The 112,664-nt window shown below is 58.9% G+C and carries 109 protein-coding genes, 1 tRNA gene and 1 other annotated feature (2 of these 111 running past the window's edge); of the genes, 60 read left to right on the forward strand and 50 right to left on the reverse strand.

Going from position 1 to position 112,664, the window contains the following annotated elements; genetic code table 11:
- Positions 1–510: the start of a replicative DNA helicase gene (locus DA915_RS05485; protein ID WP_003502052.1), read on the reverse strand. The gene continues 987 nt to the left of window position 1, outside the view; the window shows 510 of its 1,497 coding nt (coding positions 1–510); the start codon lies at positions 508–510; its stop codon lies off the left edge, out of view.
- A gap of 312 nt (positions 511–822) precedes the next feature.
- Here DA915_RS05485 and DA915_RS05490 point away from each other — a divergent pair, with 312 nt between their 5' ends.
- The 3 genes from DA915_RS05490 to DA915_RS05500 are packed head-to-tail and all read left to right on the forward strand — an operon-like array spanning position 823 to position 4,110.
- On the forward strand, positions 823–1,278 hold the full coding sequence (locus tag DA915_RS05490) for a MarR family winged helix-turn-helix transcriptional regulator (protein WP_003502054.1): 456 nt from the start codon (positions 823–825) through the stop codon (positions 1,276–1,278).
- Complete coding sequence (locus DA915_RS05495) at positions 1,275–3,023, forward strand: MFS transporter (RefSeq protein WP_192886416.1); 1,749 nt, start codon at positions 1,275–1,277, stop codon at positions 3,021–3,023. Before DA915_RS05490 ends, DA915_RS05495 begins: the two co-directional genes overlap by 4 nt.
- 19 nt (positions 3,024–3,042) lie before the next feature.
- Positions 3,043–4,110: an HlyD family secretion protein gene (locus DA915_RS05500; protein WP_107675448.1), complete on the forward strand. Its 1,068-nt coding sequence runs from the start codon at positions 3,043–3,045 to the stop codon at positions 4,108–4,110.
- 114 nt (positions 4,111–4,224) lie between these two features.
- Here DA915_RS05500 and rplI read toward each other — a convergent pair whose 3' ends face one another.
- The 6 genes from rplI to DA915_RS05535 all read right to left on the reverse strand — a co-directional run bounded on the left by rplI (position 4,225) and on the right by DA915_RS05535 (position 8,544).
- Complete coding sequence (gene rplI / locus DA915_RS05505; RefSeq protein ID WP_003502059.1) at positions 4,225–4,800, reverse strand: 50S ribosomal protein L9; 576 nt, start codon at positions 4,798–4,800, stop codon at positions 4,225–4,227.
- A gap of 14 nt (positions 4,801–4,814) precedes the next feature.
- Entirely contained in the window at positions 4,815–5,789 is a 975-nt protein-coding gene (locus DA915_RS05510) for a DUF2232 domain-containing protein (protein WP_107675342.1), read from the reverse strand.
- A gap of 184 nt (positions 5,790–5,973) precedes the next feature.
- Complete coding sequence (gene rpsR / locus DA915_RS05515) at positions 5,974–6,222, reverse strand: 30S ribosomal protein S18 (protein ID WP_003502063.1); 249 nt, start codon at positions 6,220–6,222, stop codon at positions 5,974–5,976.
- A 16-nt stretch (positions 6,223–6,238) separates the two neighbouring features.
- The gene (rpsF, locus tag DA915_RS05520; RefSeq protein WP_003502065.1) at positions 6,239–6,700 is read right to left on the reverse strand and encodes a 30S ribosomal protein S6; all 462 of its coding nucleotides are present in this window, start codon (positions 6,698–6,700) and stop codon (positions 6,239–6,241) included.
- Between the two features lie 273 nt (positions 6,701–6,973).
- Complete coding sequence (locus tag DA915_RS05530; RefSeq protein WP_003502066.1) at positions 6,974–7,486, reverse strand: ClbS/DfsB family four-helix bundle protein; 513 nt, start codon at positions 7,484–7,486, stop codon at positions 6,974–6,976.
- 14 nt (positions 7,487–7,500) lie between these two features.
- A complete protein-coding gene (locus DA915_RS05535) occupies positions 7,501–8,544 on the reverse strand; it encodes an aldo/keto reductase (protein WP_107675343.1) in 1,044 nt (347 codons plus the stop codon).
- 222 nt (positions 8,545–8,766) lie between these two features.
- Here DA915_RS05535 and fabD point away from each other — a divergent pair, with 222 nt between their 5' ends.
- The 4 genes from fabD to fabF all read left to right on the forward strand — a co-directional run bounded on the left by fabD (position 8,767) and on the right by fabF (position 12,642).
- Positions 8,767–9,711 carry an ACP S-malonyltransferase gene (gene fabD / locus DA915_RS05540; protein ID WP_003502070.1) on the forward strand — a complete coding sequence of 315 codons (945 nt, stop codon included), beginning with the start codon at positions 8,767–8,769 and terminating at the stop codon, positions 9,709–9,711.
- Between the two features lie 98 nt (positions 9,712–9,809).
- The gene (gene fabG / locus DA915_RS05545; RefSeq protein WP_107675344.1) at positions 9,810–10,547 is read left to right on the forward strand and encodes a 3-oxoacyl-[acyl-carrier-protein] reductase; all 738 of its coding nucleotides are present in this window, start codon (positions 9,810–9,812) and stop codon (positions 10,545–10,547) included.
- Positions 10,548–10,896: 349 nt separating this feature from the next.
- Positions 10,897–11,133: an acyl carrier protein gene (locus DA915_RS05550; protein ID WP_003502080.1), complete on the forward strand. Its 237-nt coding sequence runs from the start codon at positions 10,897–10,899 to the stop codon at positions 11,131–11,133.
- A 246-nt stretch (positions 11,134–11,379) separates the two neighbouring features.
- The gene (gene fabF / locus DA915_RS05555) at positions 11,380–12,642 is read left to right on the forward strand and encodes a beta-ketoacyl-ACP synthase II (RefSeq protein WP_003502082.1); all 1,263 of its coding nucleotides are present in this window, start codon (positions 11,380–11,382) and stop codon (positions 12,640–12,642) included.
- On the opposite strand, the gene DA915_RS28820 is transcribed toward fabF, so the two are convergent.
- A complete protein-coding gene (locus DA915_RS28820; protein ID WP_192886417.1) occupies positions 12,630–12,827 on the reverse strand; it encodes a hypothetical protein in 198 nt (65 codons plus the stop codon). The two genes, fabF and DA915_RS28820, sit on opposite strands and share 13 nt — an antisense overlap.
- Positions 12,828–12,971: 144 nt before the next feature.
- Between DA915_RS28820 and mltG the strand changes: the two genes are divergently transcribed.
- The 3 genes from mltG (at position 12,972) to gmk (ending at position 15,815) form a co-directional block, all read left to right on the forward strand.
- Positions 12,972–14,192 (forward strand): endolytic transglycosylase MltG, encoded by a 1,221-nt coding sequence (mltG, locus tag DA915_RS05565; protein WP_003502086.1) that lies wholly within the window; start codon positions 12,972–12,974, stop codon positions 14,190–14,192.
- A gap of 67 nt (positions 14,193–14,259) precedes the next feature.
- A complete protein-coding gene (locus DA915_RS05570; RefSeq protein WP_020810362.1) occupies positions 14,260–15,147 on the forward strand; it encodes a YicC/YloC family endoribonuclease in 888 nt (295 codons plus the stop codon).
- A gap of 5 nt (positions 15,148–15,152) precedes the next feature.
- Complete coding sequence (gene gmk, locus DA915_RS05575; protein ID WP_003502089.1) at positions 15,153–15,815, forward strand: guanylate kinase; 663 nt, start codon at positions 15,153–15,155, stop codon at positions 15,813–15,815.
- Between the two features lie 86 nt (positions 15,816–15,901).
- Here gmk and DA915_RS05580 read toward each other — a convergent pair whose 3' ends face one another.
- The 8 genes from DA915_RS05580 to DA915_RS05615 all read right to left on the reverse strand — a co-directional run bounded on the left by DA915_RS05580 (position 15,902) and on the right by DA915_RS05615 (position 24,827).
- Complete coding sequence (locus tag DA915_RS05580; protein ID WP_060724031.1) at positions 15,902–16,273, reverse strand: hypothetical protein; 372 nt, start codon at positions 16,271–16,273, stop codon at positions 15,902–15,904.
- A gap of 7 nt (positions 16,274–16,280) precedes the next feature.
- A complete protein-coding gene (locus DA915_RS05585; RefSeq protein ID WP_223568481.1) occupies positions 16,281–16,715 on the reverse strand; it encodes a hypothetical protein in 435 nt (144 codons plus the stop codon).
- Positions 16,716–17,066: 351 nt separating this feature from the next.
- Positions 17,067–17,897 carry a 16S rRNA (adenine(1518)-N(6)/adenine(1519)-N(6))-dimethyltransferase RsmA gene (gene rsmA, locus DA915_RS05590; protein WP_107675345.1) on the reverse strand — a complete coding sequence of 277 codons (831 nt, stop codon included), beginning with the start codon at positions 17,895–17,897 and terminating at the stop codon, positions 17,067–17,069.
- Positions 17,897–18,919 (reverse strand): 4-hydroxythreonine-4-phosphate dehydrogenase PdxA, encoded by a 1,023-nt coding sequence (gene pdxA / locus DA915_RS05595; RefSeq protein ID WP_107675450.1) that lies wholly within the window; start codon positions 18,917–18,919, stop codon positions 17,897–17,899. The genes rsmA and pdxA overlap by 1 nt, the downstream gene beginning before the upstream one ends.
- A 26-nt stretch (positions 18,920–18,945) precedes the next feature.
- A complete protein-coding gene (locus DA915_RS05600; protein ID WP_003502094.1) occupies positions 18,946–19,893 on the reverse strand; it encodes a peptidylprolyl isomerase in 948 nt (315 codons plus the stop codon).
- 297 nt (positions 19,894–20,190) lie between these two features.
- Complete coding sequence (locus DA915_RS05605; protein WP_060726131.1) at positions 20,191–22,572, reverse strand: LPS-assembly protein LptD; 2,382 nt, start codon at positions 22,570–22,572, stop codon at positions 20,191–20,193.
- Positions 22,573–23,661 (reverse strand): LPS export ABC transporter permease LptG, encoded by a 1,089-nt coding sequence (gene lptG, locus DA915_RS05610; protein WP_060726132.1) that lies wholly within the window; start codon positions 23,659–23,661, stop codon positions 22,573–22,575.
- Entirely contained in the window at positions 23,658–24,827 is a 1,170-nt protein-coding gene (locus tag DA915_RS05615) for an LptF/LptG family permease (RefSeq protein ID WP_003502098.1), read from the reverse strand. Before DA915_RS05615 ends, lptG begins: the two co-directional genes overlap by 4 nt.
- Positions 24,828–25,124: 297 nt before the next feature.
- On the opposite strand from DA915_RS05615, the gene DA915_RS05620 reads away from it, so the two are divergent.
- The 3 genes from DA915_RS05620 (at position 25,125) to DA915_RS05630 (ending at position 28,319) form a co-directional block, all read left to right on the forward strand.
- Positions 25,125–26,618 (forward strand): leucyl aminopeptidase, encoded by a 1,494-nt coding sequence (locus DA915_RS05620; RefSeq protein ID WP_107675451.1) that lies wholly within the window; start codon positions 25,125–25,127, stop codon positions 26,616–26,618.
- Positions 26,619–26,643: 25 nt separating this feature from the next.
- A complete protein-coding gene (locus DA915_RS05625) occupies positions 26,644–27,093 on the forward strand; it encodes a DNA polymerase III subunit chi (protein WP_107675346.1) in 450 nt (149 codons plus the stop codon).
- A 197-nt stretch (positions 27,094–27,290) separates the two neighbouring features.
- Positions 27,291–28,319: a sensor domain-containing diguanylate cyclase gene (locus tag DA915_RS05630; RefSeq protein ID WP_107675452.1), complete on the forward strand. Its 1,029-nt coding sequence runs from the start codon at positions 27,291–27,293 to the stop codon at positions 28,317–28,319.
- A 31-nt stretch (positions 28,320–28,350) separates the two neighbouring features.
- Here the strand turns inward: DA915_RS05630 and DA915_RS05635 are convergent, their stop codons facing one another.
- Positions 28,351–29,277, reverse strand: coding sequence for a Gfo/Idh/MocA family protein (locus DA915_RS05635; RefSeq protein WP_107675347.1), 927 nt, complete (start codon positions 29,275–29,277; stop codon positions 28,351–28,353).
- A gap of 339 nt (positions 29,278–29,616) precedes the next feature.
- Here DA915_RS05635 and DA915_RS05640 point away from each other — a divergent pair, with 339 nt between their 5' ends.
- The 5 genes from DA915_RS05640 (at position 29,617) to DA915_RS05660 (ending at position 35,859) form a co-directional block, all read left to right on the forward strand.
- Positions 29,617–30,804, forward strand: coding sequence for a GGDEF domain-containing protein (locus DA915_RS05640; protein WP_107675348.1), 1,188 nt, complete (start codon positions 29,617–29,619; stop codon positions 30,802–30,804).
- 112 nt (positions 30,805–30,916) lie between these two features.
- Positions 30,917–32,857: a GGDEF domain-containing phosphodiesterase gene (locus tag DA915_RS05645; RefSeq protein WP_107675453.1), complete on the forward strand. Its 1,941-nt coding sequence runs from the start codon at positions 30,917–30,919 to the stop codon at positions 32,855–32,857.
- A gap of 119 nt (positions 32,858–32,976) precedes the next feature.
- Positions 32,977–34,683 (forward strand): sensor histidine kinase, encoded by a 1,707-nt coding sequence (locus DA915_RS05650; RefSeq protein ID WP_107675349.1) that lies wholly within the window; start codon positions 32,977–32,979, stop codon positions 34,681–34,683.
- Positions 34,680–35,288: a response regulator transcription factor gene (locus tag DA915_RS05655; RefSeq protein ID WP_003502108.1), complete on the forward strand. Its 609-nt coding sequence runs from the start codon at positions 34,680–34,682 to the stop codon at positions 35,286–35,288. Before DA915_RS05650 ends, DA915_RS05655 begins: the two co-directional genes overlap by 4 nt.
- 88 nt (positions 35,289–35,376) lie before the next feature.
- Positions 35,377–35,859, forward strand: a complete 483-nt coding sequence (locus tag DA915_RS05660) for a heme-binding protein (RefSeq protein WP_003502109.1) — start codon at positions 35,377–35,379, stop codon at positions 35,857–35,859.
- A 59-nt stretch (positions 35,860–35,918) separates the two neighbouring features.
- On the opposite strand, the gene DA915_RS05665 is transcribed toward DA915_RS05660, so the two are convergent.
- Together DA915_RS05665 and DA915_RS05670 are read right to left on the reverse strand one after the other, a co-directional pair.
- Positions 35,919–37,802 carry an ABC-F family ATP-binding cassette domain-containing protein gene (locus tag DA915_RS05665; protein WP_003502110.1) on the reverse strand — a complete coding sequence of 628 codons (1,884 nt, stop codon included), beginning with the start codon at positions 37,800–37,802 and terminating at the stop codon, positions 35,919–35,921.
- Between the two features lie 69 nt (positions 37,803–37,871).
- The gene (locus DA915_RS05670) at positions 37,872–38,918 is read right to left on the reverse strand and encodes a GGDEF domain-containing protein (RefSeq protein WP_162692750.1); all 1,047 of its coding nucleotides are present in this window, start codon (positions 38,916–38,918) and stop codon (positions 37,872–37,874) included.
- Positions 38,919–39,155: 237 nt separating this feature from the next.
- Here DA915_RS05670 and DA915_RS05675 point away from each other — a divergent pair, with 237 nt between their 5' ends.
- Together DA915_RS05675 and ndk are read left to right on the forward strand one after the other, a co-directional pair.
- Positions 39,156–39,851, forward strand: a complete 696-nt coding sequence (locus DA915_RS05675; protein ID WP_026363455.1) for a glutathione S-transferase family protein — start codon at positions 39,156–39,158, stop codon at positions 39,849–39,851.
- A 103-nt stretch (positions 39,852–39,954) separates the two neighbouring features.
- Positions 39,955–40,377 carry a nucleoside-diphosphate kinase gene (ndk, locus tag DA915_RS05680; protein WP_003502118.1) on the forward strand — a complete coding sequence of 141 codons (423 nt, stop codon included), beginning with the start codon at positions 39,955–39,957 and terminating at the stop codon, positions 40,375–40,377.
- A gap of 207 nt (positions 40,378–40,584) precedes the next feature.
- On the opposite strand, the gene DA915_RS05685 is transcribed toward ndk, so the two are convergent.
- Both DA915_RS05685 and DA915_RS05690 read right to left on the reverse strand, forming a co-directional pair.
- Positions 40,585–41,097, reverse strand: a complete 513-nt coding sequence (locus tag DA915_RS05685; protein WP_107675350.1) for a hypothetical protein — start codon at positions 41,095–41,097, stop codon at positions 40,585–40,587.
- The gene (locus DA915_RS05690; protein WP_192886418.1) at positions 41,094–41,654 is read right to left on the reverse strand and encodes a CGNR zinc finger domain-containing protein; all 561 of its coding nucleotides are present in this window, start codon (positions 41,652–41,654) and stop codon (positions 41,094–41,096) included. The genes DA915_RS05685 and DA915_RS05690 overlap by 4 nt, the downstream gene beginning before the upstream one ends.
- Before the next feature lie 52 nt (positions 41,655–41,706).
- On the opposite strand from DA915_RS05690, the gene DA915_RS05695 reads away from it, so the two are divergent.
- Positions 41,707–42,603: a branched-chain amino acid ABC transporter permease gene (locus DA915_RS05695; RefSeq protein ID WP_099085504.1), complete on the forward strand. Its 897-nt coding sequence runs from the start codon at positions 41,707–41,709 to the stop codon at positions 42,601–42,603.
- 61 nt (positions 42,604–42,664) lie between these two features.
- On the opposite strand, the gene DA915_RS05700 is transcribed toward DA915_RS05695, so the two are convergent.
- The 5 genes from DA915_RS05700 to DA915_RS05720 form a co-directional block, all read right to left on the reverse strand.
- Complete coding sequence (locus tag DA915_RS05700) at positions 42,665–43,120, reverse strand: molybdenum cofactor biosynthesis protein MoaE (protein ID WP_107675351.1); 456 nt, start codon at positions 43,118–43,120, stop codon at positions 42,665–42,667.
- Between the two features lie 4 nt (positions 43,121–43,124).
- Positions 43,125–43,379, reverse strand: coding sequence for a molybdopterin converting factor subunit 1 (gene moaD / locus DA915_RS05705; RefSeq protein ID WP_107675352.1), 255 nt, complete (start codon positions 43,377–43,379; stop codon positions 43,125–43,127).
- Positions 43,379–43,966: a CDP-diacylglycerol--glycerol-3-phosphate 3-phosphatidyltransferase gene (gene pgsA / locus DA915_RS05710; RefSeq protein WP_003502124.1), complete on the reverse strand. Its 588-nt coding sequence runs from the start codon at positions 43,964–43,966 to the stop codon at positions 43,379–43,381. The genes moaD and pgsA overlap by 1 nt, the downstream gene beginning before the upstream one ends.
- Before the next feature lie 103 nt (positions 43,967–44,069).
- Complete coding sequence (gene uvrC, locus DA915_RS05715) at positions 44,070–46,115, reverse strand: excinuclease ABC subunit UvrC (protein ID WP_192886419.1); 2,046 nt, start codon at positions 46,113–46,115, stop codon at positions 44,070–44,072.
- The gene (locus tag DA915_RS05720) at positions 46,112–46,900 is read right to left on the reverse strand and encodes an SDR family oxidoreductase (RefSeq protein WP_003502126.1); all 789 of its coding nucleotides are present in this window, start codon (positions 46,898–46,900) and stop codon (positions 46,112–46,114) included. Before DA915_RS05720 ends, uvrC begins: the two co-directional genes overlap by 4 nt.
- Positions 46,901–47,248: 348 nt before the next feature.
- On the opposite strand from DA915_RS05720, the gene DA915_RS05725 reads away from it, so the two are divergent.
- Positions 47,249–47,905, forward strand: a complete 657-nt coding sequence (locus tag DA915_RS05725) for an outer membrane protein (RefSeq protein ID WP_003502127.1) — start codon at positions 47,249–47,251, stop codon at positions 47,903–47,905.
- Positions 47,906–48,021: 116 nt separating this feature from the next.
- On the opposite strand, the gene DA915_RS05730 is transcribed toward DA915_RS05725, so the two are convergent.
- The gene (locus DA915_RS05730) at positions 48,022–48,618 is read right to left on the reverse strand and encodes a glutathione S-transferase (protein WP_107675353.1); all 597 of its coding nucleotides are present in this window, start codon (positions 48,616–48,618) and stop codon (positions 48,022–48,024) included.
- Positions 48,619–48,730: 112 nt separating this feature from the next.
- Positions 48,731–49,489 (reverse strand): ribonuclease, encoded by a 759-nt coding sequence (locus tag DA915_RS05735; protein WP_107675354.1) that lies wholly within the window; start codon positions 49,487–49,489, stop codon positions 48,731–48,733.
- A 187-nt stretch (positions 49,490–49,676) separates the two neighbouring features.
- Here DA915_RS05735 and DA915_RS05740 point away from each other — a divergent pair, with 187 nt between their 5' ends.
- Positions 49,677–50,624, forward strand: a complete 948-nt coding sequence (locus DA915_RS05740) for a lysylphosphatidylglycerol synthase domain-containing protein (RefSeq protein WP_080866056.1) — start codon at positions 49,677–49,679, stop codon at positions 50,622–50,624.
- 3 nt (positions 50,625–50,627) lie between these two features.
- On the opposite strand, the gene DA915_RS05745 is transcribed toward DA915_RS05740, so the two are convergent.
- On the reverse strand, positions 50,628–51,491 hold the full coding sequence (locus DA915_RS05745) for a 23S rRNA (adenine(2030)-N(6))-methyltransferase RlmJ (protein WP_003502135.1): 864 nt from the start codon (positions 51,489–51,491) through the stop codon (positions 50,628–50,630).
- 41 nt (positions 51,492–51,532) lie between these two features.
- Between DA915_RS05745 and DA915_RS05750 the strand changes: the two genes are divergently transcribed.
- Both DA915_RS05750 and DA915_RS05755 read left to right on the forward strand, forming a co-directional pair.
- Positions 51,533–53,755 (forward strand): molybdopterin-dependent oxidoreductase, encoded by a 2,223-nt coding sequence (locus DA915_RS05750; protein WP_192886420.1) that lies wholly within the window; start codon positions 51,533–51,535, stop codon positions 53,753–53,755.
- Positions 53,756–53,810: 55 nt separating this feature from the next.
- The gene (locus DA915_RS05755) at positions 53,811–54,428 is read left to right on the forward strand and encodes an NUDIX domain-containing protein (RefSeq protein ID WP_107675355.1); all 618 of its coding nucleotides are present in this window, start codon (positions 53,811–53,813) and stop codon (positions 54,426–54,428) included.
- Positions 54,429–54,486: 58 nt separating this feature from the next.
- On the opposite strand, the gene DA915_RS05760 is transcribed toward DA915_RS05755, so the two are convergent.
- The 4 genes from DA915_RS05760 to DA915_RS05775 form a co-directional block, all read right to left on the reverse strand.
- On the reverse strand, positions 54,487–55,422 hold the full coding sequence (locus DA915_RS05760) for an omptin family outer membrane protease (RefSeq protein WP_099085502.1): 936 nt from the start codon (positions 55,420–55,422) through the stop codon (positions 54,487–54,489).
- Between the two features lie 131 nt (positions 55,423–55,553).
- Positions 55,554–56,228 carry a phosphoribosylglycinamide formyltransferase gene (purN, locus tag DA915_RS05765; protein WP_003502154.1) on the reverse strand — a complete coding sequence of 225 codons (675 nt, stop codon included), beginning with the start codon at positions 56,226–56,228 and terminating at the stop codon, positions 55,554–55,556.
- Positions 56,225–57,298: a phosphoribosylformylglycinamidine cyclo-ligase gene (gene purM / locus DA915_RS05770; protein WP_107675356.1), complete on the reverse strand. Its 1,074-nt coding sequence runs from the start codon at positions 57,296–57,298 to the stop codon at positions 56,225–56,227. Before purM ends, purN begins: the two co-directional genes overlap by 4 nt.
- A gap of 123 nt (positions 57,299–57,421) precedes the next feature.
- Positions 57,422–58,216 carry a class I SAM-dependent methyltransferase gene (locus tag DA915_RS05775; protein ID WP_060726135.1) on the reverse strand — a complete coding sequence of 265 codons (795 nt, stop codon included), beginning with the start codon at positions 58,214–58,216 and terminating at the stop codon, positions 57,422–57,424.
- Positions 58,217–58,458: 242 nt separating this feature from the next.
- Here DA915_RS05775 and DA915_RS05780 point away from each other — a divergent pair, with 242 nt between their 5' ends.
- From DA915_RS05780 to ppx, 4 genes are read left to right on the forward strand one after another with little or no spacing between them, the layout of a single operon-like run.
- Positions 58,459–59,616, forward strand: a complete 1,158-nt coding sequence (locus tag DA915_RS05780) for an AI-2E family transporter (RefSeq protein WP_035212361.1) — start codon at positions 58,459–58,461, stop codon at positions 59,614–59,616.
- Between the two features lie 2 nt (positions 59,617–59,618).
- Positions 59,619–60,347: a DnaA regulatory inactivator HdaA gene (hdaA, locus tag DA915_RS05785; protein WP_003502161.1), complete on the forward strand. Its 729-nt coding sequence runs from the start codon at positions 59,619–59,621 to the stop codon at positions 60,345–60,347.
- Positions 60,344–62,647 (forward strand): RNA degradosome polyphosphate kinase, encoded by a 2,304-nt coding sequence (locus tag DA915_RS05790; RefSeq protein WP_371412705.1) that lies wholly within the window; start codon positions 60,344–60,346, stop codon positions 62,645–62,647. Before hdaA ends, DA915_RS05790 begins: the two co-directional genes overlap by 4 nt.
- Positions 62,644–64,167, forward strand: coding sequence for an exopolyphosphatase (gene ppx, locus DA915_RS05795; protein WP_003502164.1), 1,524 nt, complete (start codon positions 62,644–62,646; stop codon positions 64,165–64,167). Before DA915_RS05790 ends, ppx begins: the two co-directional genes overlap by 4 nt.
- 31 nt (positions 64,168–64,198) lie before the next feature.
- On the opposite strand, the gene DA915_RS05800 is transcribed toward ppx, so the two are convergent.
- The 8 genes from DA915_RS05800 to DA915_RS05835 all read right to left on the reverse strand — a co-directional run bounded on the left by DA915_RS05800 (position 64,199) and on the right by DA915_RS05835 (position 71,914).
- Positions 64,199–64,831: a DapH/DapD/GlmU-related protein gene (locus DA915_RS05800; protein ID WP_107675357.1), complete on the reverse strand. Its 633-nt coding sequence runs from the start codon at positions 64,829–64,831 to the stop codon at positions 64,199–64,201.
- Between the two features lie 150 nt (positions 64,832–64,981).
- Positions 64,982–65,329 (reverse strand): hypothetical protein, encoded by a 348-nt coding sequence (locus DA915_RS05805; RefSeq protein WP_087743738.1) that lies wholly within the window; start codon positions 65,327–65,329, stop codon positions 64,982–64,984.
- Between the two features lie 171 nt (positions 65,330–65,500).
- On the reverse strand, positions 65,501–65,848 hold the full coding sequence (locus DA915_RS05810; RefSeq protein WP_003502169.1) for a hypothetical protein: 348 nt from the start codon (positions 65,846–65,848) through the stop codon (positions 65,501–65,503).
- A gap of 138 nt (positions 65,849–65,986) precedes the next feature.
- A complete protein-coding gene (locus tag DA915_RS05815) occupies positions 65,987–67,345 on the reverse strand; it encodes an esterase-like activity of phytase family protein (RefSeq protein WP_107675358.1) in 1,359 nt (452 codons plus the stop codon).
- Positions 67,346–67,499: 154 nt separating this feature from the next.
- Complete coding sequence (locus DA915_RS05820) at positions 67,500–68,528, reverse strand: adenylate/guanylate cyclase domain-containing protein (protein ID WP_003502174.1); 1,029 nt, start codon at positions 68,526–68,528, stop codon at positions 67,500–67,502.
- 184 nt (positions 68,529–68,712) lie between these two features.
- Positions 68,713–69,318 (reverse strand): hypothetical protein, encoded by a 606-nt coding sequence (locus DA915_RS05825; RefSeq protein ID WP_162708944.1) that lies wholly within the window; start codon positions 69,316–69,318, stop codon positions 68,713–68,715.
- Positions 69,319–69,399: 81 nt separating this feature from the next.
- Positions 69,400–70,560 (reverse strand): ribonuclease D, encoded by a 1,161-nt coding sequence (gene rnd, locus DA915_RS05830; RefSeq protein WP_020810430.1) that lies wholly within the window; start codon positions 70,558–70,560, stop codon positions 69,400–69,402.
- An 82-nt stretch (positions 70,561–70,642) separates the two neighbouring features.
- Positions 70,643–71,914 (reverse strand): MFS transporter, encoded by a 1,272-nt coding sequence (locus DA915_RS05835; protein ID WP_099085497.1) that lies wholly within the window; start codon positions 71,912–71,914, stop codon positions 70,643–70,645.
- Positions 71,915–72,095: 181 nt separating this feature from the next.
- Here DA915_RS05835 and aspS point away from each other — a divergent pair, with 181 nt between their 5' ends.
- From aspS to DA915_RS05855, 4 genes are all read left to right on the forward strand, one after another.
- The gene (gene aspS / locus DA915_RS05840; protein ID WP_107675359.1) at positions 72,096–73,883 is read left to right on the forward strand and encodes an aspartate--tRNA ligase; all 1,788 of its coding nucleotides are present in this window, start codon (positions 72,096–72,098) and stop codon (positions 73,881–73,883) included.
- A gap of 1 nt (position 73,884) precedes the next feature.
- On the forward strand, positions 73,885–74,361 hold the full coding sequence (locus DA915_RS05845) for an FUSC family protein (RefSeq protein ID WP_003502188.1): 477 nt from the start codon (positions 73,885–73,887) through the stop codon (positions 74,359–74,361).
- A gap of 103 nt (positions 74,362–74,464) precedes the next feature.
- Positions 74,465–76,570, forward strand: a complete 2,106-nt coding sequence (locus tag DA915_RS05850) for a methyl-accepting chemotaxis protein (RefSeq protein WP_107675360.1) — start codon at positions 74,465–74,467, stop codon at positions 76,568–76,570.
- 77 nt (positions 76,571–76,647) lie between these two features.
- Positions 76,648–76,703, forward strand: a sequence feature (sul1 is cis-regulatory element that is thought to sense ions involved in sulfur or methionine metabolism; They are found in Alphaproteobacteria).
- 74 nt (positions 76,704–76,777) lie between these two features.
- Positions 76,778–78,259, forward strand: a complete 1,482-nt coding sequence (locus tag DA915_RS05855) for a SulP family inorganic anion transporter (protein WP_107675361.1) — start codon at positions 76,778–76,780, stop codon at positions 78,257–78,259.
- Between the two features lie 39 nt (positions 78,260–78,298).
- Here the strand turns inward: DA915_RS05855 and DA915_RS05860 are convergent, their stop codons facing one another.
- The gene (locus DA915_RS05860) at positions 78,299–79,489 is read right to left on the reverse strand and encodes a hypothetical protein (protein ID WP_107675362.1); all 1,191 of its coding nucleotides are present in this window, start codon (positions 79,487–79,489) and stop codon (positions 78,299–78,301) included.
- Between the two features lie 229 nt (positions 79,490–79,718).
- Here DA915_RS05860 and parC point away from each other — a divergent pair, with 229 nt between their 5' ends.
- Entirely contained in the window at positions 79,719–81,971 is a 2,253-nt protein-coding gene (gene parC / locus DA915_RS05865; protein WP_099085496.1) for a DNA topoisomerase IV subunit A, read from the forward strand.
- A 97-nt stretch (positions 81,972–82,068) separates the two neighbouring features.
- On the opposite strand, the gene DA915_RS05870 is transcribed toward parC, so the two are convergent.
- From DA915_RS05870 to hemB, 3 genes are all read right to left on the reverse strand, one after another.
- A complete protein-coding gene (locus tag DA915_RS05870) occupies positions 82,069–82,827 on the reverse strand; it encodes an arginyltransferase (protein WP_107675363.1) in 759 nt (252 codons plus the stop codon).
- A 177-nt stretch (positions 82,828–83,004) separates the two neighbouring features.
- Positions 83,005–83,463: an RDD family protein gene (locus tag DA915_RS05875; protein WP_003502200.1), complete on the reverse strand. Its 459-nt coding sequence runs from the start codon at positions 83,461–83,463 to the stop codon at positions 83,005–83,007.
- Positions 83,464–83,560: 97 nt separating this feature from the next.
- Positions 83,561–84,574, reverse strand: coding sequence for a porphobilinogen synthase (gene hemB / locus DA915_RS05880; RefSeq protein WP_107675364.1), 1,014 nt, complete (start codon positions 84,572–84,574; stop codon positions 83,561–83,563).
- A 174-nt stretch (positions 84,575–84,748) separates the two neighbouring features.
- Here hemB and DA915_RS05885 point away from each other — a divergent pair, with 174 nt between their 5' ends.
- The 12 genes from DA915_RS05885 to DA915_RS05940 all read left to right on the forward strand — a co-directional run bounded on the left by DA915_RS05885 (position 84,749) and on the right by DA915_RS05940 (position 97,230).
- The gene (locus DA915_RS05885; protein WP_192886427.1) at positions 84,749–85,186 is read left to right on the forward strand and encodes a DUF6163 family protein; all 438 of its coding nucleotides are present in this window, start codon (positions 84,749–84,751) and stop codon (positions 85,184–85,186) included.
- Positions 85,187–85,420: 234 nt separating this feature from the next.
- Complete coding sequence (gene ldtR, locus DA915_RS05890) at positions 85,421–85,930, forward strand: transcriptional regulator LdtR (protein ID WP_026363448.1); 510 nt, start codon at positions 85,421–85,423, stop codon at positions 85,928–85,930.
- Positions 85,931–86,304: 374 nt separating this feature from the next.
- On the forward strand, positions 86,305–87,636 hold the full coding sequence (locus tag DA915_RS05895; RefSeq protein ID WP_107675365.1) for a murein L,D-transpeptidase: 1,332 nt from the start codon (positions 86,305–86,307) through the stop codon (positions 87,634–87,636).
- Between the two features lie 389 nt (positions 87,637–88,025).
- On the forward strand, positions 88,026–89,315 hold the full coding sequence (gene glyA / locus DA915_RS05900) for a serine hydroxymethyltransferase (RefSeq protein WP_003512506.1): 1,290 nt from the start codon (positions 88,026–88,028) through the stop codon (positions 89,313–89,315).
- A gap of 12 nt (positions 89,316–89,327) precedes the next feature.
- Complete coding sequence (nrdR, locus tag DA915_RS05905) at positions 89,328–89,807, forward strand: transcriptional regulator NrdR (RefSeq protein ID WP_003502218.1); 480 nt, start codon at positions 89,328–89,330, stop codon at positions 89,805–89,807.
- A gap of 2 nt (positions 89,808–89,809) precedes the next feature.
- Entirely contained in the window at positions 89,810–91,054 is a 1,245-nt protein-coding gene (gene ribD, locus DA915_RS05910; RefSeq protein ID WP_107675366.1) for a bifunctional diaminohydroxyphosphoribosylaminopyrimidine deaminase/5-amino-6-(5-phosphoribosylamino)uracil reductase RibD, read from the forward strand.
- On the forward strand, positions 91,054–91,665 hold the full coding sequence (locus DA915_RS05915) for a riboflavin synthase (protein ID WP_087743759.1): 612 nt from the start codon (positions 91,054–91,056) through the stop codon (positions 91,663–91,665). Before ribD ends, DA915_RS05915 begins: the two co-directional genes overlap by 1 nt.
- A 204-nt stretch (positions 91,666–91,869) precedes the next feature.
- Positions 91,870–92,502, forward strand: coding sequence for a LysE family translocator (locus DA915_RS05920; protein WP_107675367.1), 633 nt, complete (start codon positions 91,870–91,872; stop codon positions 92,500–92,502).
- 177 nt (positions 92,503–92,679) lie between these two features.
- On the forward strand, positions 92,680–93,126 hold the full coding sequence (gene ribH / locus DA915_RS05925) for a 6,7-dimethyl-8-ribityllumazine synthase (RefSeq protein ID WP_003502225.1): 447 nt from the start codon (positions 92,680–92,682) through the stop codon (positions 93,124–93,126).
- A gap of 4 nt (positions 93,127–93,130) precedes the next feature.
- Positions 93,131–93,628: a transcription antitermination factor NusB gene (nusB, locus tag DA915_RS05930; RefSeq protein ID WP_031233928.1), complete on the forward strand. Its 498-nt coding sequence runs from the start codon at positions 93,131–93,133 to the stop codon at positions 93,626–93,628.
- Between the two features lie 21 nt (positions 93,629–93,649).
- Positions 93,650–94,873 (forward strand): MFS transporter, encoded by a 1,224-nt coding sequence (locus DA915_RS05935; protein WP_080866065.1) that lies wholly within the window; start codon positions 93,650–93,652, stop codon positions 94,871–94,873.
- Positions 94,874–95,091: 218 nt separating this feature from the next.
- Positions 95,092–97,230, forward strand: coding sequence for a sodium-translocating pyrophosphatase (locus tag DA915_RS05940; RefSeq protein WP_107675368.1), 2,139 nt, complete (start codon positions 95,092–95,094; stop codon positions 97,228–97,230).
- 75 nt (positions 97,231–97,305) lie between these two features.
- Here DA915_RS05940 and DA915_RS05945 read toward each other — a convergent pair whose 3' ends face one another.
- A complete protein-coding gene (locus tag DA915_RS05945; RefSeq protein WP_003502231.1) occupies positions 97,306–97,836 on the reverse strand; it encodes an outer membrane protein assembly factor BamE in 531 nt (176 codons plus the stop codon).
- Positions 97,837–98,106: 270 nt separating this feature from the next.
- On the opposite strand from DA915_RS05945, the gene DA915_RS05950 reads away from it, so the two are divergent.
- The 10 genes from DA915_RS05950 (at position 98,107) to DA915_RS05995 (ending at position 105,395) form a co-directional block, all read left to right on the forward strand.
- Positions 98,107–98,646 carry a ubiquinol-cytochrome C chaperone family protein gene (locus DA915_RS05950; RefSeq protein ID WP_060724066.1) on the forward strand — a complete coding sequence of 180 codons (540 nt, stop codon included), beginning with the start codon at positions 98,107–98,109 and terminating at the stop codon, positions 98,644–98,646.
- Between the two features lie 8 nt (positions 98,647–98,654).
- Positions 98,655–99,218, forward strand: coding sequence for a DUF177 domain-containing protein (locus DA915_RS05955; RefSeq protein ID WP_003502233.1), 564 nt, complete (start codon positions 98,655–98,657; stop codon positions 99,216–99,218).
- A gap of 101 nt (positions 99,219–99,319) precedes the next feature.
- Positions 99,320–100,381: a phosphate acyltransferase PlsX gene (gene plsX / locus DA915_RS05960; RefSeq protein ID WP_026363445.1), complete on the forward strand. Its 1,062-nt coding sequence runs from the start codon at positions 99,320–99,322 to the stop codon at positions 100,379–100,381.
- Between the two features lie 4 nt (positions 100,382–100,385).
- On the forward strand, positions 100,386–101,357 hold the full coding sequence (locus DA915_RS05965) for a beta-ketoacyl-ACP synthase III (protein ID WP_003502235.1): 972 nt from the start codon (positions 100,386–100,388) through the stop codon (positions 101,355–101,357).
- Between the two features lie 244 nt (positions 101,358–101,601).
- A complete protein-coding gene (locus tag DA915_RS05970) occupies positions 101,602–101,940 on the forward strand; it encodes an integration host factor subunit alpha (RefSeq protein WP_003502236.1) in 339 nt (112 codons plus the stop codon).
- Between the two features lie 274 nt (positions 101,941–102,214).
- The gene (locus DA915_RS05975) at positions 102,215–102,748 is read left to right on the forward strand and encodes a MerR family transcriptional regulator (RefSeq protein WP_003502237.1); all 534 of its coding nucleotides are present in this window, start codon (positions 102,215–102,217) and stop codon (positions 102,746–102,748) included.
- Between the two features lie 163 nt (positions 102,749–102,911).
- Complete coding sequence (locus DA915_RS05980) at positions 102,912–103,640, forward strand: thermonuclease family protein (protein ID WP_107675369.1); 729 nt, start codon at positions 102,912–102,914, stop codon at positions 103,638–103,640.
- Positions 103,641–103,774: 134 nt separating this feature from the next.
- A tRNA-Leu gene (locus DA915_RS05985) sits at positions 103,775–103,860 on the forward strand.
- 246 nt (positions 103,861–104,106) lie between these two features.
- Positions 104,107–104,727, forward strand: coding sequence for a hypothetical protein (locus tag DA915_RS05990; RefSeq protein WP_107675370.1), 621 nt, complete (start codon positions 104,107–104,109; stop codon positions 104,725–104,727).
- 461 nt (positions 104,728–105,188) lie between these two features.
- A complete protein-coding gene (locus DA915_RS05995; protein WP_153064518.1) occupies positions 105,189–105,395 on the forward strand; it encodes a hypothetical protein in 207 nt (68 codons plus the stop codon).
- 136 nt (positions 105,396–105,531) lie between these two features.
- On the opposite strand, the gene DA915_RS06000 is transcribed toward DA915_RS05995, so the two are convergent.
- The gene (locus tag DA915_RS06000) at positions 105,532–106,470 is read right to left on the reverse strand and encodes a lipase family protein (RefSeq protein ID WP_107675372.1); all 939 of its coding nucleotides are present in this window, start codon (positions 106,468–106,470) and stop codon (positions 105,532–105,534) included.
- A 659-nt stretch (positions 106,471–107,129) separates the two neighbouring features.
- Here DA915_RS06000 and DA915_RS06005 point away from each other — a divergent pair.
- Both DA915_RS06005 and DA915_RS06010 read left to right on the forward strand, forming a co-directional pair.
- Positions 107,130–107,939 carry a hypothetical protein gene (locus DA915_RS06005; RefSeq protein WP_153064519.1) on the forward strand — a complete coding sequence of 270 codons (810 nt, stop codon included), beginning with the start codon at positions 107,130–107,132 and terminating at the stop codon, positions 107,937–107,939.
- A gap of 117 nt (positions 107,940–108,056) precedes the next feature.
- On the forward strand, positions 108,057–109,355 hold the full coding sequence (locus DA915_RS06010; protein WP_107675374.1) for an acyltransferase: 1,299 nt from the start codon (positions 108,057–108,059) through the stop codon (positions 109,353–109,355).
- A 223-nt stretch (positions 109,356–109,578) separates the two neighbouring features.
- Here DA915_RS06010 and DA915_RS06015 read toward each other — a convergent pair whose 3' ends face one another.
- From DA915_RS06015 to DA915_RS06025, 3 genes are all read right to left on the reverse strand, one after another.
- A complete protein-coding gene (locus DA915_RS06015) occupies positions 109,579–109,809 on the reverse strand; it encodes a hypothetical protein (RefSeq protein ID WP_107675375.1) in 231 nt (76 codons plus the stop codon).
- Positions 109,802–110,488, reverse strand: a complete 687-nt coding sequence (locus tag DA915_RS06020) for an acyl-homoserine-lactone synthase (protein WP_107675459.1) — start codon at positions 110,486–110,488, stop codon at positions 109,802–109,804. The genes DA915_RS06015 and DA915_RS06020 overlap by 8 nt, the downstream gene beginning before the upstream one ends.
- A 74-nt stretch (positions 110,489–110,562) precedes the next feature.
- A complete protein-coding gene (locus tag DA915_RS06025) occupies positions 110,563–111,309 on the reverse strand; it encodes a LuxR family transcriptional regulator (protein WP_107675376.1) in 747 nt (248 codons plus the stop codon).
- 764 nt (positions 111,310–112,073) lie between these two features.
- Here DA915_RS06025 and DA915_RS06035 point away from each other — a divergent pair.
- Together DA915_RS06035 and DA915_RS28630 are read left to right on the forward strand one after the other, a co-directional pair.
- Positions 112,074–112,355 carry a DUF5334 family protein gene (locus DA915_RS06035; protein WP_107675378.1) on the forward strand — a complete coding sequence of 94 codons (282 nt, stop codon included), beginning with the start codon at positions 112,074–112,076 and terminating at the stop codon, positions 112,353–112,355.
- Between the two features lie 64 nt (positions 112,356–112,419).
- On the forward strand, positions 112,420–112,664 hold the 5' portion of the coding sequence (locus DA915_RS28630; RefSeq protein ID WP_153064520.1) for a hypothetical protein. 163 nt of this gene lie beyond the right edge of the window; the window shows 245 of its 408 coding nt (coding positions 1–245); the start codon lies at positions 112,420–112,422; its stop codon lies beyond the right edge, outside the window.

Genomic DNA, 112,664 nt, shown 5'->3' on the forward strand with positions numbered 1-112,664 from the left:
GTCATAACGGCCGGTTTCCGCCAGTTCGAACAGACGGCGTTCGGTGTCTTCGATCTGCGCCTGCGGCGGCATGTCGAGCGGCGCGTCATAGGCGATGTTGACGACATCCTCGCCGATCTGGATCAGTGCGCGGCGCAGCGCCAGATCATAGATCGCCCGACCGTAATCTTCCGCGTTGATGATCGATACGGCTTCGGCTGCCAGACGTGCGAGGTACTGCGCCACCGTCAGATCGCCGATCTTGTCGTCGGCGGGTAGGAAGGTCTTGATCGTCACCGGATTGGCGGTCTTGCCCATACGGATGATATCGCCCGCCACCTCGAAGATCTTGCGGTGCAGCGGCTCGTAAAGATGCACGGGCTTCAGGAAGTCCGACACGCGGTAATAGGCGTCGTTATTGACGAGGATGGCGCCGAGCAGCGCCTGTTCAGCCTCGATATTGTTCGGCGCTTCACGGTAATGCGGTTCCGCCGGTTGCGCGGGGGTGATCTTTCTCACAGCGTCGTTCATGGTTTGCGCGATCTCCCTTTGCCTTTGTCCTTAAACCTCGGGTTTGGCTTTCTGGGGCATGGCAGTCAATGATATTGTTGCAACACTCTGTGGCAGGCTGACGTCCGCTCTACGAAGCTTGATCACATCTTCAGTTGTCCCCAGCAATCCACAGGCGGGGTGGGGACAAGGTGCCGGGTTCTTCCGGCAAGGTGATTCGCTGCCATGAGTTTATCGCATGGCAGACCCGTCGTGAAAGAAACTTGAAAATCGTCAGTCTTACGAATAAATAGGCAGAAAATAAGTAGTGTGCTAATTATAAGGCTTGCTGACATGTCTCGCGAGACCGACAAGGAACAGCTTCTCGATGAAGTCTCCGCTTTCACCCGGAAACTGCGCGCGTTTTTCGACGCGCGGGTGGGGGAGAGCGGGCTGACGCTTGCGCGGGCGCGAGCGCTTTTTGCGCTCTCGCGGCGTGGACCGCTGACGCAGACCGAGCTTGCCGAGGAAATGGAAATCGAGACGCCGACGCTGGTGCGGGTGCTTGATGGCATGGAGAAGCAGAACCTCATCGAGCGCCGCTCCGATGAAACCGACCGCCGCGCCAAACGCATCCACATGACGGTGGAGGGCGAAAAAACCTCCGAGACGGTGCAGGCAATGGCAAAGTCGCTGCGCTCCGAGATTGCCGCCGACATTTCCTCGCAGGAACTGGCGACGGCGCTTGATGTCATGCGCCGGCTTTCGGCCAATCTGCAAAATCTCGCGGCCGGGAGGGTGCAATCATGAGCAACCTCGTACCGCAAACCGCTGACAAGGCCGCTTCCCAGGATGCCGAAGGAACTGCCAAACCAGCCGACCTTCCCGAAGAGGCAGTGACGCCGATGAGCGCTTCGGGCGCGGGCGAAACCGTGCCGGAACCTGCCGCTGCCGCCGCACCACAGCCGGTTGAGCGGCCGCTCTGGCTGCGGCTGTGCTTTATCTTCGCAGGCCTGTCGTTCTTCATCACGCAAGGCCTGGGCATGAACCTCGTCATGGCCAATATCTACCAGCTGCAGGGCGAGTTTTCCGCCACGGTGGCTGAGGTCGCGTGGCTTTCCGCGGCCTATATGGCGCCTTACGCCACGTTTTCCATCGCGCTGTTCAAGGTCCGGGCGCAATATGGCCTGCGACCCTTCGCCGAAGTCTCGATTATCGTGTTTGTCGTGGCTTCCTGTCTCAACCTGTTCGTGACCGACCTGCATTCGGCAATCGTCATCCGTTTTGTTAGTGGCATGGCCGCCGCGCCGATCTCGTCGCTCGGCTTTCTCTATATTCTGGAGGCCTTTCCGCCCGCCCGGAAATTCTCGCTCGGTTTCAGCATAGCGCTGACCGGCACGTTGCTGTCGGCGCCGCTCGCCCGCATCGTCTCGCCATCCCTGTTGGAAATCGACGGATGGAACGCGCTCTATTCCATGGAAGTGGGATTCGCGCTGATCGCTTTCGCCATGATCTATGTGCTGAAGGTCACCCCGCCGCCGCGCGCGAAAGTCATCGAGCGCATGGATATTCTGAGCTATCTCTTGTTTGCAGGCGGTCTCGGCTGTCTGGCGGTCATGCTCACCCTCGGCCGGTTCTACTGGTGGTTCGAAACATGGTGGCTGGGCGTCCTTCTGGCGACGTCGATCGCACTTCTGACGCTGATGGCCTTCATCGAATTGCCGCGTAAGAATCCGCTGCTCGACCTGCGCTGGATTTTCTCGAAAACCAACCTGCACATTATTGCGGTCCTGCTCGTCTACCGTGCGGTTTCCTCCGAGCAATCCTCAACGGCGGTCAGCTTTTACCAGCAGCTCGGCCTGCTGAACGACCAGACGACGACACTTTATGCGCTTGTGCTTTTGGCGACCGTTCTCGGCGGTGCGGCCTGTGCCTGGCTGATGCTGACGAAATACGTCGATACCGCCCATGTGATTGCGCTGGCGCTGATCGCCGCCGGTTCATTCATGGATAGCCAGTCCAACAATCTGACGCGGCCGGGTGAGATGTATCTCAGCCAGATGATGATCGCCTTTGGCGCGGCGATGTTCCTGCCGCCCGTCATGGCCAAGGGTTTCGCCGCCGCGCTGGCCCGGGGTGCACCCTATCTGGTGAACTTCATCACCATCTTCCTGTTCACGCAAATCACGGGTTCGATGCTGATGACGGGCCTGCTTGGCAGTTTCGTAACGCTGCGGGAGAAGTTCCACTCCAATATTCTGGTGGAAAATATCCTGCTTACCAATCCCATGGTCGCCCAGCGGGTCTCGCAGCTTTCCGGCGCTTACAGCCATGTCATCACCGATCCGGCATTGCTGAAGGCAGAGGGGCTGTCACTGCTTGGCCAGCAGGTCAGCAGGGAAGCCTATGTGCTTGCTTATAATGACACGTTCCTGCTGATTTCAGTCGTTTCCGCGCTGGCGTTGGCCGCGCTTTTGATCCACCTTGCATGGCTGCGCATCCGTCCTTTCCTTTTCCGGGAAGACATCGATGCCGCACCGGCACCACAGTCTTGAACATTCCAAGAGTGACAAAATGCTGAAGAAGTTTTTTACCCCCGTTTCCATTCTCGTGCTGCTCGGCGGTCTCGCCGGCGTGGCGCTGGTGCTTTACGCCTGGCGGCTGCCGCCGTTCCTTTCCACCGTCGAAATGACCGACAACGCCTTCGTACGGGGTTATGTCACGACGATGAGCCCGCAGGTGAGCGGTTATGTCGTGGACGTGCCGGTGAAGGATTATCAGGAAGTCAGCCAGGGCGTGCTGCTCGCGAAGATCGATGACCGCATCTACCGCCAGAAGCAGGCGCAGGCGGAAGCAACGCTCGATACCCACAAGGCCGCACTCGACAATTCCCGCCAGCAGGAAAATGCCGCCAACGCCAATATCCGCTCGAGTGAAGCGGCGGTCGACAGTGCCGAGGCGTCGCTGAAACAGGCGCAGCTCGCCTCCGACCGGCAGGATAATCTCATCAAGAGCGGCGCCGGCACCTCCAGCCTGCAAGAAGAAGCCCATGCCGGGCTTGAAAAGGCGAGGGCGTCACTCTCGCAGGCCAAGGCGGCGCTTGAGGTCTCGCGGCAGGATCTGCAGACCATCATCGTCAACCGCAGCTCGCTGCAGGCGGCCGTCGCCAATGCCGAGGCTGCCGTCGAGCTCGCCCGGATCGATCTCGCCAATACCGAAATCCACGCTCCCGTGGATGGCAGGCTCGGCGAGGTCGGCGTGCGCACTGGTCAATATGTCACCGCCGGAACACAATTGATGGCCGTTGTGCCGCACGATGTCTGGGTCATCGCCAATTTCAAGGAAACCCAGCTCGCCGGCATGCAGGTGGGCCAGCCGGTGACGATCTCCGTGGATGCGTTGCATCGACGCAAGCTGACCGGCCATGTGGAACGGTTTTCGCCCGCGACGGGTTCGGAATTCGCCGTCATCAAGCCTGACAATGCGACGGGTAATTTCGTGAAGATCGCCCAGCGTCTCGGCGTGCGGATTGCGATCGATGCGGATCAGCCGCTTGCGGCGGAGCTTTCGCCGGGCATGTCGGTGGTGGTGCATGTGGATAAGAGCAAGGCGCCTGAGGGGGCGGAGACGGCGGCGAAGTAGTTGGGCGTAGAGGCTGCGGATAGCGGGCACCCCCCCTCTCTCCACACATTCCATGCAAACAAAAAACCCCGGATGTCGCCATCCGGGGTTTTCCTTTGACCTTTAAGCCAAATCTTATTCGTCGTCGCCGTCGCGATCAGCTTCCGGATCGAAGAAGTCTTCCGGACGCAGTGCGTCTTCGTCAACGCCGTAGATGGCGTCAGCGGAGGTGAGGCTTTCGCCCTTGGCCTGACGTTCTGCTTCTTCAGCCGAACGGGCAACGTTCAGCTCAACCTGCAGCTCGACTTCGGCATGCAGGTGCAGGGTGACGTTGTGCAGGCCGATGGTCTTGATCGGCGTGTTCAGTTCAACCTGGTTGCGGCCGATGTTGAAGCCTTCGGCAGCCAGGATTTCAACGACGTCACGAGCAGCGACAGAGCCGTAGAGCTGGCCGGTTTCGCCAGCCGAACGGACGACGATGAAGGACTTGCCTTCGAGTGCTTCGGCAACCTTCTGGGCTTCCGACTTGCGCTCGAGGTTACGGGCTTCGAGCGTTGCGCGCTCGGTTTCGAAACGTGCCTTGTTGGTGGCGTTGGCGCGCAGCGCCTTGCCCTGCGGCAGCAGGAAGTTACGGGCGTAGCCGTCGCGAACCTTTACGGTTTCGCCCATCTGGCCGAGCTTGTTGATGCGTTCGAGAAGAATGACGTCCATCTTCTTGATCCTTTCTATGGTTTGGTTTCGTTCGAATTGTCGGTTTTCCGCGCCGGTGTAAGAGAGATCGTGCTGCGCACGTCGCTCAGGCCGAACACGAGAATGATGAACAGCGGAAAGACAAAGACCGCCGAAAGATATGCGAGAATGAGAACCGGCAGCCGCCAGTCCTTGCCGCGGGCGCGCTTGTGCAACGAGGCGTAACCCGCCATCAGGAAGCCCGCGCCGAAGGTGCCGCAGATGACTGCGCCGACCATGGCCGCGACGCCGCCGAGGAAGATGGCGACGATGCCGGCGAGGAAGATGAAGATGGCGTTGCGGTGCATGCGCAGCGCAGAGGCAATGTCCTCGCGCGGGCGCAGACCCTTGCCGAAGGTGCCGACCACTCGCGTCGCGAAATAATAGGCGGCAAACAGCAGGATGACCCAGAGACCGCCCTGAACGATCGGCAGCAGAAGTACAAACAGGGACTTCGTCCGCGCCAGTGCCTCGACATTGGGTTCGAACAACGGTTCGCTGTTCTGAACCGAGGTCATAATCATGTCGATCATACGCGTGACGAGATCGGGACCGTAACCGATCATCCAGCCGAGAATGACGACGGCGACGGAAACCAGAATGCACAGATGCAGGACGATGCCGGAAAGCGGATACCAGGCAAGCAGATCATCCGGGCCGCCGAGTTCGGAGGCCGGGCGCGCCAGATTGGCGAGGTGCGAAAGCCAGCCCGCCGGGATCAGCGTGAAGATCGCAATGGTCAGCGCAAAAAGCGGCGACATGACTAGCGCGCCGATGAGGGCGGTGGTGATGATCGCGATAATGGCGGCGCGGTTGCCCCAGCCCATGCCGGCGATGAAGATCGGCATGGCGGAACCGGCATAAAGCAGGAAGGACAGAGACGACTGTGCCGTTGCGCCAAGCGTCAGAAACGCGGCGCATATGCCGGCGAGAACGCCGGAGATCAGCACTGTCTGGTTCAACTTCTGCACTTCGCTGTCCTGCTGAAACTTAAGCAGTTAGAGGATCGCTCCTGAGAGCCTCATCCCCAACATGGGTTTTTAGAGTATCGATCCGCGCCCAACGCGGAAGGATTATAATTTTCGACCCGCTGATTAAGAGTCAGCTGCTCGAGAAAAACGAGGCTGCGATAAACCGCAGCCTCGCTTTAATTCATTACGCTACAACGTAGGGCAGCAGGCCGAGGAAGCGGGCGCGCTTGATCGCCTGGGCGAGTTCGCGCTGCTTCTTCTGGGAAACGGCCGTGATGCGGGACGGAACGATCTTGCCGCGCTCGGAAATGTAGCGCTGCAGGAGACGTACGTCCTTGTAGTCGATCTTCGGAGCGTTGGCGCCGGAGAAGGGGCACGTCTTGCGACGGCGGTGGAACGGGCGGCGTGCCTGGGAAGAGGATGCGTCAGCCATTGGTCAAAACTCCTTCTTATGCACGGTCTTCGCGCGGACGGCGCGGACGGTCTTCACGGTCGCCGAAGCCACCTTCGCGCGGTGCGCGGGGACCACGATCTTCACGCGGGCCACGGTCCGGACGGTCGCCGTCACGGCGCGGACGGTCGTCGCGATCGCGCTTCTGCATCATCGCGGACGGGCCTTCTTCGTGGGCTTCGACGGCGATGGTCATGTAGCGAAGAACGTCTTCGTTGATGCGCATCTGGCGCTCGACTTCATGGATGGCGGCCGCCGGAGCGTCGATGTCCATGAGAGCGTAGTGAGCCTTGCGGTTCTTCTTGATGCGGTAGGTGAGGGACTTCAGACCCCAGTTCTCGACGCGTCCGACTTTACCGCCGAACGATTCGATAACGCCCTTGTACTGCTCGACAAGTGCGTCGACCTGCTGGGCAGAAATATCCTGCCGGGCAAGGAAGATGTGTTCGTAAAGAGCCATTTAAGCTTTGCCTTTCTTGCGTTTCGTCCTCCACCCGGCAACGGCGCTAAGCCTCAACGACTGCTCCTGAAAAGGCGTGAAGGCCTTAAAGCAAGAAAAGCGTTGTTCGAGACGGTCGAGAGCGGAGACACGGGAGGCCGGAAAAACCTTATGGTTCCTGCTGTTCCGTTGCCGGAACCAGCCCTCCGTTCAGCCACCAGCCAATTGGACCGGGTGTTGTGAACAGCGCGCTTATACGGATTTTTCCGCAGAAAACAACCCCGCACCGCAAAATCAGGCTATTCCTCTGGCTTTCTTCCATTTTCGCAGCCGTCCGCGGGCGTTAACGTAGGGCGAGGACGTGTTGAACTGGATCATACGGCCAAGCGACCATTTGCCGTACCAGCCGGGGGCGTAAAGCTGATGCGGATCATATGTGTTGATGGCGTCGATGATCCGTCTTTTCACACTGTCCAGTCGCTCCTGCCGTTCGGCGAAAGACAGGGAGACGTAGTCGCCATAGAATTTCTGCGCCAAGGCTCCCAGCGCATTCCACTTATAGCCTGTTTCGGGAAAATCCGGTTCACGACCTTCGGCACGAAGGGATATCCACTTCAGCACCAGCTCTCCCCAGCCAATCAGATAGGCGACGAGGTCGTTGACGCTCATCAGCGTACCGGCTGCATGGCCGTCCATGTCCCTCGTCCCGGCAAGGTCCACCGGGACTGTTTCCAATTCGCGCATCAGCTTTTCAAAACTGCTTTCGATTGCAGTTCGCAGTTCCGTTGCGCTTTCGGGGACGGCCATGGCAACCAGCTACCTCAGATCGCCATCGGATATTGCCGATGGATCGCGGCAATACCCGTCAGCACCTCTTCTGACAGCGTCACATCCGCCGCTGCGATATCCACCTTCAACTGCTCCATCGTCGTCGCGCCGATGATGGCCGAGGCCATGAAGGGGCGTGTCAGGCAGAAGGCGATGGCGAGTTGGGCCGGATCGATCCCATGCTCGGCGGCAAGCTTTAGATAGGCCTTGACCGGCGCTTCCTGCAGCGGCTGCAACCGGCCGCCGAGATCCTTGTTGATGGAGGCGCGTGATCCCGCCGGGCGCGCGCCGTTCTGGTATTTGCCGGTCAGCAGACCCGCCGCAAGCGGCGAATAGGCGAGCAGGCCGACATCTTCGTGATGGGCGACTTCCGCCATGTCGAGATCGAAGCTGCGGTACAGCAGGTTATATTCGTTCTGAATGGTGGCGACGCGCGGCAGGCCGTTCGCTTCCGCGATGTCGATATATTTCTGCGTGCCCCAGGCGCTTTCGTTGGAGAGGCCAATGGCGCGGATCTTGCCGGCCTTCACCAGTTCTCCGAGCGTCTCCAGCTTTTCGGTGATTTCGGCAAGCGTGCGCTTCTTGTCCTGACCGGAGGCGTCGAAGCCCCATGCGCCACGGAAATGGTAGGTGCCGCGATTCGGCCAGTGAACCTGGTAGAGGTCGATGTAGTCGGTCTTCAGCCGCTTGAGGCTGGTATCCACCGCCTCGCGGATGGCGGCGGAGTCGATATCGCGGCCGCCGCGAATATAATCTCGCCCGGAGCCGGCGACCTTGGTGGCGAGCACGACCTGATCGCGCCTGCCGGTCTTTTCGAACCAGCTGCCGATATATTCCTCGGTCCGGCCCTGCGTTTCGGCGGAAACGGGGGTGGTGGGATAAAGCTCGGCCGTATCGAAGAAATTGACGCCGTTTTCGATGGCATAGTCCATCTGCTGATGGGCTTCTGCTTCGGTGTTCTGCGTGCCCCACGTCATGGTGCCGAGGCAGATTTCGGACACGGAGATGCCCGTGCGTCCCAGTAGATTCTGTTTCATGGAGAGGTCCCGGTGCTTTGACGAGTTTTGGAAGGTGGGGTGAAAGTAATGGGGATTTGCCGCAGTGCAAGAAAAAATATGATGAAAAGAAAGGGGAAAACAGGTCGGCAAAATCCCTGACAAAGGCCTGCCATAGGGCTTCAAGCCTTGACTTCGCTGGCGGGAATGTGAATGGAAGTCCGAAAGAATAAAGGCAAGGCCAGACAAGAAGGACGACATCCCATGGGTATTGCATTCACATTTCCCGGTCAGGGAAGCCAGGCCGTCGGCATGGGCAAGGAGCTGGCGGATACCTATCCGGAAGCGCGCGCCGTGTTTCAGGAGGTCGACGAGGCGCTCGACCAGAAGCTTTCCGATATCATGTGGAACGGCCCGGAAGAGACGCTGACGCTGACGGCCAATGCCCAGCCGGCGCTGATGGCCGTGTCCATGGCGGTCATGCGGGTTCTCGAAGCGCGCGGCTTCAAACTGTCCGATACGGTTTCTTATGTAGCCGGCCATTCGCTCGGCGAATATTCGGCGCTCTGTGCCGCCGGCACCTTCTCGGTTGCCGATACCGCCCGTCTTCTGCGTATCCGCGGCAATGCCATGCAGGCCGCCGTGCCGGTCGGCGAGGGCGCGATGGCTGCGATCATCGGACTGGAGCATGATGCGGTGTCCGCAATCTGCGAGGAAGCCGGCATCCTCGGTGTCTGCCAAATCGCTAATGACAATGGCGGTGGCCAGCTGGTTATTTCCGGCGGCAAGGCTGCCGTTGAAAAGGCGGCGGCGATCGCTTCCGAAAAGGGCGCCAAGCGCGCCATCATGCTGCCGGTCTCGGCACCCTTCCACTCCGCACTGATGGCGCCGGCGGCGGAAGCCATGCGCGAGGCGCTGGCCAAGGTCGAAAAACACAACCCGGTCGTGCCCGTTGTCGCCAATGTGCGCGCCACACCCGTTTCCGATGCCAATGAGATCGCCGCTTTGCTGGTCGAGCAGGTAACGGGCCAGGTGCGCTGGCGCGAGACGGTGGAATGGTTCGCCGCCAACAATGTCACGCAGCTGTATGAGATCGGTTCCGGCAAGGTGCTGACGGGCCTTGCCCGCCGCATCGACAAGACGGTGAACGGCGTTGCCGTCAACGGCGCTGCCGATATCGACCAGCTTCTCGCCACTCTTATCGGCTGAGACGGGCTTCGCCCCGTAACGGCCTTTTGTTTTACGATAATTCCCGATGCAATTCCGTTAAAAGGCTTTGCGGAGTTGCTCTAAAGAAGGAACGGAACATGTTAGATCTGACAGGCCGCAAGGCTCTCGTAACCGGCGCGACCGGCGGCATCGGCGAAGAAATCGCCCGCCTTCTCCACAGCCAGGGCGCAACCGTCGGCCTGCACGGCACCCGCGTTGAAAAGCTTGAAGCGCTGGCGGCGGAACTTGGCGACCGCGTCAAGATTTTCCCGGCTAACCTTGCCGACCGAGCCGAGGTAAAGGCGCTCGGCGAAAAGGCCGAAGCCGAGCTGGAAGGCGTGGATATCCTCGTCAACAATGCCGGCATCACCAAGGACGGCCTCTTCGTGCGCATGAGCGACGAGGACTGGGATAACGTCATCGAAGTGAACCTGACGGCGATGTTCCGCCTGACGCGCGAGCTGACACATCCGATGATGCGCCGCCGTTTCGGCCGCATCATCAACATCACCTCCATCGTCGGTGTCACCGGCAATCCTGGCCAGGCCAACTACTGCGCCTCCAAGGCCGGCATGATCGGTTTTTCGAAGTCGCTGGCGCAGGAAATCGCCACCCGCAACGTCACCGTCAACTGCGTGGCGCCCGGCTTCATCGAAAGCGCCATGACCGACAAGCTGAACGACAAGCAGAAAGACGCCATTATGGGCGCCATTCCGATGAAGCGCATGGGAACCGGTGCGGAAGTCGCATCGGCCGTTCTTTACCTGGCTTCCAATGAGGCAGGTTACATGACTGGCCAGACCCTGCACGTCAATGGCGGCATGGCGATGATCTGACGGCGCATGAGGCCGTCATGAAAAGGATTGCGGCGCTGTTTAAGCACCTTCTTGGGTAGCTGGCGCCGCAAGCCCCGCCGACTGGTTTTCGGCGAAATAGCCTGTCATACGCTGTGCTTAGCGCGTTTTCAGGCTTTTCGACCGATTGAAACCATGTTAAGCGGGCCAAGACTGTGAACAGTCGTCCCGGAGAGACAGGAAGCCGTTGCGATTTTGCGTGACGATGTCTAGCTTGGACCGGGTTGAACGGGTTTGCCAGCAGTGCCGGATTTGAACGGCGCATGAGGGCTTCTAACAGGGCAGGGTGCCGTAAGGCATTCCCTTCAAAATAAAGGTCGAGGAAACCGACATGAGCGATATCGCAGAACGCGTAAAGAAAATTGTAATTGATCATCTTGGCGTTGACGCCGACAAGGTTGTTGAAGGCGCTAGCTTCATTGACGATCTGGGCGCTGATTCGCTCGATACCGTTGAACTGGTCATGGCTTTCGAAGAAGAATTCGGCGTCGAAATTCCCGACGACGCAGCTGACTCGATCCTGACTGTCGGCGACGCCGTAAAGTTCATCGAGAAGGCCCAGGCCTGATCGACCTTCATGGGGGAGGTGCAATATCCTCCCGTCCTTGGCCCGGCTCGTCCGGGCCAATGTTTTATAGGCAGACGGTACATGCCCCAGGCGGCGCGTGTTCCGGGCGATGCATGAGGTCACGGGCCGGAAACGGCGCCCGCAGCCATCATGCTGACATTTGAAATACTGCAACATCGAATGAACATCCCTGATGTCCGGCGTTGCATGAAGACCGATGATTTGGATAAGGGCGGAGCGTTGGCGATGAGGCGTGTCGTTATCACCGGTACCGGCATGGTATCTCCTCTTGGATGTGGGACGGAAGTGACCTGGGAACGGCTTTTGGCCGGCCATAACGGCGCCCGTCTCGTGACTGAATTCGAAGTCGAAGACCTTCCGGCAAAGATCGCCTGCCGTATTCCCGTAGGCGATGGTTCCAACGGCACCTTCAATGCCGATGACTGGATGGAACCCAAGGAACAGCGCAAGATCGATCCTTTCATCCTGTACGGCATGGCTGCCGCCGACATGGCGCTTGCCGACGCGGACTGGCACCCGGAAACGGACGAGGACCAGATCGCCACCGGCGTTATGATCGGCTCCGGCATCGGCGGCCTGGAAGGTATTGTCGAGGCGGGCTATACCCTGCGCGACAAGGGCCCGCGGCGCATTTCTCCCTTCTTCATTCCCGGCCGTCTGATCAACCTCGTATCCGGCCAGGTTTCCATCCGCCACAAGCTGCGCGGACCGAACCATGCGGTGGTGACGGCCTGCTCGACCGGTGCGCACGCCATTGGCGATGCCGCCCGTCTGATCGCACTCGGCGATGCAGACGTCATGGTCGCCGGTGGCGCTGAATCGCCGGTCTGCCGCATCGCGCTTGCCGGCTTCGCCGCCTGCAAAGCGCTTTCAACCCAGCATAATGACGATCCGCAGAAGGCCTCGCGCCCCTATGACCGTGACCGCGACGGTTTCGTCATGGGTGAAGGTGCGGGCATCGTCGTTCTGGAAGAGCTGGAACACGCCAAGGCGCGCGGCGCGAAGATTTATGCCGAAGTCGTCGGTTACGGCCTTTCCGGTGATGCCTATCACATCACCGCTCCGTCCGAGGATGGTGAAGGCGCCTATCGCTGCATGTCGATGGCGCTGAAGCGCGCCGGCCTGACGCCTGATGATATCGATTACATCAACGCCCATGGTACTTCCACCATGGCGGATACGATCGAGCTCGGCGCGGTCGAACGGCTCGTCGGCGAATCGGCCGCGAAGATTTCGATGTCTTCCACCAAGTCGGCCACCGGCCATCTTCTTGGTGCGGCGGGCGCTATCGAGGCAATCTTCGCCACGCTTGCGATCCGCGACAACATCGTTCCGCCGACGCTGAACCTCGACAATCCCGATGTCGAGACGAAGATCGACCTGGTGCCGCACAAGGCGCGCAAGCGGCAGGTCAACGTGGCGCTTTCGAATTCCTTCGGTTTCGGCGGTACCAACGCCTCCCTCGTGCTGCGTCGTTACGAAGCATAATCCCCGGCGGCGGCTCTGCCGCCGCGCTGGCGCCCTCCCACCGGGTGCTGACGAAGGCCGTTCTTTCCTTTGAAGAACGCATTGAGGCTTGCGAAAGTCATTCCGGTTTTCGCGCCGATATTGTAGTCGTTTATGAAGCGTTTGCCGGTTCGGGGTGATTTCTGGCCGCAGGCTGCTTCCTCCATCGGCTTTGTCCGAAACGATGTTCGTGAAGCGGAAAGATATGCTTCACGATATCTCCATGTGGTGCAGGAAGGCATTCCGAACCTGTTTTTGCCGCATTACCTGCGCAAAAAGCGCTGACAACGCCGAACTGAAAAGGACCGACGGTGAGCGACACGAACCAGAACAGCCAGGGACCATACGGACAGAACGGCGCGGGCGAAGGCAATCGCGGCCCGATCATTCCGAAATCCCCGACGGAAGCCTTGCGGCCGGAAAAAGTACCGGCGCCGCCCAAGCGCTCCCGCAAGGCCCATGGCCAGCTTGTAATCTTTCTGAATTTTCTGATGACGCTTGCAGTCGCGGTCTGTGTGCTGGCCATTGCCGCTTTCTATTACATGATCAATGCGTTCCAGGAGCCCGGTCCGCTTCAGACGAACACCCATTTCACGGTGCGCAATGGTGCCGGCATCATCGAGATCGCCAATAATCTCGAGCGCAACGACGTCGTCTCCAACGCCCGCGTCTTCCGTCTGATGACCGGCAGCTACCTGCAAAAGGACCAGACGCTGAAGGCTGGCGAATACGAGATCAAGGCCGGTGCGTCGATGAAGGACATCATGATGTTGCTGGAGTCCGGCAAATCGATCCTTTATTCCGTGTCGCTGCCGGAAGGCCTGACCGTGAAGCAGATGTTCGCGCGCCTTGGAGCAGACGAAGTGCTGGACGGCGAATTGCCCTCGGCCCTGCCGCCGGAAGGCAGCCTGCGCCCCGATACCTATCGCTTTACCCGCGGCACCAAGCGCGAAGAAATCATCAACCAGATGAGTGCGGCGCAGGACAAGCTGATCGACATGATCTGGGAGCGGCGCGATCCTGACCTGCCGATCAAGACCATCGAGGAATTTGTCACGCTTGCCTCGATCGTCGAGAAGGAAACCGGCAAGGATGACGAGCGCGCCCATGTTGCTTCCGTTTTCTACAACCGTCTGAAGAAGGGCATGCGCCTGCAATCCGACCCGACGATCATCTACGGTCTGTTCGGTGGCGATGGCAAACCGTCCGATCGCCCGATCTACCAGTCTGACCTGCAGAAGCAGACGCCGTTCAACACCTATGTCATCAAGGGCCTGCCGCCGTCTCCAATCGCCAATCCGGGCCGGGCGGCGCTTGAGGCCGTTGCCAATCCCTGGCGCACGGATGACCTTTATTTCGTTGCCGATGGCACCGGCGGCCACGTCTTTGCCAAGACGCTGGAAGAGCACAACGCCAATGTGCGCCGCTGGCGCAAGATCGAGGCTGAGAAGGCTGCTTCCGGCGCCAATCCCGATGTTGTCGTGGATGGTCAGCCGGGCGGGGCCGAGGCGGAAAAACCCGCCAACAACTGATAATCTCGACCGGGCCCTGTGATCCACAGGGCCCGGTTTTGTACGGCATGACGGGGGGCTTCCAGATATGACATTGCAATCGATGACCGGCTTTGCGCGCAGCGAAGGAACCTCCGGCCGTTACCGCTGGGCGTGGGAATTGCGGTCCGTGAACGGCAAGGGGCTCGATGTACGCCTGCGTCTGCCGACCGGTCTTGAAGCGCTGGAAACCGCCTTGCGGGAAATCGCGGGCGAGCATCTTTCCCGCGGCAATATTCAGGCTGGGCTTACGCTCGCCATTGCGGAAAACCGGCTTGAGGCCGTGATCAACCGCGATGCGCTCGCTGCGGTTCTGGCACTTAAGAAGGAGCTTGGTGATGTCGTTGAAGACAAGCCGCTGAGCTTCGATACGTTGCTTACACTGCGGGGTCTCGTCGATTTTCGCGAGGCGGAAGACGATGCGGAAGCGCAGGCCACACGTAATAGCGATGTGCTGGCCGGTTTTGCGGTTGCCGTCGAGAAGCTGAAGGACATGCGCGAGCGGGAAGGGGCGTCGCTGTTCGCCATCCTGTCCGGCCATATCAACCGCATAGAGCAGCTTGTGGACATCATCGAGAATGATCCGTCCCGTCAGCCGGAACAGATCGCGGCAAGACTTGCCCAGCAGATATCGCTTATCGGCGATGGCCTGCACGGGCTCGACCGCGACCGCCTGCATGCCGAGGCGGCGCTGATTGCCACCAAGGCGGATTTGCGCGAAGAGATCGACCGGTTGCACGCCCATGTTCAGGCTTCCCGGGAACTGCTGACCAATGGCGGCCCTGTGGGCCGCAAGCTCGATTTTCTTGCACAGGAATTTAACCGCGAGTCGAATACAATCTGTTCCAAATCGAATGCGAGTGCGGTAACCGCAGCAGGCATAGAGCTGAAAGTGGTGATCGACCAGTTTCGCGAACAGGTCCAAAATCTGGAGTAGACCCCATGGTCCCGGTGAATAATTCTCCCGTCACGATTGCCCGCCGAGGGCTGATGCTGGTGATTTCTTCGCCATCGGGCGCGGGCAAATCCACGATTGCCCGCAACCTGCTCGACAAGGACAAGAATATCGGCCTGTCCGTCAGCGTTACGACGCGCCCGCGCCGCCAGAGCGAGATTGACGGTATCCACTACCATTTCATTTCCAAGCGCGATTTCGAGCGTCTGCGGGACAGCGATGCGCTGCTGGAATGGGCGGAAGTTCACGGCAATTTCTACGGCACGCCGCGCGGGCCGGTGGAAGATGCCATGGCCGCCGGTCGCGATATGCTGTTCGATATCGACTGGCAGGGCGCCGAGCAGCTGCAGGACAAGATGAAAGCCGACGTCGTTTCGATCTTCATCCTGCCGCCGACCATGACCGAACTTCAATCGCGCCTGCATCGCCGCGCCGAAGACACCGAAGAGGTCATCAAGACCCGGCTCCTCAATTCCCGTGCCGAAATCGAGCACTGGCGCGATTATGACTATGTCATCCTCAACGACGACCTGCAGGCCGCCTTCGAGGCCGTCGAAGCAATCGTGAAGGCCGAACGCGTCCGCCGTGACCGCCGCCACGGCATGTTCGATTTCGTGCGGGCGCTGCTTGAGGAAGAGCCGAAGCTTTAAGCGCTTCCGGTAAGCTAACTCATCCGCCGGGATGGGAAGAACCCATCGCCCGGGCAGTATGGGATAATTTGTTAGGCCTGTTCCAGTTAGCTGCGCCCAAAAGCAAGATCGAAGCCCGTCAGGTTTCTGATTGCAGCACCGATCACACCAAAAACCGCGTTCAGAACTGTCTGGACGGTCTCGTAAACGAGGAACTCAGAATAAAGCAGCACGCTGCTGAGGGCCAGTTCCTGTGTGTGCATGGCCATATCCGCGTGCTCTCTGGAAATCGTACCGTTCTTGAGGCCTGCCTGCGTTAGCCATGCCTTTTGCGCAATCGACTTAATATGAACGGCAATTTCATTTTTGACTTCATTGAAGTGCGAAATGAGAACCGCTGAAACCTGCTGCAGAATGCCCTTATAGAGTTCCGACGCATCTTTCGGTTCAAATTTATCCAGATCTAGTGCCTTTGCCATGTGAACCTCACTTCAACCGGGCTTCAAACAACTTCGGAACGCTACAGGCTTCCTTCGTGGCGAATGTGGACGCGGTCTCAACGTTAAAGGGTGCTTTTCGATGAGCAGCCAACTGTGTCATCAGCGCTTCCTGGCAGATCAGCAGTGCTTTGTGAATAATCTGGGCGGGTCTACCGGAAACGCGGTTGCGAAGGTAAGTTGCGCGGCCTTCGGCAATATAAATTGCCGAACGTACATTTGATACTGCGTCGACGTATATGCCTTCGACCTTGGAGAACGGTGTTTTATCTTCGTAAACAGCAGATACTGCGGCATCAATCTTATCGATATCGTTGTTTAGCGCCTCAACGTGCTTCATCAGCGCTTCATCGAAAGTAGGTGTCACGCTAACACATGAGGAAAGCGTGAATAGCGAGATGGCCAAAACATAACTTATCTTCACGCGATCCCCCTGATATTTGAAACTGTGAAGTGGAAAATGTACAATAGGAATGGATATATAATTTACAGTTGTATGTTTGGAGTCAAGCACTGGTTGTGATCGGGCTTGGTGATTGTGGTCTGGATCATGTCACTCAAGGTGAAAAGCGGAAAATTTCCCAAATAGGCAGCGCTTTTCATAAGGTTTCTTCCGAACCAGCCACGTTAACAGAGGTGGTCGTGTCACCGGTTTCCCGTGGCGCGTGATCGTCGAAAATTCATCATCGGAAATTTATAGGTCGCGCCACAGATCAAGTTCTGTCGCGGACCTGAAGGGAACCCGTGTCGTCAAGCTTTCGTGTCTGGTCCAGCCTTAGAGGCAGTTCGCCAACGTCACGAATTCCTCCACCGACAGCGTTTCCGCTCGCCGCGTGGGATCGATGCCCGCTTTTTCCAGCAGGGTTTCACCGCCAAGGCTTTTCACGCTCTGGCGCAGCATCTTGCGGCGCTGGCCGAAGGCGGCTTCCGTGACCTTTTCAAGCTTGGCAACATCGCAGGGCAATGGCTTGTCCTTCGGCAGCAGGTGCACGACGGTGGAGGTCACTTTTGGCGGCGGGCTGAAGGCCTGTGGCGGGACGTCGAAGGCCATTTCCGCGACCGTGCGCCAGCCGGCGAGAACGCCCAGACGCCCATAATGATTGTCGCCTTCTTCCGCCACGATGCGCTGGCCGACTTCCTTCTGGAACATCAGTGTCATGGAAAGCCAGAAGGGTGGCCATTGTTTCGGCAAAAGCCAGTTGACCAGCAATTGCGTGCCGACATTGTAGGGCAGGTTGGCGATGATGCGCACCGGTTCACCGGCGGGAGCCAGAGCCTCGAAATCGGTATGGAGGGCGTCGCCCTCGATGACCTCGAGCCGTCCGGGATAATGCGCCTCGATTTCCGCCAGCGCCGGCAGGCAGCGGCTGTCGCGTTCGACGGCGATGATCTTTTTCGCCCCGAGCGAGAGAATGGCGCGGGTGAGGCCGCCGGGACCGGGACCGACCTCGATCACCGTCACGCCGTCGAGCGGCCCTGCCGTTCTGGCAATCTTCTGGGTGAGGTTGAGGTCGAACAGGAAGTTCTGACCGAGCGATTTCTTCGCGTCGAGCCCGTGGCGCTGGATGACATCGCGCAGTGGTGGCAGTCCGTCGATGGCCGCCATTATGCGCCAACCCGGCTGCGGGTGGAAATTTCCGCCGCCATCTTCAGTGCCGCGACAAGGCTCGCTTCATTGGCAATGCCCTGGCCTGCAATGCCGAAGGCAGTGCCATGGTCTGGCGAGGTGCGGATGAAGGGTAGCCCAAGCGTGACATTGACGGAATCGTCAAAGCCGAGCGCCTTGGCGGGGATCAGCGCCTGATCATGATACATGCACACCGCCACGTCATACCGCTTGCGGGCAGCATCGTGGAACATGGTGTCGGCGGGCAGGGGGCCGAAGGCATCGATCCCGTCCTTCCGCAACCGCATGGTCGCCGGGTGAACGATATCGCGATCCTCGGTGCCGAGTGCGCCATCTTCACCCGCATGTGGGTTGAGGCCGGCAACCGCCAGACGCGGCGCCTCGATGCCGAATTTTTGCCGGAGATCGGCATCGATGATCCGGCAGGTCGTGACGATCAGTTCTTCCGTCAGGGCTGCCGGCACGTCTTTCACGGGGATGTGGATCGTCACCGGGACGACACGGACCTTGGGTCCGGCAATCATCATGACAGGCGTCACCTGTTCGCCGGTCTGGCGCAAGGCGAGATCGGCCAGAAACTCCGTATGACCGGGGAAGCCGAAGCCCGCCTCGTATAGCACCGATTTCGCGATCGGATTGGTGACAACGGCCGCAGCCTTGCCCTCGACCGTCAGGGAAACGGCGGTCTCGATGGCCTTGATCGTGGCATGGGCCGCGCCGACATGCGGCTGGCCCGCCTGCACTTCGAAGCCGACAGGAAGCGGGAGGATGGGGAAAGCGCGTTCGAACAGGCCGACGGCATTCTCCGCATCGCAGGTCTCGATATTGACCGGAATGCCGATCAGCGCTGCACGGCTCGCCACCACATCGGGGTCGCCGATGAAGATGAAGGGCGGCACGCCGCTCTCCCGGCGCTTTGCCCAGGCGGTGATGGCGATGTCGGGGCCGATACCGGCTGGATCTCCCTGTGTCAGGGCAAGCGGCAGGGATGCATATGTCACGGAAAGACCCGGCTCTTGTATCAATATCAGGTGTTGACGATCTGCGCCTTCTTGCGCAACTCATCCATATATTTCTTTTCGTTCGGGTTTTCGCCGTCCTTGGCCTTCATCAGGTCTTCGGACTTGAACACCATTTCCGCCGCATAGTCGTCGGAAACCTGACGCTGCTTGCAGATGGCCAGATATTCGACGCCCTTTTCGGTCACGCGCGTTCCGGTGGTGCCGCCTTCCTTGGTCTTTTCCACCAAAGCTTTCCAGTCTTCCGGAAGTTCGGGGGCCAGAATGCGGCCGAGGTCCTTGATCGCCACGTCGCGCATGGTCGCGGCGAAGCTCATGGCCTGGTCGCAGCCGGGGTAACGCTTGCGCGAGGCTTCAGCCTCAGCCTTGCGCTTGCCGGTAATGGCGTTGCGTTTCGATTCCGGGATGACGAAAATGACCTGCTGCAGGAAATATTCCGTGGTGACGGGCTTGTCGCCGCGTTCCTTCAGGCGGGTCACGAGATCCTGCGTCGACATCTTGCCGCGGGCGCCATAACGGGCGTTGACAAGACGCGGCCAGCTCATCTGAATGGCGATGAAGGACTTGAAATGGTCGGCGCCGACACCCGCCTGCGACAGCACCTTCGTCAGTTGCTGCGGGGTCATCTTGTTGTTGCCGGCAAAGCGTGCGAAGGCCGCATCGACATCGTCGGTGCTGACCGACATTTTCACGCGGCCGATTTCTTCGCGCTTCAGCGCCTCATCGACAAGCTGCTCACGTGCTTTTTCATTGAGGTTACCGGACTGGCGCTGCAGCTTCAGGAAGGCGACGCGCTTGGCGATATCGTCATTGGTGATGGGGGTCTTGTTGACGACAATCTTGACGGTGCTGTCGGCGAAGGCCTGGCCGGCATAGGGCACAATGGCCATGGGAACGGCGAATATCGCAAAGGCGAAAGCAGCGCCACGCAAAGCCGTCTTTCCGAAATTCATCATATCCTTCTCCCTTTCGTCGGGCAGGGTCCTGTTGCCCTGTCCCGCCAATCTGTTTTGTCTGATGAGGGGATCATCGAACTCTCCCGCTCTTCAGGCCTGCACCTGTGCATCCACACCGCAAATTTGCCACGTATATATCATCGCGATCCGCAAGACGGCAATGTGTCGGTTTGTTGAAAGAAAACCCGATAGGTTCCATGCGCGGCCGACATTGGCGTGTTGTTGCGGCGAAACCGTGGCTTTACTGGCCAAATGGTAAAAAGGCAGGCCACGATGCTGCGTAACCTGCCTCTAAACTCAGTAGTTGTTTGGCTTCCAGCCGATATCCATGTCGTTCCAGTCCTCGTTTGCTGAACCGATGCTGATATCGCCGAGCGTCCGGAAGGCCAGACGGGCATTGATCGACCAGTCATTGGCGGCCTGGCGGCTGGAATTGATATTGCCTTCGTCGGAATAGCTGACCGTCAAGATCGTGCATTCATCCTGATAGGCAATGCCGATACGGCGCTCGGCAGCAAATTTTCCGTTCAGATCGTAGTTGATCGAGCCAAACAGCGACCAGTTGTCGTCCATACGCAGCGTACCGGAGGCCTGAATGATATCGCGGTCTTCGTTATAGCCATATTTCGGCTGCGCCTTGACCTGCGTATAGCTGAGCTTGCCGGTGAGGCGGCGGTCCGAATAGCTGATGCCGGTTTCCGACCGGTTGATGTCTAGATCGTCCTTGTCGAGACGCAGGCTCGACGACAGCGAAAGACCGATCGGCGCATCGAAAGCAGCCATGGCGACGTAATCCGAACGGTCGGATTCGAGGCCGGAATTGGCGCCTGCATTGACGAGATCGTAGGAGGCGAAGGAATTGTCGCCCGCCAGATGGAAAGACTGGCCGGCGATGGCACGAACGCCGTAGCCGTTGTCGAAGGTACCGTTATAGCGGAAGCCGATATTGGCGCGCGTGCCGCCTTCGATGCGGTCGAAGCCGGAGAATTTGTCGCGTTCGAACAGATTGGTCGCGTCGAATACGAATGCCTGTGCGTCCTCGTTTGGAAGGCGGCCGGCATATTGTTCGTTCGGGCGCACGAAAATCTGCGCAATGGGTTCAATCACGTGGCTGCTGTTGAGTGCCGTGAACAGCCAGGGATAACGCACTTCCAGGCCGCCGGTGACCATGCCGCGGAAAGCCGCACCGTCATTCATCATGCCCTCATAGGCATAGGAGGTGCCGCCCGAGGTGAAGGCCGCGGGAGACATATCCGTCCAGAGCGCATCACCGCGTGCAGCGAGGATCGGCGTGATCTGCAGGCCGCTGTCCATCGTGAAGGTGCGTTTCCACTCGGCTTCGGTGGAAAGGCGCGTATAGTCGCCTTCAAGCCCGCTGAAGCGCGGATAACCGCCAAGCGCGTAGGCATCCTGCTTCAAGCGCGTGATGCTCGTCAGGTTGGTGGTCAGCGAAAGCTCGCCGCCATAGATCGGATCCGGCACGAAATAACGATAGTCGACAACCGGATGGACGATGGCCTGCTTGCGTTCCTTGGATTCGGTATTGTCCGTGTCCTGAACGTTGAAATAATAACCACGGGCTTCGAAGCTGTTACGCTCGCTCGCGCCGGTCAGGTAGATCTGGTTGGTCTGAACGTCGTTTTTATAACCCTTCAGCCCATAGGTGCGCGAAAAGTTATTGTCGGTCTGCACCATGGCATCCCAGCCGAACGCCCAGCGCGGGTTGATCGAGAAATCACCCTTGCTTGCGATCATGCCACGATTGTCGTTGAGCGCATCGCTGGTGCCGGCCGTGAAGGTATCGGACTTCTGCTGGCTGATGCCGGCGATCGTGACCGTATGCATGCCGGTTTCGAAGCGCTGGCGCAGTTCCGCCTGCAGCAGCAGACCCTGCGTCGTGTAATAGGTCGGCGTAACGGTCACGTCCGAGGTGTCGGACAGAACGTGGAAATAGGGGACGCCGATGCCGAAACCGAGATTGTCGGTAATGCTCATCTGCGGGAACAGGAAGCCCGATTTGCGCTTCACTGTATTGTCCGGAACCGTGAGGAACGGCAGATAGGCGATCGAATGGCCGAAAAGCTGCAGACGGGCCTTTTCCAGCCGGATCGTATGGGTCTTGCCGTCCTGTACGACACGTTCCGCCTTGACCTGCCACAGAGGCGCCTTTTCGGGCCGCTCGGCGCAGGGCAGACACGCGGTGTAGACGCCGTTGTTGAGGACCATCAGGTCGCCTTCGAGACGCTCGGCACTTTCACCCGCGATACGGGTATTGTCCGTGGTCTCGACGCGCAGGGCATTAACGAAGCCCTGACCGAAATCGTCGGTGACGTCCATCTCGTCGGCATAGATCTTGTTGCCGCCCGGCTCGATCAGTTCGATGTTGCCATGGGCAATCACGCGGCCGGTCTGCTGGTTATATTCCACTTGCTGGGCCACCATGCGGTAGCCCGAATATTTCATGCGAACGACGCCCTTCGCGATGACGCGCTGGGAATCGCGATTATAGGTCAGTTCATTTGCTGTAAGCAGGAGTTTCGAATCGTCTTGGCTTGCCGACGCAAGCAAACCATCCTGGCCGAAAGCGACCGGGCTGGATGCCAAATACGCGCACACAGCGGCACCTGTCAGAAGGGCCGTCCAAAGCCGCCTGATATTCCCGCGGTCATATACCGCCACTTAGCCGTCCTCCTGATGAAGCAGAATGGTTGCCCCCAAAGCCAACGCCACGACGACTGGAACCCAGACCGCGACGGTGGGAGGGACAACACCACCACTCCCGAATGCCCTTACGAGCACGGTTACTACATAAAGCACGAAGCCGGAAACGATTCCACCCAGAATCACGGAGCGCGACTGGGCGAAGCGGCTGAACTTTAATGAAACGGTCGCGGCGATCAAGGTCATCGCAACCAGAAGCAGGGGCGTCGATAGCAGGAAATGATACTGCGTCTCAAGCGCCTTTGAAGATAGTCCAAAGGACTTTGCAACTTCGATCTTGTGAGAAAGGTCAAAGAAAGCAACGGTTTCCGTCTGCGTCATGCGCTCCTGGACAAATTCCCGTCTCAGATTGGTACTGATCCGCATGCTCTCTTGCCGAACTGGCACATGTCCCGCGCGCGTTTCTGAAACGCCGTTAAGAAGCCAGTAACCATCTTCCAATTTAGCCGACTTCGCATCCTGCCGCGAGACGATGTTTCCGTCCTTGTCGAGGTGGATCAGAACCACATCGAGAAGCATCGTTCCGTTGTCCTCGAAGCTCTTGGCGCCGATGATCGTATCCTGGCCGCCACTTGTCTGGCGCATCCACGGAATGATCTCCTGCTGACGGCCACCGCCTGCTTCATTGCGCAGACCGGCTTCCATCGCCAGCGACTTGTTCTGGCCCCATGCCGCGATGGGGTTCAGAATGATGACGGACAGGATGCCGATGAAAACCGCGCCGAGCACGAAGGGAAGGATGAATTGCCAGGCGGAAATGCCGGCAGCGCGCGTCACCACCAGCTCGTAGCGCCGGTTGAGCGAGATCAGCGTCGTCATGCCGACGAAGAGGGCGATGAAGGGAACGGTCTGCTGCAGGATCAGCGGCAGGCGAAGCGCCGTGAGGCCAAGCGCGGCCGGAACGGAATAGCCGGGCAGGCCGGACATGCGCCGTGCAGTCTCGCTGAAATCGGCAAGGTAAATGATCGAGGACACGCCGAGCACGAACCAGATGGCGGTGATCAGATAGCGTTTCAGGAAATACCGGGAGAGCGTGTTGAAAATCATGCGTTGCCGCTCCCAGAGCTTTTCGCCATCCGGCTGGAGAAGAGACGGCGCAGACGACCCATCGCATCGGCGATGACCTTCGGCATTTTCGGCTTGCGACCGGTCAGCAGAATGAAGGCGGCAGCGGCGCCGCTGAGGCCCGGAACGGCATAGACCAGCGGAATGAAGGCTGCGCTCTGCTTGATCTGATTGGTGACATAAAAACCAAGCCACCGCAGTATGAAGGCCGTCACCAGCGCAGCGACCATCGGATGCATGCGCGCCTCGCGATGCGAACGGGCGTCAGCGGCGATGACCAGTGAAATCAGCGCGAAGGAAAAGGCGAACATCCAGTCCGACAGGCGCTTGTGCAACTCGCTGCGGAAATTCTCCGGCGAGCGCTTGTAGCTCGCATTGTTCTCGTCGGGCGAGAGAAGGAAACCGAGGCTGGCATCGCCGGGAGAGAGCGACGGCTCCGAATCCTGTTTTTCCGACATGGTCGAAAGGTCGAAGGCGTAGGACAGGAACTTGACGATCGAGACCTTGCCGTCGGGCGTCTTCTGCTGCACTTCGCCGTCGCGCATGGTCAGCGAGGTGCCGCTTTCGTCGATCATGCCTTCCTTGGCATAATAGATGAGGTCGAAATTCGGATCGCGGCGGTCGGCGACGAACAGGCCCTTGAGGATACGGCCCTGCCGCTGCGCAATCTGCACATAGAGGCCGTCCTGAATGGTGCGGAAGGTCTTTTCCTCGATCACCGAAGACAGAAGGTCGGCATAGGCGGCGGCAACCATCTGCCGGGCGGAGCTGCGGGCCGGCGGCTCGATGAAATTGGTGATGGTGAAGGAAAGGGCGCTCAGAACGGCGGCCAGAATGAGAACCGGGCGATACATCACCGAACGCGGCGATCCAGCCGCATCGATGATGGCAAGCTCGGAATCATTGTTCATCGTCGTGAAGATCTGGGTGATGCCGATGACAAGCGCGAAAGGCAGCACGACGGGAATGAGCGTCGGCAGGATCATCGTCGCGAGCGCCATGAAGGAACCCATCGACTGGCCCGTATCGGTCACGAGATTGATTCTCTGGAGAACCTGGATGGTCCAGATGATGGCCAGCACCGGCAGCAGCGCGACCAGAAACATCTGCGTTGTCCGCCGCAGGATATAGTTCTCAAGAAGCTTCATACGGCCCTGTTCGACATTGTTTTTCGTGCGATCGCTCGCCGAATTTCCGCTTATCTAATCGCATCGTTTGCAATTGGCTATTCCGGCATGCTCACAAATATGTTTTGCGCGACGATTTTTCCGTCGCCTGTGTCTTTTTGTGGAACAAGCTGTCGGTTTCATGACGTGATTTCGCATTCCACAAAAATGCCTTTCCTTTAACGACCGTAGGCCTTTAAAGAATGCGGGGTTGCGCCCCCGGCCGAAAAGGCCATGATCATGCGCATCGTGCAAGTCGTCCAAGAAGAGCAGGAAAACATGTCCGCTAAATTCGATATTTCTTTCGCCAATTCCGCCTCGCTGGAAAATGCCCTGGCCGTTGTGCTGCAAGCCTCGGGTGAGGCGCAGGCCGTCGCCGGTGCTTCCGAGGCCGACCCGGGCGGCGTGATCGAGAGGGCGGCGAAGATCTCGGGCTTTTCCGCAAAGTCCATGACGACGCTCGACTTGATTGCGCCGCAGGGTTCCGCCGCCGACCGGCTGCTCGTCATCGGGCTGGGCAAGCCGTCGAAGCTGATCGCCCATGACTGGCTGCGCGCCGGCGGCACCGCCGCCGCCAATTTCAAGAAGGCCGACAAGGTCGTCATCTATCTCGATGCGCCGGGCGTAGAGGCAGGCGGGCAGGCTGCTGCGGATTTCGCGCTCGGCGTTCTCCTGCGCGCTTACAGCTTCGATGCCTACAAGACCAAGAAAAAGTCCGATGACGAAAAGACGCCGAAAAAGGTCGGTATCGTCATCGTCACGGCTGCGTATCAGGAAGCGGAAAAGGCCTTTGCCGTGTCGGAGGCAGTTGCGGGCGGCGTTACTCTGGCGCGCGATCTCGTCAATCTGCCGCCGAACGTTCTCGGCCCGGTTGAATTCGCCGAAAAGGCGGAGGAACTACGCAAACTCGGCGTCGAGGTGGAAGTTCTCGGCGAGAAAGAGCTGAAGAAGCTTGGCATGAATGCGCTTCTCGGCGTCGCGCAGGGTTCGGCGCGTCCGCCGCGGCTTGCGGTGATGCAGTGGAACGGCGGCAACAAGAAGGACGAGCCGATTGCGTTTGTCGGCAAGGGCGTCGTTTTCGATACCGGCGGCATTTCACTGAAGCCCGGCCTCAATATGGAGGATATGAAGGGTGACATGGGCGGCGCTGCTGCCGTCACCGGCCTGATGCATGTGCTCGCAGCCCGCAAGGCCAAGGCAAATGTGATCGGCGTCATTGGTCTTGTCGAGAACATGCCGGACGGCAACGCCCAGCGCCCCAGCGATATCGTCACCTCCATGTCCGGCCAGACCATCGAGATCATCAATACCGATGCCGAAGGCCGGTTGGTTCTGGCCGATGCGCTCTGGTACACTAAGGATCGCTTCAACCCGAAATTCATGGTGAACCTCGCGACGCTGACGGGCGCCATCACGGTTGCGCTCGGCAATCTGCAGGCCGGCCTTTTCTCCAATGATGACGAGCTTTCAGCGCGTCTTGCGCAGGCGGGCGACGTGACAGCCGAAAAACTGTGGCGCATGCCGCTCGGCAAGGATTACGACAAGATCATCGATTCCAAATTCGCCGACATGAAGAACAGCTCGGGCCGTCTGGCGGGTTCCGTCACCGCCGCGCAGTTCCTCAAGCGTTTTGTGGGTGAAACATCCTGGGCGCATCTCGATATCGCCGGCACCGCAATGGGTTCGCCACTGACCGAGATCAATCAGTCCTGGGGCTCGGGTTACGGCGTCAGGCTGCTGAACGAACTCGTTCGCGCCCATTACGAAGATTGAAACGAGTGGGGCGGCACGTCTGCGGATGACTGAAATTCTGTTCTACCATCTGACGGAATCGAAGCTGGAGGACGCGTTGCCGCCTTTGCTCGAGAAATCGCTGGAGCGCGGCTGGAAGGTCGCGATCCAGACGGCGGGCGAGGAGCGTCGTGATTTCCTCGACACACATCTGTGGACCTTTCGTGACGACAGCTTCCTGCCGCACGCCACCGACACTTCGCCCGCACCGCAAAGCCAGCCGATTCTCCTGACGGCGTCGGGCGAGAACGCCAACGCGGCGAGTGTCCGCTTCGTCGTTGATGGCGCCGAGCCGCCAGCGGTGGAGGCCTATGAGCGTATCGTGTTCATGTTCGACGGATACGATGCCTACCAGCTTGAAATGGCGCGAAATCACTGGAAAAGGCTGAAAACAGAGGGACATTCCCTGACTTACTGGCAGCAGTCGCCTGAAGGCCGCTGGCAGAAGAAGGCCTGATCGCACAGCAGGTTTTGTAGTCCCACGATTGGTTCCATACGCAAACAGACCGGCAAAATTTCGCATGTGGCGTCAATTGCCGGTTTTTGCATTATGCGCCGAAAGGAAAGCCGCGAAACAGACGCGGCTTTCATGGTGTGGTCTTTTCATCCGGTCAAAGGCGGGTGCCGCGGACGAAACAGCAGAGGGACATGAGCATGGGGCAGGCAATTTCACGACCGGACGGGGAAATGGAGCGTCTGGTCGCGGTGCGGTCGATCATGTCCTTCAAGAATGCCGACATGCCGGAACTGAAAGTGCTGTCGCAATTGGGGCAGGGTGTTTTCGGCGTGCCACGGGCGGCCGTCCACATCGTTGACGAGGATTGGCTTCATATCGCGGAACAGGCGGGTATGGAGCTTTCAGAATGCTCGCGTGACCTGTCGATCTGCAGCCGCGTCATCACCAAGAGGGATGTGGTGATCATCTCCGATCTGACCGAGCATCCGGATTTCCGTTTCATGCCCTATGTAAAGGGCGGTCCCGGACTGCGTTCCTATGCCGGTGCGCCGATCGAGCTGGAGCCCGGCCTCGTCATTGGCGCCTTCTGCCTGGTCGATACGGTGCCGCGGAAATTCTCTCGTACGGAAATCGACAGCTTAAGACGTTTTGCGTTGCTGGCCGCCGCGCTTCTGCGGCTCCAGAAAGCCAATTTCACCATGAGTCTTGCCGAACGCGAGCTGCGCGACGCCGCGATGACCGACCCGCTGACCGGTTTTTATAATCGCAAGGCTCTGGAGGCGATCGTCGATAGCCAGCTCGGCGCGGCCCTCGGTGCAAACGAGGCCTTCGGTGTCCTCTATCTCGATCTTGATGGTTTCAAGACCATCAACGATACGTTCGGCCACCCGGCGGGAGACCGAGTTTTGACCGAAGCTGCGGGGCGCATTCGCAAAACGGTCCGCAGCGAGGATATCGTGGTGCGTATGGGCGGCGACGAATTCGCGATTTTCATGCCCCGGCCGAGCGCTTCCGAGGTGCTGAACGGATTGGCGGACCAGTTGCTTGCCGCCTTCCGCAAGCCCTTCGATGTCGATGGGAACGAGGTGGGTGCCCGCCTCAGCATAGGCGGCGCGCTGGCCCCGCAGGCCGGAGCAGACCGCGCGACGCTGCTGCAGAGCGTCGACGAAGCTCTGTATCAAGCCAAAAAATCAGGGCGCGACCGTTTCGTCAGCCGCGCCCTCTAAGGCATTGTCCTTCGGGAAGCGTTTCCGCTTCTCAGTCGTAGAAGGAATCCACGAATTTATGGCGGCCGAGCAGGAAGGCGTCGGCCACGTGGGTCAGTGGCGCGAGATCGACGTCGGAGCGGCCTGCCTTGATGATCTCGGAGAAACGCTCGTAAAGGGCCGGATATTCCCGCTCAGGCTCGGACAGTTTTTCTTCGCCGTTGATCGAGAGCTTCGCGCCCCCCTCCGAAAGCACCATCCGTCCCGCTGCCGTCTCGGCGACGATATCCCAGCTCTGCTTGCCGGTCTGGCGCCAGTCGAATTCGGCATGGACGGGCGTTTGCGTCACGTCGGAAAAATGCAGGTCGGCGGCGATCGGCGCGTCACGGTTTTCCGGGAATTCAAGCGTCGCCTTGGTCAGGAACAGCGCGTGCGGCAGGATATGCGTGATGATCGAAAGCGCGTTGATGCCGGGATCGAACACGCCGAGACCGCCCGCCTGCCAGATCCAGGCCTGGTTGGGGTGCCAGTGGCGCACATCCTCTTTCCAGATGACATGAACGCTGTCGATCTTCGTCGAGGCCAGAAACGCCTTCGCAGCCTCGACCGCCGGCGCATAACGCGAATGCCAGCTTGCAAACAGCGACAGGCCCTTTGAACCCGCAAGCCGCACGAGATCCTGCACTTCCGAAAGAGTGGCGCCGGGCGGCTTTTCGAGGAAGACGTGCTTGCCGGCATTCAGTGCCGCATAGGCGGCCTCGTAACGATATTGCGGCGGCATGCACAGCGATACCGCATCGATAGCAGGCACAGCCTCCAGCATGGCCTCGATGGTGCCATAGGAAGCGACGCCGTCCACCGTGCCATGACGGCTCGCGGTGCAGATCAATTCAAAATCCGGATTACCTGCGATGGCGGGAAGATGCTGGTCACGAACGATTTTGCCGACGCCGACGATGGCAAGCTTGGTGGCTGACATGAAGTGGAACCCGTGTGAGTGCTGCATAGGATAAAGTGTGATTTTTACAAGTTTTTAGCAGAAACGCTCGAAGGAGCAAGGTGATCGTTTCCGCCCGGCGCGTCTTTTTTCAAGTTGTAACTTCATAACAATTTTTCGGTATTGGTATTATTTTATTGTGTAATATTTGAGTTTAAAAAATATTATTTTGAGTTTTTAGTGTTATTTTTTTTGTCAATCAGCGGTTTTAATGTTGATTTTTTCAGGTATATTCCATGAATATTAGCGGCAATTTTATATTTCACTTGAATAGATTTTTTGAATAGCAGGTGTGTGTTGGTTTTACTTAGAGATGACCGTTTGTCTGGCTTCGTTCAGAAAGTCAACGAAAACAGCCGGCAATTCAATACATATGGATTTATTTTCGGCGTCACCCTCTACAATCTCTACGTGCTTGTGGACATAAGTCTGGTGCCGGAGATCATCTGGCTGGATCTCACAGTCCGCCTGTTTATCATCACGCCGCTTCTGTTTCTTTATTTTCCCGCCCGCTATTATGCGATCAATGTGCGGCCGGATGCGGTGGTGCATGAGGTGCTTCACGGGCTGGGCTGCATGATGGTCGTCGCCTCGATCATGTTCATCTATGCCAATGCGCAGACCTCATCGGCCAGCGAATATTACATGGGGATCGTCACCGTCGTCCTCTATATGAATACGATACATCGCAAACCGTTTCCGCTTGCGGTCATGGGCACGGTCGGCTGCATGGCGGTTTTCATGATCGGCATGGAATATGTCACCGTGACGAGCGAGGTGGCCAAGCTCCCCGCGATCATGTGTTCCGTCGGAATCAGCGCCGTCTCACTGTTTGCGGCCTATCGTATCGAGCAGGTGGAAAGACGGGACTATCTGGCGTCGCTGCGCGAGAAGACGTTGCTGCAGCGGATTCAAAACGCAAATCACGAGCTTCAGCAGCTCTCCAATACGGACCAGCTCACCGGCATCCGCAATCGCCGCAGCTTTGACGAGGCGGCGAACGAGGCTTCGGGCGGCAACGGCAGGCCGCGGGCGCTCATCCTTCTCGATGTCGATTACTTCAAGAACTACAATGACTCAGAGGGCCATGTGGCCGGCGATGATTGCCTGCGCAGGATCGCCGGCAGGCTGCGCAGCGCCCTGCGCAGGGACGATGGCGACAGAAGTTTCGTCGCGCGTTATGGTGGCGAGGAATTTGTGGTTCTGCTCGACAATTGCGCTGTTTCCGCTGCACTCGCCATCGGTGAAAGACTGAGATTGGCTGTGATCGACGAGGCCATACCCCATCTCAACCGCCCCGACGGGCGGGAAATCGTCACCGTCAGCCTCGGCATTGCGGTTTCCGGTGACGGCAGGGAGATCATATACGAGATGGTCAACCGGGCCGATATGGCGCTTTACGAGGCGAAGCGCCAGGGCCGCGACCGGCTGGTGCTGGCCTCGGGGCATATGGGAACGATTGTCGGGCCAGCGGAACTTTACGGCGTCGAAGCCGCAATGTCGGCATAGGACACTGAAGGCTGGGCGATGTGTTATAAGTTGTGTCCTGCGCGAAGCGGGATCTGTGAAGGCCATGTGCCGGAATTCCGGCCCCAGAACACATAATAACCGGGGAATGCAGATGATGGAATTGATCGCCTCACAAGCGGCAGCATCCGCTGCCGAACTTCCATTCCTCCTGCTTCAGGCGGCCGCCGTCGTTGGCATGGTGTCCGTGTTGATCCTCCTGCGGCGAAATATCGCCCTCGAGGACCCCCGCTATAAAATCTATTATGGCATCGTGTTCGGAATGACGGGCTTTCTGCTGACGCTGCTGGTTTCCGAATTCATCAAGCTGCCCTCCAAACCTTATATCCGCTCCGACCTGCTGTTTCTCGCCGGGGTGCTCGGCTCCTGGCAGGGCGGACTGATCAGCCTCGTCCTCGTGGCGGCCGGGCGTTTTGTGTTCGGTGGTCCCATGCTGTTTTTTGCGGCCCTGCAGGACATGGCCGTCATTTCGGCCTGCGGCATCATCATGTATGGCTGGATGCGCAAGCGCCGTCTCGCCGATCTTGGAATTCGGGATATCCTCACCGTCTTTGCGGTCAGGTGCATTGCCGTGCTGCTTGCAGTCGCAGTCTCATTCGCGCTTGGTCTGGTCGATCAGGCACTGTTTTTGAGTGCAGTCGGCCGCCGAACCCTCGGCGCGGTCGCCGTCGGCCTGCCGATGATCGTCTGCCTGTTCATCCTTCTGCGCAGCGAGGCGCGGGCGCGGGACGAGGCAAAGAAGCGCGACGTTGCGGCGCGGACGGATTCATTGACCGGCCTGCCCAACAGGCGCGCCCTCAAAGACCATATAGAAACAACGATGCGGCAGGAGCCGGCCGTTCCGCATGCTCTCATTCTCATCGAAATCATCAATATTGCCGATGTCGCCGCCTGCGAGGGCGAGGACTGGAGCGATCTTTTCTGGCCCAGGCTGGCGCGGGAAATCTGCGATACCGAAGACGGTCTGCTGTGCAGGTCCAGCACGCCCTGCAGCTTCATGTTCGGCGATACGACACTTGCGGTCGTCATGCAGGGGGTTTCGCTGGAGAAGTCGGAAAGTGCGAAACTCATGATGCATCTGCATGATGGGTTGAGCACGTTTTGCCGCTCGGCGGAGGCGGGGCCGGTTCCGCATCTCAAAATCGGTGCGGCAAATCTGGACCAGCTTTCCCGGCAAAATGTCGCCTCCTTCCTCAGACACCTCAGTCTGGCGCTGAAGGGAAGCGATCATCCGGTGCAGATTTTCCCTTTCTCCTTTGCCGAGAAAGCGACACGGGACGAGGCGGTGCGGCAGATGCTGGTCAACTGGGTCAAATCCGGCAGACCGCCCATTTGTTATCAACCGAAATTCGAAATGCGCGATCGCCGCATGATCGGCGCTGAAGCGCTGCTGCGCGCGGTCGATGCACGCGGACAGGCGCTTTCGCCTTATTATGTGCTGGAGATCGCCGAACGCCATCGGCTGCTGGTGGAATTCGAATGGTCGACGATCGAAGCCGTCGTGCGCGACCTTCGTGACCTGCACGGCCTTGATGCGGATTTTCATCTGGCCGTGAATGTTTCCGCGTCTTCTTTTGCGACTGCGCGTTTCGGAGACCGGGTCGTGACGCTTCTACGCGAAATGGCAGTGCCGACGCATCGCCTCTCGATCGAAGTGACGGAGATGAGCAGGATACCCACCACGGATGTCGTGCAGCAGAATTTCGATGCGCTGGTCGCCGCAGGCGTCCGGCTGGCGCTCGATGATTTCGGCACCGGTTATGCCGCGCTTACTTTGCTGGCGCGGTTCCCTTTCGAAGAGGTCAAGATCGATCACTGGATGACGTCGAGGCTCGACCAATCGCGGTTCAGGGAGGCCATCGCACTCGCTTTCGAAAGCGCCGAGCGCTACGGCGCAAAGCTGGTAACGGAAGGCATCGAAACGGAGGAGCAGAGCCGGCTTCTCATGCAGATGGGCATACGCTTCGGACAGGGTTATCTTTACTCCCCCGCCGTGCCGCTCGCCCGGCTGCAGCCTCGCAGGGCGTGTGCCTAACGCGTGGAGACCGATCGGGGCCCTTGCTGCGGCCAATGGCCATCAAAGGGAATTCGGCGACTGCTGCATTGAATGTTTTCCCGGTCTGTGCTGAGAAACTCCTTTGATGAACGAATGTCATGATCCTTTTTAAAGGTCATGCGGGCGAGCCGATGCTTGAAAACAATGACGCATGGAACGACATGCCCGGAAAGCCGGCTCAGCACTTGCCGAATGAATCGGCCAAGGGCGAGGGTGGCGCCGGCCGCTCGCTTCGCGCGGCCGCCCATGCCGTATCAGGCGACCGGCCTACGGCGGACAATCCGCAGCCGCTTTCAGGATGGCCTTTTCTCAGGTTGTTTCTGGTCTGGGTATTGCTCATGGCGGCCGTTATTTCCGCTTTGGCGGCTTATCAATATGTCAGCCTGCTCGGCGAGCTGGGGCGAGAGAGCGACGCGTTGCAGGCAGAGGCATCCCGCCGGGCCGATCAGCATGATGCCCATGTGACGGCGCTTTCGGCGGTGACGCAGGCGGAGCAGGGGGCGGATTACGGCCTGCTGCTCGATGTCGCCGCGCCCATTCTGCAATTTTACCCGCGCATCGATGAGGTTCAGCTGGTTTCCCTCAACGAGGCGGGGCCTGTCATAGGCACCCGATCGCTGGAAAACGAGCTGGCAGCGGCGATCCGCAAGGCGGCATCGGTCTTTACCGGCCGGCCCGCCCTGGTGGCGAGCGATCTCAGGCCCGGCCATTACATGATCGTCAAGCGCAGCCCCAATAACGAGACGGCCTCGAAAGCGCTGGTGCTTGCCGTCGATGCCGCGCGGCTTCTGGCGTCCGATGCTCCGTTCTGGTCGGCGAAACAGGCGGTGATCCGCCTCAAAATGCCTGACGGTACAGTCCTGTTCGGCCCGCCCTCGCTACCGGAAGCACCGCAATATGTCCGGCAACTGAGCAGCGCTACCCAGCCGCTTATGCTCGAAGTCGCGCTCTCGATCACCTGGCGCGATCTCTTGCCCGGCCGCGCCCTGTTGGCGGGCATGGCCGGCGCGAGCATCGTTTTCCTGCTCGGTACTGTCATGGCAAGACAGAGGACGCGCATGCGCGCCGCCGAAAGACGGGCCGAACTGAGCGGCATGGAGGCGCGGCTCACCCATGCTTCGCGGGTCAATGCACTCGGAGAAATGGCAAGCGGTCTTGCCCATGAGCTGACCCAGCCTCTGACGGCGATATTGGCGCAGGCGCAGGCCGGGCGGCGGCTGCTTGCCCGTCAGGATGTCACGGCCCTTTCCGGTGCTCTCGACGATATGATCGATCAGGCGCGATGCGCCGCCAATATGCTCGACCGGTTTCGCAACTGGTCGCTGCCGCACCGCAAGCCGGTGGCGGCGCATGATCTGCGCGCGGCTCTACGCAATGTCGATGCGCTGCTTGCCGGCGAAGCGGCCCGGCATGAGGCCAGCATCGACATCGCCATGCCCGATGCTCCGCTTTTGGTGCGGGTTGATCCCGTCGAAATAGAACAGGTCATGTTCAATCTGCTGCGCAACGCGCTTGATGCGCTCACTGCCATTGAAGGCAGGCGCGCCATCACCGCCAGATTGAGCCGGAGCGGTGATTTCGCCGTTCTCGAGGTTGCCGATAACGGCCCCGGCGTCGCACCGGGCCTGCGCGACCGGCTGTTCACGCCTTTCGCCACCACGAAAACGAACGGCATGGGTCTGGGACTTGCCCTCAGCCAGCGGCTGGTGGAGCGCGCCGGCGGTGAAATCCTTTATGTCGAGAGTGAGAATGGCGCGCTTTTCCGCGTTGTCCTCCCGGTTGCAGCGGAGGCACAGACCCCATGACGCTGCCCGTCTATCTCGTCGATGACGATGACGCCGTGCGCAAGGCGCTGATCCTGCTCCTGTCCACCGTCGGCATCAAGGCGAAGGGCTTTGCCGATCCGGTGGTATTTCTCGGCCAGCTATCCGGGCTCGAACCGGGCTGCCTCATCTTCGATATCCGCATGCCTGCTATCACCGGATTGAAGCTGCAGGAGAAGCTGACGGAAGAGGGGATCGACTGGCCTGTCATCATCATTTCCGGTCACGGCAATATCGAAGCCTGCCGCCGGGCCTTTCACAACGGCGCGGTGGATTTTCTCTCCAAGCCCGTGGATGAGCAGGATCTCATCGACGCGATCCAGAAGGCGCATCGGATATTGACCCGCACGCTCGATGCAAAGGCACTGCAGGCGGAGAATATGGCGCTTTTATCGCTGCTGACCGCGCGGGAGCGGGAAATACTCGAACGCATCGCACTTGGGTTTACCACACGCCAGATCGCCGACGGGCTTGGCCTTTCGCCGCGCACGGTGGACAGCCATCGTGCCGCCATCGGCCTCAAGCTCGGCACCACCTCGCAGGCGGAAATGACAAGGCTCTGGCTGGAAGCCGGTGCGGATCGGTAGAACTACCGAGCAGCCGGCAAGTCTTACGGATTCGCGGCCGAGCGCCGTCCGCTTAAGCTGCAGTCCTCATCAAGCAAGAGGACTTTCCATGATCCGCACCCTTCTCATCGCTTCCGCCCTGATCGCTCCTTCGGCCGCATTGGCGCAGACGCTGCCGACCGCGCCCTATCTGCCGCTCGAAATGGCGGAAAAGGCAGCCAAGGCAGCGCTTCAGGCTTGCTCCGCCAAGGGCAGCGCCGTCACAGTTGCCATCGTCGCCCGCGATGGTGCTACCAAGATTGTGCTGAAGGCGGATGGCTCCGGTCCACACACGGTCTCCAGCGCAACCGGCAAGGCCTTTGCCGCCGCATCGCTCGGCCGTGATATTGGCGAGATCGCCGAATTCATCGCCTCGAAGCCTGCCAATGATGGCCTTCGCAACATGGATGAGCGCATGGTCATCCAGGCCGGCGGCCTGCCGATCAAGATCGGCGACGCCCTGGTCGGCGGCATCGGTGTCGGCGGCGCGCCATCGGGCGCGATCGATGCCGAATGCGCCCGTGAAGGTCTCAACACGATCGGCGCGAAGTAAACTGCGACAATGCGATACGGCGGCTTCGCAAGAGGCCGCCGGCTCTGCGCTGTCGCGCATCAACCCGCCATCGCATCCTCGTATTCACTGGAAAGCATCAGCCATTGCTCCTCCGCATCCGAAAGCCTGGAAGCGGCTTCGCCACGCTCTTTGACTTTCTGCGCGGCCTTGGCAGGGGCTTTTTCGTATAGCGCCGGGTCAGCCAGTTCGGTGTCGAGCGACTGAATCAGTTTCTCAAGCTTTGCCGTCAGGGACTCGATTTCGTTGATCTTTTTCTTGAGCGGCGCAAGCTGGGCGCGCTTTTCTGCGTTGGCCTTGCGCTGATCCGCCTTCGACGCCTGATCGGCAGCGGCCTCGGTCTTGTCTTCCTTCTTCCTGCCGGAGGAAACGACGAGATCGCGATATTCCTCCATGTCGCCTTCGAAGGTCTTGACCGTGCCATCGGCGACCAGCCACAGCCTGTCCACCGTCGCCTCGATGAGGTGGCGGTCGTGCGAAATGAGGATGACTGCACCGCTATAATCATTCAGCGCCTCGATCAGCGCGCGGCGGCTGTCGATGTCGAGGTGGTTGGTCGGTTCGTCGAGGATCAGCAGGTTCGGCGCATGGAAGGCCGCAAGCCCCATCAGCAGGCGAGCTTTCTCACCACCGGACAGATCTTTCGCTGCCGTCGCCATCTTTTCCGTCGCAAGTCCCATCTGGGCCACGCGGGAGCGCACCTGCGCTTCGGGCGCCAGCGGCATCAACTTGCGCACATGTTCGACCGGGGTTTCATCCGGCACGAGGTCATCGAGCTGGTGCTGCGCGAAGAAGCCGATCTTCATGCCGGGCGCGACACGAAGATCGCCCGCCTGCGGCGCAAGACGGCCGGAGATGAATTTCGCAAAGGTCGATTTGCCGTTGCCGTTCGAGCCGAGCAGCGCGATGCGATCGTCATTGTCGATCCGCAGATTGAGCTGCTTCAGGATGGATTTTCCCGGCTCGTAACCCACAGCACCACCATTGATGGCGACGATGGGCGAGGCCGGCTGCTTTTCCGGCTCGGGGAAGGTGATCGGCTGGACGTGATCCTCGATCACGGCGGCGACGGTGCCCATGCGCTCCAGCGCCTTGATGCGGCTCTGCGCCTGCCGTGCCTTAGTGGCCTTTGCACGGAAACGGTCGATGAAGCTTTGCAGATGTTTGCGTGCGGCGTCGTTCTTTACCTTCGCCTTCATCTGCAATTCGTCGGCCTCGGCCTTCTGCCGCTCGAACTGGTCGTAGCCGCCGCGATAGAAGGTCAGCTTCTTCTGGTCCAGATGCACGATGGAATTGACGGCATTGTTCAGGAGATCGCGGTCATGGCTGATGATGATGACGGTATGCGGATAACGCCTGATGTAATCTTCCAGCCAGAGCGTGCCTTCGAGATCGAGATAGTTGGTCGGCTCGTCGAGCAGCAGAAGGTCAGGTTCGGCGAACAGCACAGAGGCAAGCGCCACGCGCATGCGCCAGCCGCCGGAGAAGGAGGAGGCGGGGCGAAGCTGCGCCTCGTGATCGAAACCGAGACCGGCAAGAATGCTGGAGGCGCGCGCTTCCGCCGAATGGGCGTCGATGTCGACAAGCCGCATCTGGATTTCCGCGATACGATGCGGATCGGTTGCGGTTTCCGCCTCGGCCAGAAGTGCGCTGCGTTCCTTGTCGGCGGAAAGCACGATGGAAATCAGCGATTCCTCCGTTCCCGGCGCTTCCTGCGCGACCTGGCCGATGCGTGCCATCTTCGGGATCGTCACCGAACCGCTTTCCGCGGAGAAATCGCCGGTGATGACCCGAAACAGGGTGGATTTGCCGGCGCCGTTGCGGCCAACAAGGCCCGCCTTCACGCCGGCGGGAAGCGTCACGCTGGCGTGGTCAAGAAGCAGACGCCCGGCGATGCGGGCGGAAAGATCGGTAATCGTAATCATGGCGCCGTTTTGGCCGAACTGTCTGGCCAAGGCAAGAGCGCCCGCGCCACACAATGGGAGAATGCTGTCTCAAGAGCCGAGTTGCGCCAGATAGCTGCTGCGGCTGTGCTGCGACACCTCCCGCGAATAGCCGACGACGCAGTTGCGCGCGCCGCAGCGGGCCGAGAGAAGGGCGAGTTCCGCATGGCCGAAAAACTCGGCCGGCGTGGCGGTGCCATCCACTTCCGCGACGCCGATCGAAACCGTCAGATGTTCGCCGTCGCCGCCAGTGGTCGCGAAGCGCAATGCCTCCACGCTCTGCCGCAGCCGCTCGGCAATGGCCTCGGCCGTGTTCTGCGGCACGCCGGCAAACAGAAAGGCAAATTCATCGCCACCGATACGGGCGACGAAATCGTCCTTCTTGATGGTCTTGCGAAACAGGGCGGCGAGGCGTCGTAACGCCTTGTTGCCGGCGGCGGAGCCATATTTGCCGTTGATTTCCCGGAAATGGTCGATATCCAGCAGCACCAGCGAGGTGGCGGATGCAGCCCGGTCCTTCGCGAAAAGAGCGCCAAGCTTTTCGAGAAAGGCGGCTCGGTTTGGCAATGCCGTCAGCGCATCGCGCAGCGACGCGGCCTGAAGCTCCGCGCGGTTCCTTTCAACCTCGCGGATTTTCACCAGCCCCATGGCGATGAAATGCCGAAGGCTTGTCTGTTCCTCGCGAATATCACCCAGCAACTCCACGAAACGCTCCGTTGCGGGCGGCTCGCCATCTTCGTCCTGCTCAAGGCTGCCCAGGAAGGTTTCAGTGCGTTCAAGGCTCGCATCCAGCCGCACGGAAATCTGCGTCAGTGTCTCGAAGGCCTCGCTTGCCATCTGTTCCGCCTCGATCCGCGAAAAACCGGGCAGATTGTGCCGCTGGCCGATGAGGTCGATTTCATGCTGCTGCGGCGCGTTGCCGAGCGCGAGAATGTCGCGGCCCATGGCCGGGTTGTGTCCAGACAATATTTCATAGATCAATTCGTAATTGCGCGGCAAAGGCGCAATATTCATCTTGGCGATGAACTGCGTGATTTTGGTAACGACAAGTGCACTTCTTGCATGCTCGCGTTTTTTATCGCCCGCCGATGTCGTCACTGACAGCCCCAATACCAATGGATTATTATGAGTAGACCGGCGATAACCGATTGTTGAACGGCGCTATTCTTACAAGCAACGGTTTAAAATAGAATAAATCCAGAAGGGAATTTTGCCGTCACGAGGCATGATTCCGCATTGGCGCGCCTTGATCGATAATATGACAAATCCTGATTTGATTTCGGGCAGAGACCGTTTTTATATCGCTTCATCGATGTTGCAGAAGAGGGGCAGCCCATGACGACTTCCAGAACGCTCTATTCGCTATGCGGAAGCGACACTTCCCGGCCATTTTCTCCCCATTGCTGGAAAACCGTGCTTTCGCTGGCGCATAAGGGTCTGGATTTCGAGGAGCGGCCGTTACCCTTCACGGTGATCCCCACGGTGGAGGATGGTTTTTCGAAGACCGTGCCCATCCTGCGCGATGGTGACGAACTGGTGAGCGACAGTTTCGAAATTGCCCTTTACCTTGACGAGACTTACCCGGAGCGCCCGTCGCTGTTTAACGGCGAGGGTGGCAAGGCCATGGCCCGTTTCGTCGAAAGCTGGTCGCAGACTGTGCTTCACCCCGCCATCGTCCGCATTGCCGTGCTCGATATCCACAATATGCTGGATGAGCCGGATCGCCATTATTTCCGCGATAGCCGCACGAAAGCGCTCGGCCGTCCGCTCGAGGACGTGGTGGCGAACCGCGAGGCGGAGATCGCAGCATTTCCGGCATTGCTCGCACCGATCCGGCGTATGCTGAGCTTCCAGCCTTTCATCGGCGGTACGTCGCCGCTCTTTGCGGATTACATCGTGTTCGGCGCGCTGCAATGGGCGCGGATCACCACTGGGCTGGATCTGTTTGCCGATAACGATCCGGTGCGGGACTGGTTCGAAGGCTGCCTCGATCTCTATGATGCGAGAGGCCGCAGTGTGACAGCGGCGTGAAATGTCTGCGGTGACAGTCGCAATCTCGTTGATCCCCCTTGTTTTCGGGCCTTTGGGCGGGTAAAGACCGCCCACTTTCTCTGAAGGAAAAGGAAACGGACACATGGCGATTGAACGCACATTTTCGATGATCAAGCCGGACGCAACCAAGCGTAACCTCACGGGCGCGATCACCAAGGTATTTGAAGACAACGGTCTGCGCATCGTCGCCTCCAAGCGCGTCTGGATGAGCAAGCGCGAAGCCGAAGGCTTCTACGCCGTTCACAAAGAGCGTCCCTTCTTCGGCGAACTCGTTGAAGGCATGACCTCCGGCCCGACCATCGTTCAGGTTCTGGAAGGCGAAAACGCCATCCTCAAGAACCGCGAAATCATGGGCGCCACCAACCCGGCCCAGGCTGCGGAAGGCACCATCCGCAAGAGCTTCGCGCTCTCCATCGGCGAAAACTCCGTTCACGGTTCCGATGCTCCGGAAACCGCTGCACAGGAAATCGCCTACTGGTTCGCCGAAACCGAAATCGTCGGCTGATTCAAAATCTCAACGGCTTGAATCGCTGTTGCAGGCGATTGCGTGAAGCTGCTGAAAAGACTCGAGGAAACGGAGCCGAAAGGCTCCGTTTTTTTTGTTTTGATAGGGGTAAAGGGTTAGGCTGCAGCCATTCCCACCTTCCTCATCCCTGTGACGAGCACAGGAATGAGGGATGGGAAGCCTTCACGTCATTCATTCCGTCAGTCCCTACGACGCCGGACAATCCTGAACCGGCCGCATATCCGTCGTGCCATCCGGTTTGAACACCTCAGGATTGGGCGTATAAAGCGGGCCAACCACCAGCGGCTTGGCGGGCAGAAGTGACTGGTCGGTGTCGGAACGGATCGTTGTTTCGATGGTCTGGAGAATGTCGCCTTCCGGCCCTTTGATACGGATGGTGACCTTATAGGGCCGGTCCTGCTTCACGCATTCCACCGGTGGGCTCTGAACCGTGATCTTTTCGTCTTTCGGAAAAATCTTCTCGCGGCTGGTGAGGTCTGGACCACCGCGCGGGTTCTCGAACGTCGCCTCAATGGTACTGCCGTCACGAATGGGGGCGATGCGCTGAAGGGTCACCAGATAGGTGGCGATGGCCACGCGGTAGTTAAACACAAACATCCGGCCGGAAATCTTCGCCACCTCACGCGGTTCGTCCCGTTGGCAGCCGAAAAGGGCGAGCATCCCTGCAATCGCCAGCAATGGAAGGGCGATTCCTTTCATGTCTGCGCCTCCTTTTTCCGGTGATAGTGCCGGCTGGCTTTCTGCCGGTTGCCGCACACCGCCATATCACACCAGATGCGGCTCTTGTTCTTGCTGCGATCGATAAACAGCCAGCCGCAATTGCCGCAGATGCGCAGCCGTTCCTGTGTCTCGTCCGCAAGTAGCGAGAGGGCGGAATGGGCGGTGGCATTGCCGAGGCTTTCGGCAAGCGGAAACGTCCGCAGCGCCGTGCCGCAGGCGAAAAGAAGCCCGGCCAGTTTGCCGTCGCCATCTTCGCTGCCGGTGATGGACGTGCGGAAATAATCGTCGACAGCCTCGCGAAGCTCTAGAAAAACCGGCCGCCTTTCCGCTTCGGGTGCGATGAGCGTGGGAAACCTGTGGCGCTCCGCACCGAGCCTTGTCGCCGCTTCGGCAAAGGCAGCGATCTGCGCCGGCACAGCAAAACGGTCGACTGATTTTGCCGCCTCCGAGCGCAGGATCACGCTATTGGCGACATCCAGCGCCAATGCGCCGCCTGCGAAACGATGTTCTGTCCAGCGAAAGGTCATATCGCACATTATAACTATCAAAACAGGTTTTAACAGTTATAATAATGGCGGGAGGACGCGCTTGGCCTATTTCCTGCAACAATTGCTGAATGCCGTGCCGGTCGCCTCGCTTTATGCGGTTCTGGCCTTTGGCTATGCCATCGCCTTTTCGGTCACCAGACGCGCCGATGTCACCTATGGCGCCATATTCGCCTTTGCCGGTCAGACCTGCCTGCTGTTTGCCGATTTCGGCTGGAACCGGCTGTGGCTGGTTCTGCCGGCAACACTTGCGCTCGGGGCAGGGGCGGGTGTGTTCGGTGGGCTATGGGCGGCGGGTTTTGTCGGCAGGGCGGTGATGCGGCCGCTGGCGAAAGCCTCTCCCAATGCGGTGACCGTCGCCTCGGTCGGCGTGCTGATCGCCCTCACGGAAAGCGCGAGGCTGGTCGCCGACACAAGGCAGTTATGGCTGCCGCCGCTTCTGTCTGAGCCGGTGCGTTTCTGGGCCGACGGGGGATTTGCCGTAACCCTGACACCGATGCAGATGCTGAACACGGCGGCGTTCTGCCTGCTCATTCTCGCGGGGTCGTTTTATCTCAGCCTTTCCGCTTTCGGCAGGCGTTGGAAGGCGGTGTCGGACGATGCTTTTGCCGCCGCTTTATGCGGGGTGAATGCGGGCAGGATATTTCTGCTGTCCTATTGCGCGGCGGGCCTCGTCGCCGCCATCGCCGGTGTGCTGGCCACTTTTTATTACGGCACCATGGATTTCGGGGCCGGTCTGGTCTTTGGACTGAAGGTGGTGCTGATTTCAGCGGCGGGCGGTTATGCCAGCCCGCTCATCTGCGGCCTTGGGGCCGCCGCCGTTGGTTTTGCGGAAACTTTCTGGGTCGGTTACGGCCCGGCCGCCTGGCGCGATGCAGCGGTTCTGGCGATGCTGGTCGGCTGGCTGATCATCATGCGCAGCAGGGTTGAAGCGCCCTAGAGCATCTCCGGAAAAAGTGGACGTCGGTTGTCCATCCGGAAATGCGAGAAAAGAACAAGCACTATCGCCACCTGTCCTTGGCCGTATCGTCGGTTGTCTTTGCTGCAACCCAGTCGCCCGTCGAGCCATCCTTGCCATGTTCCTTTTTCCAGAACGGAGCGGATGTCTTGAGATAGTCCATCACGAAATTGGCGCCGTCGAAGGCCGCCTGTCGATGAGACGAGGTTGCAATGACGAGGACGATATTTTCGCCGGTGGCGATCTTGCCGTGGCGATGGATGGCGGTGAGGCCAAGCAGGCCGAAACGCTCCATGGCAAGTTTGGCAATGCGGGTTATTTCCGCTTCCGCCATGCCGGGATAATGTTCTAGCTCCAGCGCCGCGAGTGTGCCGCCATCATCCCGGCAGAGCCCGGTGAAGGCCACCACCGCGCCGATGCTCCTGTCACTTTCCGTCAGCCGGCGGGTTTCTTCCGCAGCATCGAAATCCTGTGCCTGGACGCGGACTGTCGGCTGCATCCGCTCATCCCCCCGTCATCGGTGGGAAAAGGCCGATCTCGCGTGCGCCGACAATGCTTTCGTCATGCTCGACATGTTCCTGATTGACGGCCACACGGATCACATTGGGAAACTCGAAGGCGGCTTCGTAATTTTCGCCGCGTGTCGCAAGCCAGGCGATCAGCTCGCCGGCCGTGGTGACGGAGGAGGGGATATCCAGCTCTTCTTCATCCGTGCCGATCTTCTCGCGCACCCAGGCGAAATAAACGATCCGTGCCATCATTCTTCGTCCACGATGTGCTTGAGGCCGGCCTTGAAGTAATCATAACCGGTATACATGGTGAGTGCCGCGGCGAGCCAGAGAAGCGTAATTCCCATCTCGGTCGTGTAGGGCAGAACCTTGTCGCCCGCAGGACCCGCAAGCAGAAAGGCGATGGCCACCATCTGGATGGTGGTCTTCCATTTGGCGATGCGGGTAACGGGAACACTGACCTTCAGCGCTGCCAGATATTCGCGCAGGCCGGAGACCAGAATTTCACGGCAGAGAATGGTGATGGCCGCCCAGAGCGACCAGCCGGCAATGGTGCCATCAGCCGCCATCAGGAGCAGCACGGAGGCGACCAGCAGCTTGTCGGCAATCGGATCCAGCATGCGGCCGATATTCGACGTCTGGTTCCAGATACGCGCCAGATAACCATCGAGGAAATCGGTCAGCGAGGCGATGATGAACAGCCACAGAGCCGTCCAGCGCGCGAAATCCGAGCTTTCCAGCTTTCCTTCGATGAAAAAGCAAAGAACAATGACAGGAACCGCGAGGATGCGGCCATAGGTGAGAAGGTTGGGAATGCTGTATGCGCGCGAAGCCATGGGAAACCTGTCAGTCTAAGATCAGCTGCCTTGATGCCGCCGCTAGGGCATAGCGTCAACATGTGATTATGTTTTTTTAGCAGTTCGCCACGACGTCGCGGTATCAATCACTGCCGCTCTCGTGGAAGTGATTATAGATTTGTCGCGCCACCGTCTCGGAAATACCACTGACAGCCATCAAATCGTTGAGACCGGCGCGGGAAACGGCCTTGGCCGTGCCGAAATGCTGCAGCAGGGAGCGTTTGCGGCCCGGCCCGATTCCCGAAATTTCATCCAGCGGATTGCGCACCATTTCCTTCTTGCGCCGCGCCCGGTGCGAGCCGATGGCAAAACGGTGCGCTTCGTCGCGCATGCGCTGGATGAAATAAAGCACGGGATCGCGCGGCGGCAGCGAGAAATCGCTGCGCCCGTCCGCGAAGAAGCGCTCGCGGCCCGCCTCGCGGTCCACACCCTTGGCGACGCCGATGGCCGTCACACAGTCGCGAATGCCGAGTTCGTCGAGAATGGCGCGCACCGCCGTCATCTGGCCTTGGCCGCCGTCGATCAGGATCACATCCGGCCAGGCGGGAAAGGGCATGTCGGCCGCTTCCTCCGGTGTCGGTGTCCGTTCGCGGTCAGGCTTGCCTTCTTCCTTCAGGAGACGGGAAAAACGGCGGGTCATCACCTCGCGCATCATGCCGAAGTCATCGCCGGGGGTGATGTCGGTCGATTTGATGTTGAACTTGCGGTACTGGTTCTTCACGAAACCTTCCGGCCCCGCCACCACCATGCCGCCCACGGCATTGGTGCCCATGATATGCGAGTTGTCGTAAATCTCGATCCGTCGCGGCACATAGGAAAGGCCGAAGGTTTCCGCAAAACCCTTCAGCAGCCGCGCCTGGGACGAGGTTTCCGCCAGCTTGCGGCCATGCGCCTCGCGGGCATTGGCAAGCACGTGGCCGGTAATGTCCTTCTTCTCGCCGCGCTGCGGCACGCTGATCGTGACCTTGTGCCCCGCCTTTTCACCGAGAGCGGCGGCCAGCAGTTCCTGCTCCTCCACCGTTTCGGAAAGCAGGATCTGTTTCGGCACGGGCTTGTCGTCGTAAAACTGCGCCAGAAACGCGTTGAGAATTTCCGAGCCGGGCAGGGAAGGATCGGCCTTCGGGAAATAGGCGCGGTTGCCCCAGTTCTGCCCGGTGCGGAAAAAGAATACCTGAATGCAGGAGATGCCGCCCTCATGGTGGATGGCGAAAACATCCGCTTCCTCGATGCCAGCCGGGTTGATGCCCTGATGGCTCTGGACATGGGAAAGTGCGGCCAGCCGGTCGCGATAGACGGCGGCCCGCTCGAAATCGAGGTCTTCGGCCGCCTCGTTCATCTGCCGCGCAATCGCGGTCTTGACGCTCTGGCTCTTGCCGGACAGGAAATCCTTGGCTTCCTTGACGAGTTCCGCATAGCCCTGATCGCTGATCTCATGCGTGCAGGGCCCGGAACAGCGCTTGATCTGGTAAAGAAGACAGGGGCGCGTGCGGGTCTCGAACACGCTGTCGGTGCAGGTGCGGATCAAAAAGGCGCGCTGCAGTGAATTGATGGTGCGGCCGACCGCGCCAGTCGACGCAAAGGGGCCGAAATAGTCGCCCTTGCGCGCCCGGGCGCCACGGTGTTTGAAAATCGCCGGTGCGCGGTTGTCGGCAGTGATGAGAATATAGGGAAACGATTTGTCGTCGCGCAAAAGCACATTAAAGCGCGGCCGCAAGCGCTTGATCAGATTCGCTTCGAGCAGAAGCGCTTCCGTCTCCGTGCGGGTGGTGACGAACTCCATATGGGTGGTGAAACGCACCATCTGGGCGATGCGGTTGGAATGCACGCGGCCCTGCGCATAATTGCCGACACGCTTCTTCAGCGAGCGCGCCTTGCCGACGTAAAGCACGTCACCCGCATCGTTGAACATGCGATAGACACCCGGCGAGTTCGGCAGGTGTTTGACGAATTCGCCGATCAGATCCATGCCCTTCAGGCCGGATTCGTTTTTCCAGCCTGCATTCCAGTCCATGCCGGCAACGTCGCGCGGAGCCTCGGCCGCTTCCGGTGCGGCAAGGCTTGCATCGTCGTCTTCGTCGTCGGTTTCATCGAAGAGAATACCGCCATCAGGCAGCTTCTTTCCGTTCATTCATTTATCTCCGCCACGTCAGGGGTTTCCCAGCCGAGGTGCTGGCCGCCGTCGAGCGCGATCATTTGTCCGGTGACCGACGGCGTGTCGAAAAGAAAGCGAATCGTCCGCCCGAACTCATCCGGTGCGGGACCTCGCTTTAATATAAGGCCGTCGATCTGCGCCTGAAAGTCCTCGGGCGTCTGTCTTTCGCTTTTGAAGGTAGGACCCGGCCCGATGGCATTGACCCGCACGCGCGGTGCGAAGCTCTGCGCCATCGTCCTCGTGGCCGTCCACAGCGCGGATTTAGAAAGTGTGTAGGAATAAAAACGCGGCGTGAGGGCAAGCACGCGCTGGTCGATGATATTGACGATCAGCCCGGAATTGTCGGCAGGCAATTGTTCGACAAAGGCGGCGGCGATGAGAGAAGGGGCCCGCACATGCACGGCGAAATGCGCGTCGAAGATCGCGGGATCGGGCTTATCCGCCGAGTCGTCCAGAAAAACCGATGCATTATTGATAACGACGCCGATAGGTCCCAGCGCCGAAGAAGCCTGTTCGATGAGCCCAGAAGTGGGCCCGGACTGTGTCAAATCCGCCTGGACGGCAACGGCTTTGCCGCCTTTTTGCCTTATTTCGTTAGCGAATTCCTCGGCCTGCGCCATCGATTCATTGGCATGGACGGCGATCGCGAAGCCATGGGCGGCCAGATCGGTGGCGATTGCCCGCCCAAGCCGGCGGGCGGCCCCCGTTATCAAGACTGTCTTCGGTATATTTTCTTTCACGGCGGACCTGCATTTGCTCATCTCAGCCCTATTTGCTGGATATAAATGCAAATCGCAAGCTGTCCGTCAGCCCCAAAAGAATTGGGCGATTTTTTATTCACAATGCAATTTCGGTTTAATTTGAATATAACTAAGTTTAAAGGCGATCTATTGCTGGTTAGGCTTCTGTTAGGGTTAATAAAACCCTTGTGGCAATTAGGCAACGTCTAATTCTAGTCACGCCTCTGCCCCAAACAATTCACATTTTGGCTCTTTGATCTCCGCATTCTCCCATCAAGTTCAGTTTCCAGAGGGGCGATTAACCCGACGAATTATGCCGCGTCTGAAAACAATGTTTTGAGTGCAGAGCGGTCCTGAAAGGAGAATAGCATGCGTATTTTCGTAGCAACCCTTATGGCTTCGACCATGGCAGCCGCCGGCTTTTCGGCTGCTCACGCCGCTGACGCCGTAAATGAAGTGCCGCAGGCACCGGTGTCCTACGACCAGCCCGCACCGGTCAAGGATTGGTCCGGCGCTTACCTCGGTGGTACGGTCAACTATGACTGGGGCCGTTTCAGCTCCAGCAATGACGGCCGTGACGCCAAGGGCTTCGGCGGCGGTCTGTACGGTGGTTACAACATGCAGAGCGGCCAGATCGTTTACGGCGCCGAAGCAGACGTCAACCTCGGCGACGAGAAGGGTTCTGCCGGTACGGTTGCCGGCAACGCCATCGAAGGCAAGCAGGGCGTCAACGGCTCGCTGCGCGGCCGCGTTGGTTACGACATGAACCCGTTCCTGCTTTACGGTACGGCTGGTCTTGCTGTCTCCGACAACAAGGTACGTGACGCGACCTCCAAGGACAGCGCCACCGCCCTCGGTTACACTGTCGGTGCCGGTGTAGAAGCCATGGTGACCGATAACATCACCGCCCGTCTGGAATATCGCTACAGCGACTACCAGAAGAAGGACTACGGTCTCGACTCCGGCGCGTTCTCGCGTGGTTTCGACGATCACTCGGTCAAGGCCGGTATCGGCGTCAAGTTCTGATCCTTTTCGGATCGGTTAAAGAAAAGCCGGGGTTTACGCCCCGGCTTTTTTGTTTTGCGGCATACCGCCGAAATAAATGCCCGGCGATCAGGCCGGGCATTGTTCTTTCGCTAACCTCAGGCGGCGGCCTTCATTTCCGTGTAGGCTTCGAAACGCTTGCCGAAGGTTTCAGGCCAAGCGGCCAGCGCATCGCGCCCTTCGGCCCATTCACCCGCAAAACGCAGGTCGAGATAACCGATCATCGCTGCAAGGGCGAAATGGCCGCCATGCAGCTTCTTGCCGGTTTTCGGCAGGTTGGCGTTGAGATAATCAAGTCCGCGTACCACCTTGCTCCACTGCTTGTCGATCCAGGGCTGATGGATCTTGTCTTCCGGGCGGAAACGGCGCTCGTAAACGATGGCGAGCAGGCAATCCATGACGCCGTCGCACAGCGCCTCCAGAATTTCCACATCCGTGCGCTTGCCGTTCTTTTTCGGGTAGAGCTTGCCGCCTGAAAGACGGTCGAGATAGTGCATGATCGCCACGCTGTCATAGACCGAGCCGCCTCCATCCAGAAGCAGGACGGGAATCTTGCCGAGCGGATTGTTGTCCATCAGCGTTGCGGGCTCGGCATTGGTGTCGACGCGTACCGAGGTGATGTCGATGTCGAGATGGCGGGCGGCCATGCGCACCTTGGCGGAGTAGGGGGAGGCGGGCGAGTAAAGCAGTTCCATGGTCAGGTCCTATGGGTTGTCGTCTGGGGACTGGAGTATTCAGTAAAACTGGATAGCGGTTTTATGTCTGGAAAATGTGTACAGACGAGAAATAGAGCGCATTCGATGCGCTCTAGCGAATGGGGATGATTTCTGCGGCGTTGGCGCGGCAGCCCTTGCGGTCAAGCTCTGGGCAATCGCGGAACGTCATGTCCCGGTTGAGGCAGATGCGTACTTCCTCAAGGCGTTTGCCGTCGCAGCTGATGGAGATGCTGCGTTTCGACAGGCCCGGATTGGCGTCGGTGAAAGCGTTTTCTATGGCGTCGGCGGACAGTGTGGAGGCCGCGGCGCCCGAGGCGATCTTTTCCGGCAGCCGGACGGCTTCGAAGGCGGCTCGCGTTGCCGAGAAATAGTCCCTCTGCGACAGGCCGGAGCAGGAGCCGTGCTTGCGCCACTGGTGGCCGATCAGGCCCATGGACGGCATGATATCGAACATACTGCGGCCGATCGCGTCAGGAACACGCTCAGGCTCGCTGCTTTGGCAGAATTCGGGATAGCCGTTTTCGTTCTGCGGCCAAAGCCCGTGCACGACGAAACCGTAACGCCTGTCGCTGCCGCATTGCTGACGGTTACCCGAGCCTTCGGAACTGGCGCAGAAGGCCGGAGACCAGGACAAGGAAAGCACGTAGAAATCGAAACCCGTTCCGCGAGGTGCCGGATTATTGCCCGTATTTCTCCGTGGTGTTTCTTGCTGCGGGTGTCCCGCGGATTGCGGTGAGGCTTGCGCCTGCTGATCGTTCACGGGTCCTTTCGGGGCGGGTTTTTCCTGTGCAAACCACAGCGCCGCAAGCGATAGAAGACCCAAGGCGATGAAACCTGCGTAACGTTTCATTCCGTGTACGTTCCCCGGAAACTGGACCAGTTCATACCGCCGTCGGGCGACGATCCGGTCTTACATAAATTTGTGAACGAGGCAAACGGGCAAAAAGGTTGAAAGCTTCGCCGCATAACGAATAGAGTCGAACGAATCTTCCGCAAAAGACGGAAACAGGGCTGGGGGTAATAGGCGGCATGACCGCATGAAATTCAAGAAATACATCTGGCCCGTCGTTGGTTTTGCGACGATCGGTTTTTCCGCCTGGTTGCTCTTTCACGAATTGCGTGGCCTGTCGCTCGATGATCTCTGGGACAGCCTGAAAGCCATTCGCGTGCGGGACTGGCTGTGCTCTGGCCTTGCGACCCTGCTGGCCTATGCCGCGCTTGCCGGTTACGACCGCATCGCGCTGCAGCATCTTGGCCGCAAGGTGAACTGGTTCTTCATCACGCTCACCTCTTTCACCACCTATGCGTTGTCCCACAATGTAGGAGCTTCGGTGTTTTCGGGAGCGGTGGTGCGATACAGGGCTTATACGTCCAAGGGACTGAGTGTCGCGGAAGTGGGCGTCCTCGTGGGGCTCTGCTCCTTCACCTTCCTCATCGGCACGATCATGCTCATCGGCATGGTGCTGCTTTACGAGCCCGACATCACCGAACGGTTTACCGGAATCCTGCCCGTCGAAGCCTCCACGACCACGGGCGTCCTGCTGCTTCTTGTTGTCGGGCTTTATGTTCTCGGCAGCCTGCTCAGGCTGAAGCCCCTGAAAATCGGCTCTTTCGTGCTGCCTTACCCCGCGCCGAAGCTTGTTGCGCAACAACTCGTCATCGGCCCGATCGAGCTGATCGGCGCGGCGGGCATCATCTATTTCGCGCTGCCGGAAGCCGGAAATCCCGGTTATATGGTTATTCTCGGCATATTTCTGGTTTCCTTCTCAGCGGCGCTCATCTCGCATGCGCCGGGCGGACTGGGGGTGCTGGAGCTGGTCTTCGTCACCGGCCTGCCGGATATGAACCCGGCGGATGTGATCGCGGCGCTGCTGGTCTTCCGGCTGTTCTATCTCATCATCCCCTTCATCATGGCGCTGTTCGTGATCCTGTTCTTCGAACGATCACAGCTTGCGGCGGCGCAGAAAAGGGAAGGGTTGAGATAGCCCTCAGCTTTCTTCCGGCTTTTCCTCGCCGCGCAGCCAGAACGCGCGCTGCGAGGCGAACCTGTCCTGCGCCAGCGTTGTCTTCAGGTAAGGCAGCAGCGTGTGCAACTCGTCCTTCAGCGTATAGGGCGGATTGACGATGATGAGGCCTGAGCCGCTCAGGCCGTCCAGCCGGTCGCTTCTGACTGACAGTTCCGCGCACAGCATCTTCGGAATGTCGAAGGATTGCAGCCGCTCATGGAAGTCCTTGATCGGTGCGCCTTTCTTCAGGGGATACCACAGGCAATAGGTGCCGGTGGAAAAACGCCGATAGGCCTTGTTCAGGCCATCGGCCAGACGCTGATATTCATTCTCAAGCTCGAACGGCGGATCAACGAGGATGAGGCCGCGCTTTTCCTTCGGCGGCAGATGCGCGCCGAGCGACAGCCAGCCATCCAGCTCGGTGACGCGAACCTGATAATCGCCCTCGAAGAGCCGTGCCAGAGCGCGGCTGTCATCCGGGTGCAGTTCCATTGCCGAAAGCCGGTCCTGCGGGCGAAACAGCATGCGTGCGAGTTTCGGCGAACCGGGATAAAATTTCACGCCGCCTTCCGGGTTCAGTTCCTTCACGGCGTCAAGATAGGGCTCCAGCAATTCGGCAATGGGGGCGGGCAGATCACCCTCCATCAGCTTGCCGATGCCGGTCTGCCATTCGCCGGTCTTCTGCGCTTCTTCCGAGGTCAGGTCGTAAAGACCGATGCCGGCATGAGTGTCCAGCACCCGAAATGCCTTGTCCTTGTTCTGCAGGTAGCGCACGAGGCGGGCAAGAACGGCATGTTTGAGGACATCCGCGAAATTGCCGGCGTGATAGATGTGGCGGTAGTTCATGGATATGTCTCGCTTGCGGCTTATCGGGGTGAATGGTCAGGATGAATATTCTTGATGGACGTCACTTCGGCCTTTTTGCCGCATCGTTGATGCAATATACAAAAGACATGAACGTTGCGACCCCGATTTCCGCTGAAAAAGCCGCCCCGAAGCCCGAAGTCCGTATCGGACACACGGTCTGCCCGCATGACTGTCCGAGCGCCTGCGCGCTGGAGGTCGACATCAATGCCGATGGCCGGATCGGCCGCGTGCGCGGGGCCAACGCCAATACTTACACCGCCGGCGTGATCTGCGCCAAGGTGGCGCGTTATTCCGAGCGCATCTATCATCCCGGCCGATTGCTGACCCCGAAGCGCCGCAAGGGCGCGAAGGGGGCGGGCGACTGGCAGGAAATTTCCTGGGAAGCTGCTCTGGACGAGGTGGCGGATGCTTTCGTCAAGGCTGAGGCGCGGCACGGCGCCGAAGCCATCTGGCCCTATTTCTACGCCGGCACCATGGGGCAGGTGCAGCGCGATTCCATCGAGCGGCTGCGCCACGCCAAGAAATATTCCGGCTTCTTCGGATCGATCTGCACCAACATGGCCTGGACCGGCTACGTGATGGGCACCGGCGCACTGCGTGGCCCCGATCCACGCGAAATCGCCAAGGCCGATGTCGTCGTCATCTGGGGCACCAACGCGGTCGCCACGCAGGTTAATGTCATGACCCATGCGGTGAAAGCCCGCAAGGAGCGCGGCGCGAAGATCGTCGTGGTCGATATCTACGACAATCCGACCATGAAACAGGCGGATATGCGCCTCGTTGTCCGCCCCGGCACCGACGCTGCGCTCGCCTGCGCCGTGATGCACATCGCCTTCCGTGACGGGTATGCGGATCGTGATTACATGGCGCGCTTCGCCGATGATCCGGCCGGGCTTGAGGCGCATCTGAAGACGAAGACGCCGCAATGGGCCTCGGAAATCACCGGTCTTTCCGTCGACGAGATCGAGGATTTCGCCCGGCTGGTCGGCACCACGAAAAAGACCTTCTTCCGGCTTGGATATGGTTTTGCCCGCCAGCGCAACGGCGCTGTCGCCATGCATGCGGCCCTTTCCATCGCCACCGTCCTCGGCTCCTGGCAATATGAGGGCGGCGGCGCTTTCCACAATAATGGCGATATCTTCCGGCTCAACAAGTCGGAGCTGATGGGCAGCTCTTACGCCGACCCCGAGGTACGCCAGCTCGACCAGTCACAGATCGGCCGCGTGCTGACCGGAGACGCTGAAGCGCTGCGCCACGGCGGCCCGGTGACGGCGCTGCTGATCCAGAATACCAATCCCGTCAATGTCGCGCCCGAACAGCGGCTGGTGAAACAGGGTTTCCTGCGCGACGATCTCTTCGTCGCCGTGCATGAGCAATTTATGACCGAAACGGCTGAGGTGGCCGATATCGTGCTGCCTGCCACCATGTTCCTTGAACATGACGACATCTACCGCGCCGGCGGCCAGAACCACATTCTGCTTGGTCCGAAACTGGTGGAGCCGCCGGAAACGGTGCGCACCAACCTCTTCGTCATCGAAGAACTGGCGAAACGTCTCGATGTCGACCATATGCCGGGCTTTGGCCTTTCGGCCCGTGATCATGTCGACCGTATGCTCAAAGTCAGCGGCTGGGGCGATTTCGACACGCTGGCGGAAGAAAAATGGATCGATGCGCAGCCCTCCTTCGAGGTGGCGCACTATCTCGAAGGTTTCGGTTACGGTGACGGCAAATTCCGTTTCAGCCCCGAATGGGCGACCGGGCCATCTCCGAACAAGCCGCCGAAAAACATCGGCGTCATGGGGCCGGTCTCGCAATTCCCGAAATTCCCGGATCAGGTCGACGTCATCGAAACCGTGGATGGCGATCATCCGTTCCGGCTGGCGACATCGCCGGCGCGGAATTTCCTGAACTCCACCTTCGCGGAAACGAAGACCTCCGTGCAGAAGGAAGGCCGCCCGGAATTGATGATCTGTCCCGAGGATGCCGCCGGTAACGGTATCGCCGATGGCGACGTCGTCCGCATCGGCAATGGCCGTGGTGAAGTGCGGCTCCACGCGAAAATCGTGGAGGGAGCAAGACCGGGCGTGCTGATTGCCGAAGGGCTGTGGCCCAACAAGGCGCATCTGGATGGCGAGGGCATCAATGTGCTGACCGGCGCCGATGCCGTTGCGCCTTATGGCGGCGCGGCATTCCACGACAACAAGGTGTGGCTCCGCCGCGACGATGAGAGCCGCGAGGCTTGATATTGCGCCGCAACACGGGCAGGCTGAAATCCCACGACAGGCAAGGACATATCCGGTGACACAGACGCAGGCGAAAAACGTTCCGGCCGACACGGACGCGGGCAGAATCCGGCTGGTGGAAAAGGAAACGGTGTGGAAGGGCTTCGTGCACATGCAGAAGCTCGTTTTCGACCAGCGCATGCCTGATGGTAAAACGATCCGCATTGTCCGGGAAGTCCACGACCACGGCAGCGCGGCCGCCATTCTCCTTTACGATCCGAAGCGCGACAGCGTGGTGCTGGTGCGCCAGTTTCGCCCCGCCGCTTTCGTGAACGGCGACCCAAGCTTCATGGTCGAAGTGCCGGCAGGGCTTCTCGATGATGACGATGCGGCGCATGCCATCCGCCGCGAGGCAATGGAAGAATCCGGCTACGCGGTCGAAAAGGTCGATTATCTGTTCGACATGTATGCCAGCCCCGGCACGCTGACGGAAAAGGTCAGCCTCTTCGTCGCCCGCATCGATCTCGACGTGCAGGCCGGCAGCGGCGGCGGGCTGGAGGACGAAGGCGAGGATCTGGAGGTTCTGACCTACGGACTGGACGAGGCCTTTGCGATGATCACATCGGGTGAAATCACCGATTCCAAGACGATCATTCTCCTGCAATGGGCGATGTTAAACCGCGCCCGGCTTTGAGGGCGGGGTTATCCGAGCGTATCTGGTAAAACTTGTCCTTCGGGTGAAGTCGTCAATACTAGAAGCGCCCTTTGACGCCCATCCCCACGAAAATCGACTGCAAGTCACCGCCGCCGGCATTCTTTTCCGATGATAGGCCTCCGGCACCTGCGCCACTATAGTGGGTGTCTCCGCGTCCGAGACTGGTATAGTCATACGCGCCATCGAGATAGATCGAGGCATTCTCGGTCAGGTCATAGGCGACGCCCGCTTTCACCCCGAACATGCCGGCAACGTCGAATTTGTCGGTGAAGCGCATATCGCGCAGCCAGTGATCGTCCGTCGCCTTGCCGTAGACCATGGCGCCACCTTCGAGGCCAACGTTGAGCGACCAGTTGCCGAACCTCTGGCCGCCCGTCAGGTTGCCATAGAAGACAGGGATTTGCTGGCGATAGGTGATTCCCTTGAGGCCATCCTTGAATTTGCCCGAGAGATCACGGGGGGAGAAAACGCTGTAAACGGCGTTGCCGCCATAGGCCGACCATTGCACATCCGTATAACGAAAGCCGACGCCGGCGCTGAGATATTGCTGCGGATCGTCCAGCAACATGCGATTGAGTTCGAGGTTTCCCGAAAAATAATGGTCGAGCCGCGTGTCGTCATGCTGAGAACGGTGGCTCCAATTGTCCTTGGAGCTGTCTCTGGAAAAAGGCCAGACCCAGTCATAGTCGGTCATGTAGCCATCGCCTTCAAAGCCGACGCGGCCTTCCGCCTTGACGCGCCAGCCGGGCGCAAGTTCAAGCCCGAGCGAGCCGCGCAATGCCACGGCGTTTTTGGTTTCCCATTCGAGTTCGCTCAGCTTGCGGCCACCGATATGGACGGTTTCCGTTGCTCGAAGATTGAGAACGCCGGCATCCACTGAGGCTGTAATGCCACTTTGCTCAGCCGCGACAGGCAGGCTGGCGCCCGCCAGCAGAACAACCGAAAGCGGCAGGGAAAATCTCGAAAATGGCATAATCGCTCCTGAATGACCGGAGGGCCCGAAATAGGGGCCGCTGCGAGCATTAAAGGTGATTATGGTAAATGATCGGTTTATTTTTACAAAAATACCAATTCAGGTATTTTTGTACTTTAGGAATAACTCTATCAGGAGGCGGAAATGAGGTTGGAATACTCAGTTCTACTTTCACTGCCGGTGAAGACCGCCTTGCCGTCTTCCATTCGCACCTTGCCTTCGGCAAGCTGCTTCAGGGTCAGCGGATAGAGCTGGTGCTCGACTGTCAGGATCCGTGCCGCGAGGGTGTCGGCCGTATCGCCGAAAACAACCGGTACCGCACCCTGCGCGATGGTCGGGCCTTCATCCATGCCTTCGGTGACGAAATGCACGGTGCAGCCGGAAATCTTCATGCCGCTGTCGATGGCGCGCTGATGGGTGTGCAGGCCGGGGAAAAGCGGCAGCAGGGAAGGGTGGATATTGATGATGCGGCCTTCATAGGGGGCAATGAAATCCCCCGATATCAGTCGCATGTAACCGGCAAGGCAGATGATATCGGGCGCAATCTCGCCAAGTGCGGCCAGTATGGCGCCCTCATGCTCCGCCTTGCTGGGATAAGTCTTGCGTTCGAAGACCAGCGTCGGAATACCGAGATCCCGTGCCTTTTCCAGCCCGCCCGCAGATGCCTTGTCCGAAATCACGCAGACGATTTCCGCCGGAAAATCCACCGCCTGGCAGGCCTTGGCCAGCGACACCATGTTGGAGCCGCTGCCGGAAATGAAAACGACGACGCGTTTGCGGCCGGACGAGAAGGCGGCGCTCATCATAGGCCGAGAGTGCCCTTGTAGATCGTACCGTGTGCACCTTCTTCACGGGCGACCATGCGGCCGAGCGGGAAGACGGTCTCGCCTTCCGCCGTCAGGGCGTCGGTGACCTTTTCGGCATTTTCAGCCGAAACGACCACAATCATGCCGACGCCGCAATTGAAGGTGCGCAGCATTTCCTTCGGCTCGACGCCGCCGGTTTTTGCGAGCCACGAGAAGACGGCCGGAACCTTGATCGCGTCGAGATCAATCTCGGCGGCGAGATGCTTGGGCAGAACGCGCGGAATGTTTTCGGGGAAACCGCCGCCGGTGATGTGCGCCAGCGCCTTCAGTGCGCCGGTCTCGCGGATCGCCTTCAAAAGCGGCTTCACATAAATGCGGGTCGGCGTCAGCAGCGCTTCGCCAAGCTTCTTGCCATCCGCGAAGGGAGCAGGGGCGTCCCAGCCAAGACCGGAAACCGATACGATCTTGCGTACCAGCGAAAAGCCGTTTGAGTGAACACCGGAGGAAGAGAGCCCGAGAATGACGTCGCCTTCGGAAATATCGCCAGCGGGCAGAAGCTGGCCGCGTTCGGCAGCACCCACGGCAAAGCCCGCGAGATCGTAGTCGCCTTCGGAATACATGCCGGGCATTTCGGCGGTTTCGCCGCCGATCAGCGCGCAGCCGGATTCGCGGCAACCGGCGGCGATGCCGGAAACGATGGCGGCACCCTGATCCGGGTCCAGCTTGCCGGTTGCGAAATAATCGAGGAAGAACAGCGGTTCTGCGCCCTGGACGACGAGATCGTTGACGCACATGGCGACGAGATCAATGCCGACGGTGTCGTGGTAGTCAGCGTCGATGGCGATCTTCAGCTTGGTGCCGACGCCGTCATTGGCGGCCACCAGAACCGGATCGGTGAAGCCTGCGGCCTTCAGATCGAACAGGCCGCCGAAGCCGCCGATTTCGCCATCCGCGCCGGGACGCCGCGTCGAACGCACCGCCGGTTTGATCTTTTCGACCATCAGGTTGCCGGCGTCGATATCCACACCTGCATCACTATAGGTAAGACCGTTCTTGCCCGACTGGCTCATGGCTCTCGTCTCCGCTGGTTCCTTTGGCGTCGCCATTCGCACGGGACGGGGCCTGATGCAAGGGTTTGAGTGGCAAAAGCTCCGGTTTTTAACGGCTTTGGCGGGGCTTGCCGGATTGAGTGCTCACGATGGCTGCGGAGCGGCGCGACAGACGAGATTGAGCAGGCCGTCATTGGAGGTATCGGAATTTTCCTCTATCGGCCGACCGTTTTCGCCGTAACGCGCGACGATCTCAAAGCCTGCCGCTTCCAGTTGCCGGGTCTGGGCGGCAAGGTCGATGAAATAAAACAGGCCGCTCCAGCGGTGCGCCTGATCCGCGAGAATTGCATATTCCGGCGTCCGCCTTGTCTGAGGCTGCAGGCGCAGATAGTTGATCCAGCTTTGCGGATGCAGCGAATTCACCACCTCGCGCGGGTGCCAGGAACGCCGATGCAGCGGCATGCCGCCAGCCCGCTTCCATTGCCGGTTATGAAACGAAAAGATGAAGTAACCGCCCGGTGACAGAATGCTTCGGACGGCATTGATGATGGCAAGCCGGTCCTCATGGCCGAAGGCGCTTAAGATGGCGAGCGCGCCGAGCACGCAATCGAAACGCTCCGCGCCGAATTGGTCGATCGCCCGCACGTCCATGTCCAGAAACGTGGCAGCGGGAAAATTGCGCCGCGCAAGCGCAAGCATGGGCTGCGAGCGGTCGATACCGATATATTCACCCACCAGCGGTAGAAGCGGCTTCGTCGTTCGGCCGGTGCCGACGCCGAGATCCAGCAGCCGCTTGCCCGCATAGGCATGGCGGAACTGATCGAGAATGATGCGTTCGGCGGGGTAAAGCTGCTGGTTGTCGTACCATTCGGCAACTTCGGGATTATCGAAGAGACCGGCATTATAGTCCGCGATGCCATTTTCACTGGTACTTTGCATCGTGCCTCCGGCCACCGGGCGTGAAGGGGCGACGCTGGCCCGCCCGGCAATATTTGATAGTTGTCTAATATTTTCCGCCGGTCAACCTGCCGTTGCGAGGGGTTGACCGGAAATGAGGGATTATATCGCTGTGCGGGCAGTCTCCTTCTGCGGTCGCGCCAAAGCGCCGGTCTTGACCATGTGCACATGCCCATCCTATCTCCATCATGGGCAGTGACGGTACGGCGACAAAGGATAAACGGATGCAACCCCATGTGAGTGGTATGAACCTGCGTCGGCAGGTGTTTTTCTGGATCGGCGTGCTTGCCGTCTTTATCCTTTTCCTGATGGTCTTCAGCTCCATTCTCCTGCCTTTCGTGGCGGGCATGGCGCTTGCCTATTTTCTCGATCCGGTGGCCGACTGGCTGGAGCGGCGCGGTTTGAGCCGGTTGATGGCGACCGTCGTCATCCTCGTCTCCTTCGTGCTGATCTTCGCACTGTCGCTCATCATCATCATTCCGCTGATTGCCGCTCAGGCCTCGGAATTCATCACGCGCATTCCGCAATATATCTCGTCGCTGCAGCAGCTTATCGCCGGCGCGGATACCAACCTCCTGCCGGATTGGGTGAGCAGCCAGATCAACTCGGTAAAGGAGAACTTTTCAAAGCTCCTGACAGAGGGCGCAGGCTTCATCGGCACGCTTTTGACGCAGATATGGAATTCCGGCAAATCGCTGGTCGATGTCATGTCGCTGCTGGTCGTAACGCCCGTCGTCGCCTTCTACCTTCTGCTTGACTGGGACCGGATGATCGACAAGGTCGACAGCTGGATACCGCGCGACTATGTCCATACCGTCCGCCAGATCGCCCGCGACATGGACAAGACCATTGCCGGTTTCGTGCGCGGGCAGGGGTCGCTCTGCATCATTCTCGGGGTTTATTACGCCGTCGGCCTGTCGCTGGTGGGCTTGAATTTCGGTCTGCTGATCGGCCTTTTTTCGGGTCTCATCAGCTTCGTTCCCTATATCGGATCCATGGTCGGCCTCATCCTCGCCGTCGGCGTCGCCATCGTGCAATTCTGGCCGGACTATATTTATGTCTTTCTGACGCTCGTCGTGTTCTTTTCCGGCCAGTTCATCGAAGGCAACATCCTGCAGCCGAAGCTTGTCGGCAAAAGCGTCGGCCTGCATCCGGTCTGGCTGATGTTCGCCCTCTTCGCTTTCGGTGCGCTTTTCGGTTTCGTCGGGCTTCTCGTGGCGGTGCCGGCTGCGGCGGCGGTCGGCGTGCTTGTCCGCTTCGCCTTGTCGCGGTATCTTGAAAGCGATCTTTACCATGGGCATGCCGCCAACCTTCCCTGGGACACAAATACTGCCCCGGAAGAAGGGGAAACATCCTCCGGCAAGGTTGACTCTCAGAGCTGACGATGACTGACCAAATCAAAACCGACAATGCCCGGTCGAAGGCCGAGCAGCTGCCGCTCGCATTCTCGCACCAGTCCGCTTCCGGCAGGGACGATCTCCTCGTCTCCGCCTCGCTTGCGGCTGCCGTCAGCCTCATCGATGAGTGGCCGAACTGGCGCTCGCCCGTCGTCGTGCTCGCCGGGCCGCCGGGCTCGGGAAAATCGCATCTCGCCAATATCTGGAAAAATATCAGCGACGCGCGAGACATTCACCCCGAAGCCGGCGCGGATGCCGCGCGCGCGGCCGAAACGGGACCGGTTCTTTTCGAAGATGCCGACCGGCGCGGTTTCGACGAGACCGAACTCTTCCATGTCATCAACAGCGTGCGCCAGCACGGCACGACGCTTTTGATGACCAGCCGGCAATGGCCGGCGGCATGGCCGGTGACGCTGCCGGACCTGCGCTCTCGCCTGAAAGCCGTGACGGTGGTGGAAACCGGTGAACCGGACGAGGGGCTGCTCGCGCAGGTGCTGGTGAAACTCTTCGCCGACCGGCAGCTTTACATGGATGACAAACTCATAGGTTACATCGTCAATAGAATGGAGCGTTCGCTCGATACGGCGCAGACGATCGTGGACCGGATCGACCGGCTGGCGCTTGCGCGTGGAACGAGAATTACACGTCCGCTGGTAGCTGAGGTCCTCAATGCGATGGACAATGCGAGAGCGGATAGCGGACTGGACGTCGATTGACTGTCACAGTTCCGTCGTCAAACTGTTATACGGGCAAGAAGGACGATCGCGCGATGCAGCAGGATCACGGGACGGAAATAGGTCAGGGGATGGAACAGGGAATGGACGCTATCGCGCAGGACGACTTCAACAAGGTTCAGCCGGTGACTGAGGGCGAGAGCCTTTGGGACAGCCCGGCGCGTTTCATCAACCGCGAATTTTCCTGGCTCCAGTTCAATCGCCGCGTTCTCGAGGAAACGCTGAACACGGATCACCCGCTTCTGGAGCGTCTGCGTTTCCTTTCCATCTCGGCCGCCAATCTCGATGAATTCTTCATGGTCCGCGTCGCCGGTCTTGAAGGCCAGGTACGTCAGAAGATCACCGTCAAGACGCCCGACGGCAAGACGCCGGCCGAGCAGCTCGAAGATATTCTGAAGGAAATCGACAATCTGCAGATGGAGCAGCAGGCTTCGCTTGCCGTTCTGCAGCAATATCTCGCCAAGGAAGAAATCTTCATCGTGCGTCCGGCGGCACTTTCCGAAGCGGATCGGACCTGGCTGGGCACGGAATTCGAAGAGCGTATCTTCCCGGTGCTGACGCCGCTGTCCATCGACCCTGCGCATCCGTTCCCCTTCATTCCGAACCTCGGCTTCTCGATGGGCCTGCAACTCGACAGCGTCAACGGCCGCGAGCCGATGACGGCGTTGTTGCGTCTTCCGACCGCGCTCGACCGCTTCGTTCGTTTGCCTGATGAGAAAAACGCCATCCGCTACATCACGCTTGAAGATGTGGTCGGCCTGTTCATTCACCGGCTTTATCCGGGCTATACCGTCCGGGGATTCGGCACGTTCCGCATCATCCGTGACAGCGATATCGAGGTGGAGGAAGAGGCGGAAGATCTGGTCCGTTTCTTCGAAAGCGCGCTGAAGCGCCGCCGCCGTGGTTCGGTGATCCGTATCGAGACCGACAGCGAAATGCCGCAGTCGCTGCGCCAGTTCGTGGTGCATGAACTTGGCGTTCCGGATAATCGCGTCGCCGTTCTGCCTGGCCTTCTGGCACTCAACACCATTTCGGAAATTGTCCGCGCGCCGCGCGATGACCTGAAGTTCGAGCCTTACAACGCCCGTTTCCCCGAGCGCGTGCGCGAACATGCCGGCGATTGCCTTGCCGCGATCCGCGAAAAGGACATGGTGGTTCACCACCCCTATGAAAGCTTCGACGTGGTCGTGCAGTTCCTGCTGCAGGCCGCGCGCGATCCCGAAGTGCTCGCCATCAAGCAGACGCTTTACCGCACCTCCAATGACAGCCCGATCGTTCGCGCGCTGATCGATGCGGCGGAAGCCGGTAAATCCGTCACCGCGCTGGTGGAGTTGAAGGCGCGTTTCGACGAAGAGGCGAACATCCGCTGGGCGCGCGACCTGGAGCGCGCCGGCGTGCAGGTCGTCTTCGGCTTCATCGAACTCAAGACCCATGCCAAGATGTCGATGGTGGTGCGTCGCGAGGACGGCAAGCTCAGAACCTATTGCCACCTCGGCACCGGCAACTATCACCCGATCACGGCCAAGATTTACACCGACCTGTCCTTCTTCACCTGCAACCCGAAGATCGCCCACGACATGGCGAATATCTTCAACTTCATCACGGGTTACGGCGAGCCGGAAGAGGGCATGAAGCTGGCGATTTCGCCCTATACGCTGCGCGCACGTATCGTAAAGCACATCAATGAAGAGATCGAGCACGCCAAGCGCGGTGCGCCGGCGGCGATCTGGATGAAGATGAATTCGCTGGTCGACCCTGAAATCATCGATTCCCTTTACCGCGCAAGTGCTGCGGGCGTGGAGGTCGATCTCGTTGTACGCGGCATCTGCTGCCTGCGCCCGCAGGTGCCCGGCCTGTCGGATAATATCCGCGTCAAATCCATCGTCGGCCGCTTCCTCGAACACAGCCGCATCTTCTGCTTCGGCAATGGTTTCGGCCTGCCGTCGGACAAGGCGCTGGTCTATATCGGCTCGGCCGACATGATGCCGCGCAACCTTGATCGGCGCGTGGAAACGCTTGTCCCGCTCACCAATCCCACGGTGCACGAGCAGGTTCTTTCACAGATTATGCTGGGCAATCTCATTGACAACCAGCAGAGCTACGAGATACTTGCGGACGGAACGTCGAGGCGCATCGAGGTGCGTAAAGGCGAAGAACCGTTCAACGCGCAGCACTATTTCATGACCAATCCCAGCCTTTCCGGACGTGGTGAAGCCCTGAAATCCAGTGCGCCCAAATTGATTGCCGGGTTGATTTCGTCCCGCAAGAAACAGGCTGAATGACTCGATCAGAAGCACAGGGGCGGCTGACCGGCCTTGCCCCCGTTTCCGTCATAGATATTGGTTCGAACTCCGTTCGTCTTGTTGTATATGAAGGTCTTTCCCGCGCGCCCGCGGTGCTGTTCAACGAAAAGGTCCTGTGCGGCCTTGGCAAGGGACTGGCGCTGACGGGCCGCATGCATGAGGAAGGCGTCAGCCGGGCGCTGATGGCGCTCAGACGTTTTCATGTACTTTCCGAGCAGGCGCAGGCGCAGAAGCTTTATGTGCTGGCGACGGCGGCGGCGCGTGAAGCGGAAAACGGCCCGGATTTCATCCGTGAGGCCGAAGCCATTCTCGGCTGCGAGATCGAGGTGTTGTCAGGCGAAAAGGAAGCGCTTTATTCCGCCTATGGCGTGATCAGCGGTTTCCATGATCCAGACGGCATCGCGGGTGACCTCGGTGGCGGTTCGCTCGAACTCATCGACATAAAGGGCAAGAGCTGCGGCCAGGGCATCACCCTGCCGCTCGGCGGCCTGCGGCTGTCGGAACAGTCGGATGGCTCGCTGGAAAAGGCGACGACCATCGCCAGAAAACATGTCAAATCCTTTGCGAAGCTGTTGGCGGCGGGCGAGGGGCGCACCTTCTATGCAGTCGGCGGCACCTGGCGAAACATTGCCAAGCTGCACATGGAAATATCAGGCTATCCGCTGCACATGATGCAGGGTTATGAATTGCCGCTCGAGGAAATGCTGAATTTTCTCGAGGAGGTCATCGTCTCCCGGGACAGCAAGGACCCGGCCTGGCAGGCGGTTTCCAAGAACCGCCGTTCGCTTCTGCCGTTTGGCGCCATCGCCATGCGCGAAGTTCTGAAGGCGATGAAACCGGCAAAGATCGCCTTCTCTGCGCAGGGTGTGCGCGAAGGTTATCTCTATTCGCTGTTGACGGAAGCGGAGCGTGAATCCGATCCGCTGCTGGTCGCGGCTGATGAACTTGCCATTCTGCGCGCCCGCTCGCCGGAACATGCGCGCGAACTGGCGGACTGGAGCGGCCGCACCTTTCCGGTTTTCGGCGTCGACGAGACGGAAGAGGAAAGCCGTTACCGGCAGGCGGCCTGCCTTCTCGCCGATATCAGCTGGCGCGCCCATCCGGATTATCGTGGCCTGCAGGCGCTCAACATCATCGCCCATTCCTCCTTCGTGGCGATCACCCATCCCGGCCGCGCCTATATTGCGCTCGCCAATTATTATCGCTTCGAGGGTCTGAACGACAACGGCACCACCGAGCCGCTCGCGGCGATGGCGGGCGACCGGTTGCAGGAACTTGGCAAGTTGCTCGGCGGCCTGCTGCGCGTGGTTTATCTTTTCTCGGCCTCGATGCCCGGTGTCGTTGACCACCTGAAATTCCGCAAGTCCGACAATCCGGATCTTGATCTCGAATTCGTGGTGCCGCACGATTATTGCGATTTCGCCGGCGAGCGGCTGGACGGGCGTTTGCAGCAGCTGGCGAAGCTGACCGGCAAGCGGCTGGCATTCGTATTCGAGTAACGAGCGAGAAATGTCTGTTTTGCGGCGCAGGCTAGGACCAGCGCTCGCAAAAGGCTTCGATATCGTTCGACTGGAAATCGGAAAGCCGCGCCATGATCGTTTCGAATGGCCAGTCCCACCAGGCGATGGACGTAAGCTTTTTGGCGATGGATCGTGAAAATCGTTCACGAATGATTTTCGCGGGCACACCGCCGACAATGGTGTAGGACGGCACATCCTTGGTGACGACGGCGCCGGCGGCGAGCACTGCCCCGTCCCCGACCGTTACGCCCGGCAGGACGATAACCCCGTGACCAATCCAGACGTCGTGGCCGATAATGGCGCGATCCTGCTTGCGCTGGTCGAAAAAGGTGTCATCGCGCACGGCATCGGCAGAATAATATTCCGGGCAATAACTGAATCGATGCATGGATGGCCGATCCATCGGATGGTTCGGCGCGCCTATCCTGACCTCTGCAGCGATGGCGCAGAACTTTCCGATTATTGCGTCACCCACCATGCAGCGGGGTCCAAGATAGGAGTAATTCCCGAGTTCGACATTGTGCAGGGAGGTATCCGCCAGAATTTCGCAGCACTCGCCGACGTCCGAATCCCTTATGCTTGCCGTCGCATGGATGACGGTTTCCGCGATTTTCGGGCGCTTGATCTGTGTGGTCGAATCCATTCCAGCCTCCGGATTTGCGCCTGCTTAACCGGGGATGATGAAAGGCCTGTGACGACGGCCAAAGCGGTTCAATAAAGCCAGCTGCTCACTCGTAAATGCGCATCATGTGGTTTGCGTGGGAGAGCGAAATCCTGTCTTTACGGACGTATGTCACTCATTGGAGATATTGGCGGCGGGATCTCGTTTCTTCCAGTAGTGTTCGGTGATGTTTTGAGCGTTTCGAATGATGTGACCGGCGATGTCAGGGTCTCCACCCTTGAATGTTTCCGGGTCGGCACCGCATAACAGCAGGAAGAGCTGCTGATGAGCGACAGCGACAAAATAATCGCTGGGCGGTGGCTGCATGTCTGAATCGACAGCCTGGAATGCCTCGGCGACCTCTTTGCTGGCGCGCTCAAGCGCTGCGTGAATGGTGGCCATCATTGCCGCTTCCTTGCGCTGCAATATGTCCTGAACCTGCCGCTCCGCCGGTGTCAGAACCGGGCAACTCTCGCTCATCGAATGTCTCTCCTGTCGGTGCAACCATTTCGCTGAGCGATATTATCGCATGGATTGTGTCCGCTTTACGGGAAAGATTGAAATGATGGTGCTGAAGCATGGCGCAATGATTGACCACATACCGGGTTCGCGGGCGAAACGGCAATGGGCTGGCACTGCTTTGCAAACGGCTCAGCCGTGCCCCAGTGCTTTCCGGATGCAGGCGCTGAGATAGGCATATTGCAGGGGCGTTATCGTCGCCATGGCTTCCGTGCGGCTGGCAAGTCTGTCCTGGTAACCGACAGGAATATCGAACTGGCTGAAGGTGAAATCCCAGCGGGTGCCTTCAAGGATATTGTAAAAATGGTCGGCGCCGCTGACGGCGGTTTTGGCAAGCTCGCCGCCGAAAATATCCTGCACCACCAGCGCGGTGACGCTGCCTTGTCCTCTGGCGGGGTTTTCGCGTGACCAGAGGCTGCTGGTCTCACCCGACCAGCTTTTCTTCAGGGCGTAATAAAGTCTCTCTGCGTGGTCCTGCATCAAACGTCTTCTTTTCCGCAAGCATGTTTCGGTTGGAATACGAGAATCGGAACGGAGCGCCATGCAGACCATCTGGTCTACCGGGCGCTCCGTCCGGATCATTTGCAGCTGCCAGGGCGATTGGCAGCGGCCGTGGTCTTACTTCGCGTCGAGCAGGTCCTTGACCTCAAGCAGGACGAACTCGTTGTCGTCAGCCTTGTCCAGCGCGCGGCCGGCCGAGAAGGGCAGGTTGTTGTCGTTGCCGACGATGATATGCGTGGCATCGACGCGATCGACATTCTCGATGGTGACGAAAGGCATGTCGTAATAGCCATTGCCACCACCCTGACGCTTCTTGTTGTCCGGATCGGAGATTTTCAGAAGATCGATATAGCCGATCTTGCGCGCGGCCTTGCCGACATTGGCGTCATTGAATTCGATCTTGTAGATGCGCTTCACCTTGGAGGGCACGGCAAAGCAGTTTGCTTCCGGCTTCTTCGGGTCGGCGCAGGCCTTGTCGGCGGTGCCGGCGCCATTGTCACGCTCGATGACCAGCGCGGTGCTGTCATCCAGCATGTTGAAGTCACCGATGGCTTCGCCGCCCTGCGCCAGCGGATAGAGCCACGTGCGGCCGGTCCATTCCTTCTTGGCGGTATCGAGCTCGATGATGCGCAGTGCGGTCGCGCCGTCTTCGGTCTTCTCCACCTGGCCGTCAGCCATGTAAAGCGGGCCTTCCAGCAGGCCGTAGAGCTTGGAGCCGTCCTTGGAGAGCGCCATGCCTTCATAACCGCCCGAGCGCTTCAGGTTGAAGGCCGCCATCTTCTGCGTGGGGTTGCCGGGCAGGGCGAGAGTGGGGTGATCGGGAGACTTCACCTCGATGTCGCCGGCCTTGGTGGAGATCACGTCGGTCAGCTTGCCGTCACGGGTGAATTTCAGGATGTAAGGACCGAATTCCTCGCCGACCCAGAAACCATCGGCAACGGGCTGAATGGATTCGACGTCGAAATCGGCGCCCGTCAGGTAACGCTTGCTCGAACCTTCGAGAACGATGGGGAAAGGCGCCTTCATGTCGGGATCGGAGAGGAACACGGTTTCAAGCGCGTTGACCTTGCCGGCGTCCCAGTCGAACTTCAGATGGTGAAGCATCAGCATGGCGTCGCTGGAATTGAGCTTGGAGCCAAAGCCATTGTCGGAAAGGCTCCAGAAGCTGCCGTCGGGCATGGACTTGATGCCGGAAAAACCCTGCATCGGCTGGCCGTTGAACGGCATGGAAAGGCCGGTCAGGCGCACGCCATCCTTGCCGGGCACGGTGCCGAGACCTTCGGCGCGCTTGCGATCAGCGGTCGTGAACTTGGCGGAGGTCTTGAGATGTTCAGGCGCGTCAGCAGGTGCTGCGATGATGGTATTGGCCGGCAGGATGGCGTGGGAGACCAGCTTTGCCGGAAACTCCTGTTCCGCCGCATGCGACGCGGAGGCGAGCGCAAGAATGGCGCAGGATGCAAAAAGAATGTGCTTCATGATGGAGACCCCTCTCAATACCTGTTGAAGATAGGATTGAGGCGATAGGGTCGTCGCATGACAGGCAGGTGATTGCCGTTTGAAGCTTTGATGAATTTTGATGACGGCCGTAGCGGTAAATGGAACGGCGCGGCATTTTGCAGCCGTTTACCCCTCAAACCACAGGGGGCTGGTATTGGCTTAGTGTGCAGACGCCCAGCGTCTGGCCACGACCTTTCACGGCATGTTCGCCCAGATATTCGCTGCGAACGCCTTTCGGAAGCACCAGCTGATGAGCGAGGTCTGCCGATATGAGCACCGGATGACCGAGCATCTTGCTGAGCGATTCGAGACGCGATGTGGTGTTCACGGTATCGCCGAAATAGGTGATCTTGTGATGATCGACGCCGATTTCCGCCGTGATGACCGGCCCGCCATGGATGGCGAAGCGCAGGCGCGGCACTTCGCCGAAGCGGGAGAGCCACATGTCCCGGTTGCTTTCAACGGTCGCCTGAATATCGAATACGCAGCGCACGCAGGCCGCCCGCCTGATCGCCATGTGATAGGGCCAGGTGATGATGGCGGCGTCGCCAATATAATCGTCGATGACACCGCCGTGTTTTCTGACCGGCGCGGCATAACTTGCGAAAATTTCGCCGAGAAACTCCTGGGCTTTCAGGTCGCCATGGGTTTCGGCAAAGGAGGTGGAACCGACGAGATCGATGAAGATGAAGACGCGGTCTTCGCTGACGGGGCGACGATAGCGACCGAGAATGAGATCGATGAAGATATCGCGGCCGAGAAGCTCGCGTACGCGCATGATGAAGACGATGATGCCGCAGACGATGAGGGTAAAGATCAGCGTCTGCACTTCGGCGTGCACCGCCCGTTTCCAGGTGCCGGGAAATATCCCGCTCAACCACAGGATGGTGCCGCCAAGCCCGAATCCGCAAAAGACGAGGATGGCGTATATGATGAGACCAACGGCGATATAGGCGGGTGTGGGCAGAGCGCTGACCTGCCGCGACAGGCCGGGCATGATGTAACCGCGTTCAAAAGCAAGAATCGGTGCGCAGGCGAAGAGCGCATAGGTCGCGCCGATCAGCGCGCCGCCGCCATATTCCAGAAAGGCGTAGGCCACGCCGCTGCCGGCCACGGCAACGAACAGCACCACGTAATCCAGAATGGGCAGCAATTTTTTCATGTCGGTTCTTGATCTCGGGAAGGGGAGGCCCCGCGCTCCCTTCGGGCGAAGCTTCTGTTCAGGTCATATGCGACATTAGTGTGGAAAAAGCGCTGCAAAAAGTGAGCAATCGGTAAGGTTGCATGAAGGATTGGTAAGGCTGTTGCGCCGTTGCCGCAAAATCAGCACCGCCGCCGCTCTACGTCTAATAGGATGTTCTGTAATAGACGGTTTCAAGCGGGGATTGCGGCCGGTCGTCCGGCGAGCGGTTCGACCATTTGAGGGGAAAGGCGGCAAAACGCAGCTTGTTACCGTCGATCCACGCCCGGTCGAACAGGGTTTCGCCCTTGCGGGCGAAGGCGATGGCGGCGCAGGTGCGGTCGTCGACATCGAAGGGAATGTTTTCCTTCCAGCCGCTCAAGCCGCAGCCCATGCCTTTCGGGTCGCGATTATAGTGGTCAACGACGTCGCCGTCATTCGGCGTCATGGTGATGGCGGTGACGGTATGGGCAAAGAGCAGGCTGTCCTGATCTTTCAGGCCGCCATCCAGCGTGCCTTCATAACGCACCTGAACCGTGGGCTGCTGGCAGCCGCTGCGGGCATAGATCTGCGAGACCGCGTGCATGCGATTGTCGCGAATGGTGATGCGGGTGACGATGCCATGACGGTCGTTCTTGCCGATCTTAAGGCAGTCGGTCGTCCATTCGCCCTGAAGATCGACCTTCTCTTCGGCGGCCCGGGCGGGAAGAGAGGGAAGAATGCCGGCCGCCGTAAAAAGGGCGGCGAGCAGCAGAGTGTGGGCAGGTTTCATGGCAATACCCTCAAATCGCGCGACCATCGGTTAAGAGATGGGACGCGATGCGGGCAAAATTGGGGAGAAAGCAGCGGGCGATTACGCCTCGCTTGCCGCAACCTCCACCGCCTCGACCTTCTTGCCGGCGAAACGCAATGCCACTTCGCCATTGATGAGCTTCAAGGCCACATCACCGAAGAGTTCTCGCCGCCAGCCGGTCAGCGCCGCAACGGTCGCCTTCTCGCCTTCGGAGGCGATCTTGTCCAGATCGTCGCTATTGGCGATGACCTTGGCGGCGACGCCGTGCTTGTCCGCCGTCAGCTTCAGGAGAACCTTGAGCAGCTCCACGGCAGCGCCGGAACCCTCCGGTGCATGGCTGTGGCGCGGAGCCTTCGGCATTTCCTCTTTCGGAAGCGCCAGCGCCGCATTCACGGTCTCGATGATGGCGGTGCCGGAGGCGGATCGTTCCCAGCCCTTGGGGATGGTGCGCAGGCGCGACAGCGCCTCGGCATCCTTCGGCTGCTGCTGGGCGATTTCGAAGATCGCATCGTCTTTCAGGACGCGCGAACGCGGCACGTTGCGCGAACGCGCTTCACGCTCGCGCCAGGCGGCCACGAATTTGAGGATGGCGAGTTCCGTTGGCTTGCGCAGGCGCGATTTCAACCGCAGCCATGCATCGTCGGGATGCATGTCATAGGTGTCGCGCGATTCCAGAATGTCCATCTCTTCGGTCAGCCACAGCGAGCGACCTTCGCGCTCCAGCTGCGCCTTCAGCGCCAGATAGACATCGCGCAGATGCGTCACGTCGGCGAGCGCGTAATCCAGCTGCTTTTCGGTCAGCGGACGGCGGCTCCAGTCGGTGAAACGCGAGGATTTGTCGATCTGCACGTTCTTGATCTTCTGAACCAGCTGGTCATAGGAGATCGAATCGCCGAAACCGCAGACCATGGCGGCGACCTGGGTGTCGAAGATCGGATGGGGAATAAGCCCGCCGAGATGGTAGATGATTTCGATGTCCTGCCGTGCGGCGTGGAAAACCTTCACGACATTGGGATTGGCCATCAGTTCGAACAGCGGCGCAAGGTCCAGACCCTTGGCGAGCGGATCGACCAGCACCTCAAGCGTCGGGCTTGCCATCTGCACGAGGCAGAGTTCCGGCCAGAAGGTGGTTTCGCGCAGAAACTCGGTGTCGATAGTAATGAATTCCGATTTCGCCAGTTCCGTGCAGGCTTCGGCGAGGGCGGCAGTCGTTTCAATCATTGCAAATGGCCACTCGTGAAAATTATCCGTCTTACTTTCCCTTTGCCGGGCGCATGTCAATACAAAGCCCGCTTTTGAAGGCTCAAGGATCGTTTTTCTCGGGCGGATTTGGCTCCGGCCCATCGTTTTTGGGCGGCGGGGGGGCGGCGAGCTTCTGGAAATAGGCCGAGGTGCGCAAAAGCGAGCGGAACCGCCAGTTCCTCTCTTCAACCGGAACGCCCTCGCGCACCTGCAGCCGGTAGATGGTGTAGGCGATGAAAACGATCTGGATCGCGGCCGTATAGCTGAACAACGCCTTCGGCCCGAACTGGTCGATCAGCACGGAAGCGAGCAGCGGCCCGACGGTTGCGCCCACCGACCAGAAGAACAAAAGCCCGGCGGAAACCATCGCATGTTCGCCCTCTTTCGCATGGTCGTTGCCGTGCGCGGAGCTGAGGGAATAGAGCGGCAACGCAAAGGCGCCGAAGATGAAGACGCCGATGATGTTGCTCCATTCGTCCGTGCCGGCGAAGAAGGCGAGGAACAGGCCGACGATAACAGAACCGGCGGTAGTGGCGAGAATGATGATGCGGCGATCATAACGGTCGGAATAGACGCCGAGCGGATATTGCAGCACCACGCCGCCGATGATGCCCGCACTCATGAAGGTGGCGATGGCGGTAACGGACAAGCCGATCTGTTCGGCATAGATCGGGCCGATATTACGAAACGCCGCCATGCTGAGGCCGACGGCCACGCAGCCGACCACGGCAAGCGGCGAGATGCGCCAGACGGCGAAAAGATTGAAGGGAATCTGCTTCGGCGGCGCGGGATTGGATTTGTCGGCAAGCGAGATCGGCACCAGCGAAAGAGACAAGGCCATCGCGATCAGCGAAAACACCACCGGCCCGCCGATGCCGGCAATGGGAATGATATATTGCGCAAGCGTCACGGAGCCGAGATCAACGAAACGATAGATGGACAGCGTGCGCGCCCGGTTGGAATTCGTGACCTGCGCATTGATCCAGCTTTCGATCACCGCAAAAAGACAGGCGACCGCAATGCCGATGACGAAACGCATCAACATCCAGAACAGGGGATGGATGATGAGCGGCATGGCGATCGATGCCGCGGAAGCGACGGCTGCCATGGTGGCGAAGGCGCGGATATGGCCGATCCGCCGCAGAAGCCGCGTCACCGAAATGCAGCCGAGCGCGAATCCGATGCTGTAGGCGGCGCTGATGAGACCGATGGTGCTGGCCGAGAACCCTTCAGAGAGGCCGCGCAGCGCGATATAGGTTCCCTGCAGGCCGTTGCCGCCGATCAGAATGCCGGCGGTGACGAGAAGCGGGATGAGAGGTCTGATCTGGCTCATTGCGGGCCGACTCGGTTTGGCGGGCTGGATTGAACCCTATCTAAAGCGAAGGCGGGGGAAAGGACAGGCGCAAGGCGACAATCTTGTGCTTTGCCTTGACAAATCAGGCTGACCATGCGCTTTTCCGGCAAATTTCGACAGTGCCGCCCATCTGGCCCACGACACGTTCCAGGATATAAAAATGCATCGTTACCGCAGCCACACCTGTGCCGCTCTCCGCAAGTCCGACGTCGGCGAAACCGTTCGCCTTTCCGGTTGGGTTCACCGCGTGCGAGATCATGGCGGCGTTCTCTTCATCGACCTTCGCGACCATTACGGCATCACCCAGGTGGTGGCCGATCCTGATAGCCCGGCCTTCAAGGTCGCCGAGACCGTGCGTGGCGAATGGGTCATCCGCATCGACGGCCTCGTCAAGGCGCGCTCGGAAGACACCGTCAACAAGGGCATGGCGACCGGCGAGATCGAGCTTTATGCGCAGGAGATCGAGGTTCTTGGTGTTGCCAAGGAGTTGCCGCTGCCGGTCTTCGGTGAGCCGGAATATCCGGAAGACGTTCGCCTGAAGTACCGCTTCCTCGATCTTCGCCGCGAGACGCTGCATAAGAACATCGTCAGGCGCACGCAGATCATCTCCGCCATGCGTACCGGCATGGGCGATATGGGCTTTGCCGAATATACGACGCCGATCCTCACCGCATCCTCGCCGGAAGGCGCGCGCGATTTCCTCGTTCCCTCGCGCATCCACGAAGGCAAGTTCTTCGCGCTGCCGCAGGCGCCGCAGCAGTACAAGCAGCTTCTGATGGTGGCCGGTTTCGACCGCTACTTCCAGATCGCGCCGTGCTTCCGTGATGAAGACCCGCGTGCCGACCGTCTGCCAGGCGAATTCTACCAGCTCGACGTCGAAATGAGCTTCGTGACCCAGGAAGATGTCTGGACCACGATGGAGCCGATGATGACGGCCGTGTTCGAGAAGTTTGCCGAAGGCAAGCCTGTCACCAAGCAGTGGCCGCGCATTCCCTATGACGAGGCGATCCGCAAATACGGTTCCGACAAGCCCGACCTGCGCAACCCGATCGTCATGGAAGCTGTGACCGAACATTTCGACGGTTCGGGCTTCAAGGTCTTCGCCAACATGATCGCCTCCAACCCCAAGGTTCAGGTCTGGGCGATCCCGGCCAAGACCGGCGGTTCGCGCGCTTTCTGTGACCGCATGAACGCCTGGGCGCAGAGCCAGGGCCAACCCGGCCTCGGCTACATCTTCTGGAAGGAAGAAGACGGCAAGATCGCCGGCTCCGGCCCGCTTGCGAAGAACATTGGCGAGGAACGCACCGAGGCGCTGCGTCAGCAGCTCGGCCTTGAGGCGGGCGATGCCTGCTTCTTCGTCGCCGGTGATCCCGCGAAGTTCTACAAGTTCGCCGGCGAGGCGCGCACCCGTGCGGCTGACGAGCTGAACCTCATCGACCGCGACCGTTTCGAAATGTGCTGGATCGTCGATTTCCCCTTCTTCGAATATAACGAGGAAGAAAAGAAGATCGACTTCGCCCACAACCCCTTCTCCATGCCGCAGGGTGGCATGGAAGCGTTGGAGGGCCAGGATCCGCTCTCCATCAAGGCATTCCAGTATGACGCGGTCTGCAACGGCTTCGAAATCGCCTCCGGTTCGATCCGTAACCAGTCGCCCGAGCTGATGGTCAAGGCTTTCGAAAAGGTTGGCCTGTCGCAGAGCGACGTGGAAGAGCGCTTCGGCGGTCTCTACCGCGCCTTCCAGTACGGTGCGCCTCCGCATGGCGGTTGCGCCTTCGGCATCGACCGTGTGGTCATGCTTCTGGTTGGTGCGAAGAACCTGCGCGAAATCACGCTGTTCCCAATGAACCAGCAGGCGCAGGACCTGCTGATGAACGCGCCGTCGCCGGCAACGCCGACGCAGCTTCGTGAACTGGCGCTGCGCGTCGTTCCGTCCAAGAAGGACTGATATGTTGAAGACGCTGCTCGACCGGGTTCGCGCAGCCTTCACCCGTGCATTGGCGGCCGCGCTTGCGGCCGCTTTTGCGTTCTGGGTCGCTCATCGCTGGCTCGGGCACCCACAGCCCGTCTTTGCCGCAATAAGCGCGCTGATCTGCCTGTCCCCCGGCATTCCAAGCCATGTCCGTCAGGGGCTTGGGCTGATGGTCGGCGTCACCATCGGCATCCTCGTCGGGGAGGTCGCTCTTCTCGTCCCGCATGACTTCGCCGAAATCCGGCTCGCCTCGGCGACCTTCATCGCCATGATTCTCGCCACGATGTTCGGCCTGCCGGCGGTGGTGCCGATACAGGCCGGGGCTTCGGCCATGCTCGTTCTTTTGATGGGACCGCAGGTCGCCGGTTTTGTCCGTTTTGTCGATGTGATCGTGGGCGTGGCGACGGGTGTGGTCGTTGCGCTGGTCTTCTTTCGCGAGCGGCTGAAGCTCTAGCGACCTTGTCATAAAACCTTAATTAAACTGACAAATCCGGTAGAGGAGTTCTTAAGCCTTCTCGATCATTCATCCCATCGTGAAATCTGCAAACGAGGGTTGAATGTTTTCGCTGGTCTCGACGTTCAAAATTGCGCATCGCGTATCCATGCTGGCCCTGGCTGCTCTGTGCGGGATCGCCGTCATCGCGGGCATGCTGCTCTGGCAAGGACACATGGAGGCGCGTTATCGCGTCGCTGAAGAGACGCTGACCGAGCGCGACGGTGTGCTGGCGGCGCTGGAGGACGGTTTGCATGAAAGCCGTCTTCACCAGAGAGACTTCCTGCTGACCCGCGATATGAAATCCGTCGGGCAGTTTGACCAGACGATGGACCAGATCCGGCAGTCATTGAGCCATCTTGAAGGCAACGCGACATCGCAGGCCCGTACGCGGCTCGAAGCGCTCGCTGAGGGCGCGGTGGTCTATTCCGATAGCATGAAGGCCCTTGTCGCCAAGAACAGGGAACTAGGCCTAACCCCCGCGGAAGGTCTCGAAGGCGCCATGCGCAACGGCGTGCATTCCATCGAGAAACTCGTCGACGTCGTCGCCAATGCGGAAATCCGCGCCAGCATGCTGATGATGCGACGGCACGAGAAGGATTTCATCCTGCGGCGCGAAGCGGCCTATGTGACGAAACATGCGACGGAAGTGGAAACCTTCAAGGCGCTGGTGAAGCTGGAATACCGGCCGGGCGCCGAGCGTCAGCGCATCATGGATGCACTGGAAATATATACCGCCTCGTTCCGCTTTTACGCCGCCGCCGTGCTGGAGGAGGAGAAGGCGCGCGAAACTGTCGCCTCTGCCTATAATGCCCTGCTGCCTGTCGTCGCCGAAATTTCCACCACTTACCGGCAGGAGCGGGACGCAAGCGCTCTCGCGAACAGCGCTGCGGCGGAAAGAACTGTTTCGATCGTCGTCGCTCTTATCGCCCTGACCGTGGTAAGTCTTTTTGCCGGGGTCTACCTCATCGGCCGCTCGATCACCCGCCCGGCGACCGCGATCACGGGGGCTATGCGTCGTCTGGCCGACGGTGAAACCGAATTTGCCGTTCCCGGTCTGCAGCGTGGGGATGAGTTCGGCGCCATGGCGCATGCGCTGGAAATCTTCCGACAGGCCGCTATCGCAAAGATCGAACTGGAGGCACAGGCGCACGCAGCCCGGCAGCAGGCCGAAGCCGAAAAGGTGCGGTTCCAGCTTGAGGCGGAATCCGAAGCGCAGGCGCGGCTGATACAGGCGACCACGGGGCTTGCGGCGGCGCTTCGCCGCCTCGCAGGCGGCGATCTCTCCTTCGAGCTGAACGAGCCTTTTGCCCCGGATTTCGAGGCGCTGCGCCATGATCTCAACCAGACGATCCGCCAGCTCGATGCCGCCATGTCCGGCGTCGTGCAGTCGAGCGTGGCCATTGACGGCGGCAGCCAGGAAATCAGCGAGAGCGCTGCCGATCTTGCCCGCCGTACCGAGCAGCAGGCCGCCTCGCTGGAGGAAACCGCCGCCGCGCTGGATGAATTGACGGCGAATATCCGCATCTCGGCGGAGCGCGCCGTGGAAGCCCGCGCAATCGCCCATTCGGCCGACGAGGATGCCAACCGCACGGCCAATCTCGTCGTTGACACCGTAAGCGCGATGGAAAAGATCGAGCAATCCTCCGGCAAGATCGGCAATATCATTGGCGTTATCGACGAGATCGCCTTCCAGACCAACCTTCTTGCCCTCAATGCCGGGGTGGAGGCTGCGCGCGCGGGTGAGGCGGGACGCGGTTTCGCCGTCGTTGCGCAGGAGGTGCGGGAACTCGCACAGCGCTCGGCAAGGGCCGCTGCCGAAATCAAGGCGCTTATCCAGACCTCCGGTACAGAGGTGAAGGAGGGCGCGCGCTTCGTGCGGGAAACGGGTGCTGCCCTGTCGCGCATCGGCGGCTCGGTGAAGACGATCAACGGCCATATCGAAGCCATTGCCGCTGCCACGCACGAGCAGTCACTGGGCCTTGCCGAAATCAACACCGCCGTCAACCATCTGGATCAGGGCACGCAGCAGAACGCCGCCATGGTCGAGGAAAACAATGCCGCGAGCGCCATGCTGGCGGGCGAGACCGCGCGTCTCAAGGAACTGGTTCATCAGTTCCGGCTGAGCGACGTGGAGGCGAGGGGCTATGGCGGGCGCGAAGCGGCCTGAGACGCGACAGCAGTCATCGAAAAGCGGGCGCGTAACTTGCGGCCCGCTTTTTTGCCGTTTATAGCTGGGCCACTCACCACGGACCCGGTGAAATTCCGGGTGGCTCTTCTGGCCGCCGATCCGCCAGATAACGCAAAGCACCGACATTCGTTTTCAATCTACCGGACACGGTTCCGGCCGGTGCGTCATTCTTTGCGAAAAAATCAGATGAACAGATTTCAGACTTACAGACGTGAGTGGTTTTCCAATATTCGCGGCGATGTTCTTTCCGGCATTGTTGTGGCGCTTGCCCTCATTCCCGAAGCCATCGGCTTTTCCGTCATCGCCGGTGTCGATCCCAAAGTGGGGCTGTTCGCCTCCTTCGCCATTGCCTGCGTTTCTGCTTTCACCGGTGGCCGTCCGGGCATGATCTCAGCGGCAACCGCCGCGACAGCCGTCCTGATGGTCACGCTCGTCAAGGAACACGGGCTGCAATATCTCTTCGCCGCCACCATCCTCATGGGCGCGCTGCAAATCCTGGCGGGTCTTGTGAAACTCGGCCGGGTGATGCGCTTCGTCTCGCGCTCGGTCATGACCGGCTTCGTCAATGCGCTGGCGATCCTGATTTTCATGGCGCAATTGCCTGAGCTGATCGGCGTGCCGGTCGAAACTTACGTCATGATCGCCGCCGGCCTTGCGATCATCTATCTTTTCCCCCTGGTCACGAAGATCATTCCGTCACCGCTGGTCGCCATCGTCGTTCTCACCTGTGTTGCCGTCTTCTCTGGCATGGATATCCGCACGGTCGGCGATCTCGGTGAGTTGCCCTCGACGTTGCCGATATTCGCCCTGCCGCAGGTGCCGCTGACCTTCGAGACGCTGCAGATCATCTTTCCCTATTCCGTGGCGCTCGCCGCCGTCGGTCTCCTGGAATCGCTGCTGACGGCGCAGATCGTCGACGACATGACGGATACGGGCAGCAACAAGAGCCGCGAATGCATCGGGCAGGGGACAGGCAATATCGCGTCTGCCCTCATCGGCGGCATGGGCGGCTGCGCCATGATCGGCCAGTCCGTCATCAATGTCAGCTCCGGCGGGCGTGGCCGGCTCTCCACCTTCGTGGCGGGCGCTTTCCTGCTGTTCCTCATTCTGGTGCTGGATGATCTCGTGCGCATCATCCCGATGGCAGCCCTGGTGGCGGTGATGATCATGGTCTCCATCGGCACGTTCTCGTGGCGCTCCATCCTTGATCTTAGCCGCAACCCGCCATCATCGAGCATCGTCATGCTGGTGACGGTCGGCACGGTGCTCGCCACCCACGACCTTGCAAAAGGCGTGCTGGCCGGCGTGCTTCTCTCCGGCGTGTTTTTTGCGGGCAAGGTGTCGAAACTCTTCCACGTCCGGCCGGAGCTTTCTGCCGATGGCCGCGAGCGGATTTATCGCGTCGATGGCCAGATTTTCTTCGCCTCGACCGAAAGCTTCATCGCCGCCTTCGATTTCGCCGATGAGGTGGACGCCGTGACGATTGATGTCACCGAGGCGCATCTGTGGGATATTTCGGCAGTTGGTGCGCTGGACAAGGTGGTTCTGAAATTCCGCAAGACCGGCAAGAAGGTCGAGGTGATCGGTGTCAACGAGGCTAGCGCCCACATGATCGACCGCTTTGCCCTGCACGATAAACAGGACGGCGCTGCCGCACCGCTGCACTGAGCGCAAAAAAAGCCCCGGCAAAACCGGGGCTTTTTGGTTTTATTCGTTTGCCGTCACCGTGACGCCGAGCATTTTCGGCAGGGTGTTCGGTGCGCCCATCGCGGCGCCCATGATCATCGGGAAGGGAACCGGCTTTTCCGGCTCTGCCGTGATCGAGAGGTTCTTCGGATTGTCGATATAGGCGTTGATGGCCGCCGACACCATGTTCTGCAGCTCCGGAACGTTGAGCGAAGCCATCATGATCGGCGCCATGCCCTTGATGGTCTGGGCAAGCTGGTCGCTCGTCATGCCCTGCTGGCTTGCCGCATAGTCGATGGCGCGCTTGGTGATGCTGGCGTCTTCGAAGCTGATTTCGGCGTTGATGAAGGAAAGCTGCTGCATCAGGCCGAGCATGGCGAGGCTTGCTGCCTGGTCCGCCTGTTCCTTGTTCGGATTGGCGGCCTGCGCCTTTACCGTCTCCTGCATCGACTTGATGAAGTCGAGCGTGTAGCCGGAGAAACCGAACGACATGTTGAGACGGCCGACATTGTCGAGGTCGATGGCGTATTCCTCGACGTCGACGGTGCCGGAGGCAACTTCCCAGCTGCCGCTCATGGTCATGTTGCCGGAAAGCGCCTGCAGATTGAGCTTTTCAATCGCGTCCTTGGTGGCCGGATCGGTGGCTTCGCTGAGATCGGCCTTGAAGCCGGATGCGTCGAGTTCGAAACCGATCGATTTCTTGTCGTCGCTGACGGACATCGTCGCGCTGCTTTCCTCAAGCGAGAAAGCCGGCTTGCCGTCGACGGAAACGGAAATCGGACCGCTATGGGCTTCATCGTAGAACATCAGGGCGTCGACGGTGCCGGTGGTCGCATCGCCCGGAATGACGAGGCCGGACATGTAGATGTCGCTCGCCTTGATCTCAACCTTGTCCTGCTTGTAGTCGATATTATCGAAACGGGCGTTCTTGATCTTGTAGCCGCCGTTGTTTTCCTCGACGCCTTCGAGCGACACATTGCCAACGGGGATCTTCTTGGCAGGATCGGCGACGGAGTTGAAGGTCACGCTGTTCAGCGTCACCGTCGTGCCGTTGACGGCGACGGAACCGGCGGCGATCTCGCCTCCCTGCGCGGCATAGGCTGCGTTGATTTTCTTCAGCACATCCCCGCCATCCAGCGCGAAAGCCGGTGCCGAAAGCGTAAGAAGCGCGGCGCTCGCGAAAAGAACCTGCCGGGTGGATTTCAGTCTCATGATGTTTCTTCCCTCAACGTACGGCTGTGCACCGTGTCCGAATTCGAATGGTGATACTTATATTCGCGATTATTCAAAGGTCTATAGGATTTAGATCGATTCCCATGACGGCGGCATTGCGGCATTTGCAACGCGGTTAACAAAAAATCGCATGAAAGGGGTGCTTTCATCCACAGGGCACACCCCTGAATTTCTTGCCGGGAATCGGCATTTCCGCTAGTCAAGCACCATGGGAAAAAATCTTGTACCTCCGTCCGGCGGAGACGATAACATTCATCCGGTCGATTTGAAGGCGGCGCTTGAAGAGCGCTACCTCGCTTACGCCTTGTCCACGATCATGCATCGTGCGCTGCCGGATGTGCGCGACGGCCTGAAGCCGGTTCACCGCCGCATCATCCACGCCATGAGCGAAATGGGCATCCGCCCCAACTCGGCCTTCAAGAAATGCGCCCGTATCGTCGGCGACGTGATCGGTAAATTCCACCCGCATGGCGACCAGTCGGTCTACGATGCGCTGGTGCGCCTCGCGCAGGATTTCTCGCAGCGTTATCCGATTGTCGACGGGCAGGGCAATTTCGGCAATATCGATGGCGACGGTGCCGCCGCCTATCGATACACCGAAGCGCGCATGACCGATGTGGCGGCGCTGCTGCTGGAGGGCATCGGTGAGGATGCGGTGGATTTCCGCGCCACCTATAATGAGGAAGACGAGGAACCGGTTGTCCTGCCGGGCGCCTTCCCCAATCTGCTCGCCAACGGTGCCTCCGGCATTGCCGTCGGCATGGCGACATCGATCCCGCCGCACAACGCCCATGAACTTTGCGATGCGGCGCTCCATCTCATCAAGCATCCCGATGCGACGGTTGAAAAGCTGGTGGAATTCATTCCCGGCCCCGACCTGCCGACCGGCGGCGTGATCATCGAAAGCCGCGAGAATATTCTCGATGCCTATAAGACCGGGCGCGGTGGTTTCCGCGTGCGCGCAAAATGGGAAACGGAAGACCTCGGACGTGGTGGCTATCAGATCGTCATCACCGAAATACCGTTCCAGGTGCAGAAATCGCGGCTGATCGAAAAGATCGCCGAGCTGCTGCTCGCCCGCAAACTGCCGCTGCTCGAGGATGTCAGAGACGAATCCGCCGAAGACGTGCGCATCGTACTGGTGCCGAAGAGCCGCACCGTCGATGCGACGCTGCTGATGGAATCGCTGTTCCGCCTGTCCGACCTCGAAAGCCGCCTGCCGCTCAACATGAACGTGTTGTCGCTTGGCAAGGTGCCGAAGGTCATGGCGCTGAACGAGGTGCTGAGCGAATGGCTGGCGCACCGCAAGGACGTGCTGGTCCGCCGTTCCCGCCACCGTCTCGCGGCCATCGATCGCAGGCTCGAGATTCTCGGCGGCCTGCTGGTCGCCTATCTCAATCTCGACGAGGTGATCCGCATCATCCGTGAGGAGGACGAGCCGAAACAGGTGATGATGGCGAAATGGTCGCTCACCGACAATCAGGCCGAAGCCATCCTCAACATGCGGCTACGCAATCTGCGCAAGCTCGAGGAATTCGAAATCCGCAAGGAGTTCGACGAACTCAGCAGCGAGAAGGCCGAAATCGAGTCGCTGCTCGCCTCCGATGAAAAGCAGTGGCAGACCGTCGCCTGGGAAATCGGCGAGGTCAAAAAGAAGTATGCCAAGGCTACCGAGATCGGCCGTCGCCGCACGCAGTTCGCGGATGCCCCGGATGCCGATATCGAGGCCATCCAGCAGGCGATGATCGAGAAGGAGCCGGTCACCATCGTCATCTCGCAGAAGGGCTGGATCAGGGCGCTGAAGGGTCACATGTCCGATACGTCGGCCCTGACCTTCAAGGAAGGCGACGGACCCAAGATCGCCTTCCCGGCGCAGACGACCGACAAGCTGCTGCTACTGACGACAGGCGGCAAGGCCTATACGCTCGGCGCTGACAAGCTGCCGGGGGGGCGCGGTCATGGCGAGCCGATCCGCATCATGGTCGATATGGAGAACGATCAGGACATCCTGACCGCCTTCGTGCATGATCCGTCGCGCAAGCTGCTGCTCGTCTCCACCGCCGGTAATGGCTTCATCGTGCCCGAGAGTGAAATGGTCGCCAATACCCGCAAGGGCAAGCAGATCATGAATGTCTCCATGCCTGATGAAGCGAAGCTCGCGGTTCCGGTAACGGGCGATCATGTCGCCGTCGTCGGCGAGAACCGCAAGCTTCTGGCCTTCCCGCTGTCGCAGGTGCCGGAAATGTCACGCGGCAAGGGCGTACGCCTGCAGCGCTACAAGGATGGCGGTGTCGTCGACGTGAAATGTTTCGCGGTTGCAGAGGGCCTGAGCTGGTCCGACACCGCCGGACGTCTGTTCACCAAGGTCGGCGAGGAACTGCGTGAATGGCTGGCCGACCGCGCCACCGTTGGCCGCACCGTACCGAAGGGTTTTCCGCGTAGCGGGAAGTTTGGTGGGTAATATCTGAAAGACGTCCTCGGAGATTGTCTGGGGGCGTCTTTCCCGCCTTTGTCTCGCTATCCAAGCCGAACATGTGCTTCAGGACTTGGCGAACCCATTATTCTCCTTCGGGATGGTAAACCTCCCACCCACGCGGCGTCAGATGCTCCTGCGGATGATAGCGGGTCTTGTACCCCATCTTTTCCGAACCATCGACCCAGTAGCCGAGATAGACATGCGGCAGGCCGAGCGCGCGCGTGCGGGTGATGTGATCGATGATCATGAAAGTGCCGAGCGAGCGTTTTTCGAGATCGGGATTGAAGAAGGAATAGACCATCGACAGGCCGTCGCTCATCACGTCGCTGAGCGCCACCGCCAGAAGTTCGCCGCGCTTGCTGGAATCGATGCCGGAGCCGGGTTCGCGCACGCGGTATTCGATGATGCGGGTGTTGACATGCGTGTCTTCCACCATGATCGCGTAGTCCAGCGCCGACATGTCGGACATGCCGCCGGACTGGTGGCGGTGGTCGAGATAACGGCGAAACAGCGCGAATTGTTCGGTGGAGGGCTCGGCGGCGTGCACTGTCGCCACGACATCCCGGTTGGCGGCAAGTACACGCCGCATCGATTTCGTCGGCCGGAACTGTTCGGTGAGGATGCGTACGGAGACGCAGGCGCGGCAGTTTTCGCAGGCCGGGCGATAGGCGATGTTCTGCGAGCGCCTGAAACCGCCCTGGGTCAGAAGATCGTTCATTTCCGAAGCGCGCGGGCCGACCAGATGGGTGAAGACCTTCCGCTCCATCTGGTTCGGCAGATAGGGGCAGGTGGCCGGCGCCGTAAGATAGAATTGAGGAGAGGGCGTCGCCTGCGTGTTCATCGAACCGTGATCGCCTCCTGCGTCTGTTATGAAAGCGCGCCGCGATTTCACGGGGTTGGCGGCGGCGCTTCAAGCGACATGCATAATGTCACAGAATGGCAAAATGACGGAAAACGTCAACTGCGGGATGAGGTATTTGACGCGATGAAAGCCACGTTTCCGTGGCTTTCATCGATATCAGCGCGTTCTGACGATAACGGTGCCGAGCAGGAAGTCATGAACGAGGCGCGAGCGCTCGGTAAACAGGCCTGCAAGCAGGATCAGCGGCGTCAAAACCGAGTTGATGACCCAGAAAAGCACGATATGCACCGTCGACAGCAGGAAATCGATTCGCCGCCCGTCCATGCGCGCCATCGCGATCCCCATCGCCCGCATGCCGGGAGTGGCCTGCGACGGGCCGCCAAGCGTCATGCCGAAATAAAGCACCGCAACGATGACGAACAGCGCCGGGTAAAGGAAGAATCCCAGGCCAAGCGTGATCACGCCGAGAAAGAAGACGATGACCGCGGCCGGGATGCACAGAAGCAGAACGATCGCGTAATCGATCACGAACGCGAAGACGCGCCGGCTCAGGACGCCGCTATAGGCGCGCCAGTCATCCGGTGCGGCATAGGTGGGGTTCTGGTCGAGGCTCATCGGTCGTTTTCTCCTGAGAGGGTATGACAGCGCGGCATGAGTGCCGTGTCAGCAGACAATATGGGAAGAAAACGACCGAATACAATAAGCGCCGGCCTCAGCCCTTTGCCAGTTTGCGTGCGGCCTCCATGGCGAAATAGGTGAGAACACCATCGCAGCCCGCACGCTTGAAACAGAGAAGCGTTTCCATCATCACCCGCTCGCCGTCGATCCAGCCATTCATGGCCGCAGCCTTGATCTGGGTATATTCGCCGGACACCTGATAGGCGAAGGTCGGCAGGCCGAAATTCTCCTTCAGCCGCCAGCAGATGTCGAGATAGGGCAGGCCGGGTTTGACCATCAGCATGTCGGCGCCTTCCTCAACGTCGAGTGCTGCGTCGCGGATAGCCTCCATGCCGTTGGCTGGGCTGATGTAATAGCTCGCCTTGTCACCCTTCAGCAGGCCGGCGGTGGAGATGGCCTCGCGATAGGGGCCATAATAGCCGGAGGAAAATTTCGTCGCATAGGACATGATGCCGACATTCTGGTGTCCGGCGGCGTCGAGCCCCCGGCGGATGGCGCCGATGCGCCCATCCATCATCTCCGACGGTGAGATAATGTCCGAACCGGCATCCGCCTGCAGGATGGCCGCCTTGACGATCTGGTCCACGGTCTCGTCGTTGACGATCTCGTCGCCGCGCAGAATGCCGTCATGTCCATGGCTGGTGAAGGGGTCGAGCGCGACATCAGTAATCATGCCGATATTTGGTACGGCTTTTTTGACCGCGATAGTCGCCTGATTGATGAGATTGTTTGCTTCTAGCGCGTTCGAGCCGGTCTCGTCCCGCAACTCCATCTCGATATTCGGGAAGGTCGCGATGGCGGGAATGCCGAGATCGGCGGCTTCCTTTGCCGCTTCCACCAGCCGGTCGACGCTCATGCGATTGACACCGGGCATGGCGGGGATGGGCTCGAGAATATTGCTGCCAGGCACGATGAAAACCGGCCAGATGAGATCGTCAACGGTCAGGCGGTTTTCCTGAACCAGACGGCGCGTCCAATCCGCCTTGCGATTGCGCCGCATGCGGCGATGGCCGGTGATCTCGTCGACCAGATGCGTTTTGTCCTGCATGTCAGAATGTCCTTCGGTCAAATTTCGAAAGCTGCATATCATGAAGCGTGGGCCATGCGAATGCGACAATCTTCCCTCATTGAGGCACAGCGCCGGCGATCATGCTTTGACAAGGCAGATGGTGGAATTCAATATGGACTGGTCGCCCGCCCATCGAGACCGTATCTTCCGGCCATGGAACCTGATTCTCAACCTCTGCCGAAGCGTCCGCTTGCCGAAATCCTCTTTCTGGTCTTCATGAGACTGGTTGCGGTTTCCTGTTTCTGGTTCGGCCTGCAATATTGGGCGATGCTGACGGGCTATTCGCTTGGCGGCCATGGGCGCTTCGATTTGCTGAACCTGCCCTGGCGCGTGGCGGGCAGTGCGCTGGCGGTTATTTTCCCGGTTGCGGCGCTCGGTCTCTGGCTCGGCGCCTCCTGGGGTGCCGTCATGTGGGTCATGGGCGCGGGCGCGCAGATCGCCATGTATAAGGTTTGGCCGCATATCTTCGGTGCCAACACGCTTGTGCCCGTGATGCACGGTCTCGTGGCAACCATTTATATACTATTCCTGGTCGCTTTCTGGCTGGATCAGCGCCAGAATGAAGAGCGCGCAAGAATTGATTTACCATAATAATAAAGCAATTCGCCCCGTTTTCTGGCCGAATTTCATCGTTAAGTCATTGAATTATAACGGATGACTAAGACCCATTCCCGCTTCGCCACAGATTCGGCCCGCTGGGGAAAATGCAGGTAACCATTTGTTAATCGTAGCTTTTAAGTAGAATTTTATGCGCATTGATTAGGTTCTCACTCAAGGCGGGAGACAAACAAACACACCGCCAAACAAAACAGTGAGGCAGTCATGATCAATAGCAAAGTTAAGCCCCAGGCCGTTGTTGCCGATGCACATGAAGATACCATCCGCTCGCTCTACATGGAGTCGCTGCACCTGGTGGAACGTCTCCACCGCCGCCTCCTCGATGTCATCAAGGACGAGTTCGACCGTCAGGGTCGTGATGACGTCAACGCCGTTCAGGCCCTGCTGCTGTTCAACATCGGCAATTCCGAACTGACGGCCGGCGAGCTGCGTTCGCGTGGTTATTACCTCGGCTCGAACGTCTCCTATAACGTCAAGAAGCTGGTCGACCTCGGTCTCATCAACCACCAGCGCTCGCGTGTCGACCGCCGCTCGGTCCGCATCAGCCTGACGGAAAAGGGCCAGGAAATCGCCGAAACGGTTGCCCGCCTTTATGAACGCCACGTCGGTTCGATCGAAAAGGTCGGCGGCATCGGCACCGGCGAGTTCTCCGAAATGAACAAGCTGCTGCAGCGTCTTGATCGCTTCTGGAACGACTCGATCGCTTACCGCCTGTAATACCGCGACGGTTTCACTGTTTAAGCCGGGGGCATCCTTTGCTCCCGGCTTGCGGATTCCGCAGGTCACCCGCCACGCATTTTACCTGTCAAGTCCGCTCCTTCATCCGGCCTTCGCCCTGTTTTGCAGGCGAACACAGCTTCGTGAGAAGAGGGCCGTGACACGAATCGGCCATATTGATATGGGAGGCGCAAAGGCATAGGAGCCGGCGGTTTCTCCTGCTGTCGTGGCAAGCCTCGACTGCTGTGCCAGACACCAGCGCCAAGATCATGGCGTATCGAGCATTACCGGCCGGCAGACACGTTGTACGTGTTTGTTAATCATATTGATTTAGGCATCGTTGAGGATGCCGAAGAGAGTGGCTGGTAGGTAGAATGACAAAGAAATCCGTTTCCGATTCCGTATCGCGCCGCGCGCTTCTGCGTTCGGCCGTTTCCGTTGGTGCTGCAGCACTTGCCGCGCCGGCCTTTGCGCAGAACGCGCTTAACGATCTCATGGGCTCTTCGCGCCGCGGCAACTGGGATGACCAGTTCGACGCCAATTCATCGCGTTCGGCCGTGGGTGTCGTTTCAAACAATCCGGTTCTCGGACGCGAAGCACCTGTCTATATGCAGCAGGCGATCATGCAATATCAGCAGATCGTGCAGAATGGCGGCTGGCCCGAAGTGCCTGCGTCCCAGCAGCGCCTCCAGATCGGCGTCTCCGATCCTTCCGTACAGGCGCTGCGCCAGCGACTGATGGTATCCGGCGATCTGCCGCGCGAAGCCGGCATTTCCAGTGCCTTTGACTCTTACGTTGATGGCGCACTGAAGCGTTTTCAGGCCCGTCATGGCCTTCCGGCTGACGGTGTCAGCGGCGAATATACCACGAAGGCGCTCAATGTTTCCGCGCAGATCCGTCTGGCGCAGCTGCAGACGAACCTCGTGCGCATCCAGTCCATGTCGGGCGATCTCGGCCAGCGTCACCTGATGGTGAATATTCCGGCCGCCGCCATCGAAGCAGTGGAGAATGAACGCGTCGTGCTGCGCAACACGGCCGTCGTCGGCCGCGCCAGCCGCCCGACGCACGTCATCAATTCCAAGATCTACGAGGTCATCCTCAACCCTTACTGGACCGCGCCGCGCTCGATCGTCGAAAAGGACATCGTGCCGCTGATGCAGAAGGACCCGACCTATCTGGAGCGGAACAACATCCGCCTCATCGACGGCAAGGGACAGGAAGTTTCGCCGACCGCAGTCGACTGGTTCGCGCCGAAGGCCCCGAACCTGATGTTCCGCCAGGACCCCGGCAAGATCAACGCCATGTCCTCGACGAAGATCAACTTCCACAATCCGAACAACGAATATATGCACGACACGCCGCAGCAGGGCCTGTTCAACAAGCTGATGCGTTTCGAATCCTCCGGCTGCGTGCGCGTGCAGAACGTGCGCGACCTCACGAGCTGGCTGCTGCGTGACACGTCCGGCTGGTCGCGCCAGGAAATGGAACGCGTCATCGCCACCCGCGTCAACACGCCGATCAAGCTGGCGCAGGAAGTCCCCGTCTATTTCGTCTACATCACCGCATGGTCGGCGAAGGACGGCGTGGTTCAGTTCCGCGACGATATTTACGGCAAGGACGGCAATGCCGAACTGGCGCTCAACACCACGGCAGGCATGGAACAGCCGGCAGGTGCGGTGGACGACGATCTGCTGCCGCGCAACTGATCGGGCTTTGCTGTCAGTTTCTTACCACGAATGAAGGCCGCGCTTCGCCGGGTACGGCGTAGCCTCATACGCCGTGACCCCGGACCTGATCCGGGGTCCGGTGCGATCAAGTCCTTGATCGCGAGAGAGTCCTTTCACGGCGCAGACGCGCCGTGGCTGGATGCCGGATCTAGTCCGGCATGACGGGAGGAAAGCTTGTCGCCTTTCCTCACAAGTCTGATCCTCCCGCTGCGTGCGGCTTTTTCTCCTCTCACCGCTGCTTTCATAAAAACAACTGTCGTTTTTTGTCGCAACGTCGCAGTTTGACGGGCAAATCTCGCTGTCCGTATTGCTCTTGTCCGGGCAGGGCGCTAAGACGCCATCGCATTACTGTTTCAGGAGCCTTCACCATGTCGAACACAGATGCTTTCTTCTCCCGTCCGCTTGCCGAAGTCGATCCGGATATTTTCGGCGCGATCGAGAAGGAACTGGGTCGCCAGCGCCACGAGATCGAACTGATCGCCTCGGAAAACATCGTTTCCCGCGCCGTGCTTGAAGCGCAGGGTTCGATCATGACCAACAAATATGCGGAAGGTTATCCGGGCAAGCGTTATTACGGTGGCTGCCAGTTCGTCGACATCGCTGAAGAGCTCGCCATTGAACGCGCCAAGAAGCTGTTCGGCGTCAACTTCGCCAACGTCCAGCCGAATTCCGGTTCGCAGATGAACCAGGCCGTGTTCCTCGCGCTCCTGCAGCCGGGTGACACCTTCATGGGTCTTGACCTGAACTCGGGAGGCCATCTGACGCACGGTTCGCCGGTCAACATGTCCGGCAAGTGGTTCAACGTCGTGTCCTACGGCGTGCGCGAAGGCGACAACCTGCTCGACATGGACGAAGTGGAGCGCAAGGCCAAGGAAACTCGGCCGAAGCTGATCCTCGCTGGCGGCACCGCCTATTCACGTATCTGGGACTGGAAGCGCTTCCGCGAGATTGCCGATGAAGTCGGCGCCTATCTGATGGTCGATATGGCCCACATCGCCGGTCTCGTTGCCGGTGGCCAGCATCCGTCGCCGTTCCCGCATTGCCACGTTGCCACGACGACGACGCACAAGTCGCTGCGCGGCCCGCGTGGCGGCATGATCCTCACCAATGACGAGGATCTGGCCAAGAAGTTCAACTCCGCCGTTTTCCCCGGCCTTCAGGGTGGCCCGCTGATGCACGTCATCGCCGCCAAGGCCGTTGCCTTCGGTGAAGCGCTGCAGCCGGAATTCAAGGACTATGCCGCACAGGTCGTCAAGAACGCCAAGGCGCTGGCCGAAACGCTGATCGAAGGCGGTCTGGACGTGGTCTCAGGCGGCACCGACAACCACCTGATGCTGGTTGACCTTCGCAAGAAGAACGCCACCGGCAAGCGTGCGGAAGCAGCACTCGGCCGCGCTTATGTCACCTGCAACAAGAACGGCATTCCTTTCGATCCGGAAAAGCCCTTCGTCACCTCGGGTGTGCGTCTCGGCACGCCGGCCGGCACGACGCGCGGTTTCAAGGAAGCGGAATTCCGCGAAATCGGCAAGCTGATCGTCGAGGTTCTCGATGGTCTGAAGGTTGCCAATTCGGATGAAGGCAACGCTGCCGTTGAAGCTGCGGTGCGTGAAAAGGTCGTCGGCCTGACGGACCGTTTCCCGATGTATCCGTACATGTAAGGAAAAGAGACGATGCGCTGCCCATTTTGCGGTTCCGAAGACACACAGGTCAAGGACTCGCGTCCGGCGGAGGATAATACCTCCATCCGCCGGCGGCGCATCTGCCCGGATTGCGGCGGTCGCTTCACGACCTATGAGCGCGTGCAATTGCGCGAGCTGATGGTCATCAAGAAAAGCGGCCGCAAGCTGCCCTTCGACCGGGAAAAGCTGGTGCGATCCTTCGAGATCGCGCTACGCAAGCGCCCGGTTGACCGGGACCGGATCGAGCGGGCCGTCTCCGGCATCGCTCGTCGTCTGGAAAGTTCCGGCGAGACGGAAATTCCCTCGGAAGAAATCGGCCTGCAGGTTCTGGAAGCGCTGAAAAGCCTCGATGACGTGGCCTTCGTGCGTTACGCCTCGGTCTATCGCGATTTCAGCCATGCCGAGGATTTCGAGAACGTGATTGCCGAAATCAATGCCAAGATCGCCCGTGATACGGATGGTGGAGCATAGACGTGACGAGCCGTGCCGATGACGAAAGATTCATGGCGCGGGCCATCGAGGTTTCGCTTCGCCACCAGGGTCAGACACTGACCAATCCCTCGGTCGGCTGCGTTCTCGTCAAGGACGGACAAATCATCGCCGAAGCGGTGACGGCCGTTGGCGGCCGGCCCCATGCCGAACGCCAGGCGCTGGAAATCGCCGGCGAGGCGGCCCGTGGCGCGACCGCCTATGTGACACTCGAACCCTGTTCCCATTGGGGCAAGACCCCGCCCTGCGCCAATGCGCTGGTGGAATACGGCGTCGCCCGTGTCGTGGTGGCGGTGGATGATCCGGATGAGCGGGTTTCGGGACGCGGTTACTCCATCCTGCGCGATGCGGGCATTGTCGTGGAAACCGGCCTGCTGCGCGACGAGGGCAAGAGAGCGCTTGCCGGTTACCTCACACGGCAGATGAAAAAACGCCCGCATGTGATTCTGAAGCTTGCCATTTCCGCCGATGGTATGATCGGCAGGAGAGGCGAGGGGCAGGTGGCGATCACCGGGCATGAGGCTCGCCACGCCGTGCATGAACTCCGGGCGCGCTGTGATTGCATCCTTGTGGGTATCGGGACTGCGATTGCGGATGATCCGGAACTGACAGTGCGCGTTGCCGGTTTGGAGGAGCGTTCGCCGGTGCGCATCGTGCTAGACCGACATTTTGAATTGCCGCTGACATCGAAGCTGGTGAAGACGGCGCGCGAAGTTCCGGTGGTGATTGCGGCGTTACCCCCCTCTGCCCTGCCGGGCATCTCCCCCTCGAGGGGGGAGATCGGCAAGGGGCTGGCCGCTCGCTCAAGTTTCGACTCCACCTCTCATTCGTCTACCTTCAATGTCGGGCAAGGTAGCGCCCCATCGATCTCCCCCCTTGAGGGGGAGATGCCCGGCAGGGCAGAGGGGGGTAGCTCCGAGTCAAAGCGCCAACTACTGACCGACGCCGGCGTCCAGATCCTCGAAGCCTCCACGCTCGAAAACCTCCTCCACATCCTCGCCGAAAGCGGCATGTCGGAACTTCTGGTCGAAGGCGGCGCCTTTGCCGCAAAATCATTCCTTGAAGCCGGGCTGGTGGACCGTATCATGCTGTTCGAAAGCCCTGTTGTGATCGGTGAGGGCGGCATTGAAACGCCGCTCAACCGTGCCGATATCACGGGCGATTATGCGCTGATCAGCGAAACCGCCTATGGGCCGGATCGCTGCTTCGATTATGAAAGGCCGATTTGATGTTTACCGGAATTGTCACCGACGTCGGAACCGTTTCCGAGCTGGAAGCCCTGGCTGAAGGCATTCGTCTGCGGGTGGCGACGAATTACGATCCCAAGACCATCGATATGGGGGCGTCCATCTCCCATGGCGGCGTGTGCCTGACGGTGACGAGGCTGCCTGATGATGGCAGCAACGAGCGCTGGTACGAAGTCGAGGCCTGGGAAGAGGCGCTGCGCCTGACGACGATTGCCAGCTGGCAGAAGGGTACTCACGTCAATCTCGAGCGGGCGCTCAAGATCGGCGACGAGCTTGGCGGCCACATCGTCTCCGGCCATGTCGATGGCAAGGCGGAAATATTGGCTGTCGAACCGGAAGGTGAGGCGGTGCGTATCCGCCTGCGCGCCCCGGAGCATCTGGCGAAATTTGTGGCGCCTAAGGGTTCCGTGGCGCTGGACGGCACCTCGTTGACCGTCAATGCGGTCGAGGGTACGGATTTCGACGTTCTGCTGATCCGCCATACGCTCACCGTCACCACCTGGGGCGAACGTCAGCCGGGCGATTTCGTCAATTTCGAAGTCGATACCATGGCGCGTTATGCCGCAAGGCTTGCGGAATTTCCGTCGGCGTAAACCGAAAAAGGTGACTCGGCGGGTTATTGTGCCCGCTGACGCCTCCTCCTCCCGTCATTCCGACTCAAAGCCGGCATGACGGAACGGAAGCGACGAGTACACCAAATCGCATAATGGTCGCTGCCTTGCTTCCGATGAAGCTCAAAACACTATAAGACGTCTCTTCAGCCGTTTTCATCCAAACGGGGGTAGGGGACATACATCATGCCGTCTTTTGAACTGCTGACAGCCTTTTTCGTAACCACCGCTTTGTTCGCCTATATCCCCGGTCCGGCCATGCTTTATGCGGCGGCGCAGACCATGGCGCGCGGCCGGTTTGCCGGGCTGATGGCGGTGCTTGGCATCCATGTCGGCTGCTATTTCCACATTTTTGCCTCTGCGGGGGGGCTTTCGGTGCTGTTTCAGGCCGTTCCCTGGCTTTATCTCGCCGTGAAACTCTGCGGCGCGCTTTATCTCGTATGGCTCGGTTTTTCGATGCTGCGCAGCAAGCTTGAAGGTGAGACGGTCAATCTGACCATCGAGCCGAAGTCGGCGCGCCGCGCCTTTATCGACAGCATCATCGTCGATGTGCTCAATCCGAAGACCGCGCTGTTCTTTCTGGCCTTTCTGCCGCAATTCGTCGATCCGGCAGCAGCCTTTCCGGTCTGGCTGCAATTGCTGATCCTCGGCATCGCCGTCAATTTCATCTTTTCCTCTGCCGATCTGGTCGGCGTGCTTCTGGCAGGGGCGATGGTCGGGCGTTTGAAGCGTTCCAGCGCGGTGCAGGTGCTTGTCCGCCGCGCTGCCGGAACGGTGCTGATGGGGCTCGGCGTCCATCTGGCCTTCCAGAAAACCTGATTCTCGGGAAGTCGCGCCGGGAGGTGCAAAACCCGGCCAAATGCCCTGCAGAAGCGGCCCCTTGCGCCACTGACATATGAAATTACTTGCCAAAAACAGTCAGCCGTGGTTTGACCGCCGCAAAAGCCGGTATGATCCGGCGTTAAGCTTTTCGGGAAAATCCCCAGGAACCCTCACATGTCCAAACCTCATCTTCTTATCGTGGAAGCACGTTTTTACGACGATATGGCCGATGCTCTTCTCGAAGGCGCGAAGTTTGCGCTTGATGAAGCCGGCGCCACCTATGACGTCATCACCGTTCCCGGCGCGCTGGAAATCCCTGCCGCCATCGCCATGGCGCTTGACGGTGCTGACAATGACGGCACCGAATATGACGGTTTTGTCGCGCTTGGCATGGTCATTCGCGGCGAGACTTACCACTTCGACATCGTCGCCAACGAATCCTCCCGCGCGCTGATGGACCTCGCGGTCAGCGAATCGCTGCCGATCGGCAACGGCATCCTCACCGTCGAGAATGACGAGCAGGCCTGGGCGCGTGTACGCCGTTCCGACAAGGACAAGGGCGGTTTCGCCGCCCGCGCGGCGCTGACCATGATCAAGCTCAAGAAAAAACTGGGTGGCTGAACGCATGTCGAATGTTGATAATGGCGGCGAACCGCGCCAGCCTTCGGTAAAGCCCGCCAACCAGCGCGGCGCGGCCCGCCTTGCGGCCGTGCAGGCGCTTTACCAGATGGATGTCGGCGGAACCGGCGTGATGGAAGTCGTCGCCGAATATGAGGCGCATCGTCTCGGCCAGGAAGTCGATGGCGATACCTACCTGAAGGCTGACCCTTCGTGGTTCCGTTCGATCGTCGCCGGTGTGGTGCGCGATCAGACGAAGATCGACCCCTTGGTGCGCTCCGCCCTTCTGGAAGACTGGCCGCTGTCGCGCCTCGATGCCACCGTGCGCGCCATCCTGCGTGCCGGCGCTTTCGAGATTCTCGAGCGCAAGGACGTGCCGGTCGCCGTCATCGTCACGGAATATGTTGAAATCGCCCGTGCTTTCTTCGAGCATGACGAGCCCAAGCTGGTGAATGCGGTTCTGGACCGCATTGCCAAGCAGGTGCGCGGCGAGGCAAAACGCTGAAGTAAAACAGGTGAGGAAGAGATGAGCGCAGTTTCCGTCCCCGGACTTGAAGTTCAACTGGACGAGGCGAAGCGCAACGTCTTCCTTCTCACCATGGCGCAGGCGATCATGGGATCGGCCGCGCCCTTGAGCTTTTCGGTCGGCGCGCTTGCCGGTTATCAGCTGCTCGGTGCGGACAAGTCACTGGCAACCGCGCCGCTCACCGGCTTTAATATCGGTGTCGCGCTCGGCGCGATCTGCGTGGCGGCCGCCTCCCGCTTTCTTGGCCGCAAGGCAGGCTTCATGGTCGGCGCGCTGATGTGCTCCATCGGCGGCGGCATTGCTGCGGTGGCGCTCTTCCGGTCGGATTTCTGGCTGTTTGCCGTCGGCCTGCTGCTGATTGGCATTTCCGGCGGTTTCACGCAAAAAATTCGCTTCGCCGCAGCCGATGCCTCGCCATCCTTCTACAAGCCGAAGGCGATCTCCTGGATTCTGGCTGGCGGCATTATTTCCGCCATCGTCGGGCCGCAACTCGCCATCTTCGGCAAGGATTTGCTTGCGCCGGTTACCTTTGCCGGCGCTTTTCTGGCCCTCGTTCCGCTCGGCCTCGTTTCGATTGCCATTCTGGCGTTTCTGAAATTGCCCGACCCCAAGGCTGCCACCGCCCATGTCGAATCGGTGAGGCCGCTTTCGGAGATTGTCCGCACGCAGCGTTTCGTCACCGGCATGATCTGCGGCATCGGCTCTTATGCGTTGATGACCTTCATGATGACGGGCGCACCGCTTGCCATGGTGATCGGCTGCGGTTTCCCGACCGAACTCGCCACGCTCGGCATCCAGTGGCATGTGCTGGCCATGTTCGGCCCGAGCTTCTTCACCGGCATGCTGATTTCCCGATTCGGCGCGGAAAAAATCGTTGCTTGCGGCCTCATCGTGCTGATGGCCTGCGCCATTGTCGCCCATATGGGCATAGAGCTGTGGAATTTCTGGGCGGCGCTCATTTTGCTTGGCCTCGGCTGGAATTTCGGTTTCATCGGTGCAACCGCCATCATCACGTCAAGCTACCGCCCGCATGAGGCGGACAAGGTGCAGGGCTTCCATGATATCGTGCTCTTCGGCACGGTGGCGTTGTCGTCCTTCTCTTCCGGCAAGGTGTTTACGGCCTGGGGCTGGTCGGTGATGAACCTCGTCATCTGGCCGGTTGCCGGGCTTTGCCTCCTGCTCGTCCTGTCGCTCATCCTCACGAAGCAAAAAAAAGCCGCCTGAGTTCTGCGCCGCTCTCTACGCCTTTCAAGTTTCAGGCAAATTTGTGGGCTTGACGCGGCACCTTGCGCCAACGCAATCTCCGCTCCGAGGACATTTTTCCTTGGGAGGGGAACAAATGCCCAAGACGGGATTTGGGACAGGCCGTCCGCATCTCCCTGCACAAGGTTTCGCCGCGCCGGGGAGGGAGTGAGACCCGGCCTTTTGGGAGGTAAGTGCGCATGACCGTAATACCCATAGTAATTTTATGTGGGGTCCTGTCCGTGGTTTACGCGGTGTGGACGACCAAGAGCGTTCTCGATGCCGATCAGGGCAACGAGCGTATGCGTGAAATAGCAGGTTTTATCCGTGAAGGTGCGCAGGCTTATCTCACCCGTCAATATCTCACCATCGCCGTCGTCGGATTGATCGTCGCTGTTCTTGCCTGGTATCTGCTATCGGCCATGGCGGCCATCGGCTTCCTCATCGGCGCGGTGCTTTCGGGTGCGGCCGGTTTCGTCGGCATGCATGTGTCGGTGCGCGCCAATCTGCGCACCGCGCAGGCGGCGTCCCACAGCCTTTCCGCCGGTCTCGATATCGCCTTCAAGTCGGGCGCCATCACCGGCATGCTGGTCGCAGGTCTCGCGCTGCTCGGTGTCTCCATCTATTATTACATACTGACCTCGGTGATGGGCCATCCGGCCGGATCGCGTGAAGTGATCGATGCGCTGGTGTCCCTCGGTTTCGGCGCATCGCTGATCTCCATCTTCGCCCGTCTCGGCGGCGGCATCTTCACCAAGGGTGCGGATGTCGGCGGCGATCTCGTCGGCAAGGTCGAGGCCGGCATTCCCGAGGACGACCCCCGCAACCCGGCAACGATCGCTGACAATGTCGGCGACAACGTCGGCGACTGCGCCGGCATGGCGGCAGACCTCTTCGAGACCTATGCCGTCTCTGTCGTCGCGACCATGGTTCTTGCCGCAATCTTTTTTGCGGGAATGCCGATACTGGAAAGCGCCATGGTCTATCCGCTGGCGATTTGCGGCGCGTGTATCCTGACCTCGATTGCCGGAACCTTCTTCGTGAAGCTCGGCACCAACAATTCCATCATGGGCGCGCTCTACAAAGGGCTCATCGCCACCGGTGTGTTCTCAGTTGCCGGTCTTGCGGTCGCTACTCATGGAACGGTTGGCTGGGGAGTGGTGGGCACGGTGGCCGGAATGGAGATCACCGGCACCAACCTCTTTTTCTGCGGATTGGTCGGCCTCGTCGTGACGGCGCTGATTGTCGTCATCACCGAATATTATACCGGCACCAACAAGCGCCCGGTCAATTCCATCGCCCAGGCATCGGTCACCGGTCACGGTACCAACGTCATTCAGGGCCTTGCGGTCTCGCTGGAATCGACGGCGCTGCCGGCTCTCGTCATCGTTGGCGGCATTATCGGAACCTATCAGTTGGCCGGCCTTTTCGGCACGGGCATCGCGGTCACCGCCATGCTTGGTCTCGCGGGCATGATCGTGGCGCTCGACGCCTTCGGCCCGGTGACTGATAATGCCGGTGGTATCGCTGAAATGGCCGGTCTCGATCCTGACGTGCGCAAGGCGACGGATGCGCTGGATGCCGTCGGCAACACCACCAAGGCCGTCACCAAGGGTTACGCCATCGGTTCGGCCGGTCTCGGCGCGCTGGTGCTGTTTGCGGCCTATTCCAACGACCTGTCCTATTTCGCCGCCAATGGCGATACTTATCCCTACTTCAAGGATATAGGCGAGATTTCCTTCAGCCTCGCCAACCCTTATGTGGTTGCCGGCCTGCTGTTCGGCGGCCTCATCCCCTATCTCTTCGGCGGCATCGCCATGACGGCGGTGGGCAAGGCGGCAAGCTCGATTGTCGAGGAAGTGCGCCGCCAGTTCCGCGAAAAACCGGGCATCATGGCTGGGACGGAAAAGCCTGATTATGGCAGGGCCGTGGACCTGCTGACACGCGCGGCGATCAAGGAAATGGTCATCCCGTCGCTCCTGCCGGTTCTGGCGCCGCTCGTCGTTTATTTCGGCGTGCTGCTGATTTCGGGCTCCAAGGCGTCGGCCTTCGCGGCACTTGGCGCATCGTTGCTCGGCGTCATCATCAACGGCCTCTTCGTGGCGATTTCCATGACCTCAGGTGGCGGTGCATGGGACAACGCCAAAAAGAGCTTCGAAGACGGCTTCATCGACAAGGACGGTGTACGCCACGTCAAGGGTTCGGACGCCCACAAGGCGTCGGTGACGGGTGATACGGTCGGCGATCCCTACAAGGATACCGCCGGTCCTGCCGTCAACCCGGCGATCAAGATCACCAATATCGTGGCGCTGTTGCTGCTTGCTGTTCTTGCCCACTGAGGGCTGAGGTTCCGACGAATGAAAAAGGCCCGGGGAGTGATCCCCGGGCCTTTGATTTTTCCGTTCCTGCTGAGGTCAGGGGGTGTTGTTGCCCTGACCGAGAATGCTCTTGGCGATGTTGGCGCCGGAGGTGCCGCCGGAGAGCAGCTGCTGCAGGAAGGTGAGGTCCTTGCCGCCGGTCGGCGTTGTGCGCGAAATCGTGTCGAAGACCTTGCCGTCCTGCAGCGTGTAGTTGGCCTTGCGCTCGATGACGCCGTCCTTGTTGAAATAGATCGCAAGAATGTTCTGTTCGACCAGCGCCGGCTTCATGAAGGCCGCGCGGCGCACGCGCTTCTGCGAGATGTAATAGAAAACCTCGTTGCCGAAGGTCGCCGTCGTGGAGGGCGTGCCCATGGTCAGCAGAACCTGCTCACGGCTGGAACCCTCAGGGATCAGCTGGAGCGACTGCTCGTCCATGACATAGCCGTTATGGAACACATCGGTTGTGCTGCTGCAGGCGGAAAGCAGGCCGGATGCGAGCACGATTGCGATGGCGGTCTTGCTCAGAATTTTGCCGTGACTTGCGGATTTCTGCTTGCTCAACTGCTTTTCCCCGACTGCGATCATGAATGGCACCTTCCGGCATTGCGTGGTGCACAGTGTCTGTGCACATGATTGTGTCAATCCGGGGACGGAAAATCCCGATCACCCCCCAAATTCAATGCTTTCCCGGCCTTTTGGAACTCCTCCGGTTCTCTTCGACTGTTTCAGCCCAAAGACGAACGTGACCGTGACAGCATTGCAATTCGTGGATGCTTCGGTAAACCAGCTTTGACAATCATGCAACAAGTGCGATGGGCGGTAAGCGAATTCACCCGTCCGGTTCGGAAAAAAAAGATGATATTCGGGCTGTTCAAGAAGAAAAACAACAATCGCGCCATAGTTGATAGGCAATATGCGACCTTGACGGCTGCCGCCCGCACGCCCGGATTTTATCTTGACCTCGGTGTGCCCGACACGGTCATGGGCCGCTTCGAGATGCTCTCGGCGATCATGATTCTCTATTTCCGCCGCACCAAATCATCAGGTGTCAGCGGGCAGGAAATCGCCCAGGAGATCGTCGACGCCTTTTTTCAGGATATCGATCATTCCATCCGTGAGCTGGGAATCGGTGACCAGGGCGTGCCGAAACGCATGAAGAAATTCGCCGGTATGTTTTATGGGCGGCTCGAATCCTACGCGGCGGCGCTGGATGCTTCCGACCGCCCCGCTCTTGCCGCAGCGCTCCGGCGCAATATATATCCGCAGGTAGACGACAAGGCCCCTGATATGGAGGGGTTGGCGGGCTGGATGATGGAAGCATCCGCAGCCCTTGCCGCCCAGTCCGAAGAGACAATAGCAACCGGAAGCCTGACGCTGCCCTTGCCTTTACGATGAGGTTCACGATGAACGCGCGACACGCCGCAAATGACGACCTGCCTTTTTCCTATCCCGTAAAGGTAGGCCATATTTCCGCCAATCCCGTCAGGATTGGTCTCGAAGCCAGTGCCGAGGAACTGAAGGCGCTGGCGAAATTCTGGGATGTGGTTTCCGTCGAATATCTGAAGGCGGAGCTGCAGGTTTCCCGCTGGAAGAAGGATGGCGTGAAGATCAAGGGTGAGGTGCATGCGGCTGTGACCCAATCCTGCATCGTCACGCTGGAGCCGGTCTCGAGCAAGATCGACGAGACGGTAGAGCAGATTTTCGTCCCGGAAGGATCGAAACTGGCGCGGATGGTGACCAATGAGGAAGGCGAGATCGTGCTCGATCCTGATGGCCCCGATATTCCCGACCAGTTCACCGGCGACAGCATTGATGTCGGCGCCGTGGTTGCCGAATTTGCCGCGCTTGCGATTGATCCCTATCCGCGCAAAGCGGATGCGGAATTTGCCGAAGCGGCTGAAAAAGAGCCCGAAGAAGAAAAGCGCCCATCGCCCTTTGCCGTGCTGAAAGATTGGAAAAAAGACTGAATGGCCCAGCCGGGCTGAAATAATTTTATTGTAACAAGAGCCGGAAAAGGTATTTTCGCGCAAAATCCGCTTGATTGGCGGCAAGTAAGGATAAGGGACGAGTGATCAGAATTGCAATTGACGTCATGGGTGGCGATTTCGGCCCAGATGTTGCCATACCCGGTGCCGCCAAGGCGCTTGAACGGCACAACGATGTAACTTTTCTGCTCTACGGGCAGAAGAGCAAATGCGACCCCATTCTGGCACAATATCCCGCACTTCGGGAAAAGTCGGTCTTTCACGATTGTGAAGTCTCGGTCAGCATGGACGAGAAACCGAGCCAGGCGCTGCGCCGTGGCCGCTATGTCTCCAGCATGTGGCGCGCCATCGAGGCGGTGAAGCTTGGCGAGGCGGATGTCGCCGTTTCCGCCGGCAATACCGGCGCGCTGATGGCCATGGCCAAATTCTGTTTGCGCACCATGGCGCGGGTGGAACGACCGGCGATTGCCGGCATCTGGCCGACGCTGAAGGGCGAAAGCATCGTGCTCGACATCGGTGCGACGATCGGCGCCGATTCCCAGCAGCTTCTGGATTTTGCCCTGATGGGCGGCGCCATGGCGCGCGCGCTTTTCGATATCGACCGCCCCACCGTCGGCCTGCTCAATGTCGGTGTCGAGGAGGTCAAGGGCCAGGAAGAGGTGCGTGAGGCCGGACGGCTTATCCGTGAGGCCGATCTCGGCACCATCGACTATCGCGGTTTCGTCGAAGGCGATGATATCGGCAAGGGTACGGTGGATGTGGTGGTGACCGAAGGTTTCACCGGCAACATTGCGCTCAAAGCCGCAGAAGGCACGGCGCGCCAGATCACCACGCTTCTGCGTGAGGCGATCTCGCGCAGTTTCTTCGCCAAGATCGGTTATGTCCTGGCGAAAAGCGCCTTTGATGTGCTTCGGGAAAAAATGGACCCACGCAAGGTCAATGGCGGCGTGTTTCTGGGCCTGAACGGCATTGTCATCAAGAGCCACGGGGGTACGGACGCCGTTGGTTTTGCGTCGGCTGTCGATGTCGGTTACGACATGGTTCACAACGGCCTGACGGCCAAGATTGAAAATGATCTGAAGATTTACCACGCAAGACGGCTTCCGCCCCCGGCGCCCGAAGCTCTCGTGGCTGACGAGGAATAAGGGAATGATCCGCTCTATAGTTCGTGGTTTCGGGGCAGCGCTTCCGAAGCGTGTCATGACCAACAGCGAAATCGAAGGTGTCGTCGAGACATCAGACGAATGGATCGTGCAGCGCACGGGCATCAAGCAGCGCTATATCGCCGGCGAAGGTGAAACCACCGCGTCCCTCGGCGAAGCTGCTGCGCGTGCCGCGCTCGACAATGCCGGCCTGACACCTGATGATATCGACCTCATCATTCTGGCCACCTCGACCCCTGATAACACCTTTCCGGCAACGGCGGTGAACATCCAGAACCGTCTTGGCATGACCCACGGCTTCGCCTTCGACATGCAGGCCGTCTGCTCCGGCTTCGTTTATGCCGTATCGACCGCCGATCTCTATATTCGCGGCGGCATGGCCAAGCGCGTCCTGGTGATCGGTTCCGAAACCTTCTCGCGCATTCTCGACTGGAAGGACCGCACCACCTGCGTTCTCTTCGGCGATGGCGCCGGCGCGCTGATTCTTGAAGCCGGCGAAGGCGAGGGGACGTCCGCCGATCGCGGCGTTCTGACCGCGCAGCTGCGTTCCGACGGTTCGCACAAGGAAAAGCTCTATGTTGATGGCGGACCTTCCACGACAGGTACCGTTGGTCATCTACGCATGGAAGGCCGGGAAGTGTTCAAGCACGCCGTCGGCATGATCACCGACGTGATCGAACAGGCCTTCGAGGCGACGGGCACGACGTCTGATGACCTCGACTGGCTGGTTCCGCACCAGGCCAACAAGCGCATCATCGACGGATCGGCGAAGAAGCTTAACATCGACCCGGAAAAGGTCGTCATCACCGTCGACCAGCACGGCAATACCTCGGCCGCCTCCATTCCGCTGGCGCTTGCCGTTGCGGCCGGCGACGGACGTATCAAGAAGGGCGATCTTGTCATGCTGGAGGCCATGGGCGGCGGCTTCACCTGGGGTGCGGTGCTGCTGCGCTGGTAAGGGCGTGATTTGCGCGTTTGCCGGGGCGCCGGGGCGAAATCGGTTGTGATTTTCGCGCTCACGCCCCGGTCAGAAGCGCCCGGGCGACCCGAGCCTGTGTCAAAACCGTATCAGTCAGTCTAAGCCCTTGCACTGATTGCCGAAAGCCTCAAATGAATCTGGAACAATCCCTTGACCGGTCGCCACAAGGGAAATAATCTCGGCGGCTCCTAGAGAAAAATTCAGACACGGTTTGTGGGGAAAAATGGCCGGGAAGACAGTGACACGCGCAGATCTTGCAGAATCTGTGTTTCGTAAAGTCGGGCTGTCCCGCACCGAATCCGCCGAACTGGTCGAAACGATCATCGACGAGATTTGCAACGCGATCACCCGCGGCGAGGTCGTCAAGCTTTCGTCCTTCGCAACTTTCCAGATCAGGGAAAAGAACGAGCGCATCGGCCGCAACCCGAAAACGGGTGAGGAAGTTCCGATTTCGCCGCGCCGCGTCATGACCTTCAAGGCCTCCAATGTGCTGAAGCAGCGCATTTTGAAGGCCCATACGGCCCGCAAGGCCAAGCAGAAGGGCCAGAAGGCGGGGGCGTAATCCCTCACTCAAGGTCGTAGCGACGCGCCTTTTTTGCCATATCGCAAGCCCTTTTCCCCATTCTTCTTGTGAACATACTTGAATTTCAACGTACAAGCCGTTGAAATCCGGTCGACTCACATCATAATCAATTTTAGTGATTTGTATCTCGCCGCAACGGCGTCGGCGCGGGGTCGTAATCGACTTAGCGTGGTGTTTGACCGGCGGGTGAAAAGCGTTCTCGTTCAGTGTCCGGCCGGATGCATGTTGCTCCGGTTCGGATGGGAGTGGAAATTTGGATAAAAGCCCCGACGCGTTTCGGACGATCAGTGAAGTGGCAGATGAGCTGAACCTGCCGCAGCATGTGCTGCGTTTCTGGGAAACGCGCTTTCCGCAGATCAAGCCGATGAAACGGGGCGGGGGCCGCCGTTATTACCGCCCTGACGATATCGATCTCCTGAAGGGCATCCGTCATCTTCTTTATGACCATGGCTACACCATCAAGGGCGTGCAGAAGCTCCTGAAAGCCAATGGTAACCGCTTCGTGGCGGCAATCGCCTCCGGTGATCTCGCGACCATGGAAGCCATCATGGCGGCGAGCGGGGAAAAGGAAGTCGCCGAGCCGCGTGTCATCGATACCGATGGGGACGAGGTCGTCGGCCGTCCGAAGGCCAAGCCGAGCGGCCGGTTTTTCGGCTTCGGCGGCGGCAACAGCGATGCCGAAATATCGGTCGGCAAGTCGAGCATCGGCAAGGACGACCAGGCGCTTTTGCAGGAAGCCCTGTTCGATCTCCTCGAGTGCAAACGCCTGCTCGATCAGGTTCGCTGACAATTTATCCACAGGTCTTTTAAGCGTTTCCCATCCTGGAATTCGAGAAAACAAAGAGTTAGAGCGTTTTCCCGTTTCTCTGAAAAACGAAAACGCTCGCGAATGCCAACTTTTCGGAAACTCCTTTGGCCGATAATGCGGCTCCGTTGAAAGGAGTCCGATCGTGAGCAACCGAAAACCGACAGCACGACGCCGCACGGCGAAGAAATCGAGCGGCGGCAGCGTTTGGCCATGGGTGTTGATGCTGGGCGTCGTTGCCGGCGGCATTCAGGCTTACGAACATCGAGACAGCCTTCTGCCGCAGCGCCATGTTGCGAAGGCGACATCCTCAGCCACGAATTCCCCGAAAGTCGCGACAACCGCCAAGCGCGATGCGGTCACCACCGAGAAAGTCGCATCCATTCGTCCCGCATCGCCGGTTTTGCCCGGCAATGGACCGGTGCCGCCGCGCCCGATCGCCATGCCATCCGTCTCGCAGCCGAGCCAGGTCGCAGTTATCCTGCCGGAAACGCGTCCTTCGGTCGAAAAAATCTCGCTCGGTGAAAAAAGCGGCGCCTTTGCCTTCTGCGGCCGTTCGGGCCTCAATAATTGCGTGGCCGATGGCAACACCTTCTGGATGAAGGGCGTGAAGACGCAGCTCGCCGGCATCGAGGTTCCGCAGATCGACCGGGCGCGCTGCATGGAAGAGCGCCAGCGCGGTTTCGTTGCAAAGGTCAGGCTTCGCGACATGCTGAATGCCGGCGCCTTCGATGTGGTCTCTTCCGGGACTGCGGGCGGGCAAGCCACGGAACGCAAACGGCTTTCGCGTTCGGGCGTCTCCTTCGCCGATCAACTCGTGCGAGAAGGGCTCGCCCATCCGGTATCGGCAAAAAATCAGTCCTGGTGTGGCTAAGGCCCAATTGACCGAAACGGTCCGGCCTGTGTAGATGAGGCTCAGTCGCGTTTGGGACCGGCCCTTGTGCCGGGCACCCAAAGGATGACGACTTTTTGCAGCGACTTGACCGCAACGGTGCAAGGCGCGGCAATGCGGACGTGGCGAAATCGGTAGACGCAGCAGACTTAAAATCTGCCGACCATTGGTCTTGCGGGTTCAAGTCCCGCCGTCCGCACCACTTTTTTCAAAAAAGTTAATATAATTCAATTAGTTATTAAGAGGCGGTGATTTTCAATCCACCTTTCCGTCCACCTTATGTGCGACGGTGGAAGATGTACACAAAGCCGTGAGCGCCTCTCGAAGGTGTGTCAGCGTGCTTGAATCCAGCACTAGTAGATTGCGTGCTTCACCCTGAATGGTTCCTCTCGACTCGAACGCGATTCTCTAACAAGTATAGAACGTCAAATAGTCTTTGGGGGCAGGGATGGCTTGGTTACTTGGTGCACTTCAGTATGGTCCGATCGGACTCGCAGCCATCATGCTTTTTCTTGTTGTCATTGCCTTGAGAGCTCCGACTCTCTCACGGGAGAGAGCCAGCCTACTCCGGTTTTTCATGATAACAGGTTCGCTTTGCTTTCTAGTCGCGTGCGTATTTGCATTCCTAATGGAGGGCAAACCGAATGAACACATGGTGTATTTCCGAGTCGACCCACTGGACGGGGGAAGCCGGGCTAGATTTCCAAAACCTCTTATCAAAATAAATAACAGGACATTAGAGCCGGCAGAATATCTCGTCAAAAGCGAAGTTACAGCAATTATTGACGTCAATGATGCTATCGATGAACTGCAGCAGGCGCGCGCGGGCGCTGAGAGGCAAACAGCCGCAATTGCCGGCTTACAAAGTCAAACCGTGCAGACGCTTAAACAACTTGAGGCACTTAGTAGCAGGGAGATAACGCTGCGCTGCCCATTTCCAGGGGCAAGCGGCGTAACCAGAACAGTTAATATAGGTGACTTCACGGAATCTCTCCGGGGGACGCTGATGCAGAGCGTAACCGCCGCTGACGAAGCCATTCAGTACGGCAGAGCGTTGGCGGAGCAATAACTAATCGATTTGTCATCCGGTACCATCGACCGTGCAATGAGCGTTGATTGCCATTAGCGGTTTGGCACTGTGCCGAAAAATTTGGGGGAAGTATGGATCGCTGGCGAAACGGAATAAACATTGGTGTGGCTTTGATCGCCATAGCATTTCTCTGCTCTTTGATCGGAGCTGCGTGGCTCAACCGTTACGATCCGGTGCTTACAGAGCTTGTAGTGAAAAACTTCGCTGCCATAATCGGATTGCCGTTCGCTTTTTTTAGGTGCGTTCATAATAGTCGCACTGTTCCGCCAAGCAGAAGGCTCTGTAGAACTTGAAGTGATTGGTATCAAACTAAAGGGTGCCTCGGGCCAGATACTTCTTTGGGTCGTTTGTTTTCTCGCAATTACAATTGGCATCGCTCTTCTTTGGAAACCTTGACGCGCCAACACCCGATCGACATTTTTGCCAAGCTGGAGATGAGGATGACAGAAAGAAAGGGCATTACCTGGAATGACCTCGCCAAACTGGAAGTTGATGATGTCGGTCGATTGTATTGGAACGGCGAGGCGGTCATCCTTGAAAAACGGCTCCGGTTAGAAACTTACCAGATATGGCTCGCCACACTTGCTACTATCGGCACGCTCCTTGCTGGCATCCATCCTTTCCTAGTCAGTTTCGGAATTCTTTGACGGCTTGAATCGCGGCTTAGGGAAATTTGATAACACCCCATGTGTAAGCGCTAATCCTGTGCTTCTAGAAAAACTACGGCATATGGCTCGCCAGCGAACCTGCCGAGTACTTCCAGCGCATAATTAATCCCGTGCATTAATTCGTGCTGTCGCGCGTTGACAGGCTCACATTCGCTTTAGCCAAAGCCTCTTCATCAGTCGGGGGAAGACAAGAGATTTCCGTCTCTCTCTCACTATCAGATTTCTTCGCACTGACCGTCTGAACATTATCCACACCCATGTACCGCGAAATGGCGCTGATGTATTCGGCCATCGAATGGTCAGTGACAAATGACTTCTTCGTTGCAAAATGAAAACTGAGGGCTAACCGCTGTTTCCAGCCAGGATCAGGATGGGCACCAGAACTCAAAAGCCATACTGCCGAACCAACATGCCGATAAAGAGCTGGCGGAGAAAAAGGAACCGCGTCGCATGCATTTATGACCCGCAAGGTAATTGAATGCAGATCCGTATAATATCTACTAAATCCAGCGAGACCCGAAGACGGCGCTCCAAACGTGACTATTCCCTTCAGGTGCTTTCTTACGAGTGCAGGGCGGTTAAATCGTAGCTTCGTCGCAAAAATTGCGGCGATAGCGCCACCGAGAGAATGGCCGGTGATATATAAATCTCGGTCACCAAATTCTATTGCGTCGAGTCGCTCTAGTATTGCGTCGAAGCTTCGTTGACCGGTCGACTTATCCGAATAATCTAATGGACTTTGAAAGCCTCGGTGCACGAAGATTGGCCATTTCAGATCGCAGTCCCGAAGTGGGACCGGGAACGCTCTGAAATTGGAAATACGCCAATCTACATCCTCTCGGGTCCCCCGGAACGCTACTACTACCGCCTTGTCGTTCGACATTATGCGGCAATACCCGCGGCCGTAGCTTCCATGAACAAATATCTGACGCTCTATAGGCTCATCTAACAACCGCAAGTGCTTTTGATTCACCGGGCCTGGGTAAATAGCTTTTGCCACTTTGGCTAACTCAAACACAAGTGAAGCAGAAAAACTCCCTATTTCCATCAGCATGCCCCCAAGCCAAAGGTATAACGAAATATTGCCCTCTTATACGTCTCTCCGTTGTGAAGTGAAATTGGTATTCAACAGCAGACTCATTAATTCGTTGAAGCCAATGATCAAGTTATTCCGCGTCGCCCTCTTGCTCGCGGTAACCGCGTGAATGTCAGCCCCAAATATTTACATACTAAGCAGCTTTGCCAACCCTTGTGCCAACCTTTAGTCCCGTGCATTCTTGAGTGCTGACATGGGTAACCTTGGGGGATTTGGGAATGAGAAAATGTCCGTCGTGCGGAAAGTCGTTTACTAACTTCAGAGCAGAGCCGGCAGCAGCCGACCTGCCATCCGGGACAAACTATTCCTCGTTACGAGTGGTTTCGTTTCAGTGCCCAGCATGCCACGTGGTTTTGGGCGTTTCCCCAGACCCTATTGCGCTAAAATCGGACATTGTGAACGCCGTTAAGCGTTGATCCCGCTCTTGCTCGGTGGTGGTCATCGGGTGGGCTCACGGTTTTGCTCGTCGGGCTCACAGGCACTTTGATATCCTTTGATTAAATTCAAAGCCTCGCTTGTGCGTATTTCGATCTCACCTATTCCGCGGGCTCAGCCAGACGCGTGTCGTCTCGACTGTAGCGATCGACTTATGACTTTAAATTTGTGTTGGGCGTCTCGTGGTCAATACATCATCCGCTACTGGTAGCGGTCATCTCAGTGAAGAGCGTCTTGCTGAAATGGATGAACAACTCCGTCAATGGCAGGAGGCGGCCCTAGAGAGATTGACGTCGGGCGGGCAGGGGCCAGTTCCGTCTCCTCCTGTTTTTACGCCGGAAGAATTATCTGCGTGGGGAGACGCGTTTGCTGCAAAGGTAGAAGAAAGAATTGCTTCAGGTTTTGGCGGAAGAGAAGCGTATGACCGTCATAAGGTGCAAACCAATGCGATCAACCAGGCTCGTATCGAGGCAGACCGTTCGGTGGCGCTGGTGCAAACAAGCGTCGTAGAGGAGCATTTGCGGTCAGCGATTGAACGGCACTTTCCCGGTTTGGCTACCGATCCGAAGGTAATCGAGCGGATATTCGATCCGATGAAGAACGGGCCACTCAGTACGTTCACTGCTCGCGTGGATGTAGCTTTTGCTTTGGGTATAATCGGGAAGGGTGCGTTAACTACACTCAAGAAGATAGCTGAGATCCGCAATCTTTTTGCGCATCGTCTGGAGATAAACTCGTTCGACCATCCGGAAATTACGAAACTGGTCGGGAAGCTTACCTATATAGATTTTGCGATAACCGGTCCGGACGACGAGGGTATCGTTCATATTTGGCAGCGCAACCCCAACAACGAAGTGAGGGGTGGAGCAGGGTATCGCGCAATAGACAACCCGCTCAGCCAAAGAGGAAAGTTCGAGCGAACCTGTGAATTCATGCAAAAAGCGCTTCGCGCAGCCCACCCTGATGTGCCGCATCCCGATCTACATGAGTGAGGTAAACATTTTCCACGACGAGGCCTTCCAGTTTTTGACCGTGGTCAGCAGGAAACAGGCGCCATTTTTTGCTGATGTTGTGGTCGAAGCGACTGTTTCGGAGGAAAAGCCTTCCTCTTGGAAGCGGTTTCGCGCAAAGACAGGATAGCCATTCGTGCCTCTTTGGGGCGGGAGACTAAGAGGATTTCACTCACCGTGCGTTCGGAATATCTGTCATCTGACAAACTCATACCACTGGAGGGCCAGAGAGGGATTGCAGCCATAATCGTGGCGGTGCACCATTTTATCCTGGCGTTTCATCCTTCGATATCTGGAATCATAGCCGACAAGCGCGACGACGGTAGTCTGGTGGGCTCACCCTTCTTCTTTTTCATAAACGGCAACGGAGCAGTTTTTTTCTTTTTCACCCTGTCCGGGTTCGTTTTGAGTTGGGGATATTTCAAAAACCCCGATCCATACCGCTCACTTTGGTCTGGATTAAAGCGCTGGCCTAGGCTCGCTGGACCGGTTGTCATTGCTTGCCTATTCAGCGCGCTTCTGTTCCAGACAGATTTGTATTTCTACAAGGATGCCGGGGTCAAAAGCGGCAGCTATTGGATGCAAACGTTTGGACATTCTTCTTTTAATGAAAACTATCCCTCATTCATTGCTGCCATCTGGCAGGGACTGACTACTTTCTTCTCAGGGCAGTCGGGAATAAACCCAAGCCTCTGGACAATGGTGTACGAGTATTATGGCAGCCTTATCGTTTTCGCCGCAGTGCCCATCCTTTCGAAGTTAAACGGCAAGAGGGCAATTGCCGTAATCTGCGTGGTATGCCTCGGGGCTGTTTTTGGTATTTCAGAAAACGGATTGCCGGCCTTGGCCGGCATGGCGTTCATGCTACCGTTCATCGTTGGAATGGGAGTATCGTTTGCCATAAGCAGATGGGAGGTGCCTCGGGTCAATTTTTACTTGTCGGCGGGTGTTCTAGGTTTTGGTATCTATTTGCTTGGATATTTTGAGCCCTCACACGCATATGCATGGTCGTCACCATTTGCTGCCGCTTCTCCGCAAATCGCATGGTCTATTATTTACTCTGCTGGCTCCGCTTGCGTAATACTTGCGACTATGACGAACGGCAAAATATATGGCGTCATGAACAATCGGCTGATGTTCGTGCTCGGTCGTCTCAGCTTTTCCCTGTACCTCGTCCACCTTCTGATACTCGGCTCAGTCTCGAGTTGGCTTTTCCTTCACGTCTTTACAAGCGGAGGTGTGCCTCTATTCGCCACCACAGCGTTGCTCTGTGTGTCTCTCGCGTGGCCACTGTGCTATTTCGATGAATGGTGGGTACGGTATCTGAACGCCAAGGTTCATCGGTTAAGGAGGTGGGTTAGCGGCGTTACGATTAAGGCCATCTCGCGCGCCTCGTAGGTCTCAAATGGAGAAGTGCCATCCAGCGGTGCATTTGCCGTTCAAAAGAAAAGGCGGAGCCCCTGAGGCCGGCCTATCCTCAACTTCGAAGAAATTGCATTACGATCATTTCGCACTCTTGGACTGAGTCAAAGAAAGCCGGAAACTGCTTTTTCGCATCCGTTATACTGAGTAAAAAAAGCGGGAACGTGGGGTTTTCGTCTGTATCACTCATCAAGCAGCCTTAACTCAAATCTCGTTCGATCGGCGCGTCAGCTCTCGAGTATATAAGTTTGGGCTTTGATTTCGGCGCTTCGTCATAAATCTGTTTCGCTTCCAATCGGACCATATCCAACAGATAGGTGAGGAACTGTACTCGATCGCTCGGCTGGCAAAAGTTGACGAGAGAGATCAACTCGTCCGTCTGTTCAGCAATGTATTGCGCGACGGCATGCACGGTCAGCGGATTATGCATAGGACACCTCCGCAACCAGGCCGATATGCGCGTGATCAACAAGCGTGGTCAGGGTCTGCCCAGTCACTGGATTTGAGGCGTCAGCGGCCAATTCCAAAACGCTGCCGTTAATGCCCGCGCCGCGGTGATGAGACGCCAATGCGGCGGGAGAGGGAACCGCATGGATCGGCACAACGAGAGCGCCGTCATATACCATTGGCGCTGCCAGGGGTGTCACCTCCCAGAGATTGGACACGAGCAGGTTAACGAGTTTCGGATGTGTCTCGACTATGAGAGCTTCAATTCCGGCACTCAGGCAGAATTCGGCAACGCCCGTGAGCAGCATGTGCGACGCTTCTACACCACATAATTTTGCGTCTGGCTCCGCAACGCATCGCGTCCATTCATAAACACTCTTTTGGCGCGGATGGTCGCGGCCACCCATGATTTCTGGGTAGACGTCGGAGAGCAGATGCGGTGCGTTTGTGGCAAGAAGTCGAGAATAACCTAGGATGATACCTTCATCTTCTAGGACGAGATGAACGGCCTCGTCTGTATCGAAAATATCCATTTCCCGGGCATCTGGTTTACGAAGCGCGCCCCAGCCGAAGCGTTCGACAAAATGCCTGTGCCTGAATTGCCAAACTCGCTCGGCAAAACCGGAAGCTTGGAGCGATGAACCCTTGAAATATCGAAGCATTAAAATCCCCACAGATTTACAGGGGTAGGGATAATGCAGCGTGCTTTTGGGTAAATAGGCCGTTCTGCCTATTGTCAGCGAATGATACCTATGCGGATAGCTTCGGCTATAAGCTGTGCACGGTTGACGCAGTTCATCTTCCGCTGGGCATTGTGAAGCTCGTGCTGGACTGTTTTTTCTGAACGTCCGAGAATTTGCCCTATCTCCCAATTGGTTTTGCCTTCCGCACACCAGCGAATTACGTCGCGCTCGTGCTGGGTGATATAGGGCGCGTCTTTTTTACCAACGCCGCTTTGTTGCTCAAGAAGCGCCCTGAGGCGGTTGTGGGCATAAATGGCGACGATATGGAGAATGCCCTTTGCTTCGGTAGAAAGATCGATTTTCTCTGCGCCGAACGTGACGATGGCTTGAAGCGCACCCGGCATGTGTAGTGGCACGCTATAGCCATCGATCATCCGGAATTCGGACGCCTCGTTCATTAGTTTTCTGGCTTCACGACGGATAGGCTTGCCGCCCAACTCCTCTGACCAGACAAAGGCACCGTCCGAAATTTTGCTTTGGTAAATTACCGGATCTATGTGGACGTAGTCTTCTGCAACATACCGCTCAAACCAGCCTTCCGGCCAGGCACTCAATAAAACGTACTTGTCGATTTTTTCCCCGGGTAGGGGGATGCCGGAAATAGCAAAACAATCGAGGCCAAAGGTCTTGGAGACTTTCGACAGGTCATGAACGATAGCGTCCGCATCATTGGCTGCAGTCATCGCCGTGATGAAGTCAAACATGACGTTTGCGGCATGTTGCCTGTCGTGCGTGTCCATGATGTGCTCATTGAAACCGAATAGTCTTCACTCCAAGGTATCAACAATGGTAGACGACAAGGCAATTATAAATCTGTTGCTTTAGAGAGTGCGCGCAGAATTTTGTAGAGGCACAGATACGCAAGCTGCTCTGGAACTATTGCGGGTGATGGCCAAAAATAATCATCTGGCCAACAATTCATTGACCGCGATTGCTCCAAAGTAATGAGCCTGTCCGCCTTCGTCCTTTTTGCTCTCCTAATGAAAATTCTAGTTGAGTAGGCTCGACTCCAATCTCTCTACGTGTTTTTGTAATCACGGGGACGTTATTGGGGGCTTTTTTGACAGTTGTTAATTTGCGGGCGCTTGGCGCCCTGTTCATTTCGTGTGCCTTGAGCGCATGCACCACTTCGCGCGAAGCATTTAACGCCAATCCGAAGTCAATCGAAAAGCCGACACTCTGTCGGACATATTTGCAAAGCCAAGATCCAGCGTTTCAGCAGGACCTCGCAAAAGAACTCAGCCGGCGCGGTGTGCAGTTCTATCAATGTCCAGAGATGGTTCGGAACCAGGATGCAGCGGCCGCAGCTCTGGTCGCCGTGGCGCTTGTGGGAACCGCTGTCGCCGTGTGTGCGAACAACAATTGTGGAGGTGGGGCATACCCGCCGACACGCTACCCTGGCAATTGCTACTCCTATTATGACAGAGCAGCGGATGGCAGCCTTTGTGGACACCGCAGTGCGATGTCTAGACCAGGCGGCTATTACTAAAGATGAGGGGCGTTAATGCGCGCAAAATTCCTGATTACTGCTTTCGTAGCATTTCTTTCTCCAGCCGCCAATTCGCTTGCGTGGGACGGCGTCGATGCTGAAAGCGGAAACGACGTTGAAATAGGGAGCGGTAATCTGGTTCGCCCTGGTAGCGAAATCGAAGTTTATGATTACGGCTCCGGCTCGTATCGCGACGTTGAAGTTCAATCAATTAGACGCTCTGGGTCGTCCGTCGAAGTCGAAGTTTATGATAATGAAAGCGGTGAGTACCGCACTTTCGAGATGGAGGACGAATAACTGCATCCATCACAGGCAGGCAAATTACTACTAGCAGCACGAACTCATCACAAAGGTATAAGCATTGACAAAGGTAATCGTTGTCGAAGGAATTTCCAGCTCTGGAAAAACGTCTTCCATTAGGAAGTTTGCCGAGAACCATGGCGTCTTCGCTCCATTGTCTCCTAAAGACTTTATTCTGGTAATAACCATTCAGAAGCACGGACAATCGTACAAGATTTGCATTGTGACCGGCGGTGACAATCCGTCGATGATAAAGGCTGGTGTAAATTTCGGATTATCTCAATCGGTAGACGTCATCGTCTGTGC

The sequence above is a fragment of the Agrobacterium sp. LAD9 genome, from assembly GCF_003031125.1.
Taxonomy (GTDB): domain Bacteria; phylum Pseudomonadota; class Alphaproteobacteria; order Rhizobiales; family Rhizobiaceae; genus Agrobacterium; species Agrobacterium radiobacter.

Excerpts from the sequence above, each read along its gene's own strand:
- parC (WP_099085496.1), top strand. The coding sequence starts at position 79,719 with ATGGGAAAAAATCTTGTACCTCCGTCCGGCGGAGACGATAACATTCAT.
- purM (WP_107675356.1), bottom strand. The coding sequence starts at position 57,298 with ATGAGCCAGTCGGGCAAGAACGGTCTTACCTATAGTGATGCAGGTGTG.
- DA915_RS05550 (WP_003502080.1), top strand. The coding sequence starts at position 10,897 with ATGAGCGATATCGCAGAACGCGTAAAGAAAATTGTAATTGATCATCTT.
- DA915_RS05645 (WP_107675453.1), top strand. The coding sequence starts at position 30,917 with ATGATGGAATTGATCGCCTCACAAGCGGCAGCATCCGCTGCCGAACTT.
- ppx (WP_003502164.1), top strand. The coding sequence starts at position 62,644 with ATGACTCGATCAGAAGCACAGGGGCGGCTGACCGGCCTTGCCCCCGTT.
- hdaA (WP_003502161.1), top strand. The coding sequence starts at position 59,619 with ATGACTGACCAAATCAAAACCGACAATGCCCGGTCGAAGGCCGAGCAG.
- DA915_RS05965 (WP_003502235.1), top strand. The coding sequence starts at position 100,386 with ATGATCCGCTCTATAGTTCGTGGTTTCGGGGCAGCGCTTCCGAAGCGT.
- DA915_RS05820 (WP_003502174.1), bottom strand. The coding sequence starts at position 68,528 with ATGAAAAAATTGCTGCCCATTCTGGATTACGTGGTGCTGTTCGTTGCC.
- DA915_RS05935 (WP_080866065.1), top strand. The coding sequence starts at position 93,650 with ATGAGCGCAGTTTCCGTCCCCGGACTTGAAGTTCAACTGGACGAGGCG.
- DA915_RS05885 (WP_192886427.1), top strand. The coding sequence starts at position 84,749 with ATGGAACCTGATTCTCAACCTCTGCCGAAGCGTCCGCTTGCCGAAATC.
- DA915_RS28820 (WP_192886417.1), bottom strand. The coding sequence starts at position 12,827 with ATGGAGGAAGCAGCCTGCGGCCAGAAATCACCCCGAACCGGCAAACGC.
- fabD (WP_003502070.1), top strand. The coding sequence starts at position 8,767 with ATGGGTATTGCATTCACATTTCCCGGTCAGGGAAGCCAGGCCGTCGGC.
- DA915_RS05805 (WP_087743738.1), bottom strand. The coding sequence starts at position 65,329 with ATGAGCGAGAGTTGCCCGGTTCTGACACCGGCGGAGCGGCAGGTTCAG.
- fabG (WP_107675344.1), top strand. The coding sequence starts at position 9,810 with ATGTTAGATCTGACAGGCCGCAAGGCTCTCGTAACCGGCGCGACCGGC.
- DA915_RS05860 (WP_107675362.1), bottom strand. The coding sequence starts at position 79,489 with ATGAGACTGAAATCCACCCGGCAGGTTCTTTTCGCGAGCGCCGCGCTT.
- DA915_RS06000 (WP_107675372.1), bottom strand. The coding sequence starts at position 106,470 with ATGCTGATGGAAATAGGGAGTTTTTCTGCTTCACTTGTGTTTGAGTTA.
- DA915_RS05760 (WP_099085502.1), bottom strand. The coding sequence starts at position 55,422 with ATGCCATTTTCGAGATTTTCCCTGCCGCTTTCGGTTGTTCTGCTGGCG.
- DA915_RS06035 (WP_107675378.1), top strand. The coding sequence starts at position 112,074 with ATGCGCGCAAAATTCCTGATTACTGCTTTCGTAGCATTTCTTTCTCCA.
- hemB (WP_107675364.1), bottom strand. The coding sequence starts at position 84,574 with ATGCAGGACAAAACGCATCTGGTCGACGAGATCACCGGCCATCGCCGC.
- DA915_RS05665 (WP_003502110.1), bottom strand. The coding sequence starts at position 37,802 with ATGATTACGATTACCGATCTTTCCGCCCGCATCGCCGGGCGTCTGCTT.
- DA915_RS05810 (WP_003502169.1), bottom strand. The coding sequence starts at position 65,848 with ATGCAGGACCACGCAGAGAGACTTTATTACGCCCTGAAGAAAAGCTGG.
- nusB (WP_031233928.1), top strand. The coding sequence starts at position 93,131 with ATGTCGAATGTTGATAATGGCGGCGAACCGCGCCAGCCTTCGGTAAAG.
- DA915_RS05530 (WP_003502066.1), bottom strand. The coding sequence starts at position 7,486 with ATGGCCGTCCCCGAAAGCGCAACGGAACTGCGAACTGCAATCGAAAGC.
- DA915_RS05850 (WP_107675360.1), top strand. The coding sequence starts at position 74,465 with ATGTTTTCGCTGGTCTCGACGTTCAAAATTGCGCATCGCGTATCCATG.
- DA915_RS05895 (WP_107675365.1), top strand. The coding sequence starts at position 86,305 with ATGACAAAGAAATCCGTTTCCGATTCCGTATCGCGCCGCGCGCTTCTG.
- nrdR (WP_003502218.1), top strand. The coding sequence starts at position 89,328 with ATGCGCTGCCCATTTTGCGGTTCCGAAGACACACAGGTCAAGGACTCG.
- DA915_RS05855 (WP_107675361.1), top strand. The coding sequence starts at position 76,778 with ATGAACAGATTTCAGACTTACAGACGTGAGTGGTTTTCCAATATTCGC.
- DA915_RS05735 (WP_107675354.1), bottom strand. The coding sequence starts at position 49,489 with ATGAAACGTTACGCAGGTTTCATCGCCTTGGGTCTTCTATCGCTTGCG.
- DA915_RS05600 (WP_003502094.1), bottom strand. The coding sequence starts at position 19,893 with ATGATGAATTTCGGAAAGACGGCTTTGCGTGGCGCTGCTTTCGCCTTT.
- DA915_RS05655 (WP_003502108.1), top strand. The coding sequence starts at position 34,680 with ATGACGCTGCCCGTCTATCTCGTCGATGACGATGACGCCGTGCGCAAG.
- DA915_RS05920 (WP_107675367.1), top strand. The coding sequence starts at position 91,870 with ATGCCGTCTTTTGAACTGCTGACAGCCTTTTTCGTAACCACCGCTTTG.
- fabF (WP_003502082.1), top strand. The coding sequence starts at position 11,380 with ATGAGGCGTGTCGTTATCACCGGTACCGGCATGGTATCTCCTCTTGGA.
- DA915_RS05995 (WP_153064518.1), top strand. The coding sequence starts at position 105,189 with ATGACAGAAAGAAAGGGCATTACCTGGAATGACCTCGCCAAACTGGAA.
- glyA (WP_003512506.1), top strand. The coding sequence starts at position 88,026 with ATGTCGAACACAGATGCTTTCTTCTCCCGTCCGCTTGCCGAAGTCGAT.
- DA915_RS06025 (WP_107675376.1), bottom strand. The coding sequence starts at position 111,309 with ATGGACACGCACGACAGGCAACATGCCGCAAACGTCATGTTTGACTTC.
- ndk (WP_003502118.1), top strand. The coding sequence starts at position 39,955 with ATGGCGATTGAACGCACATTTTCGATGATCAAGCCGGACGCAACCAAG.
- DA915_RS05650 (WP_107675349.1), top strand. The coding sequence starts at position 32,977 with ATGATCCTTTTTAAAGGTCATGCGGGCGAGCCGATGCTTGAAAACAAT.
- DA915_RS05990 (WP_107675370.1), top strand. The coding sequence starts at position 104,107 with ATGGCTTGGTTACTTGGTGCACTTCAGTATGGTCCGATCGGACTCGCA.
- DA915_RS05730 (WP_107675353.1), bottom strand. The coding sequence starts at position 48,618 with ATGGAACTGCTTTACTCGCCCGCCTCCCCCTACTCCGCCAAGGTGCGC.
- gmk (WP_003502089.1), top strand. The coding sequence starts at position 15,153 with ATGGTCCCGGTGAATAATTCTCCCGTCACGATTGCCCGCCGAGGGCTG.
- DA915_RS05535 (WP_107675343.1), bottom strand. The coding sequence starts at position 8,544 with ATGAAACAGAATCTACTGGGACGCACGGGCATCTCCGTGTCCGAAATC.
- DA915_RS05690 (WP_192886418.1), bottom strand. The coding sequence starts at position 41,654 with ATGTGCGATATGACCTTTCGCTGGACAGAACATCGTTTCGCAGGCGGC.
- DA915_RS05570 (WP_020810362.1), top strand. The coding sequence starts at position 14,260 with ATGACATTGCAATCGATGACCGGCTTTGCGCGCAGCGAAGGAACCTCC.
- DA915_RS05500 (WP_107675448.1), top strand. The coding sequence starts at position 3,043 with ATGCTGAAGAAGTTTTTTACCCCCGTTTCCATTCTCGTGCTGCTCGGC.
- DA915_RS05745 (WP_003502135.1), bottom strand. The coding sequence starts at position 51,491 with ATGAACTACCGCCACATCTATCACGCCGGCAATTTCGCGGATGTCCTC.
- DA915_RS05845 (WP_003502188.1), top strand. The coding sequence starts at position 73,885 with ATGTTGAAGACGCTGCTCGACCGGGTTCGCGCAGCCTTCACCCGTGCA.
- DA915_RS05955 (WP_003502233.1), top strand. The coding sequence starts at position 98,655 with ATGAACGCGCGACACGCCGCAAATGACGACCTGCCTTTTTCCTATCCC.
- DA915_RS05750 (WP_192886420.1), top strand. The coding sequence starts at position 51,533 with ATGAATATTCTTGATGGACGTCACTTCGGCCTTTTTGCCGCATCGTTG.
- DA915_RS05725 (WP_003502127.1), top strand. The coding sequence starts at position 47,249 with ATGCGTATTTTCGTAGCAACCCTTATGGCTTCGACCATGGCAGCCGCC.
- DA915_RS05940 (WP_107675368.1), top strand. The coding sequence starts at position 95,092 with ATGACCGTAATACCCATAGTAATTTTATGTGGGGTCCTGTCCGTGGTT.
- DA915_RS05915 (WP_087743759.1), top strand. The coding sequence starts at position 91,054 with ATGTTTACCGGAATTGTCACCGACGTCGGAACCGTTTCCGAGCTGGAA.
- DA915_RS05870 (WP_107675363.1), bottom strand. The coding sequence starts at position 82,827 with ATGAACACGCAGGCGACGCCCTCTCCTCAATTCTATCTTACGGCGCCG.
- DA915_RS05875 (WP_003502200.1), bottom strand. The coding sequence starts at position 83,463 with ATGAGCCTCGACCAGAACCCCACCTATGCCGCACCGGATGACTGGCGC.
- DA915_RS05625 (WP_107675346.1), top strand. The coding sequence starts at position 26,644 with ATGACTGAAATTCTGTTCTACCATCTGACGGAATCGAAGCTGGAGGAC.
- DA915_RS05675 (WP_026363455.1), top strand. The coding sequence starts at position 39,156 with ATGACGACTTCCAGAACGCTCTATTCGCTATGCGGAAGCGACACTTCC.
- DA915_RS05780 (WP_035212361.1), top strand. The coding sequence starts at position 58,459 with ATGCAACCCCATGTGAGTGGTATGAACCTGCGTCGGCAGGTGTTTTTC.
- pgsA (WP_003502124.1), bottom strand. The coding sequence starts at position 43,966 with ATGGCTTCGCGCGCATACAGCATTCCCAACCTTCTCACCTATGGCCGC.
- DA915_RS05685 (WP_107675350.1), bottom strand. The coding sequence starts at position 41,097 with ATGAAAGGAATCGCCCTTCCATTGCTGGCGATTGCAGGGATGCTCGCC.
- rsmA (WP_107675345.1), bottom strand. The coding sequence starts at position 17,897 with ATGGCGGCCATCGACGGACTGCCACCACTGCGCGATGTCATCCAGCGC.
- DA915_RS05835 (WP_099085497.1), bottom strand. The coding sequence starts at position 71,914 with ATGAGCCAGATCAGACCTCTCATCCCGCTTCTCGTCACCGCCGGCATT.
- rpsF (WP_003502065.1), bottom strand. The coding sequence starts at position 6,700 with ATGGCTCTTTACGAACACATCTTCCTTGCCCGGCAGGATATTTCTGCC.
- moaD (WP_107675352.1), bottom strand. The coding sequence starts at position 43,379 with ATGGCACGGATCGTTTATTTCGCCTGGGTGCGCGAGAAGATCGGCACG.
- rplI (WP_003502059.1), bottom strand. The coding sequence starts at position 4,800 with ATGGACGTCATTCTTCTCGAACGCATCAACAAGCTCGGCCAGATGGGC.
- DA915_RS05660 (WP_003502109.1), top strand. The coding sequence starts at position 35,377 with ATGATCCGCACCCTTCTCATCGCTTCCGCCCTGATCGCTCCTTCGGCC.
- uvrC (WP_192886419.1), bottom strand. The coding sequence starts at position 46,115 with ATGAACGGAAAGAAGCTGCCTGATGGCGGTATTCTCTTCGATGAAACC.
- DA915_RS05800 (WP_107675357.1), bottom strand. The coding sequence starts at position 64,831 with ATGGATTCGACCACACAGATCAAGCGCCCGAAAATCGCGGAAACCGTC.
- DA915_RS05700 (WP_107675351.1), bottom strand. The coding sequence starts at position 43,120 with ATGCAGCCGACAGTCCGCGTCCAGGCACAGGATTTCGATGCTGCGGAA.
- DA915_RS06015 (WP_107675375.1), bottom strand. The coding sequence starts at position 109,809 with ATGCATAATCCGCTGACCGTGCATGCCGTCGCGCAATACATTGCTGAA.
- ribH (WP_003502225.1), top strand. The coding sequence starts at position 92,680 with ATGTCCAAACCTCATCTTCTTATCGTGGAAGCACGTTTTTACGACGAT.
- DA915_RS05490 (WP_003502054.1), top strand. The coding sequence starts at position 823 with ATGTCTCGCGAGACCGACAAGGAACAGCTTCTCGATGAAGTCTCCGCT.
- DA915_RS05495 (WP_192886416.1), top strand. The coding sequence starts at position 1,275 with ATGAGCAACCTCGTACCGCAAACCGCTGACAAGGCCGCTTCCCAGGAT.
- lptG (WP_060726132.1), bottom strand. The coding sequence starts at position 23,661 with ATGATTTTCAACACGCTCTCCCGGTATTTCCTGAAACGCTATCTGATC.
- aspS (WP_107675359.1), top strand. The coding sequence starts at position 72,096 with ATGCATCGTTACCGCAGCCACACCTGTGCCGCTCTCCGCAAGTCCGAC.
- DA915_RS05775 (WP_060726135.1), bottom strand. The coding sequence starts at position 58,216 with ATGCAAAGTACCAGTGAAAATGGCATCGCGGACTATAATGCCGGTCTC.
- DA915_RS06020 (WP_107675459.1), bottom strand. The coding sequence starts at position 110,488 with ATGCTTCGATATTTCAAGGGTTCATCGCTCCAAGCTTCCGGTTTTGCC.
- DA915_RS05620 (WP_107675451.1), top strand. The coding sequence starts at position 25,125 with ATGTCCGCTAAATTCGATATTTCTTTCGCCAATTCCGCCTCGCTGGAA.
- purN (WP_003502154.1), bottom strand. The coding sequence starts at position 56,228 with ATGATGAGCGCCGCCTTCTCGTCCGGCCGCAAACGCGTCGTCGTTTTC.
- DA915_RS05740 (WP_080866056.1), top strand. The coding sequence starts at position 49,677 with ATGAAATTCAAGAAATACATCTGGCCCGTCGTTGGTTTTGCGACGATC.
- DA915_RS05615 (WP_003502098.1), bottom strand. The coding sequence starts at position 24,827 with ATGAAGCTTCTTGAGAACTATATCCTGCGGCGGACAACGCAGATGTTT.
- DA915_RS05815 (WP_107675358.1), bottom strand. The coding sequence starts at position 67,345 with ATGAAGCACATTCTTTTTGCATCCTGCGCCATTCTTGCGCTCGCCTCC.
- DA915_RS05720 (WP_003502126.1), bottom strand. The coding sequence starts at position 46,900 with ATGAGCAAATGCAGGTCCGCCGTGAAAGAAAATATACCGAAGACAGTC.
- DA915_RS05950 (WP_060724066.1), top strand. The coding sequence starts at position 98,107 with ATGATATTCGGGCTGTTCAAGAAGAAAAACAACAATCGCGCCATAGTT.
- DA915_RS05630 (WP_107675452.1), top strand. The coding sequence starts at position 27,291 with ATGGGGCAGGCAATTTCACGACCGGACGGGGAAATGGAGCGTCTGGTC.
- rnd (WP_020810430.1), bottom strand. The coding sequence starts at position 70,560 with ATGATTGAAACGACTGCCGCCCTCGCCGAAGCCTGCACGGAACTGGCG.
- DA915_RS05825 (WP_162708944.1), bottom strand. The coding sequence starts at position 69,318 with ATGAAACCTGCCCACACTCTGCTGCTCGCCGCCCTTTTTACGGCGGCC.
- DA915_RS05580 (WP_060724031.1), bottom strand. The coding sequence starts at position 16,273 with ATGGCAAAGGCACTAGATCTGGATAAATTTGAACCGAAAGATGCGTCG.
- DA915_RS05945 (WP_003502231.1), bottom strand. The coding sequence starts at position 97,836 with ATGATCGCAGTCGGGGAAAAGCAGTTGAGCAAGCAGAAATCCGCAAGT.
- DA915_RS05970 (WP_003502236.1), top strand. The coding sequence starts at position 101,602 with ATGGCCGGGAAGACAGTGACACGCGCAGATCTTGCAGAATCTGTGTTT.
- DA915_RS05635 (WP_107675347.1), bottom strand. The coding sequence starts at position 29,277 with ATGTCAGCCACCAAGCTTGCCATCGTCGGCGTCGGCAAAATCGTTCGT.
- rpsR (WP_003502063.1), bottom strand. The coding sequence starts at position 6,222 with ATGGCTGACGCATCCTCTTCCCAGGCACGCCGCCCGTTCCACCGCCGT.